General features: G+C 46.6%; 71 protein-coding genes and 1 pseudogene. 34 read left to right on the plus strand and 38 right to left on the minus strand.

All coding sequences use genetic code 11. From position 1 onward, the window contains the following. Window positions 1-64: 64 nt before the first annotated feature. Window positions 65-940, minus strand: coding sequence for a site-specific DNA-methyltransferase (locus QUB30_RS19085; RefSeq protein WP_333336435.1), 876 nt, complete (start codon window positions 938-940; stop codon window positions 65-67). Window positions 941-1,109: 169 nt separating this feature from the next. Between QUB30_RS19085 and ribBA the strand changes: the two genes are divergently transcribed. The 7 genes from ribBA (at window position 1,110) to QUB30_RS19120 (ending at window position 12,484) form a co-directional block, all read left to right on the plus strand. Next, window positions 1,110-2,825 carry a bifunctional 3,4-dihydroxy-2-butanone-4-phosphate synthase/GTP cyclohydrolase II gene (gene ribBA, locus QUB30_RS19090; RefSeq protein ID WP_333336437.1) on the plus strand — a complete coding sequence of 572 codons (1,716 nt, stop codon included), beginning with the start codon at window positions 1,110-1,112 and terminating at the stop codon, window positions 2,823-2,825. 266 nt (window positions 2,826-3,091) lie between these two features. Further along, a complete protein-coding gene (locus QUB30_RS19095) occupies window positions 3,092-3,547 on the plus strand; it encodes an HAD domain-containing protein (RefSeq protein WP_333336438.1) in 456 nt (151 codons plus the stop codon). A gap of 48 nt (window positions 3,548-3,595) precedes the next feature. Further along, on the plus strand, window positions 3,596-5,035 hold the full coding sequence (locus tag QUB30_RS19100) for a pentapeptide repeat-containing protein (protein WP_333336440.1): 1,440 nt from the start codon (window positions 3,596-3,598) through the stop codon (window positions 5,033-5,035). Between the two features lie 98 nt (window positions 5,036-5,133). Further along, a complete protein-coding gene (locus QUB30_RS19105; protein WP_333079501.1) occupies window positions 5,134-6,867 on the plus strand; it encodes an ATP-binding protein in 1,734 nt (577 codons plus the stop codon). Window positions 6,868-7,733: 866 nt separating this feature from the next. After that, window positions 7,734-8,738, plus strand: a complete 1,005-nt coding sequence (locus tag QUB30_RS19110; protein WP_333336443.1) for an RNA polymerase sigma factor, RpoD/SigA family — start codon at window positions 7,734-7,736, stop codon at window positions 8,736-8,738. 523 nt (window positions 8,739-9,261) lie between these two features. Then, window positions 9,262-9,759 carry a hypothetical protein gene (locus tag QUB30_RS19115; RefSeq protein ID WP_333336445.1) on the plus strand — a complete coding sequence of 166 codons (498 nt, stop codon included), beginning with the start codon at window positions 9,262-9,264 and terminating at the stop codon, window positions 9,757-9,759. Window positions 9,760-9,946: 187 nt separating this feature from the next. Next, window positions 9,947-12,484 carry a CHASE4 domain-containing protein gene (locus QUB30_RS19120; RefSeq protein ID WP_333336447.1) on the plus strand — a complete coding sequence of 846 codons (2,538 nt, stop codon included), beginning with the start codon at window positions 9,947-9,949 and terminating at the stop codon, window positions 12,482-12,484. Window positions 12,485-12,541: 57 nt separating this feature from the next. Here the strand turns inward: QUB30_RS19120 and cobO are convergent, their stop codons facing one another. The 3 genes from cobO to QUB30_RS19135 form a co-directional block, all read right to left on the minus strand. Next, window positions 12,542-13,177 carry a cob(I)yrinic acid a,c-diamide adenosyltransferase gene (gene cobO, locus QUB30_RS19125; protein ID WP_333336449.1) on the minus strand — a complete coding sequence of 212 codons (636 nt, stop codon included), beginning with the start codon at window positions 13,175-13,177 and terminating at the stop codon, window positions 12,542-12,544. A 58-nt stretch (window positions 13,178-13,235) separates the two neighbouring features. Further along, window positions 13,236-13,814 carry a Uma2 family endonuclease gene (locus QUB30_RS19130; protein ID WP_333336450.1) on the minus strand — a complete coding sequence of 193 codons (579 nt, stop codon included), beginning with the start codon at window positions 13,812-13,814 and terminating at the stop codon, window positions 13,236-13,238. Between the two features lie 147 nt (window positions 13,815-13,961). Continuing rightward, window positions 13,962-14,579, minus strand: a complete 618-nt coding sequence (locus QUB30_RS19135) for a hypothetical protein (RefSeq protein ID WP_333336452.1) — start codon at window positions 14,577-14,579, stop codon at window positions 13,962-13,964. A gap of 117 nt (window positions 14,580-14,696) precedes the next feature. Here QUB30_RS19135 and QUB30_RS19140 point away from each other — a divergent pair, with 117 nt between their 5' ends. From QUB30_RS19140 to rimM, 3 genes are all read left to right on the plus strand, one after another. Further along, window positions 14,697-15,971: a molybdopterin-binding protein gene (locus tag QUB30_RS19140; RefSeq protein WP_333336454.1), complete on the plus strand. Its 1,275-nt coding sequence runs from the start codon at window positions 14,697-14,699 to the stop codon at window positions 15,969-15,971. Between the two features lie 136 nt (window positions 15,972-16,107). After that, a complete protein-coding gene (locus QUB30_RS19145) occupies window positions 16,108-16,740 on the plus strand; it encodes a response regulator transcription factor (RefSeq protein WP_332995821.1) in 633 nt (210 codons plus the stop codon). 238 nt (window positions 16,741-16,978) lie between these two features. Beyond that, window positions 16,979-17,620 carry a ribosome maturation factor RimM gene (gene rimM, locus QUB30_RS19150; protein WP_333336456.1) on the plus strand — a complete coding sequence of 214 codons (642 nt, stop codon included), beginning with the start codon at window positions 16,979-16,981 and terminating at the stop codon, window positions 17,618-17,620. Between the two features lie 76 nt (window positions 17,621-17,696). Here the strand turns inward: rimM and QUB30_RS19155 are convergent, their stop codons facing one another. Then, complete coding sequence (locus QUB30_RS19155; protein WP_333336458.1) at window positions 17,697-18,155, minus strand: phosphate-starvation-inducible PsiE family protein; 459 nt, start codon at window positions 18,153-18,155, stop codon at window positions 17,697-17,699. Between the two features lie 126 nt (window positions 18,156-18,281). On the opposite strand from QUB30_RS19155, the gene QUB30_RS19160 reads away from it, so the two are divergent. Next, complete coding sequence (locus QUB30_RS19160) at window positions 18,282-18,458, plus strand: hypothetical protein (RefSeq protein ID WP_333336459.1); 177 nt, start codon at window positions 18,282-18,284, stop codon at window positions 18,456-18,458. 63 nt (window positions 18,459-18,521) lie between these two features. Here the strand turns inward: QUB30_RS19160 and QUB30_RS19165 are convergent, their stop codons facing one another. The 7 genes from QUB30_RS19165 to QUB30_RS19200 form a co-directional block, all read right to left on the minus strand. After that, window positions 18,522-18,833 (minus strand): RNA-binding protein, encoded by a 312-nt coding sequence (locus QUB30_RS19165; protein WP_333336461.1) that lies wholly within the window; start codon window positions 18,831-18,833, stop codon window positions 18,522-18,524. Window positions 18,834-19,292: 459 nt separating this feature from the next. Then, window positions 19,293-21,488: a nitrate reductase gene (locus QUB30_RS19170; protein ID WP_333336463.1), complete on the minus strand. Its 2,196-nt coding sequence runs from the start codon at window positions 21,486-21,488 to the stop codon at window positions 19,293-19,295. Window positions 21,489-21,863: 375 nt separating this feature from the next. After that, window positions 21,864-23,630, minus strand: coding sequence for a nitrate ABC transporter ATP-binding protein (locus QUB30_RS19175; RefSeq protein WP_333336465.1), 1,767 nt, complete (start codon window positions 23,628-23,630; stop codon window positions 21,864-21,866). Between the two features lie 104 nt (window positions 23,631-23,734). Beyond that, window positions 23,735-25,759, minus strand: coding sequence for a nitrate ABC transporter ATP-binding protein (locus tag QUB30_RS19180; protein ID WP_333336466.1), 2,025 nt, complete (start codon window positions 25,757-25,759; stop codon window positions 23,735-23,737). 191 nt (window positions 25,760-25,950) lie between these two features. Next, entirely contained in the window at window positions 25,951-26,820 is an 870-nt protein-coding gene (gene ntrB / locus QUB30_RS19185) for a nitrate ABC transporter permease (protein WP_333062771.1), read from the minus strand. 166 nt (window positions 26,821-26,986) lie between these two features. Beyond that, window positions 26,987-28,306: a CmpA/NrtA family ABC transporter substrate-binding protein gene (locus QUB30_RS19190; protein ID WP_333336468.1), complete on the minus strand. Its 1,320-nt coding sequence runs from the start codon at window positions 28,304-28,306 to the stop codon at window positions 26,987-26,989. Between the two features lie 91 nt (window positions 28,307-28,397). Further along, window positions 28,398-30,332 (minus strand): ferredoxin--nitrite reductase, encoded by a 1,935-nt coding sequence (locus tag QUB30_RS19200; RefSeq protein ID WP_445300516.1) that lies wholly within the window; start codon window positions 30,330-30,332, stop codon window positions 28,398-28,400. 563 nt (window positions 30,333-30,895) lie between these two features. On the opposite strand from QUB30_RS19200, the gene QUB30_RS19205 reads away from it, so the two are divergent. The 3 genes from QUB30_RS19205 (at window position 30,896) to QUB30_RS19215 (ending at window position 33,085) form a co-directional block, all read left to right on the plus strand. Then, window positions 30,896-31,111: a hypothetical protein gene (locus tag QUB30_RS19205; RefSeq protein ID WP_333336470.1), complete on the plus strand. Its 216-nt coding sequence runs from the start codon at window positions 30,896-30,898 to the stop codon at window positions 31,109-31,111. 401 nt (window positions 31,112-31,512) lie between these two features. Continuing rightward, the gene (locus QUB30_RS19210; protein ID WP_333336472.1) at window positions 31,513-31,653 is read left to right on the plus strand and encodes a hypothetical protein; all 141 of its coding nucleotides are present in this window, start codon (window positions 31,513-31,515) and stop codon (window positions 31,651-31,653) included. Between the two features lie 532 nt (window positions 31,654-32,185). Beyond that, window positions 32,186-33,085 carry a PEP-CTERM sorting domain-containing protein gene (locus tag QUB30_RS19215; protein WP_333336474.1) on the plus strand — a complete coding sequence of 300 codons (900 nt, stop codon included), beginning with the start codon at window positions 32,186-32,188 and terminating at the stop codon, window positions 33,083-33,085. A 98-nt stretch (window positions 33,086-33,183) separates the two neighbouring features. Here the strand turns inward: QUB30_RS19215 and QUB30_RS19220 are convergent, their stop codons facing one another. The 3 genes from QUB30_RS19220 to QUB30_RS19230 all read right to left on the minus strand — a co-directional run bounded on the left by QUB30_RS19220 (window position 33,184) and on the right by QUB30_RS19230 (window position 38,694). Further along, complete coding sequence (locus QUB30_RS19220) at window positions 33,184-35,838, minus strand: C39 family peptidase (RefSeq protein WP_333336476.1); 2,655 nt, start codon at window positions 35,836-35,838, stop codon at window positions 33,184-33,186. A 564-nt stretch (window positions 35,839-36,402) separates the two neighbouring features. Then, window positions 36,403-36,843, minus strand: a complete 441-nt coding sequence (locus tag QUB30_RS19225) for a peroxiredoxin (RefSeq protein ID WP_333062778.1) — start codon at window positions 36,841-36,843, stop codon at window positions 36,403-36,405. Between the two features lie 360 nt (window positions 36,844-37,203). Then, window positions 37,204-38,694 carry a catalase gene (locus QUB30_RS19230; RefSeq protein ID WP_333336477.1) on the minus strand — a complete coding sequence of 497 codons (1,491 nt, stop codon included), beginning with the start codon at window positions 38,692-38,694 and terminating at the stop codon, window positions 37,204-37,206. 156 nt (window positions 38,695-38,850) lie between these two features. On the opposite strand from QUB30_RS19230, the gene QUB30_RS19235 reads away from it, so the two are divergent. Together QUB30_RS19235 and QUB30_RS19240 are read left to right on the plus strand one after the other, a co-directional pair. After that, window positions 38,851-39,117 (plus strand): hypothetical protein, encoded by a 267-nt coding sequence (locus tag QUB30_RS19235; protein ID WP_333336479.1) that lies wholly within the window; start codon window positions 38,851-38,853, stop codon window positions 39,115-39,117. Beyond that, window positions 39,110-39,349, plus strand: coding sequence for a type II toxin-antitoxin system HicA family toxin (locus QUB30_RS19240; RefSeq protein ID WP_333336481.1), 240 nt, complete (start codon window positions 39,110-39,112; stop codon window positions 39,347-39,349). The genes QUB30_RS19235 and QUB30_RS19240 overlap by 8 nt, the downstream gene beginning before the upstream one ends. Window positions 39,350-39,403: 54 nt before the next feature. On the opposite strand, the gene QUB30_RS19245 is transcribed toward QUB30_RS19240, so the two are convergent. Then, the gene (locus QUB30_RS19245; RefSeq protein WP_333336482.1) at window positions 39,404-41,695 is read right to left on the minus strand and encodes a tetratricopeptide repeat protein; all 2,292 of its coding nucleotides are present in this window, start codon (window positions 41,693-41,695) and stop codon (window positions 39,404-39,406) included. 250 nt (window positions 41,696-41,945) lie between these two features. Here QUB30_RS19245 and QUB30_RS19250 point away from each other — a divergent pair, with 250 nt between their 5' ends. The 3 genes from QUB30_RS19250 to ileS all read left to right on the plus strand — a co-directional run bounded on the left by QUB30_RS19250 (window position 41,946) and on the right by ileS (window position 46,983). Beyond that, the gene (locus QUB30_RS19250) at window positions 41,946-42,356 is read left to right on the plus strand and encodes an Npun_F0494 family protein (RefSeq protein ID WP_333336485.1); all 411 of its coding nucleotides are present in this window, start codon (window positions 41,946-41,948) and stop codon (window positions 42,354-42,356) included. A gap of 211 nt (window positions 42,357-42,567) precedes the next feature. Beyond that, window positions 42,568-43,131, plus strand: coding sequence for a Uma2 family endonuclease (locus QUB30_RS19255; RefSeq protein ID WP_333336487.1), 564 nt, complete (start codon window positions 42,568-42,570; stop codon window positions 43,129-43,131). A 264-nt stretch (window positions 43,132-43,395) separates the two neighbouring features. Beyond that, window positions 43,396-46,983 carry an isoleucine--tRNA ligase gene (gene ileS / locus QUB30_RS19260; protein ID WP_333336489.1) on the plus strand — a complete coding sequence of 1,196 codons (3,588 nt, stop codon included), beginning with the start codon at window positions 43,396-43,398 and terminating at the stop codon, window positions 46,981-46,983. Between the two features lie 238 nt (window positions 46,984-47,221). Here ileS and QUB30_RS19265 read toward each other — a convergent pair whose 3' ends face one another. After that, window positions 47,222-52,435: a tetratricopeptide repeat protein gene (locus tag QUB30_RS19265; RefSeq protein WP_333336491.1), complete on the minus strand. Its 5,214-nt coding sequence runs from the start codon at window positions 52,433-52,435 to the stop codon at window positions 47,222-47,224. 15 nt (window positions 52,436-52,450) lie between these two features. After that, window positions 52,451-53,725, minus strand: a complete 1,275-nt coding sequence (locus tag QUB30_RS19270) for a hypothetical protein (protein WP_333336493.1) — start codon at window positions 53,723-53,725, stop codon at window positions 52,451-52,453. A gap of 243 nt (window positions 53,726-53,968) precedes the next feature. Between QUB30_RS19270 and QUB30_RS19275 the strand changes: the two genes are divergently transcribed. After that, window positions 53,969-54,337 (plus strand): NAD-dependent epimerase/dehydratase family protein, encoded by a 369-nt coding sequence (locus QUB30_RS19275; protein ID WP_445300517.1) that lies wholly within the window; start codon window positions 53,969-53,971, stop codon window positions 54,335-54,337. 112 nt (window positions 54,338-54,449) lie between these two features. On the opposite strand, the gene QUB30_RS19280 is transcribed toward QUB30_RS19275, so the two are convergent. From QUB30_RS19280 to QUB30_RS19310, 7 genes are all read right to left on the minus strand, one after another. Further along, on the minus strand, window positions 54,450-54,743 hold the full coding sequence (locus tag QUB30_RS19280; protein WP_333336495.1) for a hypothetical protein: 294 nt from the start codon (window positions 54,741-54,743) through the stop codon (window positions 54,450-54,452). Window positions 54,744-54,761: 18 nt separating this feature from the next. Beyond that, a complete protein-coding gene (locus QUB30_RS19285) occupies window positions 54,762-55,097 on the minus strand; it encodes a XisI protein (protein WP_333035930.1) in 336 nt (111 codons plus the stop codon). Beyond that, a complete protein-coding gene (locus QUB30_RS19290) occupies window positions 55,085-55,501 on the minus strand; it encodes a XisH family protein (RefSeq protein WP_333336498.1) in 417 nt (138 codons plus the stop codon). The genes QUB30_RS19285 and QUB30_RS19290 overlap by 13 nt, the downstream gene beginning before the upstream one ends. Window positions 55,502-55,532: 31 nt before the next feature. Next, entirely contained in the window at window positions 55,533-55,868 is a 336-nt protein-coding gene (locus QUB30_RS19295; protein ID WP_190732840.1) for a XisI protein, read from the minus strand. Further along, a complete protein-coding gene (locus QUB30_RS19300; RefSeq protein WP_333336500.1) occupies window positions 55,856-56,275 on the minus strand; it encodes a XisH family protein in 420 nt (139 codons plus the stop codon). Before QUB30_RS19300 ends, QUB30_RS19295 begins: the two co-directional genes overlap by 13 nt. Before the next feature lie 95 nt (window positions 56,276-56,370). Beyond that, window positions 56,371-56,883, minus strand: coding sequence for a dihydrofolate reductase family protein (locus tag QUB30_RS19305; protein ID WP_333336502.1), 513 nt, complete (start codon window positions 56,881-56,883; stop codon window positions 56,371-56,373). Between the two features lie 66 nt (window positions 56,884-56,949). After that, on the minus strand, window positions 56,950-60,183 hold the full coding sequence (locus tag QUB30_RS19310) for a leucine-rich repeat domain-containing protein (protein ID WP_333336504.1): 3,234 nt from the start codon (window positions 60,181-60,183) through the stop codon (window positions 56,950-56,952). A gap of 194 nt (window positions 60,184-60,377) precedes the next feature. Here QUB30_RS19310 and QUB30_RS19315 point away from each other — a divergent pair, with 194 nt between their 5' ends. Together QUB30_RS19315 and QUB30_RS19320 are read left to right on the plus strand one after the other, a co-directional pair. After that, on the plus strand, window positions 60,378-60,647 hold the full coding sequence (locus QUB30_RS19315) for a type II toxin-antitoxin system VapB family antitoxin (RefSeq protein WP_333192682.1): 270 nt from the start codon (window positions 60,378-60,380) through the stop codon (window positions 60,645-60,647). Between the two features lie 139 nt (window positions 60,648-60,786). Then, window positions 60,787-61,206 (plus strand): type II toxin-antitoxin system VapC family toxin, encoded by a 420-nt coding sequence (locus tag QUB30_RS19320; protein ID WP_333336506.1) that lies wholly within the window; start codon window positions 60,787-60,789, stop codon window positions 61,204-61,206. Window positions 61,207-61,217: 11 nt separating this feature from the next. Here the strand turns inward: QUB30_RS19320 and QUB30_RS19325 are convergent, their stop codons facing one another. After that, window positions 61,218-61,538: a DUF433 domain-containing protein gene (locus QUB30_RS19325; RefSeq protein ID WP_333336508.1), complete on the minus strand. Its 321-nt coding sequence runs from the start codon at window positions 61,536-61,538 to the stop codon at window positions 61,218-61,220. A 37-nt stretch (window positions 61,539-61,575) separates the two neighbouring features. Beyond that, window positions 61,576-61,731, minus strand: a complete 156-nt coding sequence (locus QUB30_RS19330; RefSeq protein ID WP_333336510.1) for a hypothetical protein — start codon at window positions 61,729-61,731, stop codon at window positions 61,576-61,578. Between the two features lie 193 nt (window positions 61,732-61,924). On the opposite strand from QUB30_RS19330, the gene QUB30_RS19335 reads away from it, so the two are divergent. Then, a complete protein-coding gene (locus QUB30_RS19335) occupies window positions 61,925-62,809 on the plus strand; it encodes an aspartoacylase (RefSeq protein ID WP_333336512.1) in 885 nt (294 codons plus the stop codon). Between the two features lie 11 nt (window positions 62,810-62,820). On the opposite strand, the gene QUB30_RS19340 is transcribed toward QUB30_RS19335, so the two are convergent. Further along, window positions 62,821-63,522, minus strand: coding sequence for a phosphatase PAP2 family protein (locus QUB30_RS19340; protein WP_333336514.1), 702 nt, complete (start codon window positions 63,520-63,522; stop codon window positions 62,821-62,823). Window positions 63,523-63,682: 160 nt separating this feature from the next. On the opposite strand from QUB30_RS19340, the gene QUB30_RS19345 reads away from it, so the two are divergent. Beyond that, entirely contained in the window at window positions 63,683-64,762 is a 1,080-nt protein-coding gene (locus QUB30_RS19345; RefSeq protein ID WP_333336516.1) for a M23 family metallopeptidase, read from the plus strand. A 77-nt stretch (window positions 64,763-64,839) separates the two neighbouring features. On the opposite strand, the gene QUB30_RS19350 is transcribed toward QUB30_RS19345, so the two are convergent. Both QUB30_RS19350 and QUB30_RS19355 read right to left on the minus strand, forming a co-directional pair. Further along, on the minus strand, window positions 64,840-65,403 hold the full coding sequence (locus QUB30_RS19350) for a Uma2 family endonuclease (protein ID WP_333336518.1): 564 nt from the start codon (window positions 65,401-65,403) through the stop codon (window positions 64,840-64,842). A 46-nt stretch (window positions 65,404-65,449) separates the two neighbouring features. Continuing rightward, a complete protein-coding gene (locus QUB30_RS19355) occupies window positions 65,450-65,683 on the minus strand; it encodes a hypothetical protein (RefSeq protein ID WP_333336520.1) in 234 nt (77 codons plus the stop codon). 181 nt (window positions 65,684-65,864) lie between these two features. Between QUB30_RS19355 and QUB30_RS19360 the strand changes: the two genes are divergently transcribed. After that, window positions 65,865-67,985 carry a flavin-dependent dehydrogenase gene (locus QUB30_RS19360; protein WP_333336522.1) on the plus strand — a complete coding sequence of 707 codons (2,121 nt, stop codon included), beginning with the start codon at window positions 65,865-65,867 and terminating at the stop codon, window positions 67,983-67,985. Window positions 67,986-68,030: 45 nt separating this feature from the next. On the opposite strand, the gene QUB30_RS19365 is transcribed toward QUB30_RS19360, so the two are convergent. The 3 genes from QUB30_RS19365 to QUB30_RS19375 form a co-directional block, all read right to left on the minus strand. Continuing rightward, the gene (locus tag QUB30_RS19365) at window positions 68,031-69,362 is read right to left on the minus strand and encodes a hypothetical protein (RefSeq protein ID WP_333336524.1); all 1,332 of its coding nucleotides are present in this window, start codon (window positions 69,360-69,362) and stop codon (window positions 68,031-68,033) included. Between the two features lie 275 nt (window positions 69,363-69,637). Beyond that, window positions 69,638-70,300, minus strand: a complete 663-nt coding sequence (locus tag QUB30_RS19370) for a (2Fe-2S) ferredoxin domain-containing protein (RefSeq protein ID WP_333336525.1) — start codon at window positions 70,298-70,300, stop codon at window positions 69,638-69,640. 73 nt (window positions 70,301-70,373) lie between these two features. Continuing rightward, complete coding sequence (locus tag QUB30_RS19375; RefSeq protein ID WP_333336527.1) at window positions 70,374-70,619, minus strand: Asr1405/Asl0597 family protein; 246 nt, start codon at window positions 70,617-70,619, stop codon at window positions 70,374-70,376. A gap of 355 nt (window positions 70,620-70,974) precedes the next feature. Here QUB30_RS19375 and QUB30_RS19380 point away from each other — a divergent pair, with 355 nt between their 5' ends. Then, window positions 70,975-71,517 (plus strand): Dps family protein, encoded by a 543-nt coding sequence (locus QUB30_RS19380; protein WP_333066854.1) that lies wholly within the window; start codon window positions 70,975-70,977, stop codon window positions 71,515-71,517. A gap of 147 nt (window positions 71,518-71,664) precedes the next feature. Here QUB30_RS19380 and chlP read toward each other — a convergent pair whose 3' ends face one another. Next, window positions 71,665-72,885, minus strand: coding sequence for a geranylgeranyl reductase (chlP, locus tag QUB30_RS19385; protein WP_333336529.1), 1,221 nt, complete (start codon window positions 72,883-72,885; stop codon window positions 71,665-71,667). A 464-nt stretch (window positions 72,886-73,349) separates the two neighbouring features. Here chlP and QUB30_RS19390 point away from each other — a divergent pair, with 464 nt between their 5' ends. The 3 genes from QUB30_RS19390 to QUB30_RS19400 all read left to right on the plus strand — a co-directional run bounded on the left by QUB30_RS19390 (window position 73,350) and on the right by QUB30_RS19400 (window position 80,232). Beyond that, on the plus strand, window positions 73,350-73,742 hold the full coding sequence (locus QUB30_RS19390) for a hypothetical protein (RefSeq protein WP_333336531.1): 393 nt from the start codon (window positions 73,350-73,352) through the stop codon (window positions 73,740-73,742). Between the two features lie 639 nt (window positions 73,743-74,381). Next, window positions 74,382-74,516: a hypothetical protein gene (locus tag QUB30_RS19395; protein ID WP_333336532.1), complete on the plus strand. Its 135-nt coding sequence runs from the start codon at window positions 74,382-74,384 to the stop codon at window positions 74,514-74,516. A 319-nt stretch (window positions 74,517-74,835) separates the two neighbouring features. Beyond that, entirely contained in the window at window positions 74,836-80,232 is a 5,397-nt protein-coding gene (locus QUB30_RS19400) for an AAA family ATPase (RefSeq protein ID WP_333336533.1), read from the plus strand. Between the two features lie 128 nt (window positions 80,233-80,360). Here QUB30_RS19400 and QUB30_RS19405 read toward each other — a convergent pair whose 3' ends face one another. Continuing rightward, window positions 80,361-84,527: a DUF4347 domain-containing protein gene (locus tag QUB30_RS19405; RefSeq protein ID WP_333336535.1), complete on the minus strand. Its 4,167-nt coding sequence runs from the start codon at window positions 84,525-84,527 to the stop codon at window positions 80,361-80,363. Between the two features lie 217 nt (window positions 84,528-84,744). Beyond that, on the minus strand, window positions 84,745-88,449 hold the full coding sequence (locus tag QUB30_RS19410) for a CHAT domain-containing protein (RefSeq protein ID WP_445300519.1): 3,705 nt from the start codon (window positions 88,447-88,449) through the stop codon (window positions 84,745-84,747). A gap of 566 nt (window positions 88,450-89,015) precedes the next feature. On the opposite strand from QUB30_RS19410, the gene QUB30_RS19415 reads away from it, so the two are divergent. Together QUB30_RS19415 and QUB30_RS19420 are read left to right on the plus strand one after the other, a co-directional pair. Then, window positions 89,016-94,727 carry an AAA family ATPase gene (locus QUB30_RS19415; protein WP_333336539.1) on the plus strand — a complete coding sequence of 1,904 codons (5,712 nt, stop codon included), beginning with the start codon at window positions 89,016-89,018 and terminating at the stop codon, window positions 94,725-94,727. 162 nt (window positions 94,728-94,889) lie between these two features. Then, window positions 94,890-95,084 (plus strand): annotated as a pseudogene (locus tag QUB30_RS19420) (hypothetical protein); the annotation flags it as partial. Here the strand turns inward: QUB30_RS19420 and QUB30_RS33905 are convergent. After that, on the minus strand, window positions 95,029-95,169 hold the full coding sequence (locus QUB30_RS33905) for a hypothetical protein (RefSeq protein ID WP_445300518.1): 141 nt from the start codon (window positions 95,167-95,169) through the stop codon (window positions 95,029-95,031). The pseudogene QUB30_RS19420 and the gene QUB30_RS33905 sit on opposite strands and share 56 nt — an antisense overlap. A 246-nt stretch (window positions 95,170-95,415) precedes the next feature. Here QUB30_RS33905 and QUB30_RS19425 point away from each other — a divergent pair, with 246 nt between their 5' ends. From QUB30_RS19425 to QUB30_RS19435, 3 genes are all read left to right on the plus strand, one after another. Beyond that, window positions 95,416-96,048, plus strand: coding sequence for an alpha-ketoglutarate-dependent dioxygenase AlkB (locus tag QUB30_RS19425; protein ID WP_333075127.1), 633 nt, complete (start codon window positions 95,416-95,418; stop codon window positions 96,046-96,048). Window positions 96,049-96,676: 628 nt separating this feature from the next. Continuing rightward, window positions 96,677-97,570: an isoaspartyl peptidase/L-asparaginase family protein gene (locus QUB30_RS19430; protein ID WP_333075126.1), complete on the plus strand. Its 894-nt coding sequence runs from the start codon at window positions 96,677-96,679 to the stop codon at window positions 97,568-97,570. 203 nt (window positions 97,571-97,773) lie between these two features. Then, window positions 97,774-99,048 (plus strand): carbamoylphosphate synthase large subunit, encoded by a 1,275-nt coding sequence (locus QUB30_RS19435; RefSeq protein WP_333336541.1) that lies wholly within the window; start codon window positions 97,774-97,776, stop codon window positions 99,046-99,048. A gap of 110 nt (window positions 99,049-99,158) precedes the next feature. On the opposite strand, the gene QUB30_RS19440 is transcribed toward QUB30_RS19435, so the two are convergent. Beyond that, on the minus strand, window positions 99,159-99,329 hold the full coding sequence (locus QUB30_RS19440; protein WP_333336543.1) for a tetratricopeptide repeat protein: 171 nt from the start codon (window positions 99,327-99,329) through the stop codon (window positions 99,159-99,161). Window positions 99,330-99,392: the final 63 nt, after the last annotated feature.

Genomic DNA, 99,392 nt, shown 5'->3' on the forward strand with positions numbered 1-99,392 from the left:
AGCAAGACCAGAGTGAAAATAAGTTAGGAGTTGGGATTCAATTAAATCTCAGCAAAACTTTTCATTATATCATAAAAATATTTTGCAAGAGATCTAATAAAGATAACTGTGCTTCTCTGAGTTCCTTGCCCCTCAAAAAATCATCTATTCTACTAGCCACAATCTCACAGTAATCAGCCCTAATTTCAAATCCAATAACTTGACGCTGCAAACCCAGAGACACAATTGCTGTAGTCCCGGAACCCATAAACGCATCTAAAACAATTTCGTTTAAATTAGATGAAGACTTGATGATGCGATCGACAACAGCAACAGGAAATTGAGCGGGGTGAGGCGTGCGTTCTTTTGAAGCTCGGTTTTTCCCCGACGTAACTTTTGGGAACTGCCAAACATCCGTTGGATTTTTGCCTTTTGAGTTGACTTTAATCTTGCCGTTCTTTTTCTGATTCGGATATTTCACATTTGGGTCGCGCACTTCATCCAAATTAAATGTATACTTGTCTTGATTTTTCACATACCAGAGAAACTTTTCATTGCGGGGTGAAAAGAACTTGCTGCCCGCAACTCCCGCGCCGTAATTCCAGACAACTTCTTGAATCAGATAAAAAGGCACTTTGTCCCAAAGCAGGTAGGAAATCGGAATTGCTTTTGCCCGATCGCGAATTGACAAATAGCCTAAATTCATCCAAAACGCTCCTCGATCGAGCGTTACCCGGTAAACCTCCGCTATCCACTGCTCGCACCAGTTTAAATACTCATCTAACACCAAGGATTTTTCGTACTCTTTGCCGATGTTATAAGGCGGGCTGGTAACGGTTAAATCTACAAATTGATCGGGTAGCAGTTTCAAAGCTTCCAAACAATCCATGTTATAAATTACGCAATTAGGAGCTTGGAAGTACGGTTTACCTAAAATATTCGCGATATCAGTCAAGATCATGAAATATTGGGGAGAAATTTTGTTGACAAGATGCAATAATTATAGTAAGTGAGTTGAGAATATTGTCAAACTCATCTGGACTGGGGAATCGCCCTGTCGGAAACAAAAGGTTACAATCACAAATAGATTCTATTTCCATAACATTACTGTTTATAGCTTGAACTTCTCTGTGCCCAATAACAACTCCTCAACTCAATCCTTTCAATTTGACTCAATTGACAGCGCCCTCGCAGACCTCAAAGCAGGTCGCCCCCTGGTAGTAGTCGATGACGAAAATCGCGAAAACGAAGGCGACGTGATTTGTGCAGCCCAATTCGCCACCCCCGACAACATCAATTTTATGGCCGTGAACGCGCGGGGCTTGATTTGTCTGGCATTGAGCGGCGAAAGGCTCGATCGCCTGGAACTGCCCCTGATGGTCAGCAAAAACACTGACAACAACCAAACTGCCTTCACTGTCAGCATCGATGCAGTCAACGGCGTCAGTACCGGTATCTCCGCCGAAGATCGGGCGCGCACCATCCAAGTCGCCATCCACCCGGACACCAAACCTCAAGACTTGCGCCGTCCCGGTCACATTTTTCCCCTGCGGGCGATCGACGGTGGCGTCCTCAAACGCGCCGGTCACACCGAAGCTTCGGTTGACCTCGCCAGACTCGCTGGACTGTATCCCAGCGGCGTCATCTGCGAAATTCAAAACCCCGACGGTTCGATGGCGAGGTTGCCCGAATTAATCGAGTACGCAAAACTCCACAACCTAAAAATAATCAGTATTGCCGACTTAATTAGCTACCGACTCAAGCACGATCGATTCGTCCGCCGCGAAACCGTCGCCAAATTGCCCACTCAATTCGGCGAGTTTATGATTTACGCCTACCGCGACACCCAAGACAACTCAGAACACGTTGCTATTGTCAAGGGCGACCCGGCAGAATTTAAAGACAAACCCGTGATGGTGCGGGTGCATTCCGAATGCCTGACCGGCGATGCTTTGGGTTCCCTGCGCTGCGACTGCCGGATGCAACTGCAAGCGGCACTGAAAATGATCGATAATGTCGGTTCTGGCATCATAGTTTACTTGCGCCAAGAAGGTCGGGGCATTGGATTGGTAAATAAACTAAAAGCTTACTCGCTGCAAGATTTGGGATTAGATACCGTAGAAGCCAACGAGCGGTTGGGATTTCCCGCCGACTTGCGGAACTACGGCGTCGGAGCGCAAATGCTCAACGATTTGGGAGTTCAAAAAATTCGGTTGATTACTAACAACCCGCGCAAAATTGCAGGTTTGAAAGGTTACGGAATTGAAGTAGCCGATCGCGTTCCCTTACTAATTGAAGCCACAGATTACAACTCGATCTATCTGGCAACAAAAGCCGAAAAACTCGGTCATATGCTGCTGCAAACTTATTTAGTAACAGTGGCGATTCAGTGGAACGAAACGAAGGAAGAAGCTAGAAGCCAGAAAGCAGAAGGAAAAGAGGAAGATGCTGCCATTCAAAATCGGTACCAACACCTCGAAAAACTGCGGCATTTGGCGGCTAGCCAGCACTTGCTGCTGCAAGAAGAAGCGCGGCCGGTGGGAATAGCCCTTTTCGGAGAAGGCTCTCTCATCGTTCACCTCGGCTTCGATCAAGCCGGACTCGCAGCCCCCGATTGGTACAAAGATCCAAACCATCCTTACGTCAGGGCGATCGGCAAAATTTTGGGCGAAATCAGCACTGAGCCGAATTTGCAAACATTAGAATTCATGGTTTCCTCCGGTGGAGATCCGCTCAAAACCCTGCAAGTCCAGCTCGATCGCGAGACATTCCTTTTGTCGGAATTAGTCGGAATTTGCGATCGGCTCGAACCTCAAAAAATCTACAGTTTTGCTCCTCTTGCCTGAAGGCCGAAGGTAGAAGCCAACCCCCCCCTACCCCAGCAGGGGGGAAGGCAGAAGCCAAGAAAAACTGTGAATTTCAGAACAATACTTGTTGATACGAGCATCTTCCTTTCGTCAGAAAGCAGCCACCAATAAAAACAGTGAATAACAATGTTGATTGCAGTCTAACAAGTCGATGTAGCGAACACTTGAGATAGAATCGTCGATGCACATTTATATTATTAAGCAATATTAATATTCATCAAATACTTCACTAGGACTTTTAGTTAATGTTAATTTTTTTAGACATTGATGGTGTACTTATTCCTGACAGAAGAAATGAAAAATCGAGTTTGCAAACAGATATAATGAAATTTAATTCAGTTTGCCTTAATCACTTTGAAAATGTTCTTCGTTCCTATCCTAATGCGCGAGTAGTAATTTCATCTTCCTGGCGTGAAATATTCCCCTTCGAGGTAATCCCGCCATTATTTTCACCAGATATCGCTATCCGTATTATCGGATTCACCCCTTTTCTAAACCCCAAAAATATTCACCAACACAAATATTTACGACACCAGGAAGTTCTTGAGTATCTTCGACAAAATCAAGCAGAAAACTCACCTTGGGTAGCCATTGACGATATTCCAGAACACTATCCGCCAGATGCGCCAGTTGTAGCTATTGATGATTACAATGGTTTTGACCAGAACTCAGCAAAGATACTTTCAGAATATCTAACTTGATTTCAAAGGTTAGGAAAAAAGTATCGGAATAGAGAGGGTGAATTTGACATGGAAATGAACGTTGGTGACTTTCTGCACCGACTCGATCTCAGGGGACAAGCACTTAAAGGCACCAACCTTGGCGGTGCGGAACTCCGGGGAGCAAACCTCAGAGGCACCGACCTCCGAGAAACCAACCTCAGCGACGCTATTCTCAAGTATGCAGACCTGATAGAAGCCGACCTCACCGGTGCCAATCTCAGCGGGGCGGATTTAGCTGAATCATTTCTCAATTTAGCCAACCTCACGGGAGCAGATTTGACTGGTGCGGTCCTCCGAGAAGCTACTCTCGTAGGAGCCGAACTCACCCGCGCCAACCTCAAACAAGCTAGTTTGATCAAGGCTAATTTAGTTGGAGCAAATCTCCACGAAGCCAACTTAACCAGAGCCAACCTCAGCGGAGCCGATTTGCGGGGTTCTCAGTTGAGCGGTGCCACTTTAGACAAGGCCGTATACAACAACCGGACTATCTTTCCCGAAGATATTGATCCTGGTGCAATGGGAGCATTTTTGCTAGCTCCCAATGCTTCGCTCCCCGGCTTAAATCTAGCTATGGTAGATTTGACCGAAGCCGATTTAAAAGGAGCCGATTTGCGGCGGACAAACTTATACAAAGCTATTTTATTTGGCGCAAAACTCGATCGGGCAAACTTAGCAGGAGCCAACCTCAGCGGCGCGGACTTGAGGGAAACCAGTTTGAGCGGTACGATTTTGGAGAAAGCTGTTTACAGCAACAAAACATTGTTTTCAGAAGGCATTGACCCCGCTCTGGGCGGCGCTTATTTAATTGCTCCCAATGTATCGCTGCAAGGGGTCAACTTAACGGGAGCAGACTTAAACGGGTCAGATTTAAGTGGAGCTAATTTGAGCGGTTCTAACTTAAGTTCGGTTAATCTCAAAAATGTAGACCTCAGCAGAGCCAGCTTAAAAAAAGCTTACCTCAAAGGTGCAAACTTGGAGGGAACTGATTTAAGAGGAGCCGATTTAAGCGGCGCAATTTTGCACCAAGTAAACTTGAGTTCTGCTGACCTCCGGGGTGTAGACTTAACAAGAGCCGACCTCAGCGGAGCTAATTTAAGCGATGCCGATTTGAGGGAGACAGATTTCACCGGAGCTACTTTGCTGTTCGCTAACTTGAGCGGGGCAGACTTAAGAGGTGTAGACTTGACAAAAGCTGACCTCAGCGGCGCGAAGTTAAACGAAGCTGACCTCCGAAAAGCAGATTTGATGAGAGTAAATTTGGAGGGAGCAGATTTAACTGAGGCAGACTTGAGCGATTCTCATTTATTCCGAGTTAATCTTAGAGGTGCTAACCTCAAAGGTGCTAACCTCAAAGGCGCCAGTTTAAAAGGCGTATTGTTGACCGACGCTTATTTGAGCGAAACTGATTTGACCGATATACATCTGAGTCCGAGTTTTTTTGAATCGCCATTAGAATCGGAATGGTAATTAGTTGACTGTTAACAATCGAAAATCTAAAATAAAAAATCGCCCATCGAAAATTGCTCGATTATTAACAATCTAAAATCTAAAATCTAAAATCTAAAATGGATCGACCGTTAGGCTCTGTTATTCAAGGCTCCCTGAGCAAGGGATTAGAAGTGCGACTGCACGCCGACGTTTCGGTGGAAGATATGAGGGTGGGGAAATTTCTAGTAGTGCGGGGGGTGCGATCGCACTTTTTCTGTATGCTCACCGACGTGTCTCTCGGAACTTCCAGCGCCCGCATTTTATCGAACCCTCCCAATCCCGACGACGATTTTCTGCTCGCAGTGCTAGCCGGTAGCAGCACCTACGGTACGATCGAACTGTCGCCGATGTTGATGTTGACTGCCGAACGAGAAAAACAGCAGGCAATTTTTGACCCGACGAAAAACGGCGGAGTTCGCGAGAACAAGTTGGCTTTAGGAAATTTGGCTTCTTTTGAGTCACAAACGGGCGCGGATATTGAGCTGCTGCCTGTCAAAACTATTCCCAGCCACTTTTCGCAGGTGTTTGATGCCAAAGAAACCGATTTTCGGGCCGTTTTTGGCTGGGAAGATGACCCGTACCGCCGCAATTTTGCGATCGGCAAACCGATTGACATGGACGTTGCTGTGTGCTTGGATTTAGACCGATTTGTGGAACGCAGCAACGGCGTTTTTGGCAAGTCGGGAACGGGAAAATCTTTCCTGACGCGCTTGCTTCTATCGGGAATTATTCGCAAGCAAGCTGCGGTTAATCTAATTTTTGATATGCACTCGGAGTACGGGTGGGAAGCTGTTTCGGAAGGGAAACAGTTCAGCACTGTTAAAGGTTTGCGGCAGTTGTTTCCCGATAAAATTCAGATTTATACCCTCGATCCAGAATCGACCAAACGCCGGGGAGTCCGCGACGCTCAAGAGTTGTTTTTAAGTTTCGATCAAATTGAAGTCGAAGACATCGCGCTAGTGCAGCGCGAGTTAAATTTGTCGGAAGCTAGTATCGAAAATGCGATTATTTTGCGAAATGAGTTGGGAAGTGGTTGGATCAACAAGTTGTTGGAAATGACCAACGAAGATATCCAAATGTTTTGCGAAGAAAAGCGGGGAAATAAGTCTTCGATTATGGCTTTGCAGCGCAAGTTAGAGCGATTAAACGATTTGAAATACATTCGCAAACGCTGTCCGAAAAATTATGTAACTGAAGTTTTACAGTGTTTAGATGGTGGAAAAAATGTAGTAATTGAGTTCGGTTCGCACTCGGATTTGCTGTCCTATATGTTGGCGGCAAATGTGATTACTCGCCGCATTCACCAAGCTTACGTGCGGAAAGCGGAGAAGTTTTTGCAGAGCAAAAATCCGTGCGATCGCCCGCAGCCGTTGGTGATTACAATTGAAGAAGCTCACCGCTTTCTCGATCCGGCGATCGTGCGATCGACTATTTTCGGGACGATCGCCCGAGAAATGCGAAAATACTTCGTAACCCTGCTAATTGTAGACCAGCGCCCCTCAGGCATCGATGCCGAAGTCATGTCGCAAGTAGGCACCCGCATTACAGCTTTGCTAAACGACGATAAAGACATCGATGCTATTTTTACCGGCGTTTCAGGAGGGCAGAGTTTGCGTTCAGTTTTGGCAAAACTCGACTCCAAACAGCAAGCATTAGTTTTGGGGCACGCCGTACCGATGCCCGTAGTCGTGCAGACTCGTCCTTACGACGAGCAATTCTACAGGGAAATCGGGGATATTGACTGGCAAGAAATGCCCGATGAACAAGTATTTGCCGAGGCAGAAGCTGCTAAAATGGATTTGGGATTTTAGATTGACAAGGGCTAGATTAATTACATAACTTAGGCAAATGTTACTGTAAATTAATGCTTGCAAAAAATTGGCGATCGCTGGTAATGACGGAAATACCTGATTTTTGCCTTGGTTATAAAGGAAAAAGTGCATCCAACGTCAAAACAATTAGCCCCCAGCTTTGGGCCAGAAGCTTTTCCCCTTTCACCCCCTCACCCCTCATCCCTACCTTCAAAAAATTTGCCTAAGCTTAAATATGGTTGAGCATCGCGGCACAATTCAACTTAAACAGCCCAACAGCCAGCCTTGATAAACCTTTACTTACTCGCAGCCGAGTTGCAATAGCATATTCTCAGAAAAATGTCAATATATATTTTAAAGCGTAAGTCGTAGCTAATACGGCGATCGAGTTCGGTTATCTCGCATCGCACCATCTAGGCACCCAGAAAATTTCAAGCGATGATGGAATAGAGAGCAAAACAAAGCCCTCGAATTGCATGAGTCTGTTTGCATGAGTATTGTGAAGTTGAGTTGCAGTTAAAACTAGCAGGGAATTGAAAACCTTAAGGAAAAATGTAGAATCTTGACCTTAAGACAGAGGTTTTTACCCTTTACGATCCTCAAAATTTGGAATAATATTGAGCAAAGTAAACTTAAAATCACTTCGCATTGAACTAGCCGTTAAAGCTAGCGATCTACCGAAAATCGACGGGGATTACTGGAAAATCAAGCATAAAAGTAATCCCAAACAAAAAGCTTCTACCGATCGTCACCGATAAACAGGAGGGGAAACATCCCCCCTGTGGCAGTCTTTATCCCACTTGCAAAAGTGGGACAGGGTATCACCAACTTTTTATCTGTTGTTACAAGGAGTGCAATACTCACCCATGTCCACCACAACCCCCAAAAACAAAACAGTGAAAGCCGATCGCATGGGCAGCCGGCCATACTCCTCAACGGATACGGTTCGTACCTATCTGCACGAGATCGGTCGCGTACCCCTGTTAACCCGAGAAGAAGAAATTGTTTTCGGGAAGCAGGTGCAGCAAATGATGAAATTAATCGAAGCAAAACAAGAACTTGCCAAAGAATGGCAGCGGGAACCCAGTCAGCTTGAGTGGGCTGCCGAAATGGAGTTGACCGAAGCTGAACTGAACCGGATATTGCAGTTAGGGCGACGCGCCAAGCAAAAGATGATTGAAGCCAATTTGCGGCTAGTAGTGGCGATCGCCAAAAAATACCAGAAACGCAATATGGAATTCTTGGATTTAATTCAAGAAGGTACCCTAGGTTTAGAACGAGGAGTCGAAAAATTTGACCCGATGCGGGGATACAAATTTTCTACCTATGCCTATTGGTGGATTCGGCAAGCAATTACTCGTGCGATCGCCCAACACGCCCGCACAATTCGATTGCCAATTCACATCACCGAAAAACTCAACAAAATCAAAAAAGTGCAGCGGGAACTCACGCAGCAGTTGGGCCGGTCTCCCACACCTGCAGAAATTGCCGCCGCCTTGGAACTGCACCCTTCCCAAATTCGGGAATACCTGCTGATGGCAAGACATCCAGTTTCTTTGGACTTGCGGGTAGGAGACAACCAAGATACCGAACTGCAAGAACTCTTAGAAGACGAAACTGCATCTCCAGACAACTACATTACGTCGGAATTGCTGCGGCAAGACCTCGATACTTTGATATCAGAACTGACCCCCCAGCAGCGAGATGTGATAATTCTGCGCTTCGGCTTGGAAGACGGCACCGAAATGTCGCTGGCGAAAGTCGGAGAACGGCTCAATCTCAGCCGGGAACGGGTGCGGCAGCTAGAACATCAAGCCCTCGCCCACTTGCGGCGTCGCCAATCTCAAGTCCGAGAATACTTGGCTAGTTAGTCACTAAAAAAGTTGAGATTTTTCCCCACAATCTCAACTTTTTTTATGTGTTGGCGCGGCTGGGAAAAATACTTTTATACTCACAACTTGCACAATTCTCGCTTAAAAAGCCCGACGGCCTGTTTGACAAAGAGTAAATTTTCTAGTGGGGTGCGCCCCAGAACCCGGCGGTGCAAGCCTGATTAACAATGGTGCAAAATCTGAGTTTATACCTGTTTAAAAAAAGAATGCAACTGTAGACCTGCGATCCAAGCCCTTAAAGAATAGGTCATTCCCAATTGTTCAATTCTTTAATCTAAAATTTAAAATCTAGAATGGGATTATTTGAGGGGTCGATCGCACTTTTGGGGCGGACGCAAAATTTGTCAAAACAAATCTTAGATTTAAATTCAGGAACCGGGCGGGCGATCGTTGCTTCAAGTTAATAGCCAGCATTAAGCCAAATACCCGGTTTCTCTACGAGCTTTTTGAAACTGGTACAAGAGGCGCTTGGAACCAGCTATTTAAAATTTTGGGGTCTGGAGTGGTTTTGACTTATTTGATATTGACAGGAAGTTTAGAAGCGATCGCGATCGTGCTTGCTATCTCGCCCGCTAATTTTAGCATCGCATTCCCCGCACGCCCGGTTGGGAACTCGGACATCAAATCCGCCGTTTTAAGCTCGCCATCTCCCCCAAATCCTGCGCCAGATACAGCTAGCACAGGTTTAGCAGAGGGAATTTACCTCTACGGTCAGTCGAGGAACCCAGATGAAATTAAAACAGAATATTTTGTATTTGAAATGCGGCAGAGTAAGGTAATCGGCGCTTTTTACCTGCCTCGGTCTGCTTTTTACTGTTTTTACGGCACAAGCGATCGAACTCAGTTAAATTTAACAGTAGTGGACAGTTATGACGGCAGTCGCTCTCCCTACTCGGTAAACCTGCAACAATATTACCCAATTTCTACCATTAGCGAGAACGATCGGCGCATCTTGGGTATTTGCCAGGAAGCTCACAAACAGCAGGTTTGGGAAAATTAGCAGACAGGCGCAGCCCCAGCAGTCAATCGATTTTAGATTTTAGATTTTAGATTTTAGAATTGAAGAAAGCAACCCCACTAATACATCGGGAACCCCGAACCAAATTGCTTTCGGTCAGGGTTCAGGAAACAACAGTAAAATTAATCCTGAGTTGAGAATTTCGGACGGACACCACACACACGGCAAGATGAAACTGCGTCGGAAAACACTATCGATAGTTGGCATTACCATCGCTGGACTGACTGGCATTTTGTATGTCGCCTCATCAAGCATCCTCTTGGGCAGCCTGGTCAAAGCAGAAGAACAAGAAGCCACACAGGTTGTCAAGGGAGTGCTCAGCGTGTTCGGGCAAACCGCAGACGAATTCAACTCCCGCTTTGCCGACTGGTCGTCCTGGGACGACACCTACGCTTTCATCCAAAACCCCAACTCAGAATTCATTGCCTCCAATTTAATTCCAGAAGGGCTGGCTAATGTGAGAGTTGATATAGCCATATTTGTCAATACTTCTGGCAAAATAGTTTACGGTACGGGTTTGGACAGCCAAAAGCTGAAATTAACGCCTGTTCCAGAGGCATTAAAACGGCGCATTTCTCTCAGCGACCCGCTGTTGCAGCACCCCAACGCCAAAAGCAGCCTCGCTGGTATCATGCTGCTACCGTCAGGGCCGATACTGATTACTTCCCGACCAATTCTCACGACTAAAAGCACCGGCCCGATCCGAGGTACGGTGATATTCGGGCGCAATTTGGATGCCGCGGGCATTGCGAAGCTTTCTAAAATTACTCGGTTGCCGCTGATCGTACACAGCGTAAACGAGCGTCGGTTGCCGGCAGACTTTCTGAAAGCGCGGGATAGACTGTCGGAAAAAAAACCGATTTGGGTGCGTCCTGTAAGCGAAGAGTCGATCGCGGGTTACGCTCTGATCCGGGATATTTACAATCAACCGGCGCTGCTATTGCGGGTGGATATCCCCAGAGAAATATACCGGCAAGGTCAAATTAGTTTGCTGTACCTGCTGGTGTCTGTAGTGTTAGCGGGAGTTGGGTTTGTCGGCTGCACTCTGCTGCTGCTAGAGCGTCTGGTACTGTCTCGGTTGAGCGGTTTGGCCAAAGCAGTGAACCGCGTCAGCAGCAGCCAAGACCTCTCGGTGCGACTGCCTGTGACGGGCGAAGACGAGTTGTCCGACCTTGCCCATACTATCAACGGAATGCTCAGTGCGATCGCGATCGCCGAAAGCGAACAACTTGAGGAAAAAGCCCGTTACCGAGCCGTAGTCGAGCAAGCTACAGATTGCATTTTCCTGTGGGACGCTCAAACCAAACGCCTTTTGGAAGCCAATACAGCTTTTAGAAACTTGCTGGATTACAGTCTTGATGCGATTTCGCAACTGACTGTTTACGATATCACCGCTTACTCTAAAGACCTAATTGACATCAATATCGAGTTGCTGCTAACGGACAAACAATTCAGAATTGGCGAAGTTCTCTACCGCCGCCGAGATGGTTCCTGCGTGGATGTAGAAGTGAGCGGGAGCGTGATTTCCTACGGCGGCCGCGAGATTATTTGTACTGTTGTCCGCGACATTACCGAGCGCAAGCAAGCCGAAGCAGAACTGCGAGCCTCGGAAGAACGCTACAGACTTTTATTTAAAAATAACCCCCATCCGATGTGGGTTTACGATTTAGAAACTATGAAATTTATAGCCGTCAATCACGCTGCTATCCAACACTACGGCTACACTCGCGACGAATTTCTCAACATGACCGTTGCGGACATTCGTCCCCCCCAAGAGCTGCCGAGATTGCTAAAAAATATATCTCAAGTAGATGCCGGTATTGATTTTGCAGGTGTGTGCCAGCACCAGAAAAAAGACGGAACAATTATTGATGTAGAAATTACTTCTTATGCCCTGCTATTTGATAGCAGAAATGCTGAATTAGTGCTGGCTCACGACGTGACCGACCGCTTGCAAGCGGGGGCAGAACTCTACAAGGCAAAGGAAGCCGCAGAAGCCGCTAGTTTGGCTAAAAGTCAGTTTTTGGCTAACATGAGCCACGAACTGCGAACTCCTCTGAATGCGATTATCGGTTACAGCGAGATTTTACAAGAAGAGGCTTTAGATTTAGGCGAAAAAGATTTTATTTCTGATTTGGAAAGAATTCACAATGCAGGTCAGCTTTTACTAACCTTAATTAATGATATTCTCGACTTGTCCAAGATTGAAGCCGGTCACGCGGAACTTGAATTAGAAACTTTTGACGTGTCGGAGGCCGTTCAAGATGTAGTGACAACTGTTGAACCGCTATTTTTGCGAAACACCAATCGCCTGAATGTTGAGTGTCCTACTAATATTGGGGAATTGCATTCAGATCAAATTAAGTTGACTCAAATTTTGTTTAATTTACTGAGCAACGCAGCTAAGTTTACTCAGAAAGGGACAATTACACTCAGCGTTGAAAGAATTAAAAATGACTCCAATAGTAGGCATTCTGAACGGTTAATTTTTAAGTGTACTGATACGGGGATTGGGATGACTCTTGACCAGCTAGAAAAGTTATTTCAACCTTTTACGCAAGCTGATGCTTCGACTACCCGCAAGTACGGAGGTACGGGTTTGGGTTTGGCAATAGCGCAGAAATACTCTCAGATGCTGGGGGGAGAAATTACGGTGAATAGCGAGTTTGGCAAGGGGTCAACTTTTACTTTAACCTTGCCAGCGTAGGATATATTTAAGATTTTAGATGTGAGATTGGTGAAAAATTCCTGACTGCAAAAAACATTAATACTCAATACCTGGTTGAGCTTTAATACCTTGTTCTCGGAATGGATGCTTAACTAATGTCATTTCTGTCACCAAATCGGCTCGTTCAATCAGTGCATCCGGCGCGCCTCGGCCTGTTAAAATAATGTGGGTTTGTTCTGGTTTTTTTTCTAACCCGGACATCACTTGCTCTACTTGCAAATAACCTAGTTTTAATGCTATGTTGACTTCATCTAGAAGAATCAATTTAAAATCGGGATTGCAAATAAAAGTTAGGGCTTTGTCCCAGGCTTTTTGAGCTGTTTCGATATCTCGCTCGCGGTCTTGCGTGTCCCAGGTAAAACCTTCTCCCATTGCATGAAATTCTAGCTGTTTTTCCCACAGTTGAAAAACGGCTTTCTCTGCGGGTTCCCACGCGCCTTTGATAAATTGTACTATGGCGACGCGGTAGCCGTGACCGAGCGATCGCACAACCATTCCCAAAGCTGCCGTGGTTTTGCCTTTGCCGTTACCCGTATTGACTATAATTAAACCTTTTTCTTTTGAGGAGTTAGCGATTCGCTGTGATTGCACTTCTTGGCGGCGCTGCATTTTCTGTTTGTGTTGTTCCGCTGTTAAGCCAGTGGTTGCAGTGGTTTCTGTATTGGTTTCCATGAGATTTTTTTAACCGCAGATGAACGCAAATAAACGCTGATAGATGAAAGATGTCTAGTTATTGCCACAGTGTTTTCAAGTTTAGCACGAAACCGGGTAAAATATCTTCTCCTGAAAGTTCCGTTGGACATTCCAAAACTTCTTTTTCTTGTCCTTGGCGATAGATTTCAACTCGGCGGGTTTTGCGGTTAATTAACCAGCCTAGTTTTACTTGGTTATTCATGTATTCTTCCATTTTGTCTTGAGTGTCTTTTAGGCTGTCTGTCGGCGACATTAACTCTAAGACAAAATCTGGGGCAATAGGAGGAAATTTTTGTTTTTGTTCGGGACTTAGTGCCTCCCATCTTGATTTTTCAATCCAAGAGACATCGGGAGAACGATTCGCACCGCTGGGCAGTTGGAAGCAAGTTGAAGAATCGAAACAAACTCCTAGTTTACTTTGTCTGTTCCAAATCACAAAATCCGCATTAATTTCTGAATTGTAATTTCCGGTTTCTCCTCCTGTGGGTGACATAACGATTATTTCTCCTTGGGCGTTGCGTTCAAATTTGACATCGGGGTTTTCGCGGCACAGTTGATAAAATTGGTCGTCTGTTATTTGGGCGATTGAGTTGAAGTTGATGGTAACTGCTAGCATGGTATTTTATCAGGATGAGTGGGAATTTTTCAGCCACATAATGTAATTTGAATGCCGAGCAATGCAGATGCTATAAATATTATTCCGGTCGGCTAATTTTGGTTTTTTATTATGCCATTTTGAGATCATTATATCACCTACCGATCGCTAGCTATCAATAGTTTGATAAAAAGCTTTCTGGAGGAGACCTTGACAGACATACCAATAATAAAATGCAATGTTAATTTCGCTAAACAATTTAGGTACTCCCTCTAGTAAGCTGGAAAAAAGCTTGTTTTTTAAATGCAGGGAATCCACGCCGATCGCAAAAAACAACAAGCCCAAACCAGCTAACAGTATTGGGTAGGGAGTCAACTTTAGTTCTCGCCGAAAAAACCATCCGTAGGAGGACAAAACAACTGCGTATAAAAGACTTACTCCTAGCTTAGGAATTCCTAATGCTATCATATATATATGAATTCTGTAAATTTCATTCAGGAGAAATCCACCTGTTAATAAAGCCGAGAACAGAATAAATCGATTTTCTGAATGGCGCGGTAGAATAGTTTTAGCTAATCCATAGGTGAAAGTACAAACAATGACTGGTACAGAACATAAAATCTGGAATGTCCGAGTTAACAAGGCGACATTGGGTCTGGGTGAAAAATAAGGGGGCAAGAATAAATCGCTGACTTTTAAGCCGGAAATTTGAGTTAAAATTATCAGCAGCATCACCAGGAATAAGGATAAACAATTTAGTCTAACAACCAAACGAGAAATAGTCATAAGGAATTAATACCCAAAATTAGGTTTACTACCGAAATACAAAAAAATTATATCACCAAGATCTCGGGATATTTTGCTAAACTTAACCAGGAGTGTTATCAAAACAAGGAGACAGTCATGCTGTCAGTGAAAGAAGCAGAATCGATCGTTCTAAATTTGGCGCAACCCCTCGACAGTCAGCGGGATGTAGAAACTGTAGACTTGCTGGCAGCATCGGGGCGCATTTTGGCTGCAGCCGTCACTGGTTCCCTTGATTTTCCTTATTGGGACAATTCGGCAATGGATGGGTATGCGGTGCGGTTTGCGGATGTGGAAAATTGTAGCGCCGAAAAACCAGCGGTACTCGAAGTAGTTGAAGAGATTCCAGCCGGATATCAGCCTCAAAATACCGTCCTATCGGGGCAAGCGGCGCGAATTTTTACGGGTGGGGTGATGCCTGCCGGTGCTGATACGGTGGTAATGCAGGAAGAAACAAGGCGTGAGGGCGATCGTATTTTTATCTTAGTTTCTCCTGAAAAACCGCAAGCATTTGTCAGGCACAAAGGCGCTTTTTATCAAGCAGGAACAACTTTGCTAACTCCCGGTACAGTTATCAATGCCCCTGAAATAGCGGTGTTAGCAACTGCCCAGTGCATTCAAGTTCCAGTTTATCGGCGGCTGCGGGTGGCAATTTTTTCGACGGGTGACGAATTGGTATCGCCTGACCAACCTTTGGCACCGGGGAAACTGGTAGACTCGAATCAGTATGCTTTGACAGTTTTGTTGGCACAAATGGGATTTGAACCGATTCGATTGGGAATTGTTCCTGATCATGAAGATGCCTTAAACAAGGCGATATCCCGGGCTGTTGCGACGGCGGATGTGGTACTTTCTACGGGCGGAGTCTCAGTAGGAGACTACGATTATGTCGAGAAAATTTTGGCGGATTTGGGAGGAAAAGTTCACATTAGTTCTGTGGCGATTAAGCCGGGTAAACCTTTAACTGTTGCTGGGTTTAAACGAGGTGAAAAAAAGCAGGATTCGCCGAGTTTGAGTTCGGATTGTCTCTATTTTGGTTTGCCGGGAAATCCGGTTTCGGCTTTAGTCTGCTGTTGGCGGTTTGTTGTGCCTGCTTTGAGAAAAATTTCTGGGCTGGGCGCGGATGCTTGGGGACCGGAGTTTGTCAAAGCTAGGTGTAATGCTGAATTGCGATCGCCTGGCCGGCGCGAAACTTATGTTTGGGGTAAACTACATTTAGTTGCGGGAGTGTGGGAATTTGAACCTGCTAGCGGCAGCCAAAATTCAGCGAATTTAATTAACCTCGCCAATACAAGTGGTTTAGCAGTTTTGCCACCAGCGGAAACTGGGATTTTACCAGGCGAATTCCTGGAAGTTTTAAAAGTTAGTCATTAGTCATTAGTTATTTGTTATTGGTTCGGTATAAATTCATGTAAAATATTAACAACTAAGTAATCTTCCTTCTTCCTGACATCCTTTACATCCGTTACACAATCCGTTACACAATCCGTTGCCGAACTTCCTTCTTATTATGAGAATTTTAATTGTTGAAGACGATCCGATGATGCAACTGGGACTAGAGCAAGTTTTAGCCGATTCCCCAGAAATAGAAATAGTAGGACAAGCAGAAGACGGGTATTTAGGCGTAGCAGCCGCACTGAAACTCAAACCTGATATTATTGTGATGGATATCGGTTTGCCGCGGCTGGACGGCATAGCAGCGACGCAGCAAATTAAAGCACAACTGCCAGAAGTTCGAGTAGTAATGTTAACTTCTCACACAGCAGAAACTGAAATTATTGCTGCCCTTTCTAGCGGTGCTGATGCTTATTGTATTAAAGGTGCTTCTGTAGACAGGCTGTTAGCAGCGATTGCAGCCGCAGCAGAGGGCGCTACATATCTTGACCCTCAAATTGCGCGGACTGTCATCGAACACCTCAAACCCCCGATACCTGCCTCTACAACTACTTTTGGTCAGTTGTCGCAGCGGGAATTGGAGGTGTTAAGATTAATGGTGGAAGGTAACAGCAATCCCGAAATTGCAGCGGCGCTTTACTTGAGTCCAAATACTATTAAAACTCATGTTCGCGGTATTATGAATAAGTTGGCAGTGGATGACCGCGTGCAAGCAGCAGTTGTAGCGCTGAGAACTGGATTGGTGTAAAGAAGGAAGTTCGGCAACGGATTGTTTAACGGATTTAACGGATGTAGCGGATGGATGTTGATGGAAGAGGGAAGTTCGGCAACGGATTGTTTAACGGATTTAACGGAAATCGGGAATAGGTTCGAGGGAATAATTCCTAGTTACCAATTCCTAATTACCAATTACCAATTAGCAATTTCCAATTTCCAATTTCCTATTACCAATTATTCAATTACTAGCAATTAGAGTGATATAATCTATGTCTGAGTGGATAGAAATCGGTAAAATTGTAGCAGCTCAAGGTTTGGACGGGGAAGTGCGAGTCTATCCCGATTCTGATTTCCCGGAAAGGTTTATCGAACCGGGGAAGCGGTGGATTTTGCGCCCTAACAAAAGTGAACCGGAACCGATCGAGTTTTTGGGAGGTCGCTACATCCCGGGCAAAGGGCTGTATGCTGTAGAGGTAGAGGGTGTAGAAGACCGCGATGGTGCTGAGGCATTGCGGGGCTGCAAGTTGTTTGTTGAAAAGACCGATCGACCTTACCTCGAATCTGATGAGTTTTATGTGCAAGATTTGATCGGTATGGAAGTTTTTAACCAGTTAACCGGGGAAATTTTAGGCAAGGTAAGTGATATTATTCCCGCAGGTAACGACCTTTTAGAGGTAGAAACCAATCTAACGGCGTCAGAAACTGTCGTCGCAGAATTAGAACAGCCAAAACAGCCTGAAACTCCCAAAGCAAACGCTGACCCTAGAAATACCCGCAAACCCCGGAAAATTCGCGTTAAAGAGCCTAAATCAACAAAAATATTGATTCCTTTTGTGGAAGAGATTGTGCCAGTTGTTGACTTAGAACAAGGCAGAATTGAAATTGTGCCTCCTCCTGGTTTATTGGAATAATATCATGTCCGGTCGAGCGACCGGACATGATATTAGTTATTAACCATTCCCAATCCCTAATTCCCAATTCCCAATATTAATTATTATCTCTATTTGTGTACCGCACTATCAAGTAACTGATGGAAAGCGCGAAAATTGCAGTCGCCAAACCAATTAAGTCGGTTGCTGTTTTCTTTTCCAGATCGAGAATAATTATTTTTCGAGATACTGCTATCAAAGAAGTTACAATGACTAGCTCTACTTGAATTACGTGCTTTTTGAGATAAGCTGTAATATTTTCCAATATTTCCAGAGCAATTAAAATATTTAAAAATAATCCAAATATAGCAAACAACGAATCTCTTAACAAAGTCTGGGGGTCGTTTAGCAATTCTTGTGCTAAAAAAACCAGCAAATCGCAAACGCTGACGATAATTACCAAAATCATCGCCAGTGATAAAATTTTCGATATTATTACTTCTACACTTTCTGTAAAATGCAAAAATTGTAGATCGTTGCCTAACTTAGAAATTTGCCTAAATATTTTTTTCAGCATACCAGTGATTTAGTCATCATTCACTGATAATTCTGTCATTGTTCTGTACAGTTTGCAAGCGCCCAACTCTGCGAGTGCTTGGTTTCACTGCGCCACCAGGCTGTGGGGAAGGTGGCTGCGGAGGCTATGCCTGCCGATTATATTTTAGAGTTTTTCATGTCGGTCAGGAATCGATCGCACGCGAGCGAACTCCTAATTAATAAAATTTTGCCATTAAAAATCCTCAAACTATTGCCTAGCAATATTTTGAGGAATTTAATAAACGGTGCGATCGCAGAATCAACTATTCTCAACAGACAATAATTGTTGACTCCAGGCTCGCTCCGACCGAAAACACAAGAGAGCTAAAAATTTAGCTCGGGTGGTTTAGTAGCGACCGCGAGAATTGCCACGATCGTTGTTGCCCCAGTTACCGCTGTTAGAAGAACCACGTTCTTCGCGGGGTTTTGCCTTGTTGACCTTGAGGTCGCGACCCATCCACTCAGCACCGTCAAGAGCCTCAATGGCTGCGGCTTCTTCTGCTTCAGTAGACATTTCTACAAAAGCGAAGCCCCGCATCCGACCTGTTTCCCGGTCAGCAGGCAACTGAACGCGCTTTACTGTTCCGTACTCTCCAAAAGTTTGGTTGAGGTGTTCCTGCGTTACTTCGTAGGATAAATTGCCGACATAGATTGACATTGAACATTCTCCAGAATTAGAGGGTGTAGAGATTTAAATCCGGAGGAACGCCGATCGAACGAACTGTACTGCCGAAAATAAAGCCTTGTAAAAATATCGTAGCACATACAGGTGCAAACTGCAATTGTCTGACTCGATTAATTACAAAGAAGGCAGAAGTCATTCCTCAGAAGGAAAAACCCCGAATTAAAGAAGGAAAAACTCAGAATAATTTAATGTTCCTTGTTCCCAGTTTCTGCAGGGGAAACCTAGCTTTTAGGGTGCGTAATGGCTCAAAATTGCTCGCTCGACAGAGTTTTTGAGTCCAGTAGAGCACCCTGCGATCGTGCCTCAGCAACTGCTCAGAAACCAAGTTTTTTGACAAAAAACTTGGATTTTACGTGAGTCTTTACCAAGAAACCAAGGTCATGACCTTGGTGGCACTATGTGAGTTTTAACATCCCATAGTTGGACGGCAGCTCAAGAAGTGACGGCGAGGGTAGATTTTGCCCAATTAAATTCCCCAACTTCTGCGGCAACTTCTGCGACAACTTCCCCCGCACTGTCTGCCCCAACCAGCACCAACTGTACCGCACAAGCTTTTAACTCAGGCTGTTTGGAATCTGGACAGCTTGCAGAATGAGTCAGGGCATTGGCTTCAGCACTTTCGGCCCACAGATAACCCCAGTGCATCGGTACAAATAGAGTACCGGGCGCGATCGCCTTTGTGACTTTTGCCGGAAACTGCGCCTTGCCGCGGCGCGATCGAACTTCCAGCAAATCCCCCTCCTTAATCTGCAATCTCGCAGCATCGCGGGGGTGAATTTCCAAAAACGGATCGGGGTGCAATTGATTAATTTTCTCTGTTCTACCCGTGCGCGTCATCGTGTGCCAGTGTCCGTAAACTCTCCCTGTCGTCAACACAAACGGATAATTCGGATCGGGAGGTTCTGCCAGTCCCCGCGAGTGATAGGCCGAAAATCTCGCCCGCGCGTCAGGAGTGTGAAAACGCCTGTCAGTGTACAGCCGTTTCGCTTCTTGGGCTGGATGCACAGGCTCGTTTTCCCGGCAAGGCCACTGCTGGGGGCCTTGTTGGCGGATGTATTCGTGGCTCAGACCGGTCATGTCGCAAGGCTGGCCCCGCGTCAACTGCGCGTACTCTGTAAAAACCTCCGCACTGTTCTCGAAAGCAAAGTGTTCAGCAAAACCCAACCGCCGTCCCACCTCAGCGAAAATGCTCCAGTCGTCGCGGGCTTCCCCGGAGGGAGTGTCGAAACCGGGACAAAAGGTAACGCGGCGTTCGGAATTCGTCATTACTCCGGTTTTTTCGCTCCACTGCGTTGCCGGCAGCAGGATGTGAGCGTAGGCCGAGGTTTCAGTGGGATAGTAAGCTTCTTGATAAATAGTAAAGGGCGATCGCAGCAAAGCAGCTTTAGTGCGTTCCAAATCCGGCATACTCACCACCGGATTAGTAGCAGCAATCCACAGCAACTCGACATCGCCATTTTCCAAGCCCACAATCATGTCCCAAGCTGTGCGGCCTGGATTCGGGGAAATGCTTCCCGGTGCGATTCCCCAAAACTCCTCGACTTGGGTTCTGTGTTCAGCATTTTTCACAAAACGGTAGCCTGGGAGCAAATGAGACAGTCCTCCGGCTTCCCGCCCTCCCATCGCGTTTGGCTGCCCGGTGAGGGAAAACGGGCCGCATCCCGGTTTGCCGATTTGACCGGTCATCAAGTGCAAATTAATCAGCGATCGCACCTTTGCCGTGCCTTCCGACGACTGATTCATCCCCATCGACCACAGCGACAAAACCCGCTGCGACTGTTCCCAATAGTTTGCCGCCGTTTCTAAGTCGCTGACAGTAATGCCGCAGCGCGAGGCTACAAACTCCGGCGTGTAGCTGCTAATAACCTCAGCAAAAGCTGAAAAATTCGCCGTGCATTCTTGAATAAACTCTGAATCTATTGCTTGCCTGCCTAACAGCAAATAGGCAATTCCGTTAAGCAAATCTATATCCGTACCCGGTTTAATTGCTAAGTGCAAATCCGCCGCTTCAGCAGTCGGAGTTCGCCTTGGATCTACCACAATCATCTTGACATTTGGATGCTTTTTGTGGTATTTTGCTAATCGATTGAATACGATCGGATGGCATTCCGCTGTATTGCTGCCGATAATAAAAGCGCAATCTGTTAATTCTAAATCGTCGTAACAGCAAGGCGGCCCGTCCGAGCCAAAGCTTTGAACGTATCCAGAGACTGCTGAAGACATACACAAGCGAGAATTAGCATCAAAATTATTAGTACCCAGACAACCTTTCATTAGTTTCTGGGCAATATAATAATCTTCTGTTGCGAATTGACCCGAACCGTAAACGCACAAAGCATCGGGGCCGCTGGTGCTGCGAATTGTTTGGATGCGGTTAACAATTGCATCGAGAGCTTCGTCCCAGCTAGCGCGGCGGAAGGGTCGATCGAGAGCATCTCGCATCATCGGATAAAGTAGCCGATCGCTCCGAATGGACTCTGCTACGGTTGCTCCCTTAATACAAACCATGCCCTGACTTGATGGGTGATTGCGATCGCCCCGGACTTTCCAATTTTGTTTTGTGTCAGGAACAACTTCTAGACCGCAACCTACACCGCAGTATGGGCAAAGAGTTTTTATAGTTTCCATCTGGTGATTTTAGATGCTAATTTTTGAAAGCTAATGGGTAATTGGTAATTCGTCATTATAGTCGGAACTGAGGGCTCCTGCAAATAATGTATCAATAATTACTCAATTACCGCAAAAATGCTTTACAACAACGGACAATACCCTGATTTAAAATTAACCGCTCTCTTACTAAAACTCGCGATCCATATGGGTTGTAGTCAGCTTATCGCTGCTCCTCATTTCCTCTCAAATAGAGGTACTCCTGACCTAAATTTTGTCACCCCAAGGATGGGGGGCTAGGAGGAATCTTTGCAGGAATCAAACAGCGGGCAGATACTACTTTTGACTTGGTTGTTGATACCAATCAGAGATTTAGTGCGGCAGCATTATGTCGGCTTACTTCCCTGTTTTAACTTCTAATACGCCGCCGCTGTTGGGGCTAAAAGTTACTTGGAATTCAGCAGTTTTTTCAGCGCCTGCGGCGGCACCGGCAGGAGTTTGCAAAACCGGCAGAGGAGTTTCTGTGAGGAAATCTTTAGCTGCTTTATTTGTGGGATCGAACTGTAGGATATCGCCGTTTTGTTTCACTTTGACCCGATAAGTCAAACTTTCGGTAAATGTCGGAATTGTTCTCCACTTTTGGTCGATTTGTGCATACAACTTCTGTCCGATCGCATCGAGTTCGGCTTGGTCAGAAATCTCTGATGTGGCACTGGTTGCTGCATTGGGCGAGGCAGCCGTCGCGGCAGCAGCGATGGGTGCAGGACTTGTAGCATCGATGGGTGCAGGGCTAGCATTCGGTGCGATGGGTGCAGGACTTGTAGCATCGATGGGTGCAGGGCTAGCATTCGGTGCGATGGGTGCAGGGCTAGCATTCGGTGCGATGGGTGCAGGGCTAGCATTCGGTGCGATGGGTGCAGGACTGGCAGCAGCGATGGGTGCAGGGCTAGCATTCGGCGCGATCGAACTTGCTGCGATTTGCGGGCTGGCGGGAGAACTCACAACCGCCGCCGCAGTCGTCGCCTGCGGTGCAGTTTCTTCTAGTTTCGCTTGCTTTAGCTGGCTGGAAATAGCAGACATATTGACGGCAGCTAAAGTAACCATTGCTGCGAACCACGAGGCAGCCAGGATGCCGCGTTTGATCGGCGAGGCTTCTGGGGCAACGGCTGCGTGAGACACAAAAGGTGCAGGTGCGATCGGCCTGTTAGCAGTCTCCGCAAGCGCAGGCTTTTTGCTAGCAGGTAAGGGCATCGGTAGCGCGACGGCTTCTGTCTCCGAGTCCGTTGCTTCACCTTCTTCGTGGTGGGCATAGCGAGAAAACAAGAACTCCAAAGCAAAGTTGCGAAGTTCGTAGTATTTCGGGTCTTCCATAATCCGCGCCCGGTTGCGGGGACGGCTGAACGGAACGTGCATATCTTCGCCGATGGAAGCTGCTGGCCCGTTGGTCATCATCACGATGCGATCGGCCAAAAATAAAGCCTCATCAATATCGTGAGTAATCATAATGACGGTAATTTTTTCCTTCCGCCAAATTTTCAGCAATTCTTCCTGCAACTCTTCTCGGGTAATCGGGTCTAGAGCTCCGAAAGGTTCGTCCAAAATCAACAGTTTGGGGCGAGTTGCCAGAGCTCGGGCGATCGCAACTCTTTGTTTCATCCCCCCGGACAATTGGCCCGGTCTTTTGTTACAAGCTTCGGTCAGCCCCACTAATTCCAAGTGTTCCTTGACGATCGTATTGTGTTCGTCTGCGGACTTTTCCGGGTAAACATTTTCAACGCCGAGGTGAATATTTTCAGTAGCAGTCAGCCACGGTAGCAGTGAGTAGTTTTGAAATACCACCATGCGATCGGGGCCTGGTTCAGTAATCTGCGAACCTTCCAGGGCTACTTCTCCGTTTGTCGGCCCGTTGAATCCCGCAATCATATTCAGCAAAGTTGATTTGCCGCAGCCAGAGTGACCGATCAAACAAATAAATTCGCCTTCATTAATAGTCAGGTTTACACCGTCGAGAACGACGTAAGGGCCTTTAGGAGTTTCGTAGACTTTCGATACGTCTTTAATAGTAAGAAAGTCTTGCTTGGGCGTTTGAATTTGGGTTTTTTGGGGGGTTTTTAGAGTTTGCATATTTTCAGGATTGGGATTTTGGATCGGGGAATTAGACATGACAACTTTCGATTGAGAATTTGAAATTATGGAGTTAGGAAGCGGAAAATGTGGAGTCTTGTTTCCTGATTTCTTGCTCCTCATTCCCTCTTCCTATTTGCTGATTATGCTGGCAGTTTGATGGAACATTGACTGCCTATTTGTTCAATTAAAATTTCTTCAATGCGGAGGCCGCGTTTGATTTTGACATTCTGAAGATAGTCGATCGGGTCGTCGAGATTAAACACAGTGCCGTCAAATAGCTCGATCGTCCGGCGATCTCTGGCGATATCCGGCAAACCCAATTCGCGCACGGCTTGACCAAAAACATCGGGCCGCAAAACTCGATCGACCACTTCCACCCAGTTTTTCGGGAACGGAATCAGTCCCCAGCGAGCCATCTGCGCCATCACCCACACCATTTCTAGGCGGTCTGGACAATTGGTTTTGTCAACGTAGAACTGGTTGAAGTTGTAAAGCATTTCTGGTTCTGCCTCCGTACCGGAGTTGTACGGGTCGAGGAACCCCGGACGGATGTCTTTTGGATCGGCGCCGATGTATTGTCCTTGGCTAATCAATTCAAGGACTTCTTCGCGGTTGCGGCGGTCGTCGCAGTAGTCGCAGGCTTCCAAAAGCGCTTTGACGAGAGCGAGGTGGGTTTGAGGATATTTTTGAGCCCAATCTTCGGTAACACCGAGAACTTTTTCGATGTGTCCGGGCAGAATATCGAGGGAACGCGCCATGACAAAACCCGTACCGCTGTTGACTGCGTGGGAGTTCCAGGGGTCGCCCGAACAGTAGCCGTCAATGTTGCCTGCTTTTAAATTCGATACCATCTGCGGGGGCGGAATCACGGTCAAGCCCACGTCGAGGTCGGGGTCGATGCCGCCGGCGGCCAGCCAGTAGCGGAACAGCAGGTTGTGCATGGAGGCGGAGTGTACCGTGCCCAAGGTGTGAACTTTATCGGGACTCTTGGCGATCGCAGCTTTGAAATCCTCTAATGTCCGAATGCCTTGTCTGTAGAGGTCTTTGCTGAAAACAATCGAATTGCCGTTGCGAGACAGCGTGAGGGCGCTGCAGACGGGTACAGGGGCTTCGCCGTCCAGGCCCAACAGCATGGCGATCGGCATTCCTGCAACCATTTGCGCGGCGTCCAGCCGTCCTTCGGCGACTCCTTTGGCGATCGCTTTCCAGCTAGGTTCGCGGCTGAGAGTAACTTCTTCCAAGCCGTGGGCTTGAAAAAATCCTTTTTCTTTGGCTACCACTAAGGGGGCGCAGTCGGTGAGGGGAATAAAGCCGATGTCGAGGTTGATTTTTTCCAGGCCGTTGCGGGCGATCGCAGGCGGTTGTTGTTTTGCCCGGCGCTGTTTGACCCGCTTTTGCTGGTTGAGGAAGTAAACCATTTCGTTACGCAGCGCGTAGTAACTCGGATGGTTGACAACTTCCATGCGCTTGCGGGGGCGGGGAATCTTCACTTCGAGAATTTGTCCGATTTGCGCTTCCGGGCCGTTGGTGAGCATCACAATGCGATCGCTCAGTAATAAAGCCTCATCCACGTCGTGAGTTACCATCACGCTGGTGACTTTGCTTTCCTCGCAAATTTTCATCAACTGGTCTTGCAAACCGCCGCGAGTTAAAGCATCAAGAGCTCCGAAGGGTTCGTCTAGCAGCAGCAATTTCGGGCGAATTGCCAGGGCGCGGGCGATCGCAACTCTTTGTTTCATCCCCCCAGAAATTTCGCCTGGTCGTTTGTCGGCCGCGTGTCCGAGTCCGACCAATTTAATGTGGTGTTCGATCACCAACTCGCGATCTTCTTGAGAGTTACCGCTGTAAATTTCATTTACTGCTAGGGCAATATTTTCGCGCACCGTCAGCCAAGGTAGCAGCGAGTAATTTTGAAACACCACCATTCTGTCCGGGCCTGGATCGCGGACTTCGCGCCCTTCTAAAGTAATCCCCCCCTGACTTGCGTTGTCGAGGCCGGCGATGATATTTAGCAGCGTAGATTTGCCACAGCCCGAGTGCCCAATTAAGGTGATGAATTCTCCTTTTTTAATTTTCAGTTCGATATTTTTAAGAGCTATGTATTGCTCTCCATTGGGCAAGTTAAATACGCGATCAACGTGGTCTACTTCAACAAATACTGACATGGTAATTTTAGGTTAGTTTGTAATTTGTATGATGCTGATTATTAATTGGGCATTGGGCATTGGGCATTGGCCCGCGCAGGGCATTGGGTATTGGGCATGAATTTACAACTAATTTCTAGCAGTTTGTAGTTGGCAACCATTCCCCATTCCCCATTCGCCATGCCCTATGCCCTATGCCCTATGCCCAAATTCTATTTCTGTTCTTCGGGAACAACTTTGGAAGCGATGAAACCAACGATTCTGTCTAAAATCAAACCGACGATTCCTACATAAAGCACTGCCAAAATCACGTGGCTGAGTCTAGAACTGTTGTAAGCGTCCCAGATGAAGAAGCCGATGCCGACGCCGCCGACTAACATTTCCGCAGCTACGATCGCCAGCCAAGACAAACCGATACCAATTCTCAAGCCAGTGAAGATGTAAGGAACTGAAGAGGGCAGCAGGATTTTCCAGAAGTATTTTTGGTTGGGGAGGCGCAATACGCGGGCGACGTTTCTGTAGTCTTGGGGTATTTGTTGAACGCCTACTGTGGTGTTAATTAGAATCGGCCATATTGCTGTAATTAAGATTACGAAAAGAGCTGAAACTTCGTTAGCTTTCATCCCCAGACCTTCAAAGGGATTGAACTGTTGAAATACAGCCAGGGCGATCGGCAGCCAAGCCAGGGGCGGGATAGTTCTGAATACTTGAAACAGCGGGTCTAAAGCATCGAACATTAGAGAGTTTGTGCCGATCAATATTCCTAAACTAATGCCGAGAGCTGCTGCCAAACTAAAGCCGATGGCCACCCGCTGCAAGCTTGCAGCCAGTTGCCAAAATAAGCCTTTGTCGGTGCCACCTCTGTCAAAGAAGGGGTTGATAATCAGCTCCCAGCTTTCTTGGACAGCTTTGATTGGCCCCGGCAAGCTGGACTCTGGACTGTGGCAGAGGATTTGCCAGATTATGAGCAGAACAGTGATCGCAACTAGCGGGCGGATGATTTTTCGGCGGTTTTTTTGAACCTGATCCAGAACGAAATTTACTGGATTTTTGCTTTTAGTAACAGCGAGGTTTGTTGCCATTTTTGTTTTTGCAGTATTGTGAATAATCGATTATTTGTAGATACTTTGAACAGAGTTCAGCAGGTTTGGCCCGTCGAACGCACCCTCCGTTTCACTCTGTCCAACACCATCACTTTTAGGGGTTTGTTAACTGTCAGCAGTCAACAGTCAACAGTCAACAAACTAATTATGCTTTTTTGATTGCCAGACTCTTCAGATATTCTTCTGGTTTTTCTGGGTCAAACTTTACGCCGTCAAAGAAGGTTTCGACACCGCGAGAACTGGTAGTAGGAATTTGGGCTGCGGGAACGCCAAGTGCTGTCGCTGCTGCTTTCCAAATATCTTCGCGGTTAACTTTATCAACCGTTGCTTTGATGTCGGTAGTTGCCGGGATATAACCCCAGCGAATATTTTCAGCTAAGAACCAAGCATCGTGACTCTTGTAGGGATAGGAAGCATTGTCAGCCCAGAATTTCATGGCCACTGGGCTGGCAGCTTCAATGCGGCCGGTACCGTAGTCAATTTGACCTTTAGAGCGACCGATAATATCTGCTACGGGTACTTTTAACCACTTATCTTGAGAGATAATTTGGCACATCTCATCCTGATTTTCTGCCTTATCGCACCACTGCTGGGCTTCCAGTACGGCCATTGTAATTGCTTTAGCAGCTTTGGGGTTTTTCTCAACCCAATCTCCTCTTAAAGCTAAAGCTTTTTCTGGGTGGTCTTTCCAAAGTTCTCCGGTTACTAAGGCGGTGTATCCTACCTTTTGAGTAACTAGCTGAGCATTCCAAGGTTCGCCTACGCAAAAGGCTTCCATGCTGCCAGATTTCATGTTCGCTACCATTTGGGGCGGCGGTATGGGAATCACGGAAACATCTGTATCTGGATTAATACCGCCGGCTGCTAGCCAGTAGCGCATCCACAAGTCGTGGGTACCGCCGGGAAAAGTTATAGCAACAGGAACGTTTTGGCCAAAAGCTGCTTTCAGGGGTGCGCTGTCTGTACCTACTTTTAAATCTAGGTATTTTTTGCTGATCGAAATTGCCTGACCGTTAGTATTTAACCGCGCCACAAGGTTCATCGGCACTGGCTGATTGCCTTTGGTAATAGTGCCTAATGTCATGTGGTAAGGCATCGGGGATAAAATGTGGGCCCCGTCAATGCCGCCTTTGTCGGAACCGAGTTCTAAGTTGTCGCGAGTAACTGGCCAAGATGCTTGTTTGGTAACTTGTACGTCTTTCATGCCGTACTTGGCAAATAGCCCTTTTTCTTGGGCAATGATTAAGGGTGCTGCGTCGGTGAGGGCGATGAATCCGAGTTTGGCTGCGGTAACTTCTGGGGCGTCGGCAGGGTTGATGTTGACTGCTGGGGTGGCGCTGGGTGTGGCGCCGCTGGGAGTTGCGTTAGATGTGGTGGAACTGGAACTGCAACCGTGGGCTAGGAGGGTGCCGGCTGCTGTTGCTCCAGCGGTGATGATGAATTTTCTTCTGGAAAGGTTGCTCATTTGTCTTGAATTGTTGTTGTACTTTGAGATCGTGGAAATGTGAGATGTGAGATTGATTCGCGACCTCGGCATCGCATCTCACATTGTGAGATTAGGCGTCGATCGACACTTTGCCGATCGCCCGCGCGCTGCAAGCTAAAATGAACCCTGGTTCTAAGTCTCGGGCCGCGTCGGGTTGGCTGTCGTAGACTGTTTGGCCTTCTAGGAGTTTCTGCTGGCAAGTGCCGCAGCTTCCCGACCGGCAATTGCTGTCAAGTTCGACTCCGGCCCGTTCGGCAACATCGAGAATGAACTCATCTTCGCTGCAAGGAACTTCTTTGCCCGATCGAGCGAAAATGACAGTAGATGTCTGAGGTTTGGCTGCCGAGACTGCCGTTTCGTCCCTGTCAACCGTCAGTTGCAGTTGCCGGTTGAGCGAAACTACATTTTCTTGAGATGGATTGGGAACGGCCCCGAAGTTATCGACTAACAGTTGGCGCAGCACTGGTTTGAGGTCTTCGCAAGGGATGCTTTTTTGGACGCAAGTACCCAAATGAGCGTCTTTTCCGACTGTGCCTCCCATGTAAATGTCTACACCTTCGAGGGTTTTGCCGTTCTTGCGAACTTTTGTTCCCATCAAACCAATGTCTGCTACTTGGGGTTGACCGCAGGAATTGGGGCAACCCGTCCAGTGAATTCTGACCGGTTTGGGAACTGACAGTTCGACTTCGAGTTCCTCAATCATTGCCACGGATCGGCTTTTGGTTTCGATGAGGGCGAAGTTGCAAAACTTAGCGCCGGTGCAGGAAACCAATGCTCGCGTCAGGGGTGCGGGGTCGATCGAAAAACGCTGCAACAGCGGTTCTTTGACCAGCGATTCAATCCGCGAGTCGGGAACGTTAGGAACAATCACGTTTTCTTCGACGGTGAGCCTGAGCTCGCCGCTGCCGTAAACCTCGGCAATTCTGGCCAAATCGAACAAATCCGATGCCTGCAGCCGTCCGACGGGAACGTGCAACCCTACATAGTTGAGCCCTGATTGTTTTTGGGGGTAGATGCCGATGTGGTCGCGTTTGTCCCAGAGGATTTCATCTTTGAGGGCGGCGGCGGGCAAAGTGCGACCTAATTCTTGTTCGACTTCGGATCGGAATTGTTCGATTCCCAGTTCGTCAATCAGCCACATCAGTCGCGATTTTTGGCGGTTTACTCTCGGGCCTCGATCGCGAAACACAGTTAAAATTGCTTTGCACAAATCTACAACGTCGCTGGGACTTGCCCAGGCGTTGAGGGGAACTGCTGCCTCGCAGCGTTTGGCGGAGAAGAAACCGCCGACTAAAACGTTAAAGCCGATGTTGCCGTCTTTGTAGGCTGGTACGAAGGCGATGTCGTTGATTTCTGCGTGGACTGAGTTGTCGCGACAGCCTGCGATCGCAATATTAAACTTTCTCGGCAAATTTGAAAACGCGGGGTTGCCTTCGCCGTGGTTCGTAATCAAATCTTGGACTTGGTTCGCCAGTTCCCGCGTATCTATCAGTTCGTCCGCGTCCAAGCCCGCGACTGGGGAACCCGTGATGTTGCGCACGTTGTCCATGCCCGACTGGATGCTGGTCATGCCCGCTTCTTTGAGGCGGCGGAAGATGTCGGGCAAGTCTTCGATGCGAATTCCGCGCAGTTGCAGGTTTTGTCTGGTGGTGATGTCGGCACTGCCGTCGTCCCCGTAGCGCTGTAGGATTTCTCCTAGCGTTCTGGTTTGATTGCTAGTAATGATGCCGTTGGGCAAGCGCAGCCGCATCATAAATTTGCCCGGAGTTACTGGCCGAAAGAAGATGCCGAGCCATTTGAGGCGGTGCTCGCGATCGATTTCGTCCATTGCTTCCCAGCCGATCTCGGCGAAGTGGTCGAGTTCGGCTGTTAATGCTAAGCCATCTTTTTCGGCTTTGAGTTTTTCAAACTTGTTCAGGCTCGCTTGGGCTTTGGGTTCTACTGTTTGGGTCATCGGTTTACCCTCGCTGCTGGCTTGTTGGGGAGAAGTATTGACTTGGAGCATAAAGTGTGTGATTCCTGCTAACCTTAGTGAGTGTATGGATTTAAAACTGTATATTTAGTTACTCGATTGAATTTCTTTTAAGCATGGTTAGTCTTCTGTATATTTGAGCTTTACTAGGCGCTGCCTCGAACTGCGCCAAACTATGTATAGTTATAGTTGCTACCGATGGTTCGGTCGATCGCTGCGTTTCGATGCACCTTTGTTATGAGCTAATGTAAAGCCCACGATTGTAAATATTCGTAGCTATTTTTACAAAATATTGAGTTTTATGAATATTTCGCATACGGCCGATGCGTTTTATACATGGGAAATGGGTAAAGACGCCCGCAAAACCGAAAAAGCTCTCTAAATCTTTAGAATTGGAAGGGGAGAGGGGGAATTTGGAATATCTAAGATTAATGTTGTGAGCGCGATCGCACAATTAAAATGCAGCTCGTCACACAATAAGATGGGTTCCTGTCACATAATTTGTCTCAAAACATCACCTTCTCTGCTGTGCCAGCGTCACTCTTGATTTTCCAAGAACGAGAGATGATACAAGTATCGAATTCAGGGAATGTCTCATGTTTTTAGTTCAACTTATCCCCGGCGCTATTTCCGAAATGCTTGCCTCTGTTAGCGATACGGGTTGTTTGACTTTAGCCGATCGCTACGGTTTGATGGCCGCTGTTTTGGACGACTCTCTCGACGATGAACACAGACTTTCAATTAACCGCCTGCTGCGTTCTGTAGTGAAGGGAAGAGTCAAGATAGTCAACGAACTGTCGGTGATATGTTAACAGCATTTAAAAAATGACAATGCCAAATAGTTGCTTGCAACTAGGTGGGAAATTTTATTGATTTATGCAGCGCTTCAAGTGTTGAAACCACCGCTCGAGTTAGAAGGAAACCGCGATGCCTGCACCAAATGTATTGCAGGAACTTTGTTGACTGTTGTAAAAACGTGCGATCGCTCCTCGCCGTCTGATTTTTTTTATTTTCCAATTCTCACTTTGTGCGACACTTACAGAAAAATTGCTGATTCACAGTTTGCCGAGCCGTGTAGAGCCGATTGGGTCGAGCGCTTATGGTAAATTTAGTAAAATTGTAGGCGATCGGCCTTTTAGGAGTTTGAGGACTGAAGTCATCACAACAAACGTAATTATAATTATTTAACAGGGTTGGAGATGACACACAATTTATGAAAATTATTAATCCAACAGTCGAAATATTAACAGAATCCGGCATCGGCATCTACAACATCATATCAAATCCGATAGCATCGGAATTAATATTACCCACAGTTTTCGAGACGGCAGTGCCGTGTCCCTACCGCCATTAATTGTAGGGACACGGCACTGCCGTATCCTCTATATAATTCCGGTGCAACCGGAAACAATATCACACACTTTCAAAATTTATTGGTAATTTATCAAAAATTAATTAAATATATCGGCAGGAAAAAACAATAATATCTTTTAGGGGCCGGTAAAGCCTGGATCTAGAATAGCAGGCAGTTTATTGCTGCACTCAACAGCCTAAACCCGGTAGTCGGTTTATTTGCACCGATACAGGACTTATATCAAATCCGGTAACATCGGAATTAATATTACCCAAAGCTTTCGACACGACAGTGCCGTGTCGTTAAAATTAATGCGGGTAGAGACTTAGGCACTCGCGGTGTCCTCTACATCATGTATGAGTGCTGGCATTGGTTCGTTTTTTTAACTAATATAATTGATATAATGCGATCGCCTGACCAAATCTTTACCGAAACTTAATAAATTCGGTCGGAATTTATGATTTACTGAAAATTAAAAACAGTCGAGCGAGCAGACTTGATACTTTTACACTCATTTCCCCGGGAGATTTTTATGACTTTCATTACTAGAAACAGCATCCACTGCACTTACTCAGTGGCTGTTTTAGCAATTATCGCACTACAGCCACAAACAGCTACAGCAGCAACGCTATCTAACGGTTGGAATTATGCGATCGATTCCTTCAGCGACGGCGTGACAGGGGATAAAATCGGCGGTGGCGAATTTGAATTTTACGGCATCGCCATCAAAGAAACATCAGATACAGCTTTCATCGCGATTAACTCCAATCTGAGTTTAGCAGGATACGCCGACCCGCTAGCTCAAAGAGGCAACATTAACTACGGCGATTTGTTCTTCAATTTTTCAGGTCAAAACTTCAAGACAGCTAACGCAAACGGCAGCTTGTTTGGTATCCGCTTTGCCGGAGGAAATGACTCCAGCGTAGCCACAACGGGCGTTTACAGTAACGTTACTGCTAAAAACGTTAGCCAAATTAACTCTGGATTTACAAATATCAGTCAATTCAACGATCGCGTTCTATCAGCAGGTGGAACGCCGTCTATGGGAGATTTAGCTGCCACCGACCCCTATTTTGAACAAACAGGTAACTTGACGGTTCTCAACTCAATAGCTACGGGTACAAAAGTAGGAGAAATCAATCTTTTAACGCCAGCTACTTTGAGCGTCCTCGGTCTTAATTTCGCTCAGTTTAATGCAGTAGGTTCTCAAACAATCGGATTCAGTTTCAATAAATCCTCAATGCCTTCGGGGAACTATATTGCTAACTTTTTTGCTGAGTGCGCTAACGATGCGATCGCCATTAAAGGCTCTTTTGAACAAGGCTCTGCTGAACCAGTACCAGAACCTGCTACTATCTTCGGTACTTTAGCCGGATTTGGGATTCTAGGCATTGGTGGAGCGAAACGCAAAATTAAGCGCAAGATTGCCTGAGTTATGTAGGGTGCGCACGGAGTACCTTACAAATAGCTGTCATGCGCACCTTAGGAATAGTTGCAGTGCCTAACACTACTGGCAAACCGCAGAGCAGATTAGCGCGAGATAAAATGCGCCCAAACATTCCCATCTGGTCCAGCAACTTGATTGACGTAACTGTAGGGATACATCAACTTTCTCCCCTCAGTATCGCTGTAACCAGTGAGTGCATCTCCCCAAGGATCTTGCACGATATAACCCTGAGAATTGTAGCCAATTACAGTAAGAATGTGACCGGCAGCAGTAAAATCTCCGGCTAAAACTACTGGCCGCCGATTCAGCAATTCCGATCGCACATCGGCCCATTGGCGAGTCGTACTAAAACTCGTCTTAAACCCGTAAGCTTGAATCAGCGCCGAAAGCACACTGTGATCCGTTTGAGAACCCTGGCCGGCATAATCGAAACACCACTGCAACAACTCATCCTCCAACTGTCCCCCCCACTCAGAACGAAGGCCATAATAATAAAGCACCATGGCGATCGAAGTTACGTTGCAAGTAGACCAGTCAAAACGCGGATTGTCCCGCTGCGAAAAATAGGGCACGTTCAATTCCACATTGTTCGGAACCGGATCGAAAATCTTATCTCCCCGCTTGAACTGAACAAAACTAGAAAAAACATAACCTGTATTGCCAAAATTCGGCAGTTCTTCAGTCAGGGAAACTTTCAGGTGAGATCCTTCGGCACCGTAGCTGTTCACGCCGTAAACTCGACCTAAAGGCAGCGTAGTTTTCTCGGTACTGCTCAGGCTAGCAGCATCTAGCGGCCGTTTTTTAAAGACAGTTGCTTGCAGGATTGTCATCGTCAAAGCATCCGGGTCAAAGGGAACTTCTTTGCCGTCTTTTTTAATTTTAACGTCCTGCCAATAAATAAATCCGATATTGCCGAAACCGGGAATAGATTCGGCAAGAGTTACTCGGAAATGCCCCAAAATGCAGGCATAACCAGTAATGGCATAGGTAGTGCCTAAAAGTAGGTCAGCCATTTGATCGGCCGGCAGTTTCGATGAATCTTCGGGTTTAGCTTTAATCTGAGTTGTTTGAGTTACCAACAGTTGAGCGCTGACGTTGCTATTCGGTACGTCAGCCAGGTTAAATTTTAGGATTTGAGTACCTTTGGCAAGCTGAACGTCGGGTTCATAAAAATAGCCAAAAGTGCCGACAGGCCAAATTGCTAAATCCACAACCACCTTGAGATGCCCGTCAATAAATCCGTATTTGCTAACGGCCAAAGTCTGGCCTGCTTTAACAAAAACTTTTTGCTGATTGTTGAGCCGGGAAGAATCAAGGGGAGCTACCTTAAACAAAGTGTCAGAAACTATCTTTAAGGTCAAACCTCGTCCGACAGTTAGCGGATCGGAAGTTACGGCAATGTAAATTATTTGGCTGCCAGTAACGTTGCCTTTGCTGTCAGTGGCCCGCAACCTGAGCCACCGAGCTCCCGCTACGCTAAATCCTTTAGACAAATTAACTTGCCAAGTGCTGGTCTCTAGGTTTAGAGTGACGGTTAGGGGAAATGTATCCTCAGCTATCACCTCAATTTTTGCTGCTTGTTGCCGGTCAAAAGTACCCCGAAGGACGATGGGCTGATTTACTAAAACTTCTGACGGCCCTTGATAACTTAAATTCACAGCGGGATTAAAAGATTTGCCACCGCGGCTGAATTGCACAAAATCGGGATAAATGAAACCCGTATTGCCAAATTGCGGCAAATTCTCGGTCAGCGAGACTTTTATGTGGCTTTGTTCGATCGAGAATCCGGCAATTCCGTAAATCATTCCCGCCGGCAAAGTAAATTTTTCTTGCGGTTGCAGGTTAGCCGCATTTACAGGCCGCTTTTTGATCGCAGTAGTTTTGATAACAGTCATCGTAACTGCATTTGTATCAAACGGAATTCCCCTGCCATCTCGCAAAATTTGGACGTGCTGCGAGTACAGAAATCCAGAAGTTCCCAAGTTAGGAACGGCCCGAGCAAAAGCGACTCGGAAATGGTTTTCCACGCAAGCGTAGCCGAGAATATTAAACGTTTCTCCCGGGTTAAATTGTAATTTCTGAGTTTGTCCTAAAGTAGCAGAATCTGCGGGGTTGAGCTTTAACCAGGTCTTTTTGATCGCCCACAGTAACTGCATTCCCGGCGGCGGGGCGGGCAACTCGGCGCGATCGAATATGAGAATTTTTGCGCCTTTGGTGATGAGTACGTGTTTTTCGTAGAAAAAGCCGGACTTTCCTACCGGATTAATTGGATTATTTAGTTGAACATTCAGATGTCCGTCTTCTAACTCGTAGTCAGTAACTTGATAAATTTTCCCTGCTGGTATGTCCGCTTTTTGCAGCTCGTTGAGATTGCTGGCGGGCAGTGTTCCGGCTTTAAATTTGGTATCTGTGAGAGTAATTAACGTGAAAAATTGAGCGGGTGACTGAGAAGCAGGATTAACTTTGATGTTAATTGTTTGTTGGCCGATAACTTTGCCTGTCTTATCACTTGCCCTCACCTGCAGTGTGCGAGTTCCTGCGCTATCGAATCCTTTTTCTAAACTGATGTTCCAAATGCCTCTAGAGGGATTTATCCCTACATTCAAGGCATTGGAGCCTTCTGTTGCTGAAATCGCTGCCACTAGATTTTTGTCAAAACTGCCAACTAAGACCGCGGCTCTATTGACCTCAATTTCTCGCGGGCCTAAGTAACTTAAAATAATGTTGCTGTTTGTCATTATATATCCCCCTACCTACTTAATTATTCAGCTAAAGCAAGGATAACTTCTGATTTTATCAAACACAATGACCTGAACCAGGACAAAATCGCCCCTAGATTCAGCCTACGGGCGGTTAATGCCTTTTACAGCATAAGTTTTTAATTATTGGCGGGAGTTGCGCCACAAATCTCACTTTAGGCGTACAATAAGCACCTTAACCGAATATATGCCTGGTTGAGAGAATTTGTGGTGCAAGTTTTGAGGGAAGGAATTTAGTTCGAGTAAGGAATGAGAATTAAATAACTTACAATGCGTGATGTTCTTGTGGGATGGGCGTCCCGCCCGTCCAGAAAGGGCGGGCTACGAGAGCCCACCCCACTTTCAAGAGTGTAAATTATTTAATTGGCGATCCTAAGTTGCTTCCCCCTGTACCCTTGACCCCTCACTTTCTGACTCAGGACTTACGAAAAAAACCCGGTTCCTAGCACAATATTGCCTATAGCAACGAGGCATCTAGGAAGAAACCGGGTTTTTAGCCGTTTGGTGCGTGTAAGAGTGTTAGTGCGATCGGCTAAACTTCGACTAAACTATGGTGACAAGAATATCTTGAGCGTGAGTGTCAACTTTCATGGTTTCGCCCTCATAAACTTGAATGATTTTGCCAGTACCGTCGATGACGAAAGTAACGCGCTTGGCATAATCGCCTTTCTCGACATCGTAAGCTTTGGTAATCGTGCCATCAACATCTGCTAATAGCTGAAAAGGTAAACCGTATTTCTCTGTGAACTTTTGGTGCGACTCTTCGTTGTCTCGGCTGACACCGAGAACTACAAGATCTTTGCCCTTGTATTCTTCATAAGCTGCTTTAAAGCTTTGGGCTTGTCTTGTGCAACCGGGGGTGTCATCTTTCGGGTAGAAATACAAGATTACGGTTTTACCTGCGAATTGGGACAGGGAGACTGTGTTGCCATTAGTGTCTTTGGCGGTAAATTGAGGGGCAGCGCACCCAACTGGTAATGTCATAGTTTTGTTTCCCTTGTTTGGTTTTTCTTGCAGTTCCTCAACTTATTTTAGTTGGTTCTGTCGCTTTGCAAGAGACCTTTGTAAAAAATCACGATCGCCCCCAACTCCATGACGTTAAGCTTTACTGCATTTAACTTGCACCTCAGACGCGGGCTAAGAGTGCCTATTACACGCATAGTTTCAATACTGAGATCTTGGCACTATTGTCAATAATCCTTTTTTGAACAGGCAAGATGCCTGTTCCACAAAGAGTAGATTTTCTCGCTTCACAGGCCGGAAAGCCTGTTCAGCGAGAATACTGCAAGATGTGAGAATAGACATCTGCTAAAAAGCAGATGTCTAATTGAATGTTCGCGGGTTCTACACACCAACCGGTTGAGCAGCAGCGGGCATCATAGACGGATCGATCGCAATTCCTAAGCCTTCTGCGACTTGGCGGCCGTAATTCGGATCGGCGCGGAAAAAATGGCACAGTTGGCGCATCTGAATCTCTGGTTTTGCTGCACTCAAACTTTCCACAATGTTAGCGATAAGCCGCTGCTGTGCGTCGGGTTTCATCAAGCGATAGAGGTCTCCTGCTTGGGTGTAATCGTCATTTCCCTGACGGTGATCGTAGCGATCGACTTTGACATTTCCTAAGTCCCAAGCTGGGTCAGCATAAACACAGTTTTGCTTCGGCGCATCCTCGTGGCTGTTGGGTTCGTAGTTCGGCCCGCTACCACCGTTGTTACCCGGTGCCATTGCGCCATCCCGTTGATAGTGCATCACCGGACACTTGGGTTGATTGACAGGCAATTGCTGATAGTTTGCACCGAGACGGTAGCGTTGAGCATCTGGATAAGACATGATGCGAGATTGCAGCACTTTGTCTGGAGAGAAGCTAATACCTGGAACGACATTAGAAGGAGAAAATGCCGCCTGTTCCACTTCAGCAAAAAAGTTTTGTGGATTGCGATTGAGATCAAGAATTCCCACGTCAATTAACGGAAACTCTGAGTGCTTCCACACTTTTGTCAAGTCAAAAGGGTTTTCGCGATACTCTGCGGCTTGGGCCTCGGTCATTACTTGAATGCAAAACCGCCATTTGGGATAATTACCTTGGTCGATCGCCTCAAACAAGTCGCGAGTCGCATGATCTGGGTCTTCGCCTTTGATCTGGGTCGCTTCTTCGGCGGTGAAATTCTCAATACCTTGCATGGTTTTGCAGTGGAATTTGCACCAAACCCGTTCTCCTTGAGCATTAATTAGGCTGAAGGTATGGCTGCCAAAACCGTCCATGTGGCGGTGGTTTTTCGGCGTACCGCGATCGGAAAACAGAATAGTTATTTGATGCAAAGCTTCTGGACTCAGCGACCAGAAATCCCATTTCGCGTCAGCATCTTTGAGATGCGTTTGGGGATGGCGCTTTTGGGTGTGGATCAAATCAGGGAATTTGAGCGGATCGCGGATGAAGAAAACAGGGGTGTTATTGCCTACTAAATCCCAGTTGCCTTCTTCGGTGTAGAACTTGATCGAAAAACCTCTGGGGTCACGTTCGGCATCCGCTGAACCTTGTTCGCCGCCTACGGTAGAGAAACGGAGGAGAACTTGAGTTTGTTTGCCAACTTCTGAGAATAGCTGAGCTTTGGTGTAGCGAGTAATGTCATGGGTGACGGTGAACGTGCCAAATGCAGCGGCTCCTTTTGCATGGACAACGCGCTCAGGAATGCGTTCCCGGTTGAAGTGAGCCAGTTTTTCCATCAGGTGAAAATCCTGCATGAGGATAGGCCCGCGTTCTCCCGCAGTCAAGGAATTCTGGTTATCTGCAACCGGAATTCCGCTAGCGGTTGTCAATGTTTTGTCTTCTGTCATAGTGGGTAAATTGATTGCTATATCCTAAGTATTCTATACCTTTCTGGGGTTCTGGTGTTTCTGCGGAGGTAATTCTCAGATGGGCGATTTTGTGTTAAATTATTAGTGTGTTTTCAAAATTTGCTGATTCAAATAAACTTAATTAACCAATAAAATATGATTGATTTCTACACTGTGATTCTCAGGAAAAGTGCTGATTATTGGGTTTATTTGTGTTTAGAAAATGGCTTGGTGGGACAAGGCAATACTCCTGAACAATCTATTGATAAACTCAAACAAGCTATTGAGTCATTTTCCGAAGTCTATGAATCAGAGTCTGATGTTTATCTCTGCCCTCTTTCTATTAATGAATTACACGAATTTCTGACTTTAGAAGATGCAGAAGCCTCAGACACTTATGAACTTAGGAAAGTTTATGCCTAAAAACCTTCCATCTTTAAAACCTAAAGCATTAATTAAGATTTTAGAACAAAACGGATGTCAGTTTTACCGAGAGGGGAAAGGGGAGCATCGTTTGTATATGCGTGAAATTGAAGGCGGAAAAAGGATTGTTCCGATTGATATGGGTGCTGGGGAAATGTCACCAGCTTATGTGTTGCGGATTTTCAGGCAATTTGGGTTTACCGATCCAGAAATTGAGGGGATGATTAGTTAAGTCAGCCTTCATTAGTCAGCGATTGAATCAGCAATTTTAATGTACAGCAATTGCCTAATCAATACCCCAATCTTTCAGTTGTTTTGTAACTGATGGGATCGGAAAAGCAAGAGCAGAACCATATCCATCTGGCTGTTGATTCTGTGTTTGAATGGTAGAACTAGATCCCCACACAAGGCCAACAACGCGATTTTGCTGGTCTAATACGGGACTCCCAGAATTACCGTGGGCTGAAATTGCAGACATTCGTAACTCTTTGTCAGTCTGGTTAATGACTTCTCCTGTTGCAACTGTCCAATCATCGGTGGTGTAGGGATACCCAATAATGCGGATAGGTTCATTGAGGGCAACAGGCGTTGAGGATCTGGCTAAAGGCTGAATATCTTTCGGAATGTCAGTGACTTCCAGTAAAGCTAAATCCAGCTTGTCAGAGGCAGCAGTAATTTTAACAATCTTAGCGGATTTCCGCTTGCGTAATTCACCAGAATGCGGTTCGCTGTAAAATTCTACTTCAATTTTTTGCTCGCTCTGGGGCGTATTTTTGTCAGCCGTTGCCACATGGCGATTAGTAACAACCCACGCTTTATTTCCCTGCCGTTTTACCACCCAGCCAGTACCAGAATCTAATTCGGAAGAACTTTTAACAATAACTCGGACAACAGACCGCTTGAATAAAACTAAAGGTTCATCTTTAAAACTGGGCAATCGCTCTGGACTGGCCAACAATTGCGGATTTTTCCGCATAGTTAAAAGTCGCTCTGTCTCTTTGAGCAATAATTTAACGATCATAGAGTTTGGCTCTAATGCAATTGCCTTATTGCAGACTTCAATTGCTTGCTCAAACTTCCCTTGTTGCTGTAAAGTCCAAGCTAAATTTTTGTGAGATTGGGCATTTTTTTGGTTGAGTTGAATCGCTTGTAAATAGGCTGCAGTCGCCTTCTCTAGTTTCCCCTGCTTGTGCAAACTCACGCCCAGGTAGTTATAGGCAGCATCACTTTTAGGATTGAGTTGAATCGCTTTTTGATAGGTTGCGATCGCCTTGTCTGGTTTCCCTAAATCGTCCAGCGCAGATCCTAGATACATATAACCATTGATATTTTTATCCTCCTCTGGTTCGAGTTCAATCACCTTTTCATAAGCGATTCGTGCTTCATCTAGCTTGTTTAGCTTGCTCAGAATATAGCCTATTCTTCTATATAAAAAAGCACGATCTTTTTGAGATGGTTCGATTTCAATGGCCTTTCGGTAAGTGGTGACAGCTTCATTTAATTTGTTCTGCTCATTCAACAAATTAGCTAGATTTGCATAACCAGCGGCGGCGGGATCTTTATCACCGATTTCTATCGCTTTTTGCCATGCAGCGATCGCTTCTTGCGGTTTTCCCACATCTTTCAGCGCATTGCCCAAATTAACGTAAACTCTAGCATATTTAGGGTAGATTTTTACTGCTTGGCGATAGGCTACGATCGCTTCGTCTAATCTCCCCTGCTGCTGTAAATCCCAACCTAAATCGCTGTAACCTTTGGCATCATTGGGATCTATCTGGATGGCTTGGCGATAAGCTGCGATCGCTTCCTCTTGTTTGCCTTGGTTGAACAGCGCATTACCCAGATTTTTATAAGCTTCGGCATAGTTTGGATATATTTGGATAGCTTTGCGGTAAGCTGCGATCGCCTCATCTAATTTCCCCTGTTGCTCTAAAGCCCAACCTAAACTGCTGTAAGCTTCGCCATAATTGGGATATATTTGGATGGCTTGGCGGTAAGCTGCGATCGCTTCCTTTTGCTTGCCTTGGTAGATTAGGGTATTACCCAAATTGTAGTAAGCTTCGGCATACTTCGGATCTATCTGGATGGCTTGGCGATAAGCTGCGATCGCTTCATCGAAGTTCCACTTATAATAGAGCCTATTGCCAAGTTCGTTGTAAGCCCAACTCCACTGAGGGAAAACTTTGATGGCTTGGCGGTAAGTTGCGATCGCTTCATCATATTTCCCCTGCTTAATCAGCGCTTTACCTAAATCTTGATAAATATAGTAATTTTTGGGGTCAAGTCGGATAGCTTGGCGGTAAGCTGGGATCGCCTCCTCAACTGTACCTTGCTGACTCAATTGCAAGCCGAGAATGTAGTAAAGGGTCGCCTCCCAAGGATTAGGTTGAATCGCTTCCCTCAAACTCTCTGTCGCTTCACCTTGTGCGTTTTGGCCACTCTGCACAATCCCTTGAACAATATAAGCAAAGGACGTGAGACGATTGGTAAGCAATGGCAGTGTCGCCGCCACGTATAACAATAAGAAAACTGAGGTTAACTTGGGCAAGAATTTTTTAGGCACTTTTGGTAAAGGCATAATCTTTCTTCATCTTTAACTTCGTTAAGCCTAGTCTACTTCCTCTCTCAAGCTACCTGCAAGGATTTCTCTCAACCGGGCGATTGGAAATGCAGAAGCCTCACACAGTTATGAACTCAGAAAAGTTGATGCCTAAAAATATTTATTTCAGTTCAACGCCTGTCTGAATTTTTGTATACTTTTCACAACTTCACTTTGACTCTAAATCTGTAACAATTAAAAATATAGTACCTATTCAAAAGTTCTCGCAATGACTTTTATCCCATCCGAAGCGTTTAAATCTATTAGTTATCCCAGCCGCACCGTAAAAAGAGCCGATCGCGCCGTCCGCTGTTCCCCTTTTCAATTACACTTCTTCCAGACCATCCGCGATAACAGTGTTTTCCTAAGTGCGATCGCCTCAAACGCGGGTGTCGAAAGCGGCTACACCCGATCGCCCGTATCCGAACTCGTAGCCGAAAACTCCCTACTCTGGCTGATCCAAGTCGGCGTTTTGCGGCGGGAAGTAGACGGACAAGGGATTACCGACAGTTTTCGCCTCACGCCCCTGGGCCGCCAACTCGTGGAAAAATGGGAACAGGAGGGACAGGGAGTGCCGGCCGCGTCATTGTGCGATCGTATCGGAAATGCCGTTAGCCGCGGGTTGGGAGTATTTCTATAACCGGAATGACGGCTAATAAGTGGTTGAACCTTAAAATTTAAGCTTTTGGGCGGGCAAGATGCCCACCCCACAAGAGTTTGAAGAAATCCACCCCAAAAGCAAATTTACTCTTTGTGGAACAGGCATCTTGCCTGTTCTTGAGAGATGTGAGTATAAATTAAATGCGCGATCGCTTAACTAATACAAATTAAATTTAAATCGACTAAAAACAATGGTTCAAACCGCTTCTAAACCTTTGAGTCTTGATGAATTTCTCCAACTGTCGGAAACCAAACCCGCCAGCGAATTCCTTGATGGTCAAATTATCCAGAAACCTATGCCCCAAGGAAAACACAGCACAATTCAAAGCGATTTGGGTGCTGACATCAACCGGGTACTCAAACCCCAACGCATCGCCCGCGCCTATTCAGAATTGCGCTGTACCTTTGGCGGTCGATCGACTGTACCCGATCTTGCAGTCTTTACCTGGGAACGCATTCCCCGCGACGAAAACGGCGAAGTAGCCAACACTTTCGCCATCGCCCCCGACTGGACAATCGAAATTCTTTCCCCCGACCAAAGTCAAACTAAAGTCGTCCGCAACATTCTCCACAGTCTCGGCCACGGAACCCAGATGGGCTGGTTGATTGACCCGGAAGAAGAACTGGTATTTGTCTATTTTGCCGATCGCACCATAGCAGTTTTTGAAGAACCGGGCGATCGCATCCCCCTTCCAACCTTTGCCGAATCCTTTAATCTCACCGTCGGTGAAATGTTCAGTTGGCTGACTCAGTAGCGCCACCTCGGTTTATGAATGATTTAACCGCAGAGGGCGCAGAGGGCGCGGAGGAGGGAGAAGAGAGATCGCCCTACGGATTTGCTCCGATCGAATGTGCAGTCGATCGCTTATACTAAAATATCTGGTTGTCAGCTCTTCAATGACGAGAGATGACTAAAGTTGTCACTACAAACTTAATTATGATTATTTAACCGGACTTGATATCATCTTTGAAATAACCGCTAACTACTAACAACTAACTACATAAAACGTTTCTCAAAAATGGAAGCTAAATCTTACAAAGACACCGTAAATCTGCCCAAAACCAAGTTTGATATGCGCGCCAACGCCGCCAAACGGGAACCAGAACTGCAACAATTTTGGGCAGATGGAGAAATCTACGATCGCCTTTCGGAAAATAACCCAGGCGATTTGTTCATCCTGCACGACGGGCCCCCCTACGCCAACGGACAACTCCACATCGGCCACGCCCTCAACAAAATCCTCAAAGACTTTATCAACCGCTACCAAATGCTGCGCGGCAAAAAAGTCCGCTACGTGCCCGGTTGGGATTGTCACGGATTGCCGATCGAACTTCAAGTATTGCAGAAGATGAAATCGGAGGAGCGGCTAAATCTTACCCCGATCGAACTCCGCCGCAAAGCCGCCGCCTTCGCGCAGCAAACAATGGAACAGCAGCGCGAATCCTTCCAGCGCTACGGCGTTTGGGGCGACTGGAAACACCCGTATTTAACCATGAAACCCGAATACGAAGCGGCTCAAATCGGCGTTTTCGGTCAAATGGTACTCAAAGGCTACATCTACCGCGGCTTCAAACCTGTTCACTGGAGCCCGAGCTCGAAAACAGCCCTCGCCGAAGCGGAATTGGAATATCCCGAAGGCCACACGTCGCGCAGCATCTACGTGGGCTTTCACGTGAAAAAATTGTCAAAATCCCTGCAAACGAAGCTCAAGCGCTATATGCCGAGCCTCTGGGCGGCGATTTGGACGACTACTCCCTGGACAATTCCGGCAAACTTGGCGATCGCAGTTAATCCCGAACTGACTTATGCGGTGGTGGAACCGCCGGCAAATTCCCACATCGCACAACAATTTATGTTAGTAGCTGTCGATGCGGTCGATCGGCTGTCGGCAACTTTTAACACTGAATTAAAAATACTTGCTACCTTCAAAGGCAAAGAATTAGAAGGTTGCATCTACAAACACCCGCTGTTCGATCGCGAAAGTCCAATTGTTGCCGGCGGTGACTACATTACCGCCGATTCAGGAACCGGATTGGTGCACACCGCACCCGGCCACGGACAAGAAGACTTTATCGTCGGAAAACGCTGCGGTTTGCCCGTTTTAACGCCCGTAGATGAAAACGGAAATTTCACCGCAGAAGCCGGACAGTTTGCAGGTTTAGATGTCCTCGGAAACGGCAATGCCGCAGTCATTGATGCCCTTGCGGCCGCAAATTGTTTGATTAAAGAGGAAAGTTACGCTCACTCTTATCCTTACGATTGGCGCACCGGAAAGCCGACAATTTTTCGGGCGACGGAACAGTGGTTTGCCTCCGTTGAAGGGTTCCGAGATGAAGCTTTAAAAGCGATCGCCGATGTGAATTGGATTCCCGCCCAAGGGGAAAATCGGATTACTGCAATGGTGGGCGATCGATCGGATTGGTGCATCTCTCGCCAGCGGACTTGGGGCGTTCCCATTCCCGTATTCTACGACGAAGAAACCAACGAACCGCTGCTGAATCAAGAAACGATAGCCTATGTGCAAGCCATCTTTGCCGAGAAGGGTTCCGATGCTTGGTGGGAATTGTCGATCGATGAATTGCTGCCGGAATCTTACCGCAACAACGGCCGCACTTACCGCAAGGGAACCGACACAATGGATGTGTGGTTTGACTCGGGTTCTTCCTGGGCCGCAGTTGCACAAGGTCGATCGGAATTAAACTATCCTGCTGATATCTATTTGGAAGGTTCAGACCAACACCGCGGCTGGTTTCAATCCAGCTTACTTACCAGCGTAGCAACTAACGGCGTCGCTCCTTACAAAACAGTTTTGACTCACGGTTTTGTGCTGGATGAAAAAGGCTACAAAATGAGCAAATCTAAAAAAAATGTCGTCGATCCGGCAGTCGTAATTAATGAATATGGAGCCGATGTTTTGCGGCTGTGGGTGTCTTCGGTAGACTACTCGGCAGACGTGCCTTTAGGCAAAAACATTCTCAAACAGCAGTCGGATGTTTACCGCAAAATTCGCAATACAGCTAAGTTTTTGCTGGGAAATTTGCACGACTTCGACCCGGCAAAAGATGCCGTTGCTTACGAGGAATTGCCGGAACTCGATCGCTATATGCTGCACAGAATGGGCGAAGTTTTTGCGGAAGTTCAAGATGCTTTTGAAAGCTTCCAATTTTCCCGATTTTTCCAAACTGTGCAGAATTTTTGCACGGTGGATTTGTCGAATTTTTACTTGGATATTGCCAAAGACAGACTTTACATCAGCGCGACAGATACCCTTCGCCGCCGCAGTTGTCAGACGGTGATTGCAATTGCTGTGGAGAATTTAGCAAGGGCGATCGCACCTGTTTTGTGTCACATGGCTGAGGATATTTGGCAGTACCTTCCCTATCCGACTCCTTACAAGTCCGTGTTTGAAGCCGGTTGGGTGCAAATTGATGCTTCATGGCACAATCCAGAATTGGCTACTCGCTGGCAGTATTTGCGGCAAGTGCGGGGCGAAGTTAACAAGGTTTTGGAAAAAGCCCGGATTGAAAAGGCGATCGGTTCTTCTTTGGAAGCTAAGGTTTTATTGTACGTTCCCGATGTTGACAAAAGACAGCAATTGGAAGCTTTGAATCCCAGCAGCGAAGAATTGGTGGATTATGTGCGATCGCAAAATTCAGTCATCGAGTTAGCAGCAGAGGAGAAGGCAAAAGCAGCACAAGATCGACAGGAAGAACAAGCAGCAAAAGTTGCAAAAGTCTTGACAGAAAAGACAATTTATGTTGAGGAGGAAACGATAGAAAAGGGCGATCGATCTTCTGAGATCGTACAGTATTCCGCCCCTGAACCGTCGGCTTCAGATTGGCAGCAAATGTTAGATCAAAGCGCCCAGTTTGTGGCTAATTTGCCTGAATACGCGGGCAACTTTTTGACAGAATACCAACAAGTTTTGGTAACACTTGGGCTGTTAGCCTCTGTGTTAGTAACGGGCAGAGTAACGCTGGCGATTTTGGATACGATGAATCAGATTCCGGTGTTGGGAGGTCTCTTTGAAGTCATCGGCATCTTATTTACAATCTGGTTTGCTTTCCGTCACTTGTTGTTTGCCGCCAACCGTCAAGAAATTGCACAACAAATTGATTTCCTGACAGCAGATGTGGTGGGCCGGAGTACAGCGCTTGTACTTGCAGAAACAAAGGCGATCGTTCTCGCACCGGCATTAGATACAGCGCTTGTGCTTGTAGAAACACAGGCGATCGCACAAACAGCCCCAGCCGAAAAAGTGTTTGTAGAAACACCCCAAATCCGGCAAGCAGAAGTAATTGCGATCGAACCCAAACCTGAAATTCCTGCTTCCATAGCTGTAACGCACGATTCTACAATGAACGGCAACGGTGTAGACGAACTGCGGTATTTGTTCATTACTTCGGAAGTGGAACTGGTAGAATCGAATGCAATCCTGCAAGAATTGCCGTACAGTTATCAGTCTCCAGAGTTGGCGATTGGTGTAGTGAAAGCAGACGGGGAAAAGTGCGATCGTTGCTGGAATTACTCGACTCACGTCAGCGAGTCGATCGAACATCCGCTAATTTGCGAACGCTGCGTTTCAGCAGTAGACCACAAATTCTAACCTAGGCTGTGTACCGCGCACCTTACATATTAATGTAGGGTGCGTTACTATCTCAAAAGTTTTTTTTTGCAACCTTGTTTCCGGTTATATCGGAACTATAAAATCAATGGGTTATATGGTTTCCGGTTGCATCACAATAATAAAATCGAGTCAACAGTTAACAGTTAACAGTCAACAGTCAACAGTCAACAGTCAACAGTCAACAATCATTCAGCGACACACCTTTCAAAATCTCAGGTCACTGAGTATATTGGTCGTCCAAAAAATATCTCTCAATTTCGATCGCCTTTTCGGTGAGATCGAGTTCTTGATAGAGTTGGCGGCTTTCTAGGAAGAATTGGGCGGCGGTGGCAGTGGCATCGGGTTGATGCGGGAGGCGATGTTTGTAGATTTCGCCGAGGAGTTTGAGGGCATCGGCTTGGAGTCGGCGGCGGTTGAAGTCCTCGAAGGTTTGCAGGGATTGGCGGGTGAGGGATTCGGCAAGGTTGAGGTTTTCTAAAGCAGGGATTTCTAGATATGCCCGGGCGATGTCTAGGGTTTCTTCAGCGAGATTGACGGTTTGCCCGAGGGCCGTCAAGTGACTGAAACCCATCGGATAGGTGTTCTCGAATTGGGCGATGCGGATGGCTTGGGCGGGGTCGCCGGCGGGGATGTGACGCAGGAAATCGCTACAGACGAGGCTGAGGGCGATGTAGTCGTAGGCGAGGTTTTCTCGATATTCACGATCGATATTTAGCTGTATTGCCTGTTCTAGGTGTTGTTCTGCTTGGGTTAGAAGGGAAATTGCGGCAGTACGATCGGGGGTTTCGCGGGCGAGTTGGCGCTGGCTGTGGGCAATGCGTCTGAGTTGTCGGGCAAGGCTGTCAGTTTTGCCCAACTGCTGATAGATTTCTCGGCTTTGTTGGTGATGGGCGATCGCTTCTTCATATTTCCCCCAATCTAGATAGATGCGTCCCAATTGATAGTAGGCAGCGGCAATGTTGGGTCGATCGTCAAGTTGCTGACGCAGGGCTAAATCCTGTTGTGCAGCATCTAGTGCCCCTTCGTATTTACCCCACTGCCGATAGCAATCTGCAATCCAGTACCATTGGTTTGCGACATTTTTTTCCTTACCCAATTGCTGATAGAGTTCTCGGCTTTGTTGGTGATGGGCGATCGCTTCTTCATATTTACCCCAAACTTGATAGATTCCTCCCAATTGAAAGTAGCCATCCGCAATGTTGGATAGATCGTCTAGTTGCTGACGCAGGGCTAAATTCTGTTGTGCTGCATCGAGTGCCTGTTCGTATTTACCCCACAGCCAATAGCAAAGTGCCATCCAGTACCAAGACTTAGCAACATCTTTTTCCTTGCCCAATTGCTGATAGAGTTCTCGGCTTTGTTGGTAATGGGCGATCGCTTCTTCATATTTACCCCAATCTTGATAGATTCGTCCCAATTGATAGTAGGCTAGGGCAATTCTGGGTCGATCGTTTAGTTGCTGACACAGGGCTAAATTCTGTTGTGCTGCATCGAGTGCCTGTTCGTATTTACCCCACAGCCGATAGCAATCTGCCATCCAGTACCAAGAGTAAGTAACCTCTTTTTCCTTACCCAATTGCTGATAGATTTTTTGGCTTTGTTGGTAATGGGCGATCGCTTCTTCATATTTACCCCAATCTTGATAGATTCCTCCCAATTGCTCGTAGGCTAGAGCAGTTCTGGGTCGATCGTCGAGTTGCTGATGCAGGGCTAAATCCTGTTGTGCTGCATCGAGTGCCTGTTCGTATTTACCCCACAGCCAATAGCAATTTGCCATCCTGAACCAAGACTTAGCAACATCTTCTTTCTTACCCAATTGCTGATAGAGTTCTCGGCTTTGTTGGCGATGGACGATCGCCTCTTCGTATTTCCCCCAATCTCTAGAGATTCGTCCCAATTGCTCGTAGGCTAGGGCAATTTTGGGTCGATCGTCGAGTTGCTGACGTAAAGCTAAATCTTGTTGTGCGGCATCGATCGCCTGTTCATATTTACCCCACTGCCGATAGCAATCTGCCAAGTTGTACCACTGGTTAGCAACATCTTTTTCCTTACCCAATTGCTGATAGAGTTCTCGGCTTTGTTGGTAATGGGCAGTCGCCTCTTCGTATTTGCTCCAATCTTTATAGATTCGTCCTAATTGAGAGAGAGATAGCGCAACTCTCCTCCCATCGTCCTCTAGTTGTCTTAGATTTAAACACAGTTGTAGAAATTCAATGGCTTGCTTGTATTTACCTTGTGCTTGGTAGCAATTTCCTATCCAGTACCATTGGTTGGCGACATTAATTTGCTTGCCCACCTGCTCATATATTTCTCGGCTTTGTTGGTGATAGTCGATCGCCTCCTCATACTTCTCCCAACTTTGATAACTTCTGCCAATATTCCAAAGAATGTCAGCTTCTCTTTTCCGGTTGTTAGATTGTCTAGCAATTCCCAATGCTTCCTGGAAGCAATTTAACGAGTAATCGTATTTTTGATGCGCTCGATAACAGGTTCCCCAATATTCCCACAGGATAAATATATCGGCAGCACGGGAAGATAGCAGCTTATCCGAACATTGCTGATAGTAATTCAAACTCCGATTGTAATCTTCTTTTTTCTCGCAGGCAATGGCGATCGCCCACTCGACAAAACCCCCTAGATCGCAATCCCCTCGCTCTTCTAGAGTGTGTAACAGGGAAATTGCCCGATCGTAGTTTTCCGCTCGCAAATAAGACAATCCGGTCATAAATTCTAAGGCTTGTCGGCGATCGGAATCGCAGATTGCATCTTCCAAACCGCGTTCCAAAGCAGGAGTCATCTCTACTCCCAATTTGGAGACTAAATTGAGAATTCCTTCAAACAACGATGGCGTTAACTGTTGTACGATGCTCGTCACGCCTGCAATTAAACCTTCTCCCGCTTCCCCACAAACGACATACAGCATCGCCACCCGCGCCTTGTTTTGCAGCTCTTGAGACAGTCGCTCATCTTCTGCTGCTTGTTGCAATCGGTCTAAAACCTGCTGATTAAAGACCTCAATTCCCCGCAGCAGCCGCAACAAATTCTGAGTTGGCTCATTTGGAAAATCATCTTCATCCAATCCCAAATAAGTCACTACTAGCCTCTCCACCTGTTGCCGACAGAATTTGGGCGTAACTTTGATTTCTGCTAATACCTGCCCCACAAACAGCAAATCCTGCCACAGCGAATTGGACTCCTGCGGGGCTGCCTCTGCCGATGGATACCACACCAGCACTCGATTAGCGCCCGCCTCTTTCAATCGCATCTCCTTCCCAGCAATATCGGGTTGATAGTCGGCTAAATTACCAAACAACTGTTCCAACAACCGATTCACTCGTTGCCTATCCGCACTCAAATAGCCCAATGCCAGCAAAATCGGCTCGTTCCACCGTGCCTGATAGCGATAGGTGTTGATAATTTTCAAAATGTCGGGAATTTCGTTGTCGGCAATGTACCGCGCCGCATAATATTCCTCAAACGTCAGGTGCATAAACCCATACACCGCCGGAGCGCGTTCTACAAATAGCCCCGTCGTCTCCCGCACCTTCCGCAAAAACTGTCGCACCAGTTCCAGTGCCTCCGGTTCCTCCACCCCCTGTAGCTCTGCCATTTTGGGCGTTAACCAGGCTTCCACCTCCGCCTGCGTCACCAACCCAGAGGGCTTCTCCTCGTGCATCTGGAACGCCAGAGGAGCCAGCAGTGCCGTCACTTCCTCTTCCACCAGCGAAAGTTGCCTCTGCTGTACCCCATAGGAAATGTTACGCCCAAACTGCCAATCCTCAATCAGCGTCTTGGTTGCCAACTGATACAATTCCACCCGTCGCTGGGGCATTTGAGTGCCGTTGCGATGAATCAGCGCCAAAATCGTCAGCAGCAGCGGATTGGTGGCAAATCGATTCACTCCCGGCTTAGTTTCGATCGCCTGGAAAATGCCCCGCGCTTCTCGTTGAGCCTCTCTTTCGTTCAAACTAACATCGGCTTCGGGACGTTGCGCCTCTTCGATCGCGAAACACCAACGTTCCAAAAACTGCTCGATCTGGGCATTGCCCATCGGCGTAATCGTGAGCTCTCGAAACCGGCTGCCCAGCGAGGCTTCCTGATATCCGGCAATCCGGCTGGTGATGACAAACTTATTCTCGCCGTAGTCCTTCACCAATCGATCAATCTGCTGCACCACCTGGACTCGATTTGCTCGATCGAAAACCTCATCCAACCCATCCATCAGCACCAAACAATCCCCCGCGGCCATCTTTGCCAGCAACAAGTCGGCAACCGCATCGCCCTTGGCTCGATCGCGATCGCCCTCCCAGTGGCGATAAAACTGCTTCAAGTACTCCACCAAACTCAAATCAGGCTGCTGGGCAAGGCGTTCGGCAAAATCGGCAATCCGAAACAAAATCGGCAACCGAATTTCTCCTAAATCCTCATCCATGCCTCCCCGCACCCTCAAATTGGGCGACCCCTCGCCAACCCTCAGAGGAGAGGGGCTTTCCTCCCCAGAAGACTGAGTGGTTGGCTCATCTTTAGCTTGAAGGCCGCAATAGGCGATCGCAAAATGTCGCGCCAGATAGCGCAGCAACGTCGTTTTCCCGGCTCCAGGGTCCCCTAAAATCGCACTATAGGTGTGTTTCCGCAACCCCTCCGCAAGATCTACGATTTTAGTCACGCGCTGGCGGCTGCTAGCTTCAGCAGTCACAGCCAGCATCGGCTCATCTGTAAACTCGAAATCTGGGAAATCCGGTTCTCCCAGTTTGTTAGGGTGACTCAGTTTGACTCGCCCTTCGCCCCTAGTAACTCGTTCTCGAAACGATTGACTCTGTTCCTCGACCCATTCTGCCTGAAGCGATACATAAATGCGATCGAGGAGAATATCCACCTGGCGGTTGACTTGCATCACCCCAGCAATTTTCAGGTAAGAGTTTTCAGCAATCAGCCACTGCAGATACGGATACAGCAACGGATTCGACGGGGGGCGCGTCGCAAAATAGGCCACGTTCCCCCGCCAGTCCCAAAAATCCGCAGCCTGCTGGCGAAACTCATTGAGAAACGTCTCCCGACTCAGCCAAAACACCAGCACGATATTGCGATCGAAAATGCGTTCTCGCCCCAAATTCAACTGCTGCATTTCCTGTACCAATCGAGGTCTGGGCAGGTACTCCAGCCCAAATGCCATTACTACCCTGCGCCCCGATGCCGCCTCTCCATCAAGACGGTGGAGGCAATCGAACAGCGAATCGTCACTGTACAAGAGGGTGCGGAACTCAAACGGCTCATCCAAGTCCTGCAACTGCGCTTTAAACTGTTCTACCACCGGATGATTCGGGGCGCTATCCGGCGCGATCGCAAATAAGCTGAGGCTGCGATCGCTCAACGCCACTGCATTGACCAGTTTCGTTAATTCGACTCGATCGGCCGGTTTTAGTTCCTGCATCACCTACTCCTTAGCTTACTGCCAGCGTTCCAAATCAACCCACAACATCGGATTCACATCAAACCAACGCCCATATTTCTTGTCGTTGTACCCTAACACCAACTTGTAGTGCAGTAACTCATTACAAATGACAATTCTGCCGTGCTTTGGCGAGTCAAACTCATTGCTGGTCAACTTGCCCGTGCGATGCACCGCCTCCAGTTCGGGAAAATGATAATCCTCGATCGTGTACGTTTGATGTTCTAATCGAACCGCTTCCTCGGCAATGGCGCGATCGATCTTGCTCGCTTGCTTGTTCAATGCCACTTCGCAAGCCATCCGCGCCAACCGCACCAACTCCCGCATCACGCCCCCACTCTTCTCGCCCAGCAAATCCAGCGCATCCGGTTCGACTAAATTCGCGTAGGCATCGCCCAATTTTGCCAACCGTTTCTGAACCACGTCCTTCAAAATATGCCGTCCCACATTATCGGGAATTTTAGTCGGACGAGCCTTGTCATTGCATTTAAAAACACCAATATTCGATAAATCTAGACATCTGGTAAAACTCTCCATCGGCTGCTTAAAAGATGGAGAATAGCGCAAGGCGATCGGAATGGCATAAACAATATGGCACTGAATATCCGTCAACAACGAACTAGAAAACATCTCCAGGGCGATCGAATATTCCTTTCGATCCAAACCATCCACAATAACTAATAACTTCCGTGTTTGTCCTTGAGCAGCAGCAATAATCTCATTCACCTTGTTGATAATTTCACCCAGAACTGGTTTCACTTCCAGCGTCCGCGTCGTTTCTCGCTGAAACCCCACTTTGAGCTGTGCCCCCAAATCTTGAAACAGCTTCGGTAACTGAAGTTCGCCCCCACCCGTAACTTTATCTTGGTAAGTTATTTTTTTGAGACTTTCCAAAAGTTCCTTTTCCAACTTTTTGGGCAACTTCCAACCCACATCTGCCAGTCGCTGCACGACTTGTATCCCAATCAGCACAGCCACTTCCGCATGACCGATATTAAACTTGTCCAGCGCCGTATCCGTATCCACCCAAACAACCGTGTAATCATGCGCGCATTTTCGTTCTAGTCGTCTCAGTTCGGTGGTTTTACCGCCCCCGCGATGTCCGGCGACCAGATACTTAGCTGGGTCATCGTCCATTGCCAACAAATTTACCAAAGTATCGACCGGACTATCTTCCCGGCGCACGTAGAACTCTTCTAACTCCTTATTCATTAACGGCTCATCATGTCGGAATAGTTGATAAGCTGGTTTCCAAAATTTGATGTTACTCATTCGCCGCTCATTTAATTTCTTTTTCAATTGCAGGTATTATACCAGTTAATTAAGGAGGGAGAACAGGGAACGGGAATATTTTTTAATAATTAAGCTGTTCAGTTTTTGATTTTGTAACAGCTTTTAATAAAATTAATTAAGACAGGACTTAGGCAGGCACACTATATCAGGACTTACGCACTAACTACCTAATTCTGTCATTGGCAAGTATAATTAATCTGACAATTTTAACAATCTTGAACCTTGTATGGTGCGTTTGTTGTACACCTCGCCGCTCAAGCCGGCGTCCGCTACTCCCTGCAAAATCCCCAGGCTTACGCAGACAGCAACCTCACGGGATTTATTAACATTTTAGAAGGCTGCCACCACAGCAAAATCGAGCATTTAGTCTTTGTTTCTTCCAGTTCCGTTTACGGTACTAACACCAAAGTTCCCTTTGCTGTTAGCGATAAAGTCAATCATCCTATTTCCCTTTACGCAGCCACCAAAAAAGCTAAGGAACTGATGGCTCATTCCTACAGCCATTTGTACAACTTGTCAATCACCGGATGGCGCTTTGTTACAGTCTACGGTCTTGGGGGCGGCCGGATATGGCTGATTTCAAGTTGGTAAATTTGTCGGTATCCTTTCCTACTAATTTATGACTCTTTTTAGGAAAAACTATCCGATAGGTATTAAACTTAAGCTCGCTTATAAGAGGACGAGATAAATTGAATTGCCAAAACTATTTCTGATTAAAAAAACCGCAGACGATTTCACCAGGGTTGTTTTGTCCAAACGCCAAAACAGTTCCATCTTTCTTAACTGTAGTGCGATCGCGGCAATTGTAGACTTCCAGAGGCTGTTTCACTCCATCAACGCTAAGAATTACCCTGTATTCCCAATAGTTTTTCGCACTGCGTTTGATATCGACAATGCAAATCTCGCTTCCTCGATCATTGCGGCATACAGATGCCTCAGCAGGAAGTGCCCAGAAAAAAGATATCAATAACAACAAGCAGCAAACACATTTTCTCATCTGCGATCGCCTTTTCCTTTACGCTACTCCGAACCCAGTATGCGGACGCTTGTAAGGTGGATGCAACCCCAACACAATATCATCCTCCGACACTCCCATCTCGACAAATTCCCGTGCAATATCCACTTCTGTCATATTGCGCTGAATCCAAATTTTGCCATCCTTAATATCCAAATGAATGAAACAGTTGTATATCCGCTTTAGTCCCTCCCAGCCAACATCTAGTAACTGATAGTGGTCGTGTTCCCAATCAAAAACAAGCTGGCATTCAACGTCTGAATTAGGCTTTTCTAGCGTGGCTTGTTGAGTTAGCAATTTGCGGATACACTGGCGGTAATGCTCTACTCTTTCCATTCCACAACTACCTCCTTTTGCGGATCGTAAACGACGAGTTTAAGTTGATACACATTGACCGCTTCTTGTATAAATGGCTCTTGAAAAAACGAGTCAAAAGTATCAAATGGTACTGCTAGATACAGTGTTCTGTCCGGTTCTTTGATTTGTAAGGCAAGCCGATAATTCAAAAATTGACCCAAGGCGAGATGAAAGTCAGTAATTGCAGAGTTGTTGAGAAAGCTTTTAATTTCAACAGCAATTTTTTGCCCTAATTTTTCCGCCGCCAAAATCTTCTCTGCGGCTAAATCAATCTCAAACTTAACACCCTGAATTTTGACGATCAGCGGATCTGCGGTGATTTCCCACTCCTCCTTCTGAAGCGCTTTTTTTACAGCATCGTGAAATAAATCTCTAGCAGCCATTTTTCTCTCATACAGCTTTTATATCTATTATTTATTCTACTGCATAACCCGTATACTTCCGCATAAACGGCGGCTGAAATCCCCAAACAATATCCTCTTTGGGAACTCCGGCTATTACTAAATCTTCAGCAATATCATCTTCAGTGGCATTCCATTGAAGCCAAATTTTCCCGCCCTTGATATCTATGTGAATGCTACAGTGATGCACCCTAGTCTGCTTGTCCCAGCCAACATAAAAGATTTGGTAGTGATCTCGTTCTGTATCAAGAATTGTCTCGACTTCAATGTCTCCGTGAGCAGGTTTGCGCTTGCCGTACTCCAGTAACATTTGCTGCACAATTTGCCGATATTTGCTTAATTTTTCCATTCTACAATAACCTCCGCTGCTGTATCATAAACAATCATTTTTACCTGGTTTTCCTCGATCCTTGCTTTCGGGAAATCTAGTTGAAAGAATTCTTCATAAATTATTAACGGAACAGCCAAGTACAAAATGCGATCTGGTGCTTTTTCTTTGAGTGCGGCTCGATAATTAATGAACTGCCCCAAGGCTCTGTGAAATTCCGAGATTGGCGACGATTTTGCCAAAAAACTTTTGACCTCAACGGCAATTTTTTCGCCTTGCCTTTCTGCGGCAATCAGCCTTTCTGCTCCCAGATCGATCGACATATCTACACCGCCCACACTAATGGGAAACGGATCGTGGGTAATATGCCAGCCTTCTTTTTGCAAAGCTGTTTTGACAACTTCATGAAAAACATCTCTGGCAGACATAATATATCGATAACTAACTTACTAAGTCCTATCTTACCTTTTTTGATAACCAACTGGCTCTATTTTTGCCAGCCACTTAGCAATTGGGCGCGCCCTCAAGTCGCGACATCATAAGATAGCTGAACCATACCCGAACTATATGTCTGACATCCAGTTAACTGCAAAGCTGTAGTATTTATGGGATTAACAAATAAAGGAATTCCCTCGCCTAAAATAAGCGGATGAACCGAGAGAATCACTTCGTTGACAAAGTTTTGATTCAGGAAATCGCGAATCAGCAGAGCACCTCCCACCAACCAAATATTCTTGCCGTCAAGCAATCGCAAATCATTGACAAAAATCTCTAAATCTGTTACCACTTCGACATCAGAAGTGCCTTGAAAATCTAGATTTTTCGTAAAAACATAACTCTTTTTTTCCTGGTACGGATACTCGCCAAAAGTTAGAACTTGTTCGTAAGTTTTTCGACCCATGAGAACCGTATCGATGCTATCTAAGAATTTAGTATAACCGTAATTTTGGTCTGTAAACAGCCAGTCAATATCGCCATTCGATCGCGCGATATAACCGTCCAAACTAGATGCAATGTATAGTACAATTTTTCGCATGGCAACACCGAGGTTTTTGGGGCTATCGGGGCGATCGTCGCCCCAGTCACCTTAATTTTAAATGATTTAGCGTCCTGACGGTAACTTGAGTTCGATACCCAGCTTTTGACCGACATCGATCGCCGTATTAGCAAAATCAGTCATGCCTGCGATGCCAACTCCGATCGCAGTACCTGCCGCTACAAGAGCTGTTAAGCTTTTCTTTAATCGACTTTTATTCCATTGGTTTTCCGGTTTCTTGATTTCGGTTTCAACATCTTCAATATCGATAATTATCCCCTCGCGGATGTCTTCGGGAAACTGATCGGCGGTTTCACGCATTGAGGAAATCAGTTTTAAAAGTTCGGCGGTATTGGTGTTATTGTTTTGCACGGATTGATTGCCAGCAACTTCGGCACTGTTCGACGAACCGCCGATATTGCCGGAAAAGTTAGCACCTTGAAAAGCACCTTGAAAGTTGTGGGTGTCTGAAGAATTGTGAGTCATTTTTGCTGAGGCTTTATTAATAATTGGTCTACTAACAGCTAGTTTAGCGATATCTACAAGGTCGTCATATTCTCTTCCGTATTTTTCCATTTCTCGATCGCCCATTTGGTTTCTGCGCCGAAGTTCGATCGACTCATACCCATCCAGCAACTGCCGCAAATCGAGTTTGAGTTTAAGTTTGCCGACACGCACTGTATTCTCGCCCATATCCTCCAGCCCTAGCAATTCATCATAATCCAGCGGATCGGCATCGGGATAACCGGGAACCGGCACCCATTGACTGATTTCCAGATTGGCAAAAGATTTGTGGATTTTGGTAAACGTATCGCGAATCATGCTGAGGAAAGAACGCCGCGTCGATTCCCGCCCGCTAACGGCAATAAAGATTTTCTTATCTTCCGGGTCAGATTTGATCCGGGCGATGTTGTACACCTCAGCGCCTTCGGTGTACTCCAGCATAACCCCCGTGCGCCAGTGGGTGCGGTTGTGGATTTTCTCGTGCATGAGGACGATGAAGCGCGAGAGGATGCTGTCGGGGAGGATGCGGTAGTGATATTGAAATTCCAGGGTGTCGCCTTGGAGTTCGGTGTTTTGCGGTTCCTCTTTGGGCAAAATGCCGGGGATGAGGAAAGTCGGCGGGCAATTGCTGACGGGGAAGCAGAGTTCAAATTCCTCCATCAACCCGGTGAGGCAGTGGTAACGCTGGCTGGGATATTTATTTGAGTCGAGGATGCGGCTGAGGTCGGCGTAGGTGAGAATGCCTTTGGTTTTGACTTTGAGTGCGTCGTCGCTGAGAAGGGCATAGATGCCTTCAGTCACCCAGTGGGGATTGAGGATGTTGGTGGATTGCAGGATGGGGTGTTCGCGGAAGTTGAGGACAATGCCCAGGTTGTGCAGCAGTCCGATCAGTTGGGTTTGGTCGGTTTCTGCCAGGATATTTTCTGTGGCGCAGATGGTGGCGTATTCGCTGATGCTGATGATGTCTTTGTCCAGGTTTTCCAGGCGCTGCTTGACTTGGAACCAGCTTAGCGGCAAAAGATCGTAGACTTCTTTGAGTTGGGAGATTTCCGTGTGGATGGCGCTGCGGAGTTCGTCGATTCCGGTTCCGCTTTCGCAGGAGGTTTCGACAATCGCTTTGATGTTGGGATATTTGTCGCGCAAGGCTTTGCGGTTGAGATCCAGGGGTTGTTCGTCGCACTTGTTGCCGACGAGGATGACGGGGGAAGCGTCGCCGAAGCTTTCGATCAGTTTCAGCCAGTATTCGAGGCGGTTTTCGTCTTCGCTGGTGCGGCAGTTGCACACGAGGAGGTAGAGGCTGCGTTTGGTAAGGAAAAATTGGTGGGTGGCGTGGTAGATTTCTTGTCCGCCGAAGTCCCAGACGTTGAGTTTGACGGGTTTGGTGTTGACTGTAATTTTCCAGTCTGTGATGTTGAGTCCGTCTGTTTGGGGCTCGTTGGGGTTGTATTTGTTGTGGATGAGGCGGTTGATCAGGCAGGTTTTGCCGACGCTGCCTTGCCCGACGAGGAGGACTTTGGCTTCATTGAGGGGGCGGACTTCGCCGCTGCGGAGTTGGCGCAGGTAGTTGAAGATGGCGGCGGGAGTACCGGGGGCTTCTTTGTCGCCGAGAACTTCTGGAGAAATGGGCAGGGGATTGCGGCGGAGGTCGAGTTTTTCAAGTTTTGGCAGTGTTTCTAAGCATTCAGAAATCTTTTCAATCTGATTGTCACTGAGGCGAAGGTCTGTCAGATTGGACAGTTGGGCGATCGCATCTGGGATTTCTGTAATCTGATTCTCATTGAGGTCAAGCATTTTCAGATTGGACAGTTGGCCGATCGCTTCTGGGATTTGGGTAATCTGATTATTAATGAGTTGAAGCCATGTCAGATTGGATAGTTGGCCGATCGCCTCTGGGATGACGGTAATCTGATTTTTACCGAGGTGAAGCCGTGTCAGATTGGATAATTGAGCGATCGCCTCTGGGATTTCTGTAATCTGATTGTTACTGAGGATAAGTTCTGTCAGATTCGAGAGTTGGGCGATCGCCTCTGGGATTTCAGTAATCTGATTGTTCCAGAGCAAAAGCAGTCTCAGATTGGAGAGTTGGGTGATCGCCTCTGGGATGAAGGTAATCTGATTGCCACGGAGGTTAAGCTCTCTCAAATTCGACAGTTGCCCGAACGCGTCTGGGATGAAGGTAATCTGATTGATACGGAGGTAAAGCCCTGTCAGATTAGACAGTTGGCAGATCGCATCTGGGATGAAGGTAATCTGATTTTGATTGAGGTTAAGCTCTCTCAAATTCGACAGTTGTCCGATCGCCTCTGGGATGACGGTAATCTGATTGTTACTGAGGTAAAGCTCTGTCAGATTGGAGAGTGGGGCGATCGCCTCTGGAATTTGAGTAATCTGATTGTCACTGAGGTCAAGTTTTGTCAGATTCGACAGTTGGACGATCGCATCTGGAATTTCTGTTAAACCAATACTGGTTAAATTTAAACTCTCTAATTGCTTTATTTCCAGTAGCAATTCTGGAATCTTTCCGAATGGATTGCCGCTGAGGTCGATCGATCGCAAATTTTCCAGCGATCGCAATTCCTCCGGCAGTGCGCTTAATTGATTGGTGATTAATTTCGGAGTAAGTTTGCCATCAACCGATTCCCAGTCTTCCACCTTCCCCAACACCAACGTCTCAAGCGGAGTGCACTTGCCAATCTCCGGCGGCAATTCCTCCAAGTCGAGTCCCGACAAATCCAGTGCCGTCAATTTTTCCTCTGCTGCCCGGTGAATTCGCCGCACTGCTTCCTCTCGCGTCATGCCCTTTGTCTCTCGGTAGGATTCATTTTATTGTGACAGGAATTTTCGCTTGGTGGGGAGTTTCCCGCGCGTCACAATCAAAGAAACCGGGTTTTTTTTTGTTTCTACACTGTCATGCGTCTTCTGGGCAAAAACCCGGTTTCTGAGCGAGACATCACAACTATAATAAAATAACGGTAACAAGAGGAAAGCCAATGGTGACGAGCCTGAATGTGGATACGGCACTGCTGCAAGAGGCGATCGAACTTGAGGGAGAAATTGAGTTCGAGACTCTAGTTGAAATCGCCTTGCGCGAATACATTCAACGCCGCAAACAGCCACAGAATCTCGAACTTAGCTTTGGAGAATCTCTCAGTGCATTTCGTGAAAAATATCAACTGCACGAACTCGGTTTAAATCCTGATGAAATTTGGGGAGAAGTTCGCGATCGAACTTTTGCAGGACGCGAGGTCAATCGATTTTAGATTTTAGATTTTAGATTTTAGATTGAAGCATTGACCCCACGGATAAATTCGGGGGGCAAATTTCATCGGATACAGGTTTTTTATTTCTGGACGGATGAATCCGGGGGCTTGTATCCTGGATGCTTTCGGTCATCTTTGAATGACGCTGCGTTATTTACTCGATACCAACATTATCTCCGAACCTGTTCGTCCTGTTCCGAATGCGAATGTGATGGCTAAACTAATTGAGGCAAAATCCACAGTTGCGATCGCCTCGATCGTTTGGCATGAAGTTCTGCTGGGCTGTTATCGAATGCCAGATTCTAAGCGTCGCAGTGCGATCGAAGCTTATCTTCAGGAAGAAGTGAAAGTAAAATTACCGATTTTGCCCTACACTCAAGAAGCGGCTGAGTGGTTCGCTAAAGAACGAGCAAGACTCATCCCGATCGGGCTTACACCGTCTTATGCTGACGGGCAAATTGCAGCGATCGCTAAAGTCAATAATCTGATTCTGGTGACACGAAATGTTGCTGATTATGCAAACTTTCAAGACTTGGCAATCGAAAACTGGTTTTCTTAAACTTAATCCATTTAATCATCTGTATGAGGAGAAACAATAATGCGATCGATTTGTTCCCGGTGGCGATCGTAATAACGCCAAGCATTCTCTAAATCGCGATCCGACAAACCTGGATAATTCCGAAGTAACTCAGCCTCATGGGCCCCCTGTTGGTGAAGCGAAACCAGTGTCCAAACAGGAATGCGGGTGTTGCGAATCCGGGCATTTCCTCCACAGACTCCAGGCGTACTCTGAATCGCCCTAGCCGAGAGTTTTTCTTGAAACAGCAAACTCTCTTCAGGTGTCAGCGACTCAATGACTTGAATTAAGGAGTCAACCAACTGAATGTTCATAGCTGGTAATTTACAGAATATATAATAGTGCGATCGCTCAAACTATCATAGCAAATTTCCCCAACACCAACCTCTCAAGCGGAGGGCACTTGCCAATCTGTGGCAACAATTCCTCCAACCCCGCCAAATCCAATTCTGTCTGGCCCTCATCCGCAGCTTTGTCGATCAACTGCAACAAATCCTCTGGCGTCATATCCTTTATCTCTCGGTAGTCTTCATTTTATTGTGACAAGACCAGATAAACTGGGTTTCCAAGGTCTGCGTGTGCTACCTACTTACTTAAACTTTAGCTAATCTAAATATAAACACTTAATCAACCTCAATCTGATGTTTTTTACCAACAGATGACAAAGGGTGCTAAGCTGGGGATAGGAACTTATTTGTCTATGAACAAAATTAAACGTGTTGCCATAGTGGGAGGAACCCACGGAAACGAACTCACAGGAATTTACCTCGTGAAGAAATTCGATCGCGCGCCAGAGTTAATTCGGCGATCGACTTTTGAAACTATCACCCTGCTAGCCAATCCCAAAGCTTGCGAAATCGGGACACGCTACATCGATATTGACCTCAACCGCTGCTTTCGACAGGAAGATTTAGAAAATCCCGATCTCTCCAGCTATGAAGCGCAGCGGGCGAAAGAAATCTACGGCATTTTTAGCTCAAAAAACACTCATCTGCCCAACTTAATTATCGATTTGCACAGCACCACGTCCAACATGGGGCTAACTTTTATTCTCGCCAGCCATCATCCATTTAACCTGCAACTAGCAGCTTATTTAACCTCTGTGCATCCCCACCTCAAGCTACTCTCTTCTACAACCAACAATCATGATAGTCCTTTGCTGCGATCGCTTTCCGAATTAGGCGGTACGCTGGAAGTTGGTGCAGTGCCGCAAGGTGTCTTGGATGCGTCTTTATTTCAGCAAACTGAGCAAGTTGTCGGCAGCATATTAGACTGCGTAGAAGCCTACAATCAAGGCACAATGCCTGCTGCAAAGAATCCCCTGACTATTTATCACACCATTGGGGCGATCGACTATCCCAGAAACGAGAACAGAGAAATTCAGGCAATGATTCATCCTCATCTGCAATCCAGAGATTATCAAGCCCTAAATCCCGGCGATCCGATGTTTTTGACCTTGGATGGCGAGTCGGTATTGTATGAAGGTAAATCGACCGTATATCCCATTTTTATTAACGAGGCAGCTTACTACGAAAAAGGAATTGCCATGTGTTTTACCCAAAAGCAAATAGTCAGTCTTGAGTAGAAAATTAAAAATTATTCTTGAGAATTTTCCGGTGACAAAAACTCCTCTTTAGAAGCCGTAGTCAAAGAACGCAATTCCTTCCATATTTCCAAACTGAGAATACAGGTAATCAGCCACACCAAACCCGCCGTATAACCGGCAATAACATCGGTAGGCCAGTGAACTCCTAGGTAAAGCCGGCTCAAACCAATAGCAGCAATTAATACAACTGTCAAGCTGTAAATCAACCAGCGCTGCTTGGGAAAGCGGGAACCCAAGAAATATCCTAGCAAACCGTAAATAACCATTGAAATCATCGCGTGTCCGCTGGGAAAACTGTAAAAGCGAACGTCAACTACGCGCTCCCAAAGTTGAGGTCGAGCGCGGGCAAAAAGTTTTTTTAATAGTAAATTTAAACCGATCGCTCCCCCACCCGTGAGCGCAATAGTTGCGGCTTCCGATCGGTGATTGCGCGCTAGCAAAACAATACCCAAGCTCAGACAAATCACTAGCAGCAACTTCGGCTCGCCCAAAAAGGTAAAGCCCAGCATTATTTGATCGCGCAGCGGAGTGTGCAATTTCCTCAGAGCTAGTAAAATAGAGGTATCGAAAGCGTAACTTTCTTTTTCCAACACCTCTTCGGCAATAGTGGCAAATCCCCACATCGCCAAAGCCGCCACAGCAAGCCCGGCCAGCCGAATTATGGAAATGAGCGATCGAATTTTAGAACGCATTCTTGAATTAATTAAAAATTTTAAATTTCCAACTCAAAATAATACAACAAATATAGGAAACGAAAACGCCTTACCCATCGTCTAGATGCTTGAGCAACTATATTCTGAATGATTAATTGACTTTTCACTACCTACCTCAGCTTTTACCTCCAACCCGCGAATGACTATACTATCAAAAAAACACATTTCTGCAATTTTGTTGGCCGTGGGGTTGACAAGCCTGTCTAGTTGTGCTAATAACAGCGGAGTAAGTGCCCCGATCGCCGAAGCCAACACGATCGCCCAGCGTCTCGTCTCTTCCGCAGTCGCGCAAAAGCCGAACAACCCGCAATTCGGTCAGCCGATCGGCTGTACCCTAGGAAAAGACTGTTTTGTATTGCTGTATTTCGATCGAGAACCCGGCCCCACCGCCGTCGATTTTGGCTGCGGGCGCCAAACCTACGACGGCCACGACGGCACAGACTTTGCGATTCCCGACGCCAAAGCAATGGCAAAAGGAGTGCCAGTTATTGCCTCCGCTGCAGGCAAAGTTTTGCGAGCACGAGATGGTGTGGTCGATCGGCGTTTACAGAACGATACAGACAAAGCCAACATCGCAGGCACAGAATGCGGCAACGGCATGGTAATCGACCACGGCGCAGGCTGGGAAGCCCAATACTGCCACCTCCGCAAAGGCAGCGTTGCCGTCAAACCCGGGACGCAGGTACAAAAAGGCACAGTTTTGGGCATGGTGGGAAACTCTGGGATGGCTTCTTTCCCCCACGTACACGTAACTTTTCGCTATCAAGGCAAACCCGTAGATCCCTTTGTCGGCCCCGACGCGAAGGTAGGCTGCAACATCGCCCGCAATCCAATTTGGGACAAGCCTCTAGACTATATTTCCACAGGTTTAATTCGGGCAGGTTTTGCTAATAAGCCACCCGATATCAACGCTGTCTGGGAAGGACAATTTTCCGAGACTCAACTCCCTGCAAACAGTCCAGCTTTGTTGTTTTGGGTGCAAAGTTACGGAGTGCTCAAGGGCGATCGCGAACAATACAAATTATTTGCACCCAACGGCACAACCATCGCCGATCAAACCAATGAAATTAAAGCCCCCAGCCGCACTTGGTTAGGCTATGTCGGCAAAAGAAACAGTACGAATTCTCCTCTGATTCCCGGAGTTTGGCGGGCCGAATACCGGTTGACGCGGGGCGATCGAGTTTTGGCAGAAGTCAAGCGAGAAGTTGAGTTGCGTTAGTCCGTTGACCGTTGACTGTTGACTGTTGTCAGTAGGGAAAAGTAAAAAATATTAAAAATAGGACACTCTTCCGAAGATTATTTCAGCAGCCAGCCAAATAATTCTCCGACACTCAACCGCAGTTCGCTAGCGAAGGACGGCACAGGTAGCAGCATTTCTGGTTCATCAAATACTGCTGTCTGTTGCTGGGGAACATAAACAAAAACGCATTGTTCGTCGGGATCGATCAGCCAGCCCATTTGAGTTTGATGATTTAAACAGTACAGAATATTTTTAGTAACTTTAGTTTGACTTTGTTCGGGCGACAAAATCTCTATTGTCCAATCAGGAGCTATGGGAAAGACATTAGCAATTTCACCGTTATCATCGGTGGGAATTCTGTTCCAGACAAATACTGAAACATCAGGGACTGTTGACCTTCCGCCAAATGTACACCGGAGTTCTGGAAAAGCTCGTGCAACTTTTTTGGGTTTTAATATAGCGTTAATCAAAATAATTAATTCACATTGAGTCGCACTGTGTTTTCCTTGTGGCATTGGCTTCTGAATAATTTGACGGTCAATGTATTCGCTTGCAGGTTTAGTTTCTGGTAGTTGCAGAAACTCTTCTAAAGTTAAGGATTTTAATGTTGTTTGTACCATTTTAAATTCACGTTTAATTAGATAGATCTTTTAGCCGCAGTCTAGTCTAAGGCAAATTTTCCCAAGCTTGAGCCACAATCTCGCTCAGCCATAGCCTTTGAGGCAAATCGAGCAGATTGTCGTCGGCGAGCACCTCAGCCTTTAACTCATCCAAAGACTGAGATCGCGATCGAGCTATCTGAATCACACCCGCGATCGCCGACGCCACCAATTCTTCATTCAGTGGCTGCTGTCGCAAAGCAATCATTTCTTGAGGATTCGTAGGAATGGGATAATTCATAGGAGTGCATACCGAAGGGAGTAGATATTCAGCCGCTGTGGGGCTTCCGGCTAATCAGCTAAAAATCTGAGAACACTGTAAACTTATTTAAAACTAAATAAGTATTCGGGAGTATAACTTACTTTGCTCCCTTGTCAACTCCCTCATCTTTATTAATTTATTCAGAATAGAGACCCTAATCATGCAAGAAATTCTTTATCTAGAAGTCCCGACACCGGATACAGCAGCCGTCTGCACTTGGTTGCAGCACGAATTCGATCCCGGAATCGGAGAAAAAATTATTACTCCTGACGGTTTTCGCCTGCTGTCAACCGCAACAGCAGCCGAGGTTGTGTTGTCGGGAACTCAAAATGCCAATCCAAAACCCGCCTTCGCTAACACCAATTCAGAAAACGACAATTCCCGATCGACAGAACTTTCCCTCTTTGTCTGGTCAGTACAACGCACAACTTATTTAAAAGTTTTTCGTCTAGAAGACGCGCCCCTTGGAGAAAGAAAGTTCCTGCAAGCTCTGAATCTTGCTGTGAGAAACAAGTTTCCCGATCGCTACCCGGAACCCCCTGTCATAGACCTCTCCAAACAGTCAATTTTTGACGCTCTTGCCCCCTATTACCCCCTGACAGTCAAATACTTCCAAAAAATGCCTGAAGGCGAATACGACCTCAAGCGCGTCTACTGGTGGGAGCAGCGTTGGCGCGAAGGCAGTCGCAATCCTCAAACGCCAAAACAAGTAGTGTTTTTGAAGGAACAGGGAACAGGGAAGAGGGAAGAAGGCCAAATTTCGGTGTCCGATTCTGGCGATACTTTTTACGACTTAATCTATATTGGCGGGGCATTGGGAGTGATTCACGCCGCAGTCATGGCGAGATTGGGCTACCGAGTGCTGCTAGTTGAGCGAATGCCTTTCGGGCGGATGAATCGCGAGTGGAATATTTCGCGCGACGAAATTCAAAGCTTAATTGATTTGGGTTTATTTACTGCGGCGGAAATCGAAACTTTGATTGCCCGAGAATACAAAGATGGCTACAACAAGTTTTTTGATGCTAACAATCCGCCCGTTGCTCAAGCACCTGTTCTGCACACGCCGAAGGTGCTAAATGTAGCTTTGGACAGCGAAAAACTTCTCTATTTGGCGGGAGTCAAGCTAACAGAAGCTGGCGGAGAAATATGGGATGAAACTGAGTTTATTAGAGCTGATGTTGAAGCGGAAAAAGTAGTAGTTCAGGGCCGCCACTTGCCCACCCAAGCCGATCGCACAGCATTAGGACGGCTGCTGGTAGATGCCATGGGTTCGGCTTCTCCCATCGCTTGGCAATTGAACGGAGGGCGGGCTTTTGAGAGCGTTTGTCCGACGGTGGGAGCAGTCATAGACGGAGGATTTGAGCCTGGGGTTTGGGATTCTGAGTACGGGGATGTGCTCTACAGTCACGGCGACATTTCCCGCGGCCGCCAGCTCATTTGGGAGTTATTTCCCGGCGCTGGCGGAGAACTTACAGTTTATCTATTTCACTACCACCAAGTACATCCCGAGAATCCCGGTTCTTTGCTGGAAATGTACGAGGATTTTTTCGCAATTTTACCGGAATACCGCCGCTGCGATGTCGATAAATTGGTGTGGAAAAAGCCGACTTTTGGTTATATTCCCGGGCATTTTAGCACCAACAGCAGCGATCGGGCCGTGGCGATCGATCGCCTAATCTCGATCGGCGACGCAGCATCCCTGCAATCTCCCCTCGTTTTCACCGGCTTCGGCTCCCTAGTCCGCAATCTTTTCCGCTTAACAGACCTTTTGGATACAGCTTTAAAACACAATTTGTTGACGGCCAATCACTTAAACCAAATTCGCGCCTACCAGAGCAATGTTTCAGTAACTTGGCTGTTTTCTAAAGGCATGATGGTTCCCACGGGTCTTAGTTTGCCACCCCAAAGAATTAATTCAATTCTCAATACCTTTTTTGGTATTTTGGCAGGGCAAAAACTCGCCGTAGCCGAAACTTTTATCAAAGACAGAACCGACTGGCTAACTTTCAATCGACTGGCGATCGAAGCAGCCGGAAAAAACCCTTCTCTCCTGCTGTGGATTTTAGATTTTGTCAGCTTGGGGGATATTTGGCGCTGGCTGGGAAGTTACGTGAATTTTACTCTGCTGGCTGTGGCCAGTTTGCTGTTCGGATGGCTTCCCAGCTTCGCCCGCAGGGTACAGCCTTGGTTGGAACCCCGGTATCCGGCTGTTTGGCTGTGGCTGTTGGCTACCAGCTACGCTCTCACCTACGGCATGGGAAAGGGGAGAAAAGAGTGTTGAGTGTTGAGTTTTGAGTTTTAACTCAAAACTAGCAACTTCAGTTCGCTATCGAAAACTCGGCAATTCAATTTCAGCTAGCGATCGGCGTTTTTTAGAAGCCCGCAGCGGACTGGCAATCAAGGTCAGCCAGTCGGGTTGGGCGACTGCTGTAGCTTTGGTCACACTCGATCGCACTTCTTGAATGCCAAAGGTTTCAACGGAGTTCAAAATTTGAAAAGCCCTGGCTAATTCTTGCGTGTCCACTTTGGTAGCAGTTTCGGGTTCAGACTCCGCCACCGGCATTTCAGGTTCCGCAACCGCAGGGGCCGAGTCAGTTGCCGGCTCATGAGGCTGGTAGGTTTCGCTCTCCTGCAATTGAATGCCGGATACTTGGGCTAATTTGTTGAGTTCCACATTGACTGGGGATTCAGGCTCGATCGCCTCGGCAGCAGCCGCTACCTCTGGATGCTCTTCGGGTTCCGACCAAGGTTGGACAGGGGAAGCGTTGAAGGCTGGCGGCAGGGGAACTTGAGAGCTTTTAACCGCCGCTAGCAATGATTCTAATTGCGCGCTGGCGGTATCGGGAACATTGTCAGGCGGCTCGATAATCGGCGACTTCACCTGTGGCCTCTCCAAACTTCTTTCCAAGGCAGCTTTGAATTGCAGGGTGTGGCGCTGCTGGCGGTGCAAGCGGGATCGCAATTCCCTGCAAATATTTTCTGTGGCTACTAACTGGTGTAACTGTTCGTTGTAGCGCTGCACAGTAGACGCACATTCTCGCTCAACAGTCGCTAGCCTGACTTGGCTGGTTGCCAACTGACTTCTTAAACTTTCGACTAAAATTTCTTGACTTTGGAGGGTTTGATGGGAAACTTCCACTTTCCCAAAAAGCCGCGTCAATTGTTCTTGAGTATTTTCGAGTTCTGCAGTCCGCTGTTCTAGCAAAGTTTCGCGATTCTGCAATGTTTTTTGGGACTCTTCAAGAGCTGTTTCTAGCTGCGCGATCCGCTGCAAAAGGTCGCGGTTGCATTCGTGCAGCGCTTGCATGAGGGTGACTGGGGTCGATCCTTTGCCCTTGGCCTGTTCGGCATTCCCAAGCATATTTTTTAGATTGTCTGAAATCGGGGGCGAGCCCGCCTCGGTCGGCTGTGTCTGAGATTGCGAATTTTTTGTTTCAGGTTGTGTGGGAATTGCATCTACGCCGATGGCGTTGGGAAAATCTACTGTTTGCCAGTCTTCTTCTGGCTGTTGGGGAACGGTTGCGGGAGTGTCTGTCGGATGGGGGGCGATCGGCTCAAAACCCCCAGCATCAGAAATATTTGACTGCAATGGTTCGGTATCGGATGGAACAGCAGGGTACGGTTGGTGCTGATGGGCTCGAAGATCAGCTTCTGACATGGCTTTTTATCCCAATAGTCACAGGGTCTCAGATACAGTCTATCCTTACATATTCTCCAGAAGGAAGCCCCTAAGTGATAGTTGTTGTCATTTTTCCTGTTTTTTCGGACAATAGCCTCTGAATCGATGCGCGCGATCGAACTACAACCCCAACTCAAATTCAGGCGTAAGATGCGCCTGTGAGTACCCTACAGACGTGAGTTTTTGGCCTGCGAGTCCTATCAAAATAATTTTTCCCGATCTCTAACGCACTGTTTCGGTATCTGGGCGATCGCCTAAGCTTTAACAACTGCAAAATGTTTGTCAATGATTGCTGGAACTTCTGCCGGTGCAATGCGGCTGTAGCGAGTTTTGTCCGGCATCACAACTATATTTGGGCCTGCTTTACACTGTTTGAGACATCCGGTTCCCTGTACTGTCACTTGGTGTTCTAAACCGCGCGCATTCAAAGAATTTTCTAAAGCTTTACAGACTCCTCCAGCGCCCCGCTTCAGGCAGTCTGATTTTTGACATACTAATATTTTGGTTTGGGTTTTTGCCGGAGCTTTTACAGTTTGAGCTGCTGTGGGAGAGGTGACTTGGGTTTTGCCGATCGCGCGATCGTCGGATGTCAATACCCCAACAGGCACATTGGTGGAGTCGAGGTGTTCGTGCGATCGATCGTCGTTGCCCTGAGCCAGCTTGAGGCTGCGAGCTTTAAGTTTTATTTTACCGTTTTTCAAGTTGAGTTCTTTCTCACCTGCAACTTGAACTTTCAACCCGGGCGTCAAAATAGGTAACAGAAATGACCGCAATTCCTTGCAAAGTTTAACAAGATATTCTACTCCGCGATCGCTGCTAATTCGCAAATATTTAAGTTTACAGCCATCTTCAATAATCAGGCCGAGGATTTCTCCCTCTAAGTTGAATTCGGAAACTTGCTTGCCAGATTTATACATTGTTATAACTCCTTTAAATCCGTTACATCCGTTACATCTTGTACGCTGCTCTTTCCCTAACTTCCTGCTTCCTTTAGCCCCTTTGCCAGCAGCACTCCAGCCACTGCACGAGTTCGCCCCTCGGGGCACTGACTTGCCTCAACACGCTCTTTAACTGAGCCGCTTGTTTGACAGTGTTGACTTTTGCCCGCAAAGGTTGGTCAACCGCACACCAGCAGGGAATTTCTAGTTCTTGCAAGCGTTTGTAAACTTGCCACCTATCTAGCCAACTAACTTGCACAATGTCACAAACTTCTAATTCTGGATCTGCTGGATTCATTTTTTAACAACAGTAATAATTTGCATTAATTTTTACCCTGACTGGTAGCGGGTAGAAGTTAAAAGCCAGATTTCAGCAGAACATCAAAGATGATCGAAAGCCCTTCCTGAAAAATTCTGCCTTTTACCTTCTGCCTTCTGCCTTCAGAAGGTTCGCCCCACTTTCAGGAAGCGTTCAGAACGAGCATCTTTCTAAAGCATAACCCAACTGCTAATTATTCTCAATAGGTTTACCAAAAAAATTTCCTACTCTACAAAATCTTCTACTATCGAGGCCGACCCTGCTTGACGGGTAAATCTAGGGTGCTAGACTGACTCTATTGGCAACAAAACTGCCTATTGAGAGGAGAACACACATGGCTGAGACTCAGAGTGCATTGAGACCGTTTGGCCACATAGCCGAAAATCCTGTTCTACTGGAACATTCAGTCACAGCACCGATTTGTGAAGGGATGAACGCGCTGCTGGCCAGTTTTCAGGCTCTATACCTGCAATATCAAAAACATCATTTTGTGGTGGAAGGGGCAGAATTCTACTCCTTGCACAAATTCTTTGAAGAAAGCTACGGAGAAGCTCAAGATAGCGTCCACGAGTTGGGCGAACGGTTAAACGGGTTGGGCGGCATACCGGCAGCTAGCTTTAGCAAGTTAGCCGAGCTGTGCTGTTTTGAGCCGGAAGCCGACGGCGTGTATTCCTGCCGCCAAATGCTAGAACACGATTTGACGGCAGAACAAGCTATTATAGGTTTGCTGCGCCGTCAAGCAGGACAAGCAGAAAGTTTGGGCGATCGAGCTACGCGCTACCTTTACGAAAAAATCCTGCTGAAAACCGAGGAACGGGCTTATCACATTTCCCACTTCCTCGCCCCCGATACCTTAGTGCAATTGAACTTGAACTAACAATTCTTCTTCTCCCTCTTCCTTAGCACACGTGGCACAGGCGTCTCGCCTGTGAATTTTGACAGTTCATTATCTTAGATCGAAAAAAAAGCGAGCAGTTTTCTAACTGCCCGCTTTTTTATACAAAGTGCGCTTACCCGCAGGGAATTAAGGCGCTAAAGCATTCCCGCGCAACAAACTACCAATGGTTTTCGCAGTAATCTTCATTTGGATGAAAGGATTCGCCGGTACTACTGTCTTATACAAATAGCTATCGAATGTGAGTTTCTGCACATCGCGATCGGCACACATTTCCACAAAAGCTTCGCGAGTAGCGTCGGAACGGTAAAACACGCGCTGCAAAATGTCCAGAACTTTGTAAGTAATGCCGTAGGCTTTATCCCACCGCTTCAGGTAAATCTTAATTTCCTCTTCAGTCGGAATGCGCGCGCCTTTATTGGAAATCTCCACAATAGTTTCGGCACACATCCGGCCAGACTTGGCGGCAAAATAGATACCTTCGCCGGAAGACTTGGTAACGTAGCCGGCGGCGTCGCCTACGAGAGCAACTCGGCCGACAACCCGGCGGGGACGCGGATGTTCCGGGATGGGGTGAGCTTCCACTTTAATGATTTCACCGCCGAGGAGTTTTTTGGCAGCGCGGGCGCGGACTCCTGCTTGCAGCTTTTTGATGCTGGCTTGATTGACTTTCATCGTGCCGGTACCGACGGCTACGTGGTCGTATTTGGGGAATACCCAAGCGTAGAAGTCGGTAGATACGTCGTCGCCGACGTACATTTCGGCTAAGTCTTGGTAGTAAGCCATTTTATCTTCCGGCAGGCGGATGCGCTCTTGGAAGGCGATCGCATAATTGTAGTCGCCAGCGTCGATCGCCTTTGCTACGCGGGAGTTAGCGCCGTCAGCCCCGATTACCAAATCCACTTTCAGAGTTTTCTGAATTCCCATTGCGCTGCCGTCGGAGTGGTCGGCATAGTGGAGAGTATAGGGGTCTGTATTGTTGCCGGGAATTTCTAATTTGTGAACGGTGCCGTTAATTAGTTTTGCACCCAACGAAGCGGCCCGATCGCGCATGAAGCCGTCGAGCACTTCGCGGCGGCACATACCGATGTATTCATGTGCGTTTTCAATATTGATGTCCACCTCGACGTTGGAGGGGGAGATCATTTTCATTTTTCTGACTTGGCGGTCAATAATACTTTGCGGCAAGTCAAATTCGCTGACCATGCACAGGGGAATCGCCCCACCGCAGGGTTTGGCGTTGTCTAATTTACGCTCGAATAGGTATGTTTCGATGCCTGCTTTTACCAATGTTTCGGCGGCGGAAGAACCCGCAGGGCCTGAACCTACTACTGCAACCCTTAGTGTCAAAGCTTTTCTCTCCAGTTTTTTTCTATAGGCATTACTCAGGTGTGATGGTATCACGGAGTTTGGATGCGGTGGCGTGAAGCAGGGGAGATTTCAATGAAATGAAACAGAGCTTAACAGTTCGATACGAAAATCGGGTCTGGGGCAGTAGGTGCGATCGAATATCTTAAATCTTTAACGGCAGATGAACGCAGATGTGCCTTGATGTGCGCTGGTGTGCCCTGGTGTGCGATCGAACATTTTGCACTATTTTCTAAGAACAGGCAAGATGCCTGTTCCACAAAGAATGAATTTTCTGCTTGTGGGGTGGGCTTCTAGCCCGCCCGGACATGAACAGGCTTTCGGGCCTGTTCCACAAAGAGTGCATTTGGTTTTTGTGGGCCGTTGCTCCTAGCCCGCCCGGAAATAGGTTAGAACCAGTCCAATAAGTTACATTAAAGTTACTTGCACTTATATCTAAAATTCTTATGCTCGGTAATTTTCAACAAAGCAACCTGCGGATTGAGCTTGAAGCTTCCGAAACAGCGATTAGGGACAGCTTGTTGCGTCCGAGTCAATTGCAGCAGTGGTTGTGGCCGCAGCAGTTGTCTAGCGGTTTGCCGGAAGAATTTTCTCAAGGTTTGACCTTTACGAGTTGGTTGGGCCCCGTCGCAGTTCAGCATCAGGTTGATATTGCTGAGCACAATTGTCTGCGGCTGTTATTGAGTCAGGGAATTGACGGATTTCACGAGTGGTATTGGGGCGACGGTTGGGTGCAGTCTCGGTTGGAGGGAGTGTCGCTGCTGCCGCTGAATTTGGGGCAAACGGCTAGTTTACTCCGGCTGCGGGAGTTTGTGGTCCGCAAGGGTAAGGGGAAGTAGATAAATGACTCTCCAAAATCATTAGAACAAACCCTGGTACTCCTGCATAGCAACGAAAAATTCTCAACCCTTTTAGGGGTAAAGAAGCGTTGTAATGATGAATAAAGTACCACAAGGCTCCCACACGATGCGAGAGCTTTTTAGATTAGGAAAGACTCTTTCTTACAACAATAGCGAGATCTCCTGTACATCAGGGAGTTCTTGCATTTTTTGATATCAGAAGTTTTGCCCGTATCTTTCCCGACAGATTTGTGTCGCTGGCGAGGCAAAACTTTTTTATAGGCGGAAAAAAAATCTGTATATCTGTATAATAGACGGCACATTGTCTGTCAACTACTGGGAGGGAATCCGACAAACCTTTAGCACCCATTTCAACTCGACTTCCTATATATAGCCATCCTCGCATCATTGATGAATTTCTTACTCCCTCCCCGCGAGTTCGGGGAGGGTTGGGGTGGGGTAAAAAATTTACGACTCATGTAGGATTGCTATCAACCGCTAGCATTTCATTGGTAAAGGCATCAATTGCCAGCTTTTTCCACTGCTTGTTACCCTTATCGTCTACGAAAAACTACATTTCATCACCTTGAATTATTAACTTGCCTTTTTTTTACTTTACTTGAACTTGCCGGAGGACTGATGCTAATTGTTGAAAAAGACAGAGTATTGCAAGCAGCGCGGGTACACCCCGTGACTTTGACAATCCCGGCTCAAGATATTTTTGACAATAAAAGCCGATCGCTCAATTATTTGGTTTCTTCTGAAATCCTTTGATGTCTGGGGTTTTCAACAAACTGCCTGTGACAATATATACATTTAAAATTTTGCTTAGCGCTGGAGGTGGGACAAGTTTTAACGATGTTTGGAGAACCGAAACGGAGACAATTCATGGAGTTGAAAATTAACAAGGCTTAGATTCGTCGCATGATAACTCCTTACCCTTACTCTCTCAGACCACCTGAAAGCCACTTCCCTGCCGAAAAACTAAGAGTGTGTTATAAAAACATAATTTGTTCCTTTCTAAAGCGCTATTCTTGACACAACGAACCGGGTGTGTTTTGACTTCGCGTTAATTTTTACCAGAAAAATAAATATGCTGTCCATTCCAGGCATTGCCGTCCAGAAGCTGCTTTACGAAAGTGCCAACTCTCTGGTTTACCGGGCCCTTCGGGAAGCGGATCGCCAACCGCTCATCCTCAAACTTCTCAAAGAGAGCTACCCCACACCTCAAGAATTGCTGCGCTACCGCACCGAATACCGCATCACCCGAGAGCTGAAAGAGGCGGGAGTCGTGCGAGTCTATGACTTGCAAAAATACCAAAACAGCCTCGTGATTTTTGTGGAGGACTTTGGCGGGGAATCCTTGAAAATATGGATGCAGCAGCGAAAGTTTAGCCTCAACGAGTTTCTGCTCCTGGCTATTGCTGCCACTGAAACTTTAGGGCAAATTCACAGCGCCAATATTATCCACAAGGATATTAACCCTTCTAATATAGTATTTAATCCAGCCACCGGCCAGCTCAAAATTATCGACTTTGGCATTTCTACTCAGTTAAAAAGAGAAACGCCGACCCTGAAAAACCCCAACATTTTAGAAGGAACCTTAGCTTATATTTCACCAGAACAAACCGGCAGGATGAATCGCACTCTCGATTATCGCACAGATTTTTACTCTCTCGGCGTCACCTTCTACGAATTGCTGACAGGAAAACTACCTTTTGAGACAGAAGATGCTTTAGAGTTGGTTCACTGCCACATTGCCAGACAACCAGTTCCTCCGCACGAAAATGCTCCAAAAATTCCCCTAATTATCTCGAAAATTGTCAGTAAATTGATGGCAAAAAATGCCGAAAACAGGTATCAAACTGCCTTGGGGCTAAAGCACGATCTAGAAATGTGTCTGGTTCAATTACAAAAAACGCATAGCATAGAAGAATTTGAATTGGGAAAGCGGGATATTACAGACCGTTTCCTGATTCCTGAAAAGTTATACGGTAGAGAAACTGAAGTCGATCATCTATTAGCAGCATTTGAAAGAGTCAGTACGGCTAGTGCCGAAATGATGCTAGTAGCTGGCTTTTCTGGGATTGGTAAAACCGCCGTAGTGAACGAAGTCCACAAGCCGATCGCCAGACAGCGCGGCTATTTTATTCAAGGCAAATACGACCAATTTGGGCGCAATATTCCTTTCAGTGCATTTGTGCAAGCATTTCGAGAATTGATGGGACAATTATTATCAGAAAGTGACGCTCAATTACAAACATGGAAAACCAATATTCTGACAGCAGTGGGTGATAGCGGGCAAGTGCTGATTGAGGTGATTCCTGAATTAGAACGAATCATTGGCGCTCAAAGTCCTGCACTAGAACTGTCGGGGAGTGCAGCACAAAATCGGTTTAATTTGCTGATGCAAAAGTTTGTACAAGTATTTACTACTGCCGAACATCCCTTAGTGATTTTTTTGGACGATTTGCAGTGGGCAGATTCAGCATCGCTCAACTTGCTACAACTGTTAATGCAGGATACGGGGCATCTGTTAGTATTGGGTGCTTATCGGGATAATGAAGTCTCCCCTGTTCATCCGTTTATGTTGACGGTGGATGAGATTGTGAAGTCTGGGGCAGCGGTGAATACTATTACGCTGCAACCGTTGAGTTTAGCAGATATGAATCAGTTGGTAGCAGATACGCTGATTTGCGATTTATCCTTTGCCAAGCCTTTGACAGAATTGGTTTATCAAAAAACCAAAGGTAATCCCTTTTTCTCTACTCAATTCCTCAAGTCGTTGTATGAAGATGGTCACATTATATTTGCTCCCCCTGGGTCCCTCACCCCCCTTTCATCCCCCCTTACCAAGGGGGGACAGAGGGGGGTACAAGGAGGGTGGCAGTGCAATATCGATCGAGTTAAATTTGCCGACGCTTCGGATGTGGTTGAGTTTATGGCGGCGCAATTGCAGAAGTTGCCTGCGGAAACTCAGGATGTTCTTAAACTTGCCGCGTGTATTGGGGCGCAGTTTGATTTAGAGACATTGGCAGTCGTTACCGAAGAACTACCAGAACAAACGGCATCAGCGCTGTGGCAAGCCTTGCAAGAAGGACTTATTTTACAGATTGCAGAAGGCTATGATTTAATTCAAACAGATGCTGAATCTCGGAATTATTCTGTTGCTAATCCAACTTATAAGTTCCTGCACGATCGCGTCCAGCAAGCGGCTTATTCATTGATTCCCGACGATCGAAAACAAGCCACTCATCTGAAAATAGGACAGTTACTGCTACAAAGTTCTTCCGAGATAGAAACAGAAGAGAAACTGTTTGATATTGTGGGGCATTTAAATCAAGGAATTGAGTTAATCAATCAATTAAGTGAACGCTCAGCTTTAGCCCAACTCAACTTAGAAGCAGGACGTAAAGCCAGAAGTTCTACCGCCTACGCTGCGGCAAATATCTATCTACAAACGGGAATTGAGCTGCTGACACCTCAATGCTGGCAAACTCAATATGAACTGGCGCTAAATCTCTATGTTGCTGCTGCTGAAATTGCCTATTTGAATGGTGACTTTGATGGTATGGAACAGATGGCAGGACGGGTTTTGCAAGAAGCCCAGACGATTTTAGATCGAGTTAAAATTTACGAAATTAAAATTGCGGCTCAAACAGCCCAGAGCAAGGTTTTAGAAACGATCGCAGTAGCCAGAGACGCACTCTTACAATTGGGGATTGAACTTCCTGCCGAACCCGATCAAGCCAACATTGGCAAAGCGCTACAAGCCCTTGCGGGCCCCCTCGGCTGCAGAAAGATTGAGGAACTGGTTGACTTACCTGTGATGACAAATCCACAGACTCAGGCAGCTATGCAACTGTCTGGTATGTTGTTTCCACCCATTTTCCAGGGAATGCCCGGTTTGCTGCCCCTGCTGAGCTCCACGATGGTGAGTTTATCGCTCTCCTTTGGGAATGCACCCGCATCGACGGTTGGTTATGCGATGCACGGGATGGTGTTCTGTGCCTTTTTACAAGAGGTGGAAACGGGCTATGACTTTGGGCAATTGGCACTTTCATTGCTGGATAGGTTGAATGTGCCCGAATTCAAGTCCACAGTTCTACTTTTGTTTGGTGGTTGGATTCAGCATCGCCAAGAAGCTCTTTTGGCAACGATACCGACGCTGAAAGAGGGCTATAGGTTTGGTATGGAAACAGGCGACTTTGTAGACGCTGGCTACAACATATATATTTGCTTTTATACTCATTTATTCGCTGGTGTAGAACTAGACACTTGGGAACCAGAAATAGCAAGTTACAGGGCTGTCATGGCGCAGTTGAAACAATCTTCTGCTCGGGTTTATTTGGATATGATTCAGCAGACGGTGGAAAACTTGAGGGAAACCCATACTCGGCCGGATTTGTTAATAGGCTCTGCCTACGATGAAACGGTGATGATTCCCAAGCACTATCAGGATAATGAATTCACGGCGATCGCCTGTGCCTGCATCTTCAAACTGCTGCTTGCTTACTGCTATGGCAATTACACGGCTGCCCTAGACCACATTACCCAAGTCAAACAGTATTTGATGGGAGTATCTGGATCGGCTTTTGTTCCAATTTTTCATTTTTATGCCGCCCTGACGCACCTGGCACTTTTTCCCGCACAGCCAGCAATTGAGCAAACTGACATTATTGCCTTAGTGGAAACCCACCAAAGCACGGTGCAACAGTGGGCGCAAAATGCTCCGATGAATTATCTGCATAAATGGTATTTAGTGGAAGCAGAACGGCAACGGGTGTTGGGCAATAAAGCCGAGGCGATTGAAATGTACGATCGCGCCATTTCTGGAGCCAAAGAAAACAAATATGTTAATGACGAAGCCCTGGCAAACGAATTAGCAGCCAAATTCTACGGGGAATGGGGCAAAACAAAAGTTGCTCAAGCCTACATATTTGAGGCGTATTATTGTTATGTTGAATGGGGAGCGACTGCTAAGGTAACGGATTTAGAAACGCGATATCCCCAATTATTCGCGGTAAATCAACCGGGAAGAAAAAACACTCAAACTACCGTAGCAATGACAACCACTGGTTCGGGGAATCACCTAGATATCACCGCAGTCATGAAGGCTTCTCAGGCGATTTCTGGAGAAATTATGCTAGATAAGCTACTGTCTAGCTTGATGAAAATTTTGATGGAAAATGCAGGGGCGCAACGAGGCTATCTGATTTTGTTAAGCCAGGGACAACTGTTCATTGAAGCTGAAGGAACAATCGAGGACGAACTCGTCACCGTGTTGCAGTCAATTCCCGTTGAAACCTGTCAAGAACTTTCTACCGCGATTGTCAATTATGTGAGCCGCACTCAAGAAAGCGTGGTACTGGATGATGCTGCCCGATCGGGACAATTTACCAAAGACCGCCACATCCGAAAGCATCAGCCCAAATCAATTTTATGTGTGCCGCTGATTAATCAATCTCAAATCATTAGTATTGTTTACCTAGAAAATAATTTGACAGCGGGAGCTTTTACCCCAGAAAGAGTGGAAATATTAAAAGTTTTATCTGGACAAGCGGCGATCTCGATTCAAAATTCTAAGCTTTATACAGAAGTACGCGAAAATGAAAGGAGGCTGGCTCAACTCAACAAAGCTTACGAGCGATTTGTTCCCCATCAATTCCTCCAGTTTTTAGAGAAATCAAGCATCATTGATGTGGAATTGGGCGACCAAGTGCAGTTAGAAATGTCGGTGCTGTTTTCAGATATTCGCAATTTTACGACGCTTTCGGAAACTATGACGCCGGAGGATAATTTCAAATTTATCAATTCTTATCTTTCTCGCATGGAACCCGTCATTAATGAAAATAAGGGGTTTATCGACAAATATATTGGCGATGCGATTATGGCGCTGTTTAGCGGTGAGGCGGATCATGCGGTGAAAGCGGGAATTGCTATGCTGTACCGTCTCGCTGAATACAATGAATACTGCGCTAACTCTGGCTGTGCGCCGATTCAGATTGGGATTGGCATTAATACTGGCACGTTGATGCTGGGAACTGTGGGAGGACCAAATCGGATGGACGGGACGGTAATCAGCGATGCGGTGAATTTAGCCTCAAGGGTAGAAAGTTTGACAAAAAATTATGGGGTGTCGCTGTTAATTACCCAGCCAACTTATTCGCGCCTAAAAAATCCATCCCAGTACGCAATCCGCACTCTCGACACGGTAAAAGTCAAGGGAAAATCCGAAGCTGTGACGGTTTATGAGGTGTTTGATGCAGATCCGCTACAAATTAAAGAGGGCAAGTTAGCTACGCTGGAATTGTTTGCAAAAGCTTTGGCTATTTACTCAGAAGGAAATGTGGCTGAAGCGGCGTGGCTGTTTTCAGAGTGTTGGCGTCAGAATCAGGGCGATCGCATTGCTAAAATTTATTGGGAACGCTGTCAGTCTGCATTGGGGACTCGCACAAAAATCAAAGACCGGCTACACAATTTAAATTAAGCGGTTGCTATACCTGACAATCACAGCAAAAGTGCGATCGACTGCTGAGGCAACATACAAACTAGGCGATCGAAATCGGGTAGGTATGTTGTTGCGCTAAAGCGCTTTAGCGCAACAACATACCAAGTCTAAAAAGTTAGTAGCTGAACTATACTGCTGGCAGTCACTCCCTTCAAAACAGCTAAATATTCCCCTGTTACCTGATACTGAATTATAGTATCGCTAACAAAAGCGCCGGTTCCTTGAAAAATATTTAACTCGCTAAAAGCCAGGGGGCTAATTAAATCAATTTTGTCTTGATTTAGGGTAAAATCAGCGATCGCATCGGCAGTAGCTAAGTCTATTCCACCAGTGCCGATCGCGATCGCAAACACATCAAAACCCAATCCGCCTGTGAGAGTGTCGGCACCCATTTCTCCAAATAAGTAGTCATTGCCCCCGTCGCCAAATACTATATCGTCGCCATCGCCGCTGTAAATGCGATCGTTTTCCTTACCTCCGTAAATCAAGTCAATGTCGCCGTCACCCCGAATAAATTCAATGCCTTGGCCGCCAAAAATAATGTCATTGCCATCGCCGCCGCTAATACCGTCATCACCTTTTTGTCCGTAAAGCAAGTCATCCCCTGCTTTGCCATCAAGATAATCGTTGCCGGGGCGTGCGTGGATCATGTCGTTTAATGCCGATCCTGTGACGCGATCGTCCTTGTCTGTCAAACCGATTACTGACTTTTGGGACAGGGTTTTGACATCGCCTAAGTTGTCATTATCGCTGATATTGACCGTGAGAGGGGCGGCGAGATTATTATACAATGTGTCATTGCTGGTAGTGGCGTGGCTAATTGTGCTTACACGATCGCCCTCAACAACCGCATCGTCAACCGCAGTCACCGTTACCGTTTGAGCCACATTCCAGTTTGCCGGAGTAAAAGTAAGGGTAGGTAGGCTGACAGTAACTTGGCTTCCAGGGGTAATGGCGACGGTGACATTAGCAGTTGGCTGAGTATTTAGCCGCACTTTGTATATATCGCTGCCCAAGCTTTCGAGTACGTCGGTACTCGAAAGTGGTTCAAGGAAAATGACAGCGGGAGTACCTAGAGTCGGCGTTGGAGTCGGAGTCGGTGTTGGCGTTGGAATCGGCAGGGGAATCGGAGTCGGTGTTGGCGTGGGAGTCGGCGTGGGAATCGGAGTCGGCGTGGGAATCGGAGTCGGCGTGGGAGTCGGAGTCGAAGTTGGAGTCGGTATTGGAGTTGGCGTTGGAGTCGGCGTTGGAGTCGGTATTGGAGTTATTGTCGGAGTTATTGTCGGAGTTGGAGTTATTGTCGGAGTTGGAGTTGGAGTTGGAGTCGGAGTCGGAGGCGGAGTCGGAGGCGGAGTCGGAGTCGGAGTCGGAGTCGGAGTCGGTGTTGGCGTGGCAATGTTAACAGTAAAACTGCCTAAATTGCTAGCTACAACTTGATTGCCAAAAGTATCTTTTACTTGCGATGCTTGCAAATTAACAGCATAACTCCCATTATCTGTATCATCCCAACTTCCCCCAGGCGGAGTTAGAGAATAAGTGGCCGTGCGAGGTGTGCCATTATTATTAGTATCGACGCTGACAAATGTAGCGGTAATTGTACCACCTGACCAATTTACTACCAGGTCAGAATTATCTAAACTGCTAACATCAACTCCACTGCTATCACTGAAAGTAACTGTCAATGTCTGACTTGTACCACCCGAATTAGTAATGTTAGAAACTCCACCCAAGCTAGCAGTAGGTGCGGTAATATCGGCAGTACGAGTCAGTTGAGGGGCAGCGATATTGTTATTACTAGCAGTATCCGTAGCAATAGCCGCAAGTACATCAACGGTGACAGGGCCATCAGCCTTCGGGGTGACATCAAAGGTGTAGGTTTTGGCATTAACTGTGACAAAGTTCCCGACAGTCGCATTGGCGACGGTGATATCAGTAAAATCAAAGCCGTTGACATTTTTACTAAAGGTAGCAGTGACGCTAAATAAACCATTTACTAAAGTTGTTGTTGGTGATGCGGGTGTTAAGGCAACTATTGGTGCAATGCCATCAATAACTATTGCTTTGGAAGCACCCAAAGAATTGGGTGCACCCGGAGTTACTAAAGTTAAGATGGCATCACCATTGGTCGCATTCTTAATAGTACCCCCACTCAGGGATAAAGCTGTTGTGGAAACATAGTCTAAGTCTGGGCTGATATCGCCTGCAGCTACTGCATACCGGAATGTCAAGGTGTTGCTGCCGCTGCCTGAAAGATAACTGGCGAAAGGAGTTACCCCTGCTAAGCTAAGTTGTGGCGTGCCTGTGACATAGACGCTTTGAGAGAAGTTAACTGTAATGTCGATCGATCTACCAATACCGTAAGTGCCGTCTGCTGTGGTGGCACTAACACTCGTAACAGTGGGAAGGGGATTAATTGCAATATCGGCAGTTTCAGTATCGCTACTGAAAACACTGGATGTAGTGTTATTCGTTCGGTCTGTGGTGTAGTCGGCTACGTCGCCGTTAGTGCCAGTAATTCGATCCCAGGCGGCAAAGGCGATCGCGTCGGTGACAGTGCCGTTATAACCTGCATCGGGAACAAATCGGAGGCTGGTGTTGGTATCACTCGCTAATAGTAAGGCGCTGGTGGCAGAAACGGCTGGGGCGTTATTCCAGGTGGTGCCGTCGGTGGTGTATTGCCAACTGCCGTTAGTGGTGTCGAGGTTGGTGATGGCAATACCTTGTAAGGCGCTGGCGTTGGGATCGGCGATTTTTGTACCGCCGAGGTTGGCGATGATGGTACTAATTAATGTACCTGTGCTGGCACTGTCGTTTTGGTTTTGGGCGTTGAGAGTGGGTGTGCCGGTGTTATCTAGTGCGGGGGAGTCGTTGACTAAGACGGTGACAGTGGTGGGAGTGGAGGCGGTGCCGTCGGTGGCGGTGTATTGAAAGGTGTCTACACCGTTGAATCCGGCGTTGGGGGTGTAGAGGATGCTGCTTGAGGGGTAAATGGCGATCGCATTGACAGGGGCATTCATGCCGCTACTGGGATTGAAAGCAGTATCCAGGCTGCCGTCGGCATTCATTCTGGCGATATAGTTGCGAGCTGTGCCGTTGACTGTGGTGAATACGCCGCCTGCGTAAAGTTTGCCACTGCTGTCGAGGGGGATCGCTCTGACATCGCTATCCATGCCGCCAGTGGGGTTGAAAGCATTATCCAGGCTGCCGTCGGCGTTCATTCTGGCGATTCTGTTGCGAGCTGTGCCGTTGACTGTGGTGAATACGCCGCCTGCGTAGGGCTTGCCGCTGCTGTCGACGGCGAGCTCATAGACAACGCTATCCATGCCGCCAGTGGGGTTGAAAGCAGTATCCAGGCTGCCGTCGGCGTTCATTCTGGCGATTCTGTTGCGAGCTGTGCCGTTGACTGTGGTGAAACCGCCCCCTGCGTAAATCCAATCGTTGATGGTGGCGGTACCATTAGTAGGCGCAGTAGTGATGCTTTGCACTGAAACGCGACTGCTGCCCGTGTCGTTGGCGAGGGTGTCTATGCTAATTGGGGGCGAGTTGACGGGGATAGTTTTGTTATCGGGCTTAGCGGTGGCTAGGATGTGGCTGTAGCCTAAAGCCTTAATGGGTGTTGCTTCGATTGAGCCGATTTGTACTTCCAGTTCCCAGTCTCCACCCAGTGCGGCATTGCCTGTAAGGTTGGCCGAGGCGGCGATGTCGGCACCCGTTAATTCACTCAGGCGTTCGAGGAATTGGTGAGGTTTTGTGGGATTAACACCAGACTGGCCGGGGGCTTTAACCCCCGTCTGATAGCGAAAGTCATCGACAGATGACCCAATAAGTGAATTGTCTTGATTGTCTTGAGTCGCTTTTAACCGACTTAAGCTTAAAGACAGGGGTTTTAACCCCTGGCTGATGTGGCGGATGTAGTCGATGTCAGTTGTCACCGATACATCGGCGGCGACATTACACCCGTAGAGGAGAATATCGGCACCGGGAATTAATGCTTTGCGCCACTGTTTGAGTTGACGGCTGAAACTTTCTATGTTGCTGCTGTTGAGTGTATTTGCACCGAGTTGTACTGCCCCTGGACTGCCGTGAGAGATGATGTGGATTGCTTCTATATTTTGTTTAGTTGCTAGCCTTTCGGTGATTTGCTCAATGCCATTGAGGGTTTCATCTAGGATAATTACTTCAGCCTTTGGGGAAATGCCACTAATTAAACTCTGGTAATCTTCAACATTTGAGTCAATAAAAACTAGAGTTAAAACCAACTTTTGCTGTATCATTTGCATCTATTTAATTTTAACTTTTTAGGTTTTTCATTCAAATAGCATTTAGAGAATTACTAGCAATCAGATGTTAGTGATTCCATCATTCCTGGCGATTGCTTCGCTTCGTTCGCAATGATATTGTTAGTCTTGATGCACTTACTACTATGTCATTACGAATAACACAGCAATTTTATGTCGCGATTCAAGAAGCAATTGCAATCACCTTTATACCTTACCAAGGACTTCCAATCATTGTAAAACCCGACCAATAATAAGGATGGTAAAGGTTTCGATCACCTAGTTTAGCTAATTCTGGTGGCAATTCTAACTCCTTATTTAAGTTAGACAAAATTAAACGGCCATTTTCAATGCGAACTTGACCTTTGAGCATGGCGATTTGAGCCTGCCGCAAGGCTTCCGCTTTAATAGGCGCGACTTTTAACTCATGGTAAAATTCAGCCATTAACCCTAAAGTACCTTCATCGCTGACGTACCAAAGACTCGCCAAAACTGACTTCACGCCCGCTTGCACAGCTAGCCCCGCAAAGCCTAATTCAGCGTCATTATCACCCACAGCAGTTTTACAAGCGCTCAACACCAATAGCTCAACTTTAGGCGGCTGATTCCACCCTAGTTCGCGCACGCGATCGAGTGTTAGTCTGGTGTCTGATAACTGGATGTAAGAATTGCTCGGTGCTCCTGACTTAAACTCTCCGTGAGTGGCGAGGTGAATAATCCGATAGGGTCTGTCATTGCGCTGCGATTGAAGATTATTGAGAGTAAAGGTTTGATTGAGGAAAGATTCGCCTTTCCATTCTGAGGCAATAGCGTTAAGTTCTGCAGGCACTGCTGGCAAGGGTTGGTTATTGGTAAATTGCGAGGCTCCCATTGCTAAAACTTCAGCATTTTTAACGCTTTCATAGTTAGTATCGGTCAAGTTGACGCTGGGAATAAGTCCGATGCTGTATTTTTCTACTAGAAATTGAGAACCGTCATGGAGGGCGGCTAAGGGGAGCGATCGCAACCCCGCATCCATACTAAAAACTAGCGTATCGATGCCCTGAGCTTTCAAATCAGCTTCCAAGGGTGCAATTATCCACTGGTAAAGTTGCTGGGATGCTGGCAAATAGCTCTGAGTATTGATTTTGCTGGGACTAAGGAGTTCAGACCTGAAGCTGGCGACGACTTGCATCAAAGTTTCGCGCTTAGCTGGGGGGATGCTTTTATGAATTGGGATGCCTGTAGGGGGAACGATGATCAGGTCTAATTGTTCAGGGCGGGCTAAGGCGTAAATAATGGCTGGTTTCTTACCAGTTTGGTTGGCGATCGTTCTCATTCTTTGCTGTATGGCCGTAAAAGATTGCAAGTCCCGCCTGATTTCCTGGTAGACGTATGACCCCACTTGTTCGCTATAGAAGATATCGATAAAGAAACTGGCTTGAGGGATATCGCCTCTATCGATCAGTCGTGTGATATCGCTAAGGCTAACTCTACTTAGAGGCGATGCCGTTTGGACAACTTCGCTTACCCAATCGGATCTGTAGTTAAAAAGAGATTCAATTCTATTAATCATATTTAGGTTGTCAGATTGGGCGATCGCATTGGTAATTGAAATATCCGGTAATGTCGTTTGTTCTGATATTGGAGATGGCGCGGGTTCCGGTGTGGGTGGTATTGGAGATGGTGTTGGTTGTGGTATTGGAGATGGTGTTGGTTGTGGTATTGGAGATGGTGTTGGAGATGGTGTTGGTTGTGGTGTCGGTTGTGGTATTGGAGATGGTGTTGGAGATGGTGTTGGTTGTGGTGTCGGTTGTGGTGTCGGTTGTGGTGTCGGTTCCGGTGTTGGTTCCGGTGTTGGAGATGGTGTCGGTTCCGGTGTTGGAGATGGTGTCGGTTCCGGTGTTGGAGATGGTGTCGATTCCGGTGTTGGAGATGGTGTCGGTTCCGGTGTCGGTTGTGGTGTCGGTTCCGGTGTTGGAGATGGTGTCGGTTCCGGCGTTGGAGATGGCGCGGAAGTAACGATCGCAATATTGCCCTGAGTGTAAGTGCTTGGCGGCACCGGCACCGGGAATTGTGGCGAAATAGTCTCAGAACCTGATGTAATGGCTCCCGCCGTCCCATTCGTTGTCGCATCGCCGACAATAAAAGGTGTAGTAGTGCTCCCCGCGTGGCGAATAGTAATCGCGCCGCCACTTGTGCCATTAGCGCTGGAAATGCTCGCATTTACACCGTTACTATCTGTAAAAGTGCCGCTGACTGTGAGAAGATTGCCAGCCGTGAGGTCAATACTGCCGCCAGTAGAGTGAAGAGTGCCTGTAACGGCGATGTCGCTACCAGCTTTGAGAGTAATATTACCCCCAGAAGTGGCGATCGCATCCAGCGCAATGTCTCCTGCTGATTCCAAAATCACAGGCCCGCCTGCTGTCGAAATCGCTCCCACTCCGATGCTATTGCCCGAAGCAACACCCCCAGAAGCAAAAAATGTCTCCCCTGCTGTCGTATTCGGCGGCACATTCGCAGCATTCGCCAGAGTCGAAACGCCCGATCGCAGAATTAAAGCTGCACTACCTGAAAGCACGGCCGCATCTGGATCGGCGGAACCCGACAAAGTAGTATCTGGCCCTGTGATGGTAATATCTCCCGCCGCGATCGCGCCTTTTGCTTCTACCTTAAGTGAGGTTCCAGTATAATCACCAAATCTCACATCTCCCTCGGAGCTAATAATCGGGTCGTACAAACTCAAAAAACTGCCACCGTTGCCAGACAATGTGAGAATACTTACATTACCTCCCGCAGCGAAGTGAGCATCACCGGAAACATTGCCATTGCTCAATAATGTGATATCCCCTGCGGATTGGAATGCAGGGTTAGGGTAATTTAGCGCGAAGATATCAATATTTTGATTACCTTGTATAGTAAGATTGCCGCCTGCGATCGCCCTGAAAGCGTTATTCCCATCCCGCACCCGCACCGTATCTCCTGCCAATAGATACAAGTTGTTCTCAGTAAGTAGCTGGCTTTCTACCAAAGTGAGATTACTGGCTGCCGAGAGTGTAGCATTCTGACTATTAACAGTAGAACTAGCGATCGCCACATCCCCGCTTTCCACCTTCAAACCCGCCGTCAAAACCACTTCTCCTGCACCATTAACGGAGATACCAGTAGCAGAGTTCCTACCTGCGCCCGCAAGCAATTGCGGAAGAGACAAAGGCAGAGACAATTGCCCATTCTGTGCCAACAATTCGCCGTCAATAACCCCTATTTCTAAACTTAATAAATGCCCTTCTTTACTAATCCGAACAGCATTTTCACCGGGGACAGCAGCGACAATAATATTACCTTGGGGAGCATTGATGGAACCAGTGCTGACGACAGTACCGCCAACTAAAGTTATACTTTGTTCCGGCACAACAGCTAAATTACCTGCATTGAGGATACTTCCCGGTTGGCTGAGATTAAAGTAAAAAGTGTTCGGAGTTCCTATCAGCTTACTGTAATCGTTCGCTGCTGCAACATTGAACAAACCAGAATCAAAACCAATGTTAGTAGCAGTAGTAGCTGTAAAAGCAGCCGGAAGATTCAAGCTAGCATTAGGGCCAAATATAATGCCCGAAGGATTGATTAAAAATAGGTTGGAATTGCCGCCACTTACTTGAATTAAACCGTTAATAATAGAAGGATTGCCGCCTACTACCCGTCCTAAGATATTGCGAATAGCGGGAGTAGAAATAAAATTAGCAATCTGCCCTTCGCTAAGCCCAAACTGTTGAAAACTGTGGAAAAGATTCGCTCCATCTCTAGAAGTTTGGCCGCCTGTAATATTGAAGCGGTTGCCGTTGTCAGGCGTGACAGTAGTGCCAGCGTCATTGGGTGCGGGAACAATGAGTTGTCCTTGTACCACCGCTGTACTGACAATAGTGGCTGCGATCGCTAGCATTGCAGCACTCTGTATAGAAAAGAAGGCTAGTTTCATTAGCTTTGAGCTGGCACAACACATATCTAACAATTATAACTTTAAGGTATTAGCTGCTCAGTGCCGTCAACAGCAGCGTAAACTTAGCTATTAAGAACGTTGTCACAATCAGGGCGGTTGCTTTACCTGAAAATCACATTCTGCACCCTCAACTGTCACGATCGGTTTTTACTTATTTTTATCTAGCAATAAAGCTATAATTTATAGCTTTAAACCGTACATTGACTGAGAAAAAACGTTTTAAAGCCATAATTTATTATTTTAAAAATATAGTTTTCTGCGTAATTATGCTGTGTCACACCCCAAGCTGCGTAATGTGGGCTGAAAATCACAGCAAAAGTGCGATCGACTGTTGATGCACCCTACAAACTAGGCGATCGCGATCGGGGCACCTACAAAGTATTTGCAGGCTGCTACCCGAAAAACTAAACATTTGTTAACAAACCCCATTTTTTCCTCTCTAACGTGCTATTCTATACACAAAGGTGGTGCGTTTTGAGTTAGCTTTAATTTTTACCATAAAAATCAATATGCTCTCTATTCCAGGCGTTGCTGTCCAGACGCTGCTTTACGAAAGTGTCAACTCTCTGGTTTACCGGGCGATTCGGGAAGCAGATAAAGGGCCGATTATCCTCAAACTTCTCAAAGAAAGCTACCCCACACCTCAAGAATTGGTGCGCTACCGCACCGAATACCGCATCACCCAAGAGCTAAAAGAGCCGGGAGTCGTGCAGGTTTATGAGTTGCAAAAATACCAAAACAGCCTCGTGATGTTTGTGGAGGACTTTGGCGGCGAATCATTGACAATTTGGATGCAGCAGCGAAAGTTTAGCCAGGAGGAGTTTCTGCAAATTGCGATCGCCACAACTGAAATTTTAGGGCAAATTCACCGCGCCAACGTCATCCACAAAGATATTAACCCTTCTAATATTGTTTACAACCCGGAAACAGAACAATTAAAAATTATCGACTTTGGCATTTCCACTCAGTTAAGCCGAGAAACACCGATACTGAAAAACCCCGGAGTTCTGGAAGGAACCCTTGCTTACATTTCACCAGAACAAACCGGGAGAATGAATCGTACTCTCGATTACCGGGCTGATTTTTACTCGCTTGGTGTCACCTTCTACGAATTGCTGACAGGCAAATTGCCTTTTGAGACAGAAGATGCTTTAGAACTGGTTCACTGCCACATTGCCAGACAGCCGCTTCCCCCGCACGAAATCAAGCCAGAAATTCCCCTAATAATCTCGCTTCTTGTCAGTAAATTGATGGCGAAGAATGCCGAAAACCGCTATCAAACAGCCTTGGGTATCAAGCATGATTTAGAAATGTGTCTGCTGCAATTACAACAAACGGACAGCATAGAAGAATTTGAATTGGGAACGCGAGATATTACAGATCGTTTCCTGATTCCCGAAAAGTTATACGGCAGGGAAACTGAAGTTGATAATCTATTAGCAGCCTTTGAGCGAGTCAGTACAGGTACCGCCGAAATGATGTTGGTAGCTGGCTTTTCTGGGATTGGTAAAACCGCAGTCGTGAACGAAGTCCACAAGCCGATCGCCAGAAAGCGTGGCTATTTTATTAAAGGCAAATACGACCAATTCCAGCGCAATATTCCTTTCAGTGCATTTGTGCAAGCATTTCGGGAATTGATGGGGCAATTATTATCAGAAAGTGATGCTCAATTAAAAACATGGAAAACTAAGATTCTGACAGCATTGGGTGATAGCGGGCAAGTGCTGATTGAGGTGATTCCTGAATTAGAACGCATCATTGGTGCTCAAAGTCCTGCACTAGAACTGTCGGGGAGTGCCGCCCAAAATCGCTTTAATTTGCTGATGCAGAAATTTGTGCAAGTATTTACCACAGCAGAACATCCATTAGTGATGTTTTTGGATGATTTGCAGTGGGCAGATTCGGCATCCCTGAAGTTACTACAACTGTTAATGGAGGATAGGGGGCATCTGTTGCTGTTGGGTGCTTATCGGGATAATGAGGTGTCCGCTGCTCATCCGTTTATGTTGACGGTGGATGAGATTGTGAAGTCTGGGGCAGTGGTGAATACTATTACCCTGCAACCGTTGAGTTTAGCAGATCTCAATCAGTTGGTAGCAGATACGCTGATTTGCGATTTATCTTTGGCCGCACCCTTGACAGAATTGGTTTATCAAAAAACCAAAGGTAATCCCTTTTTCTCGACTCAATTCCTCAAGTCGCTGTATGAAGATGGTCAAATCATCTTTGACTCGGATGTAGGGCATTGGCAGTGCGATATTGCTCAAGCTAGACTTACCCACGCCTCGGATGTGGTGGAGTTTATGGCGGTGCAATTGCAGAAGTTGCCGGCCCCTACTCAGGAGGTTCTCAAACTTGCTGCCTGCATAGGGGCGCAGTTTGATTTAGATACCTTGGCAATAGTCAACGAAGAATTACCAGAACAAACAGCATCAGCACTTTGGAAAGCCTTGCAAGAAGAACTCATTTTACCCATTACAGAAGGCTATAAATGCTTCATTCCAACAGACGATCGCTCCCATACTGAGTCTATTACCAATCCCACTTATCGCTTCCTGCACGATCGCGTGCAACAAGCTGCCTATTCATTGATTCCCGACAACCAAAAACAAGCAACTCATCTCAAAATAGGACAGTTACTGCTACAAAAATATTCAAATATAGAAAAAGAAGAAAAGCTCTTTGATATTGTGGGGCATTTAAATCAAGGAATTGAGTTAATTAATCAATTAAGCGAACGAGAAGCGTTAGCCAGACTCAACTTGGCAGCGGGTTGTAAAGCCAGAAGTTCTACTGCCTATGCTGCGGCAAATATGTATCTGCAAATGGGAGTTGAGCTACTGACACCTCAATGCTGGCAAACTCAATATGAATTGACCCTAAATCTCTATGTTGCTGCTGCTGAAATTGCCTATTTGAATGGTGACTTTGATGGTATGGAGCGGATGGCAGCACAGGTTTTACAAGAAGCTAAGACGATTTTAGACAAAATTAAAATTTACGAAATTCAAATTGCCGCCCAGACAGCCCAAAACAAGATGTTAGAAGCGATCGCAGTGGGTAGAGATGCCCTGCGACTACTGGGGATCGATCTCCCCAGCGAACCTGACAAAGCCTTAATTGGTAAAGCGTTGCAAGCCCTGGCCAGTCAACTTCAGGACAAACAGATCGAGCAACTGGTTGACTTGCCTGTGATGACAAATCCACAGACTCGGGCAGCTATGCAACTCTTGGGAATATTGCATGCACCCATTTTTCAAGGAATGCCGAGTTTAACGCCCCTAGTTAGCTGCACGATGGTAAGTTTATCGCTCCAATTTGGGAATGCACCCGCCTCGACTATGGGGTATGCGATGTACGGGTTCATGTTATGTGCCTTTTTACAAGAGGTGGAAACCGGCTATGGCTTTGGGCAATTGGCACTGAACTTGCTGGATAGGTTGAATGCGCCCGAATTCAAGTCTAAAATTCTGGCTTGTTTTGGGGGCTGGATTCAGCATCGCCAAGATGCTCTCTTGGCAACGATACTGACGAGCAAAAATGGCTATACTGCGGGCATGGAAACTGGCGATTTTCTCAACGCTGGCTACAGCATAAAAAATTACTTTGATGCTCATTTCTTCGGTGGGGTAGAACTAGACACTTGGGAAACCGAAATAGTAAGTTACAGCGCTGCCTTGGCTCAGGTGAAGCAATATTCTGCCCTGGCTTTTTTGGATATAACACGGCAGACGCTGCAGAACTTGAGGGAAACCCGTATTCTGCCAGATTGTTTAATCGGCTCTGCCTACGATGAAACGGTAATGAGTCCTAAGCATTATCAGAACAATGAATTCACTGCGATCGCTACTGTCTACATTTTCAAACTGTTGCTTGCTTATTCATGGGGGAATTACAAGGCTGCTCTTGACTACCTTGCCCAAAGCCAACAGTATTTGATAGCAGTATCGGGAATGATTTTTGTTCCCATTTTCCATTTCTATGCAGCCCTGACGCACCTGGCACTTTTTCCCACCCGCCCAGAAATTGAGCAAGCTGAAATTCTTGCCCAGGTGGAAATTCATCAAACTACGCTGAAACAGTGGGCGCAAAATGCTCCCATGAATTATCTGCATAAATGGTATTTGGTTGAGGCCGAAAAACATCGCGTTTTGGGCAATAAAGCTGAGGCGATTGAAATGTACGATCGCGCCATTTCTGGAGCCAAAGAAAATAAATTCCTCAACGAAGAAGCACTAGCTAACGAACTAGCAGCAAAATTCTATTGGGAATGGAGCAAAGAAAAACTTGCTCAAACCTACATGATTGAGGCCTATTATTGTTATGTTCAATGGGGAGCCACTGCTAAGGTAACGGATTTAGAAACGCGATATCCCCAGTTATTGGCGCCAATCCAACCGGGAATAAAAACCCCTAAAACTACGGCATCAGTGACCACCACGAGTTCTGGTTCTAACTTAGATATCACCACAGTAATGAAAGCTTCTCAGGCGATTTCCGGTGAAATAATGCTAGATAAGCTCCTGTCTAGCTTGATGAAAATTCTGATGGAAAGTGCCGGGGCCCAAAGAGGATATCTAATTTTATCAAGTCAGGGAAAACTGTTAATTGAAGCTGAAGGTAAAATAGATGACAATCTCGTTACCGTTTTGCAGTCAATCCCCCTTGAAAATTGTCAAGAACTTTCCTCCGCAATTGTCAATTATGTGGCCCGCACTCAAGAAAGCGTGGTACTAGATGATGCTGTCCGAGAGGGACAATTTACCAACGACCCCTACATCCAAAAGCATCAGCCCAAATCAATTTTATGCGTGCCGCTGATCAACCAATCTCAAATCATTAGTATTGTTTACCTAGAAAACAATCTCACAGCCGGAGCTTTTACGCCAGAAAGAGTGGAACTATTAAAAGTGCTATCTGGACAGGCGGCTATCTCGATCCAAAATTCTAAGCTTTATACAGAAGTCCGCGAAAGTGAGAACAGACTCGCTCAATTTTTAGAAGCAATTCCAGTGGGGGTGTCAGTGCTGGATGCTTCTGGCAAACCTTACTATAGTAATCGCGTTGCTATTCAATTATTGGGTAAAGGAGTTATTCCTGAAGCCTCCAGCGAGCAAATAGCAGAGGTTTATCAACTCTATCAAGCTGGAACCGAGCAGGAATATCCCTCTGCACAATTGCCTGCTATGCGGGCGTTGAGTGGTGAAAGTGCCACTGTAGATGATATGGAAATTCACCAAGGCAACAAGATTATTCCGATCGAGGTTTGGGGTACGCCAATCTATGATGAAAAGGATAATATTTCTTATGCCATTGTAGCTTTTCAAGATATTACGGAGCGCAAAAAAGCCGAAGCAGAGCGAATCAGGTTTACCAATGAATTGTTCCAACTCAACAAAGCTTACGAGCGCTTCGTTCCCAATCAATTCCTACAGTTTCTAAATAAATCAAGCATTATTGAGGTGGAATTAGGCGACCAAGTGCAGTTAGAAATGTCGGTGTTGTTTTCCGACATTCGCGACTTCACCACGCTCTCGGAAAGCATGACGCCGGAGGATAATTTCAGATTTATCAATTCCTATCTTTCTCGCATGGAACCCGTCATTAATGAAAATAACGGGTTTATTGATAAATATATTGGCGATGCGATTATGGCGCTGTTTAGCGGCGAGGCGGATAATGCGGTGAAAGCCGGAATTGCTATGCTGCAGGGCCTGGTTGAATACAATCAAAACCGCGCTAATTTTGGCTGTGCGCCGATTCAGATTGGGATTGGCATCAATACTGGAACTTTGATGCTGGGAACGGTGGGCGGTCAAAATCGCATGGACGGGACGGTAATCAGCGATGCGGTGAATTTAGCTTCTCGGGTGGAAAGTTTGACGAAAAATTATGGGGTGTCGCTATTAATTACCCAGCCAACTTACTCGCGCCTAAAAAATCCATCCCAGTATGCAATCCGCACCCTCGATACGGTAAAAGTCAAGGGAAAATCCGAAGCAGTAACGGTTTATGAGGTGTTTGATGCTGACGGGCTAGAAATTAAAGAGGGTAAGTTAGCTGCGCTGGAATTGTTTGCAGAAGCGAGGGCAATTTACTTGGAAGGGAAGTTTGCTGAAGCGGCGCGGCTGTTTTCCGAGTGTTGGCGTCAAAATCAGGGCGATCGCGCTGCTAAAATTTATTGGGAACGCTGTGAGTCTGCATTGGTGAGTCGCACATAAATTAAAGACCGGTCACACAATTTAGATTAATTGCAACAGTCCCAAACTCGATCGCTAAATTGTTGGACGGGGAGATCGTTTTCATTTTTCTGACTTGGCGGTCAATAATACTTTGCGGCAAGTAAAATTTGTTGACCGTGTACAGGGGAATCGCCCCACCGCGATATTGCTGAGCACAATTGTCTGCGGCTGTTGTTGAGCCTGGGAATTGACGGATTTCACGAGTGGTATTGGGGCGATGGTTGGGTGCAGTCTCGGTTGGAGGGAGTGTCGCTGCTAGCGCTGAATTTGGGGCCAACGGCTAGTTTACTGCGGCTGCGGGAGTTTTTGGCGGGTAAGCAGAAAGCCTCAGAGTGATGTGAAGGTCGATCGCTTCATTGAGGACTAGGATTAGGTCAAGATCCATCACAGCAGCGATCGCGGGCAAGGAAGGCAAAAGCAAGAGTAACCGAATTTTTCTGGCATTATCTAAACTTATGTCCCTGTGTAAAAACCTACCAAAACATATCCTATACTTTTCGCCCAATTCGGTATGCAACATTAGCTATAAGTTTAAGAAAAGTAATTATCCTTGTCTTGTTAAAATGCTAAAATTAGCTTTACATGATTAATGGTAAAGCTGGGCAGTGCTTGTGTCAGCAACTGTATATTTATAAATTTCAGTAAAACGTAATCAGCGAGCAGATTTATGTATACTCAACTTTCATTGTGGGAAGAGCCAAAAGCAGAAAGCCAGAAACATGGTCAGCAATTATCTCTGCCTGATGCCGAAATAATCATGTACCGCGACTTTTTGAATAACAATGAGAGCAACGAGATATTTGCGGAATTGTACGGCGCTATTAATTGGAAGCAAGAGGTGGCTCTGCTTTTTGGCAAGCAAGTCGCTATACCGCGACTTAGCGCATGGTACGGAGATGTAGGTAAATCTTACACTTACTCCAAAATAAAAATGGAGCCTAATCTATGGACACCTACACTCATAACAATCAAATCTAAAATAGAAGCAATAGCAGGTACAGTGTTTAACAGCGTGTTGCTTAATCTATATCGCGACGGCAAAGATAGTGTAGCTTGGCACAGTGATGATGAATCAGAACTTGGTGAAAACCCAGCGATCGGTTCTGTAAGTTTTGGGGCTACTCGTCGTTTTATGCTCAGGCACAAATACCAAAAAGAAACGAAATTAGAAATTCAATTAACTCCTGGAAGCTTCCTGCTGATGAAAGGAGCAACCCAGCATTTTTGGCAACACCAAATCCCGAAAGCAGCCAAAGTTACTGAACCAAGAATCAACCTTACTTTCAGGAAAGTAATCTAAATTAATTAAGGGTAATTTGTAATTTGCATAGGCGTTTATCTGCCTTTTGCTGCGGTTTTAATAAAAAAAGATTGCAACTTTTGTTAACAGTAAAAGTAGCGATTTTAGCACAGCAGCAATAACAGTACCGCCGAATTAACGATCGCACGGGAGTGCCGCTGCTAAGGCTGAGTTTGGGTCAAACGGCTAGTTTGTTGCGGCGGCGCGGGTTTTTGGCGGGTCAGCAGAAAGGCTCAGAGTGATGTGAAAGTCGATCGCACTTCTTTTCTCTCAAAGTCTCATTCTTCACGTTTAGCAATTTTGCCTGTTAAGGTGTAGTGCATCCCCTTAAGTTTTACCTCATCTTTATTCCCTAACTCTTTCAAGTTCCTTAACTAACTCTAAGCTAAATGTGATCAAACTATTGACATAACTTTAGCAACATATATATTAATAATTCGTAAATAGCTAGGTCGGTAGTAATACAAATCTCGACACAAATAATTATATCTGAAGATAGACGAATCCTAAATTAAACACAGCTAGCCTATATAACTAGCATCAAATAAAATACTTAAAAATTGCTTATAATAAATTGATTGATATAAGAAATTTTTAAGTAGATATTCAGATAAAAAAAAGGAAATTTATGGTACTAAGCATTATTGTTCACGGTGGAGCAAAAACCATCACAGAAGACAAGGTAGCAGCCAACAATGCAGGCTGTACCGCAGCCGCAGAAGCTGGTTGGGCAGTGCTCGCAAGGGGGGGTACAGCAGCAGAAGCTGTTGAGGCAGCTATCCGGGTTCTGGAAGCTGACCAGACATTTAACGCAGGCTTTGGATCGGTTCTCAACAGTAAGGGAGAGGTAGAGCTAGACGCAGCGATGATGGAAGGCGGTTCATTAGCTTGGGGAGCCCTCGCAAATGTTAAAGGCGTGCGGCATCCCATCTCCGTGGCGCGAAAGATTATGGATAAAAAACCCATGTTCTTAGTAGCGGATCACGCAGAACATTTTGCGGCCGAAAATGGAGCCGAGATGTGTAAAAAAGAAGACTTAATCGCTGATGAGCAACAGGAAGAGTGGGAGGAGGAAAAAGAAGTTATTGACCGCCCCAATACCGTTGGTTGTGTAGCTTTGGACAGCAGCGGCATCTTAGTTGCCGGTACCTCAACAGGCGGCACTATGAATAAGCCCGCCGGTCGCGTCGGCGACAGCGCCATTATCGGCTCAGGCTTGTTTGCTGAAAATGAACAGGGCGCTTGCTCGACCACAGGCGATGGCGAGTCGATTATACCAGTAGTTCTGGCTAAGACGGCGATCGACATTCTAGCGTCCGGCAAGCACCCAGACGATGCAGCGCAGATGGCAATTGAGACTCTGGCATCTAAGGTAGCAGGAGAAGCTGGGTGCATCCTCATAGACCCTCAAGGGCGGGTTGGCTGGGCGCATAATTCAACGGACATGGCTTGTGCTTATAGAACCTCAGGAATGGACAAGGTGGCTGTGTTCACTAAGAAAAAACAACTCGTCCATCATTGAAATTATTGAGGTTGCATTCTCCCTAGTTGGAGAGAGTTAAAATTCCGCAACTAATATCTTGTTTCCTAGGTATTAAGTAGCTGGACATCAATAAACACTTTTTCAATTTGTAGGGCGGGCATTGCCCACCCTACTTTTAATTGTGTCGAGCTACTTAGTGGCCGGCAAAACAGTTCAATTCAAACTCGACTTGAAGGTTTCTTATGAACTCAACATACGACTTTCCTTACTTTCAGGGTAATTCTCTTTCCGATTTGTTTGCTGCAGACATTACAGATGCAGGTTATGCGTTCATCCTAAATTACCCTGCAACTGCCAGTTGGGCTGCTTACCCCAACAGAAAAAAATACTTTATTCAAGACGGCAGCAGTGAAGCCACCAAAACTTCTTTCGACAAGATTGGTCAGAAGGAACCTTGGAAAAATCTGGCTGTGTTAGGCGATGCCATCCCAGGGATTGTGATTAATCAGCCGCCGAACTCGCTGATGGACTATTGGCGGGAGCATTTTGGCTTCAGCTACAGCAGTATGGAGATGATAGACTGCTCAACTTATCTCGAAGATCTCAGCGTAAGCGATCGCTTTGACAAACTCCTGAGTCTATTTCCCTTCGACAATCTCAAACCTGAAAAACACGCCGTCCATCCCGACATCCACTACCACTTACTCAGCAAAGCCACGCTAGCAGAATTAGGCGTGCAATGTCCGAAATACCAAACCTACAATCTGCACGAAGTCAATCTCGAAAGCATTCAGTTACCAGAGCAATTCCCCTACTTGATTAAAACGTCCCACGGGCTTTCTGGAGAAGGCACTTATATTATCAAAAGCGCCAGCGATCTGAACTACTGCTTGCAGGAAGTGAGGAAATATCTCGATATTAAGTTGCTGGATACGATTATTGTCTCGGAATTCGTCAAGAATGAAGTGCAGAACTATTGCGTGCAGTTCTATGTAAGCAAAACGGGAAATATCACGCTTATCGGCACTACCAGCCAACTTGTCACCCCAGAGGGTAGCTATTTAGGGGGACTGATTCACTACCGCGAAACCGACATGAGTAGGTTTTTTGAGATGATTGCCGCTATTGGTAAATATGCTCACCAACAGGGTTATTTCGGCGTTATTGGCTTCGACGTGCTCGAAGACTCGGAGGGAGAGTTGTATGCCATAGATGCCAATTTCCGAGTTAATGGTTCGACTCCCCTTTGTGTCCAGCGCCATACCTTACTGGGGCTGGGAAAGGAGGTGGCTCAATATTCCAGTAGCTGGCGAATGGATGGGACTTTGGAATCCATTCTTGTTACGCTGAAACCAGAACTCGATCGCAAGGACTTGATAATCTTGTCAGCTTTAGAGAAGGTTAAATACGGGAAAATCTACACGGAATTTTACGGGATAGTCGCGGGTGAGGATATGAAGGAAATGCAGCACATCGAGGAGAATTTGCACAGTAAGGGATTGCAGCAATTTGGTTGATATCTACTCTACCGATTGCAGCAGTTGTGCGGTTCAATTAAATCGGCTTGATAAATATTCCCCAAAGGCAAAATCTCCTCGGTCGGTTTCTCAAAACAATCTCTAAGTCGCTACTCTGCTGATAGTTCTTGAATTTTGTTAATAGCCTCTTGGTAATCACTTGTATTTCCTTGGTACTTGTACAAGTCAGCGGCTTTTTGATAATCTGCGATCGCCTCTGCTTTTTGTCCTAGGTCAGACTTGGCTAAACCACGATTGTAGTAGGCATGAGCATTAGACATCTCCAATAATTCCAATCCCTTCCCCCGCTTGGTTTCGGGAGTTAAGCCCCTTTAAGGGCTCAA

Source organism: Microcoleus sp. BROC3, from assembly GCF_036702515.1.
Taxonomy (GTDB): Bacteria; Cyanobacteriota; Cyanobacteriia; order Cyanobacteriales; family Microcoleaceae; genus Microcoleus.

Bases quoted from the DNA above. Each gene is read 5' to 3' on its own strand.
- QUB30_RS19235 (WP_333336479.1), top strand. From the start codon at position 38,851: ATGATTGATTTCTACACTGTGATTCTCAGGAAAAGTGCTGATTATTGG.
- QUB30_RS19230 (WP_333336477.1), bottom strand. From the start codon at position 38,694: ATGACAGAAGACAAAACATTGACAACCGCTAGCGGAATTCCGGTTGCA.
- QUB30_RS19210 (WP_333336472.1), top strand. From the start codon at position 31,513: ATGAAAATTATTAATCCAACAGTCGAAATATTAACAGAATCCGGCATC.
- rimM (WP_333336456.1), top strand. From the start codon at position 16,979: ATGTCTGAGTGGATAGAAATCGGTAAAATTGTAGCAGCTCAAGGTTTG.
- QUB30_RS19380 (WP_333066854.1), top strand. From the start codon at position 70,975: ATGGCTGAGACTCAGAGTGCATTGAGACCGTTTGGCCACATAGCCGAA.
- QUB30_RS19295 (WP_190732840.1), bottom strand. From the start codon at position 55,868: ATGGAAAAATTAAGCAAATATCGGCAAATTGTGCAGCAAATGTTACTG.
- QUB30_RS19390 (WP_333336531.1), top strand. From the start codon at position 73,350: ATGCTCGGTAATTTTCAACAAAGCAACCTGCGGATTGAGCTTGAAGCT.
- QUB30_RS19105 (WP_333079501.1), top strand. From the start codon at position 5,134: ATGGATCGACCGTTAGGCTCTGTTATTCAAGGCTCCCTGAGCAAGGGA.
- QUB30_RS19100 (WP_333336440.1), top strand. From the start codon at position 3,596: ATGGAAATGAACGTTGGTGACTTTCTGCACCGACTCGATCTCAGGGGA.
- QUB30_RS19155 (WP_333336458.1), bottom strand. From the start codon at position 18,155: ATGCTGAAAAAAATATTTAGGCAAATTTCTAAGTTAGGCAACGATCTA.
- QUB30_RS19135 (WP_333336452.1), bottom strand. From the start codon at position 14,579: ATGACTATTTCTCGTTTGGTTGTTAGACTAAATTGTTTATCCTTATTC.
- QUB30_RS19330 (WP_333336510.1), bottom strand. From the start codon at position 61,731: ATGACGCCAGAGGATTTGTTGCAGTTGATCGACAAAGCTGCGGATGAG.
- QUB30_RS19110 (WP_333336443.1), top strand. From the start codon at position 7,734: ATGTCCACCACAACCCCCAAAAACAAAACAGTGAAAGCCGATCGCATG.
- QUB30_RS19415 (WP_333336539.1), top strand. From the start codon at position 89,016: ATGCTCTCTATTCCAGGCGTTGCTGTCCAGACGCTGCTTTACGAAAGT.
- QUB30_RS19130 (WP_333336450.1), bottom strand. From the start codon at position 13,814: ATGCTAGCAGTTACCATCAACTTCAACTCAATCGCCCAAATAACAGAC.
- QUB30_RS19140 (WP_333336454.1), top strand. From the start codon at position 14,697: ATGCTGTCAGTGAAAGAAGCAGAATCGATCGTTCTAAATTTGGCGCAA.
- QUB30_RS19280 (WP_333336495.1), bottom strand. From the start codon at position 54,743: ATGAGAAAATGTGTTTGCTGCTTGTTGTTATTGATATCTTTTTTCTGG.
- QUB30_RS19265 (WP_333336491.1), bottom strand. From the start codon at position 52,435: ATGCAGGAACTAAAACCGGCCGATCGAGTCGAATTAACGAAACTGGTC.
- QUB30_RS19325 (WP_333336508.1), bottom strand. From the start codon at position 61,538: ATGAACATTCAGTTGGTTGACTCCTTAATTCAAGTCATTGAGTCGCTG.
- QUB30_RS19350 (WP_333336518.1), bottom strand. From the start codon at position 65,403: ATGGTACAAACAACATTAAAATCCTTAACTTTAGAAGAGTTTCTGCAA.
- QUB30_RS19425 (WP_333075127.1), top strand. From the start codon at position 95,416: ATGTATACTCAACTTTCATTGTGGGAAGAGCCAAAAGCAGAAAGCCAG.
- QUB30_RS19095 (WP_333336438.1), top strand. From the start codon at position 3,092: ATGTTAATTTTTTTAGACATTGATGGTGTACTTATTCCTGACAGAAGA.
- QUB30_RS19270 (WP_333336493.1), bottom strand. From the start codon at position 53,725: ATGAGTAACATCAAATTTTGGAAACCAGCTTATCAACTATTCCGACAT.
- QUB30_RS19215 (WP_333336474.1), top strand. From the start codon at position 32,186: ATGACTTTCATTACTAGAAACAGCATCCACTGCACTTACTCAGTGGCT.
- QUB30_RS19400 (WP_333336533.1), top strand. From the start codon at position 74,836: ATGCTGTCCATTCCAGGCATTGCCGTCCAGAAGCTGCTTTACGAAAGT.
- QUB30_RS19180 (WP_333336466.1), bottom strand. From the start codon at position 25,759: ATGTCAGTATTTGTTGAAGTAGACCACGTTGATCGCGTATTTAACTTG.
- QUB30_RS19290 (WP_333336498.1), bottom strand. From the start codon at position 55,501: ATGGCTGCTAGAGATTTATTTCACGATGCTGTAAAAAAAGCGCTTCAG.
- QUB30_RS19170 (WP_333336463.1), bottom strand. From the start codon at position 21,488: ATGGAAACTATAAAAACTCTTTGCCCATACTGCGGTGTAGGTTGCGGT.
- QUB30_RS19340 (WP_333336514.1), bottom strand. From the start codon at position 63,522: ATGCGTTCTAAAATTCGATCGCTCATTTCCATAATTCGGCTGGCCGGG.
- QUB30_RS19240 (WP_333336481.1), top strand. From the start codon at position 39,110: ATGCCTAAAAACCTTCCATCTTTAAAACCTAAAGCATTAATTAAGATT.
- QUB30_RS19345 (WP_333336516.1), top strand. From the start codon at position 63,683: ATGACTATACTATCAAAAAAACACATTTCTGCAATTTTGTTGGCCGTG.
- QUB30_RS19355 (WP_333336520.1), bottom strand. From the start codon at position 65,683: ATGAATTATCCCATTCCTACGAATCCTCAAGAAATGATTGCTTTGCGA.
- QUB30_RS19300 (WP_333336500.1), bottom strand. From the start codon at position 56,275: ATGTCTGCCAGAGATGTTTTTCATGAAGTTGTCAAAACAGCTTTGCAA.
- QUB30_RS19285 (WP_333035930.1), bottom strand. From the start codon at position 55,097: ATGGAAAGAGTAGAGCATTACCGCCAGTGTATCCGCAAATTGCTAACT.
- QUB30_RS19220 (WP_333336476.1), bottom strand. From the start codon at position 35,838: ATGACAAACAGCAACATTATTTTAAGTTACTTAGGCCCGCGAGAAATT.
- QUB30_RS19255 (WP_333336487.1), top strand. From the start codon at position 42,568: ATGGTTCAAACCGCTTCTAAACCTTTGAGTCTTGATGAATTTCTCCAA.
- QUB30_RS19410 (WP_445300519.1), bottom strand. From the start codon at position 88,449: ATGCTAGCGATCGCAGCCACTATTGTCAGTACAGCGGTGGTACAAGGA.
- QUB30_RS19365 (WP_333336524.1), bottom strand. From the start codon at position 69,362: ATGTCAGAAGCTGATCTTCGAGCCCATCAGCACCAACCGTACCCTGCT.
- QUB30_RS19175 (WP_333336465.1), bottom strand. From the start codon at position 23,630: ATGTCTAATTCCCCGATCCAAAATCCCAATCCTGAAAATATGCAAACT.
- QUB30_RS19190 (WP_333336468.1), bottom strand. From the start codon at position 28,306: ATGAGCAACCTTTCCAGAAGAAAATTCATCATCACCGCTGGAGCAACA.
- QUB30_RS19200 (WP_445300516.1), bottom strand. From the start codon at position 30,332: ATGCTCCAAGTCAATACTTCTCCCCAACAAGCCAGCAGCGAGGGTAAA.
- QUB30_RS19305 (WP_333336502.1), bottom strand. From the start codon at position 56,883: ATGCGAAAAATTGTACTATACATTGCATCTAGTTTGGACGGTTATATC.
- QUB30_RS19245 (WP_333336482.1), bottom strand. From the start codon at position 41,695: ATGCCTTTACCAAAAGTGCCTAAAAAATTCTTGCCCAAGTTAACCTCA.
- cobO (WP_333336449.1), bottom strand. From the start codon at position 13,177: ATGGAAACCAATACAGAAACCACTGCAACCACTGGCTTAACAGCGGAA.
- QUB30_RS19120 (WP_333336447.1), top strand. From the start codon at position 9,947: ATGAAACTGCGTCGGAAAACACTATCGATAGTTGGCATTACCATCGCT.
- QUB30_RS19430 (WP_333075126.1), top strand. From the start codon at position 96,677: ATGGTACTAAGCATTATTGTTCACGGTGGAGCAAAAACCATCACAGAA.
- QUB30_RS19360 (WP_333336522.1), top strand. From the start codon at position 65,865: ATGCAAGAAATTCTTTATCTAGAAGTCCCGACACCGGATACAGCAGCC.
- QUB30_RS19315 (WP_333192682.1), top strand. From the start codon at position 60,378: ATGGTGACGAGCCTGAATGTGGATACGGCACTGCTGCAAGAGGCGATC.
- QUB30_RS19310 (WP_333336504.1), bottom strand. From the start codon at position 60,183: ATGACGCGAGAGGAAGCAGTGCGGCGAATTCACCGGGCAGCAGAGGAA.
- QUB30_RS19370 (WP_333336525.1), bottom strand. From the start codon at position 70,300: ATGTATAAATCTGGCAAGCAAGTTTCCGAATTCAACTTAGAGGGAGAA.
- QUB30_RS19165 (WP_333336461.1), bottom strand. From the start codon at position 18,833: ATGTCAATCTATGTCGGCAATTTATCCTACGAAGTAACGCAGGAACAC.
- ileS (WP_333336489.1), top strand. From the start codon at position 43,396: ATGGAAGCTAAATCTTACAAAGACACCGTAAATCTGCCCAAAACCAAG.
- QUB30_RS19435 (WP_333336541.1), top strand. From the start codon at position 97,774: ATGAACTCAACATACGACTTTCCTTACTTTCAGGGTAATTCTCTTTCC.
- QUB30_RS19320 (WP_333336506.1), top strand. From the start codon at position 60,787: ATGACGCTGCGTTATTTACTCGATACCAACATTATCTCCGAACCTGTT.
- QUB30_RS19225 (WP_333062778.1), bottom strand. From the start codon at position 36,843: ATGACATTACCAGTTGGGTGCGCTGCCCCTCAATTTACCGCCAAAGAC.
- QUB30_RS19375 (WP_333336527.1), bottom strand. From the start codon at position 70,619: ATGAATCCAGCAGATCCAGAATTAGAAGTTTGTGACATTGTGCAAGTT.
- QUB30_RS19440 (WP_333336543.1), bottom strand. From the start codon at position 99,329: ATGTCTAATGCTCATGCCTACTACAATCGTGGTTTAGCCAAGTCTGAC.
- QUB30_RS19160 (WP_333336459.1), top strand. From the start codon at position 18,282: ATGCCTGCCGATTATATTTTAGAGTTTTTCATGTCGGTCAGGAATCGA.
- QUB30_RS19145 (WP_332995821.1), top strand. From the start codon at position 16,108: ATGAGAATTTTAATTGTTGAAGACGATCCGATGATGCAACTGGGACTA.
- QUB30_RS19335 (WP_333336512.1), top strand. From the start codon at position 61,925: ATGAACAAAATTAAACGTGTTGCCATAGTGGGAGGAACCCACGGAAAC.
- ntrB (WP_333062771.1), bottom strand. From the start codon at position 26,820: ATGGCAACAAACCTCGCTGTTACTAAAAGCAAAAATCCAGTAAATTTC.
- QUB30_RS19205 (WP_333336470.1), top strand. From the start codon at position 30,896: ATGTTTTTAGTTCAACTTATCCCCGGCGCTATTTCCGAAATGCTTGCC.
- QUB30_RS19405 (WP_333336535.1), bottom strand. From the start codon at position 84,527: ATGATACAGCAAAAGTTGGTTTTAACTCTAGTTTTTATTGACTCAAAT.
- QUB30_RS19250 (WP_333336485.1), top strand. From the start codon at position 41,946: ATGACTTTTATCCCATCCGAAGCGTTTAAATCTATTAGTTATCCCAGC.
- QUB30_RS19085 (WP_333336435.1), bottom strand. From the start codon at position 940: ATGATCTTGACTGATATCGCGAATATTTTAGGTAAACCGTACTTCCAA.
- QUB30_RS19395 (WP_333336532.1), top strand. From the start codon at position 74,382: ATGCTAATTGTTGAAAAAGACAGAGTATTGCAAGCAGCGCGGGTACAC.